The sequence below is a fragment of the Chryseobacterium echinoideorum genome (assembly GCF_007474535.1).
GTDB classification, from domain to species: Bacteria; Bacteroidota; Bacteroidia; order Flavobacteriales; family Weeksellaceae; genus Chryseobacterium; species Chryseobacterium echinoideorum.
In genome coordinates, this window is sequence record NZ_VKNW01000006.1 from 1 (window position 1) to 115,343 (window position 115,343).

The following is a 115,343-nucleotide window of genomic DNA, read 5'->3' on the forward strand; positions in this document are numbered from 1 at the left end:
ATGTTTTTTAACAGTTGGATTACCGGAGCCATTGCTTACAACAATAATCCCCTTAATACGACCAAAATAAATATCAACCGATTGAACATGACACTAGTTACCAATTATGGAAATTATACCCTATCTTTCGATGGTGCAGCTGCTGATCCTTTTCCGAATTATACACAAGAACAATTAGATGAATTGGAAGTAGAATATAAAAAATATTTAAATAATGCCAAAACCAATATCGGTTATGATAACAATAATTTGGAAAGGGAATTTCTGGCATTTGTGAACAAATACATGAAAATGCCCGGCTTGAAGCTGTATAAAGTAGAAGACACAGGCAATACAGAAATATATCTGGAAAACGGAAACAGAAAAACAAAAAATTGTCCATAATTTAAAACAATTAATAAAATGAAAAATATAATTTCACTTACCATATTATTGCTCAGCATATCCTGTAAAGCACAGATTTATCCGCTAAATACAAGCCCAAGTAATATTCCTGACAATGCCTACATAAAGGACACCAATAATGAACTTGATAAATACGTAGGTGTATGGAAAGGAAGCTGGAATGGGAAGACATTGTACTTAGAACTAAGGAAAATAAAATACTACTCTCAAATGGGTAGATATTATAGTGATCAAATTTTTGGCGAGAGAAAAATAATTAATTCCACTGGTATTGTAGAAATTGATAGGATCACGAATTTTAATAATGAAGGTCCTGAATTTAGAGGAATTTTTAACAGTTTAAAATATCCCGGAAAAAAAATGATTTATTTTTCTCCTAAGAATATGTGCAGAAAGACCGCATCTCTTCATATTACAGACTTTGATGAGATTAACCATAAAATGACGTTAAAGTTTATTTATGACCCTTCTTACATAGATGAGAGCTGTCCTTATTTCAATTCTGTTATGCAGGGAAATGATTTTCCGGTTAATTTCCCAAGAGATATTGTACTGACAAAGCAATAAATAAGCGCCCTTTTTCAGGGCGTTTGTTGGTTATCCCAAAAATGTACAGGAACAATCATCCCCACCGACCCACAACCTGGCTTTACCGATGAGAACGGGTGTACCATTGGTTTGCCGAGTTGCCAAACTTACCTTTTACGATTGATCCTTGTGAAAAGCTGAAAGCACAAGGCACCAACACCGAGTTTAATAGCAGGGTCAATACGCTGAAAGACAGCCTGAGCCTGAAAAGAGAAGTTGGATATATCGAAAAAACCGACGGAACTTTTGATTTTAAAAATGATGCATCTACCAATGAAAACTCAAACAGTTTAACTTTGGGATCTATCCTGCCCAATACCAAAGGATATATGCACAGCCACCCCAACGATTTTATGGTTATGGATGCCGAAGGATATGAAATCCCAAGAACTGGGTTTAAAATATTTTCACCCGGAGATGTGATGTATTTTATGCGGATGCTTGCTAATGCCAAGCAGAACAACATCCCCCTTTTAGACGTCTACTGCGTAATGGTTGCCAAAAAAAATGGGGAATTATTAAGTACCAGCTGCGCTTTACGGGCAATGTCAACCAGATAATAACCAATTTTTCAAATACAAGCAGGCAATATAATGATATTTATAAAGCATATTTTCAGGAAAATAATAAAAAATCTGATGAACTGAATTTTCTTAAATTTATGGATGAAAAAATGTATGTAAGAGGAGTCACTTTAGTCAAAATGAATACAAATGGTACCTTTACCAAAAAAACATTGAATGCCGATAAAACACAGGTAGCGAGCGAGGAGTGTCCACAATAAATAAAAAAAATAAATATGAAAAATAAAATAAGTCTTCTTATAGCCATATTGGGTTTAATTCTTTCCTGTAAATCACAAACACTATCATTGGATGTGCTGTCTCAATGTGAGAACAAACCAGACTGTCCAGATTATGTTTATTTAAAAGATACTAATAACAGATTGAACAAATTTGTTGGAATATGGAAAGGTATTTATACTGATGGTAGAACCTATGAATTCCATTTTACTAAAAAAGAAAATTATGGAGGTTGGTTTAATGAAAAATTTAAAGACATTATAATTGCAAGGGTGTTAATAAAAAACAGTAATGGCTCTGTATTAGAAAATACCCTAACAACAACAGATCAAGATGCAATGTTTAGCGGATTTATATTTGATAAAACTTTAAATAGTTATCAAATGTATTATTCAGGAAATGCAGAATGTAATGATAAGGGTCATGTATATCTGTCATTTCCAAATCCTAATAATCTGAGCCAGATGAAGCTTGTTTTTATTCAGGATATCGATTTTATTGTTTCTTGCCCGAGTAATTACAAGACTGTAATGCCCGATGCAAAACCAATAATGCTGACAAAGCAGTAATATATAAGATGTGTAGATTTTATAAATGAGAATTCGAATAGCTATACTTATCATCATCTTTACAGTATCTTGTAAAGCACAAGTTGTATCATTGGAACAGATGTCACAATGCGAAAGCGATGATTGCCCTGATTATACTTACGCAAAAGACACAAACAATCTGCTGAACAAATTTGTTGGAGTTTGGAAAGGAAGTTATACCGACGGAAGAACTTATGAGTTTCATTTTACTAAAAAAGAGCATGATGGAGGATGGTTTAATGAAAAGTTTTGGGATAAAATAGTAGGGAAGTTTTTAGTGAAAGATGCCAATGGAAATATTCTTTACAATGGATTAAATTTAAATGATCTAGATGCAATTGGAGGACTTTCGTTTGATAAAAATCTAAAAATGTATGAGATGTATTTTGTAGCTAATGCAGATTGCAATGATAATGGGCGTGTCTTTATATATTTTCCCTATCCAAATAATCTAAATCAGATGCGTCTTGTTTTTATGCAGGATATTGACTTTGTAATTACCTGTCCAAGCAATTACAAGACCGTAATACCAGATGCAAAACCAATAATGCTGACGAAGCAGTAATATATAAAATGGGTAGGTTTTTATTAATGAAAAATAGATTAATAGTAGTCATTTTAATATTGTACAGTTTTACGAATTGTATAACGAAGAAAAAGCACACAGAATTTTATCTGTCGCCGGGATTAGAAAATATGAAGCTTTTTACTTTCAATAAATCAGATTCCGCAAAAATTAATGCTTTTTACAAAAACGCTAAAAAGTGCCTTGAAGAAGGCGGATTATATTGTGATGCATGTAATAAGGAGCGTCGGGCTGACTTTAAAAACGGTATTGCGCAGTTTAGAATTGAACTGTTTAAAAACATTAAGCTTCCAAAAAATGCAAAACAAGGAGAGAACCGTGTAAGAGTAGTCATTGGAACTTCTAATAGTATAGAGAAAATAGAGCTATTGAAGTTTACTGATATCAACACAAAAAATGCGATTGAAAAAGCATTTAAACAACATGAACTCAATACATGGGCATCTGCTAAAATCTATGGTATTCCTGTCAATCAGCAGTTTGAAATTAGTACTTTTGTCAAGTAAAAGAATGCCTAAATGAGATAAAAAGAAATCCTCCCGAAATTTTCAGGAGGATTTGTCTTTTACATTTTTGTTAAGTAAGTTTTACCAGGAAATATCTTTTCTTTTAGAATAGTTTCTAAGATTTTTTCAAATGTTATTAATCGTTTTGAATTGATTTTCGGAGTTTGATGTTTTTGTGCTCTTTTGTTGAACGAGTTGTTTAAAAAAAAGTTAAATACTATTCTTGTTTTAAATGAATATATAACTTAGTTTAAATTACTATATTTGGGAGTTATAAAAATCAACAATGATATTTTCTTTACAAGGCACCGTACAAGAATTGACTCCTACCTACGCAGTAATCAATGTAAATGGGGTTGGTTACTATGCAGGAATCAGCCTGATGACTTCTCAAAAACTGACTTTACACAAAGAAACTTTCTTATTTATTCAACAAATCATTCGTGAAGATGCTCATTTACTTTTCGGTTTTTCTTCCCGTACCGAAAAAGAAATGTTTAATCTTCTAATCAGTGTAAACGGTGTGGGCGCAGTTTCGGCTTTAATATTACTGTCAACTTTAAGTCTTGATGAAATTGCATCTGCTATCCTTTCAGGAAACAGTGCAGTTATTCAGAAAGCAAAAGGAATAGGTGCGAAAACAGCAGAGAGAATCATCGTTGATCTAAAAGATAAAGTACAGAAATTCAGTAACGCAGAAGATAATATTTCTGCGGTGGCAAATAATAAAATCAAGGATGAGTCGTTATCTGCATTAGAAGTTTTAGGTATTCCTAAAAGAGCTAGTGAAAAAATTGCAGATCGTATTTTAAAGCAAAATCCGGAGATTTCTGTAGAAGAATTGGTGAAACAAATTTTAAAAAACATTTAAATCATTGGTGAAAAATAATAAATTTCTCAGCATCTATATATTCTTGTCTTTTCTATTTTATTCTGTAGATTTATTGGGACAAGAACCAAATCAACAGGGTTTTTCTATCCGGAAAAACTACGAAGTAACAGACCCTACTTACTACGAAGCTTATTACGACATCAAAACCGGAATGTACTATGTATATCCAAAGGTTGGGAATACTGTAACAGGACCACCTACTGCTATGTCGCCGGAAGAATACAAAGAATTTATGCTTGCAGAGCAATCCAGAGCATTTTATAAGGATAAATCTGATCGCTATAACCTGATGTTCAGAAAAGACAAGTCTGATGCGGCAAAAAAGGGTTTAATTCCTTCATTGACGATCAACAATAAACTTTTTGAATCTATTTTTGGAAGCAATAAGATTGAAATTATTCCTTCAGGGTATGCTTCATTTGATTTTGGCGGATTGTATCAAAAGATTGATAACCCGATGATTTTACCTCAAAACAGAACAAGTTTTACGTTTGATATTGACCAGAGAATTCAGCTGGGTTTACTAGGGAAAGTAGGAGAAAACTTACAGTTAAAAGCTAATTATGACACGCAGAGTGGTTTTGCGTTCGAAAACCGGATGAATCTTGTCTGGCAGTCTAAAGGAACATGGAAAGACCTTCAGACAAAAGGTTTGGGAGATGTCAACAAGCCAAATGCAGGAGGAGAAGATAAAATTATCAAAAGAATAGAGTTTGGTAATGTCAATATGCCGCTTTCAACCAGTTTGATCCGAGGTTCTGAATCATTATTCGGGATTAAGTCGGAATTTCAGCTTGGTAAAACTTTTGGAACAGTAGTGCTTTCCCAGCAGCAGGGTGAAGCCAGAAATATTGTAGTACAAGGCGGAGGTACGATGAGTACTTTCAAGATCAATGCTTTGGACTATGAAGAAAACCAACACTTTTTCATTGGACAGTATTTTCTGAATAATTATGATAATGCTTTACTCAATTATCCGCAGATCAACTCAAGAATTAATATTTCTAGAATGGAGGTCTGGGTTCTGGATCAGGGAAATTCTAATCTTGCTTATCAGAAAAGTATCATAGGAATCAGAGATTTGGGAGAAGGAGTCTCTGGCTTACCGGATAATTCTCAAAATGGATTGTACCAACAGGTAAACTCTGCTATTGGAACTCCAAGAGAACAAGGCAAAAATTATCTGCCGAATTTTCAGGGACAGACTTTTCCGGGAAGTGCGCAGCCTTATGATAATGGAGAGCATTTTGTCTTTAACAGCAAAGCCAGAAGACTAGATGCTAATGAGTTTACGTTTCATCCGCAGTTAGGATATATTTCTCTTAATCAGAGACTTAATGAAAACCAGCTTTTAGCAGTTTCTTATTCATTTACCGTAAACGGAACCAATCAGGTGTACAAAGTAGGTGAGTTTTCAGAAGAAAGTCCGGTCTTGGTTACCAAATTATTGAGACCTAACAATAAAATCAATGTAGAATCTCCGATGTGGGATTTGATGATGAAAAACTTTTATTCTTTAGATGCCGTACAGGTTGACCGTGACGGATTTATTTTGAATGTCTTTTACCGTGATCCCCAAACAGGAGGTAAGGTAAATTATTTACCCAACACATCGGTTCAGGATACTAATTTGCTTAAACTTTTAAATTGGGATCGTCTCAATGTTAATGGCGATTTACAAAACAGTAATGGCGTTCAGGGGGATGGAGTTTTTGATTTTGTGGAAGGTATAACGATCCGCCAGTCACAAGGAAGGGTGATGTTTACCAAAGTACAGCCATTTGGTTCTTACATGGCAGGTTTAGTCGGCAATAATCCACAATATGTATTTGCAGATCTATATGATCAGCAGAAGCAGGCGGCAAGCCAAAGTAATCTGGCGCAGCGATATACCATCGAAGGGCGTTATAAAGGAGCGCAAGGTCAGGGTATTTCTCTTGGTGCAGTGAATGTGCCTCAAGGTTCGGTAAAAGTCTCGGCAAACGGAGTGCAGCTTACGGAAGGGATAGATTATACCGTAGACTACATGCTGGGAACAGTAAATATTATTAATGAGACAGTAAAACAATCAGGTCAGGCAATCAATATTTCACTGGAAAATCAGCTGACTTTTAATACTCAGAGAAAAAGATTTTTAGGATTAAATTTAGAAAGAAGAGTAAGTGAAAACTTTATCTTTGGCGGAACGGTAGTCAATTACTCAGAATCTCCGCTTACCCAAAAAGTAAATTACGGTCAGGAAGCTGTAAATAATACAATGGCAGGAATCAATATGATGTATAACAATCAGCTGCCATTCCTTACAAGACTTACCGATAAAATACCGGGAATCAATACCGAAGCTCCATCTAATCTGAATTTCAAAATGGAAGGAGCCTATCTTATTCCTGGATTGAATAAAGGAACTAACGATCAGTCTTATATTGATGATTTTGAACAAACAACATCAAAAATTTCTTTAAAAGAACCTACAGCATGGAGTTTAGCTTCAAAACCTGAAAAAAATCAGGCAAATCCTATTTTTGCTGGAGCAGGTGCCAATGACAATCTTACCAACGGATACGGAAGAGGTTTGCTGTCATGGTACAATATAGACCCGAGATTTTGGGGAGTAGGAGGAAGACCACCACAGGGAATTACTCCGCAGTCGGTTTCTAATCACGCTTCAAGGCGGGTGCAGTTTTCTGAAATTTTTAATAATAGAGATTTTGTAGCAGGTGAGCAGACTTTTACCAATACATTTGATATTTCTTATTATCCGAAGGAAAAAGGACCTTACAACGCCAATCCCAATACAGAAAGTACGGCTCAGCGATGGGCGGGAATTATGAGACCTATAAGCGTTTCCAATTTCATCAATTCGAATATCGAGTACGTAGAATTCTGGATGATGGATCCTTATGCTGACGGAAATACTTTAGGTACTAATCCAAGATTGTTACTTCATTTAGGAAATGTTTCGGAAGATGTTTTGAAAGATGGATTAATGCAGTACGAAAATGGCTTGCCAACGGCAGGAAATCCTTCCAGCACGAGCTCTTCAAATTGGGGAGTGCAACCAAAGCAGCCGCCTATTTTGTATGCATTCTCTACAGAAGGAGCAGACAGAACAGCGCAGGATTTAGGATATGACGGGTTAAGCTCAGAACAGGAAGCGGCAAGATTCGGAAATACATTTGTAAATCCTGTAACCAATCTTTCCGATCCTGCATTAGATGATTTTGTATTTTACATGTCAGATTTATTTACAGGAAATCAATCATCTTCGGTAATTCAGCGATACAAATATTTCAGAGGACCAGAAGGAAATTCAAAAAGTAATTCTTTGGAGGTGGCGACACAGACCCCTGATGCAGAAGATATTAATAAAGATTATAATCTTGATCAGAGCGAAAGCTATAATGAGTATGTTGTAAAATTAGATCCTGCAAATTTAGTATTGGGACAAAATAATATTGTTGACGTTAAGACCGTTCAGGCAACATTTCAAAATGGTGCTACGGATGATGTGAAATGGTATCTATTCAGAATTCCGGTATCTAAATATGCTGAAGCTGATGCAGAAGGAGAAAAAAGTCCATCTATTCTTAATAATGTTCGTTTTGCAAGAATGTTGTTAACCGGTTTTGACCAGACTTCAACATTGAGATTTGGTACGATGGATTTGATACGATCTGACTGGAGAAGGTATACCAACCAAATTGCGAGCCCATCTGTAACATCGGAGCAGGAAGGTCTTGCCGGTGCATCTGCTGCAGAACTTGAAGTAGGAAGTGTAAATATTGAAGAAAATGCATTCAACCAGCCACCTTATGTACTTCCTCCGGGAATTGACAGACAGGTTTTGAGTGGTAATGCAGGCGTTCAAAGGCAAAATGAATCATCATTATACTTAAAAGCGACAAATATATTAAATCAGGCAAAGGGAGTGTTTAAAAATACTACTTTGGATATGAGAAGATATAAAAAGCTTAAACTGTTTGTACATGCACAAAATATTGATAATCCCGAAAGATCAAATTATGATCCTAATACAAAGTTTTTCATAAGATTTGGTAGCGATGCAACAGATAACTATTACGAATATGAATCTTCGCTGAAGTTTACTGCTAATACTGCAACTACACCTTTAGAAATTTGGCCTATAGAAAATGATGTTGATTTTGATATTCAAGATTTTGTTGATGCCAAAATAAGAAGGGATCGTGATTTTCCTACAGGAATTATTCAAAGAAGAGAGGACCCGAGTTTTGGAGACAACAATAAACGTATTTTCATAAAAGGTAGACCGTCTTTAGGAAATATTACTACAATAATGATTGGAGTTAGAAATAAAGGTGGTGGTATTGATGGTAGAGCTAATAATGTTGTACTTTGGGTCAACGAAATCCGCCTTTCTGAGATTGAAAACGATGGCGGTTATGCAGGGAATGCAAGTTTAAATTTTAATCTTGGAGATTTTGCAACAGTCAATACCAGTGCTTCCTATACCTCTGTAGGATTTGGTAATATTGATTCTAAGCCTGCTGAAAGAAATCAGTCTACACAGTCTGCATTCAGTATCAATACAGCAGTAAATGTAGATAAATTCTTACCTGAAAAAACAGGAATAAAAATTCCGGTTAATTATTCTTATTCACAAACTATTGAAGATCCTAAATACAACCCTCTGGATACCGATGTAGAATTTAGTAAGGCAGCCAACCGTGAAGAACTGAAAAAAGTGGCAAGAACATATACCCAGCAAAGAAGCATCGGGGTTGTGAATATGCATAAAGAAAGAGTAAAACCCAACAGTAAGCCAAGGTTTTATGATGTTGAAAATCTTTCATTAACAACTGTTTATAATGATGACCATTACCGTGATATTTATACAAAGAAAAATTACCGACAGTATCTGAGAGGTTATCTGGATTACAACTACACCTTTAAACCTTGGGTAGTGAAGCCATTCAATAAAATGATCAGTGATACGGCAAAATCTACTAAGTATCTGAGATGGATCAAGGAATTTAACTTCAATCCGGTTCCTACAAGATTATCTTTCCGTACAGAATTAGACAGAAATTATAATGAGCTTGAATTCAGAAATATTGATGCTATTCTCAGTGGAAACCTAAACGATGATTTTGCAGCATTAAAAAACAGAAACTTCTTCTTCGGATGGCAGTATGGTTTAGGATTTAATTTTACTAAATCCTTAAAAATGGAAATCAACTCTGCTACAAGAACGCTTAATGATCATGTGGATGTCAATACAATGGATAATTCATCCATATTTGGTAATATTTTCAGAGCAGGAAGACCGGTTTTATACAAGCATAATGTGCAGCTTAATTACCGATTACCATTCCAATATCTTCCTTATTTAGATTTTATTGACGCAGAAGTGGGATACGGATTTACGTATAATTGGAATGCAAGATCTACTGCGCTTCTTACGAGTCCGGAAGGCAGTTTGGGATCAATTGGGCAGAATACCAATATTATCTCTGCAAATGCTTCCGCAGATATTCCGAAATTTTTTGGTCAGTTTAATTATTTCAAAAAAATATCCACAACACTTCAAAAAAGAAAACAGGAACAGGATTCTTTGAATAATGCTTATACGCAGGCGTGGGAGAAAAACAGATATGCTTATAAAAAGTATAAATTCAAAAATAAGCTGTCTATCATGCAAAGCGCAGCCTATCTTTTAACCTCAATGAAGCAACTGAATGTAAATTATAGCGAAAATAACGGAAGTGTAATTCCGGGTCTGCTTTCTGCGCCAAACGGATACGGATATGGCCAGACTTTAGGAGGTCCGTCTGTTGGTTTCCTTTTTGGTTCGCAGGCAGACATCAGAAGACTGGTAATGGAAAGAGGATGGGTGAGCGATTCTCCTTTTATGATAGATCCTTATGTAAAATTATCCACTCGGGAACTCCGGGCAGATTTACAGGTGTCTCCAATCAATGATTTTAGAATAGATTTTAATGTATTAAGTACCTACAACAGGAATTTCTCGCATACAGGATTCAATTACAGAGATGATTTTGGCAACCCTAATCCTAATCTCACTTTCGCAAGTGATATGGTGTCATATTCCAATACGGTGGTTCTTTTAAATTCGTCCTTTAAAGAAAGTAATTATCTTTATCAGGCGTTAAGAGCAAACGCACAGATTATTTCACAGCAGCTGGGAGGAAACCTTAACCAGAATGGGTTTACAGACGGACACGATATTTCCAATGCGTATGTTTTGATTCCAGCTTTCCGGGCTGCAGTGGAAGGTAAAAGCCCTGAAAGAATTGGTAATCCTAAAAAAGCAGGACTTCCGATTCCGAACTGGAGAATTATTTATTCGGGATTAAGAAATATTCCGATCATCAACGGACAGTTTAGTAAGTTTGATATTCTTCACAGTTACAGTGCAACATATACTGCAACAGGGATTCAGTCAAATATTGATTATTTTAACAGCATCAATGATGTCAACAGTTCGCAGCGAGATGTAAATAATAATTTTATTAATCCTTATACCTTTGCGCAGGTAGGCTATACCGAAGCATTTTCACCATTGATCGGAGTAGATGTTACCATGAGAAACAATATGCAGTTTGGAGTGCAGTATAACAAAATAAGATCACTGATCCTTGGGTTGGTTAATCAGACACTTACTGAAGATTCCAATACAGAATATGTTGTAAGGCTAGGATATATTGTGAGAAACTTCAGATTAGGAAACACTAATCAGAGAGGGGCAAGATCGAAAGGCTCTGACCTCAATATCCGTGGTGATATTTCGTTAAGAGACAGCCGCACAAGTATCATGAATATTCTGTTGAATGACTCACAGGTTACAGGAGGACAGAGACTCATGAATATTAAGCTTTCAGCAGATTATAATGTTTCTGAAAACCTCAATTTAAGACTTTTCTATGAGCAGATGACCTCAAGATACAAAATATCAACAGCGTTTCCGCTTTCCACAATACGAGCCGGAATTTCTGCAACATTTACGTTCGGTGATTCAGGAGGCTTTTAAAATTTTGAAATTCCTTTCCTCATAAGAAAGGAATTTTTTTATATTTAAACTCAACAAAGAATAATTATCTAAACGAATTTTCGTTATTTTGGAAAAAAACAGCAATGCAAATTTCATCTACATCTATAGAAGATTATGTATCGAAACTGCCTGAAGAAAGACAGGATATTTTTAAAAAACTTTTCGATACAATCAAAAATAATTTACCGGAAGGCTTTGAAGGAAATACAAATTACGGCATGATTGGCTGGAGCGTTCCTTTAGAAAAATATCCTCCCGGCTATCATTGTACTCCCGGCTCGCCGCTACCTTTTATTTCGATAGCCTCACAAAAGAATTTTATTGCGGTTTATCACATGGGAATATATGCAAAGCCTGAACTTTTAAACTGGTTTGCAGAAGAATTTCCAAAATACTCTAAAAGAAAATTAGATATGGGTAAATCCTGCATACGATTCAAAAAAATGGATGAAATTCCTTTTGATTTAATCGCTGAATTAAGCAAAAAAATGACTGTTGATGAATGGATCAGTTTGTATGAAACCAATTATAAAAAATAAAATATTTAGCATTTTTTTTATTTTCTGTTTATTAAGTCTTTTTGTTGGATGCAAAAATTCAGTGAAGTCAGGATTAAAGAACGGGGATCTGCTTTTCGTAACAGCAAAAGACAGCGGACTTTCGGGTGCAATCAACAATGTGACACAAAAATCTGAGAATACTTCTTTCGATCACATCGGAATTGTACAGAAAAACAAAGGTGATATTTTTGTTCTTCATGCAGCACCGAAAGGAGGTTCGCAAAAGCAAAAGCTGACAGAGTTTTTAGCTGATCAGAAAAATGACGAACAGAAAGTGATCCTCTATCGTTTAAAAGCACAATTTCAAAAAAGCATTCCTGATGCTATCAAGGCTGCCAATTCTATGTTGGGAAAGCCTTACAATTTCAATTATATTTTAGATGAAAATTCATTTTACTGCTCAGATTTTGTGGAAAGATCATTCAGGAAAAACCATATTTTTAAACTCGAACCCATGACCTTTATTGATCCTAAAACAGGAAAAATCAATTCGTTTTGGGAAAAATTCTATGCCGAGAAAAACCTGAAGGTACCTGAAGGAGAACCAGGATGCAATCCCAACGGATTGGCAGCTTCAGATACAATTGAAAGAATAAAAGAACTTTAACAAAAAAAGCTGTATCAACGATTGATGAAAACAGCTTTTTTGTATTTTTCTATCTTGATTTTGTGATCACTATAAGAGTCATTAAACGCTCCAGGTTATCACTCTCCATATTCCTTTTTCCATTCTTCAGCAACATCGCTCAGAGTATTATAAAAATCTTCTCCGTACTTTCGGGTAATCGGATTTTTAAGAAATTTGTAGACCGGAACCTGAAGTTCTTTTCCTAATGTGCAGGCATCACTGCAAATCGGCCATTCATGGTAGTTCAGTGCGGTAAAAGTAGAGTATTCTGTAACTCTTATCGGGTAAAGATGGCAGGAGATCGGCTTTTGCCAGTCCACAGCACCATCTTCGTAAGCTTTTTCAATTCCGCATTTGGTAATTCCGTTTTTATCAAAGGTTACGTAAGCGCATTCCGCACCTTCAATCATTGGAGTTACGTACATTCCGTCCGAAGGATCTGTTGTCCACGTTCCCTGTTCGTCAAGAGCCTGAATTCCGGCTTCAGTGAGATAAGGTTTTATTTTATCATAAATATTATCCAGAATTACCAGCTCGTCTTTGTCCAAAGGTGCTCCAACGTCGCCTTCTACACAGCAGGCTCCTTTGCATTTGGTAAGGTTGCATACAAATTCTTCAGAAAAAATATCTTCAGAAATTAATTTATCGTCTATTTGAATCATAATTTTAAATTTAAAATAAGTTGAAATGATTTATAGCCTTAAAGGCGATTAAGCAAATGATAGTAAGCCAAAGACAGCCCTCCTGCATCCAGTATTTGGGCAGAAACCTCATCATTCTGCTCAGGATGATTGTTGTTGGAAAAGCCAGCAGCAGCAGATACTCGTAGCTTTTATCCATATACAAAATAATACTGATAAGCTGTGCAAGCGAAAATACCAGAAGAAATGTGTATTTGTATCTACTTACAGGGCTTTTGCTGTTATAATGTTTAAAATGGTCATATACGGAGAAAATCAGCATAAGTAAAATAGGAATCAGAGGAAATAATTCTGTGTAATCTGTTACCACTTTCATTTTTCCAAAAGGAATGTAGGAGCTATTCCATTCATTAAAATGAAGAAAAAACATTACAGAGAAATAACTTAGCGCAATCAGTATAATGCCGAGTAAAAACCTGAAAATATTCAATCCCACTCTTTCAGAGGTTACGATGAGGTGAATGAGTACAAAAAATATCATCGGCCAAGTTGTAGGAAGAAAGATAAAATTGAGCGCTGCAATAGATCCTACCAAAACGTATGATTTTTTTCTTATATCTTCATCTGTGCTTGTGAGAAGCAGTAAAATAAAAGAGTTGGTAAGCAAGGCAATCGAAATACCGAGATCCAGCTTTCCATCGTACAGTCCGAAGATGAAAAAGGTATATAGGAAGAGAGGTAAATGTGTCTGGTAATTCAGTTTTATGGCATTGAAACAGAAATATCCCAAGGCAATGCCTATAAAAGTAATTCCGGCAATAATAGCTTCATAAGTGTTGAAATTCAGTATGTTGAATAGTATTACAATGAAAAGAAGAAACCCAATATACACAGGAATTGAAAAAATATTGCTTTCTTTTGAAAGTAATCTAAACATTTTTTATAAATTTGTGCAAAGTTAAATTAAAAAAGGAAAATAATGACGTCTTTCTTTCTATTCTTAAGCAGAGTTTTCAAATGGTCTTTCGGTTTTTTCGATACTTTTGGAAATGTATTAAACTGGATTTTATTCATCGTATGTTGTGTGCTTTTTACATACTGGTGCTATGTGCTTGTGGTGACGCTTGGAGGCGACAAAGACAAAGAATATTATTCTCCAACAGAAGGAAAAAATCCTTATTACGATCCTAAGATCTTTAAAAAAGAAGGTTAATTAATTGGTTATATAGAAAAAGACCGGTCAATATTTATTTGATCGGTCTTTTTTATAGAGTTTTATTATTTTCAGTTTCAATCGTGAATCGGAAGTACCAAAACCGGAATTGTTGAGCTTTTGGTCAAACCTTTGGTGAGACTTCCTACAAAAACATCGTAAATTCCGCTTCTGCCGTGAGATCCCATCACAATATAATGTGCATTTTTCATTTCAGCATATTCCAGAATAATATCTTTTGCAATACCTTGTTTCAGAATATGTTCGCAATCTACATTTTGTGCCAGAATTCTCTGGTTTAATTTGTTTAAAAGCACCAATTCTTCACGAATTTCGTTTTCCTCAATTTCAGGGAAATACTGATAACCCATATCGCCAATTGCAAAGCCAATATCGGTAGGAGCTACATGAATAAGGCAGATTTTACCATTTACTTCTTTAGCAAATTTTACAGCACCATCAATGAGCTGATCTGTCTTATCGCCAAAATCTACAGGTAATACAATATTTATCATAATCTTTGATTTGTAATTTTGTTCTTTAAAGATAACAAAAAAGCAGCCAAAAAAGCAATTTTACTATTATAATATTCTTATATCTAAAGTTTTTTCATCTTCCAGATATGCTTTAAGAATATCATTTTCGGAGACTTTTCCTACACCTTTTGGAGTTCCTGTAAAAATTAAATCTCCGACTCTCAATGTAAAGTATTGTGAAACAAAAGCGATAATGTCATCAATGGTAAAGATCATATCTTTTGTATTTCCGTTCTGAACTTTTTCTTTGTTTTTTAATAATGAAAAATTCAGTGATTCAAGATTATAATTCTCTTTTTTGAAGAAATTTCCTACTACCGCAGAACCATCAAAACCTTTTGCCAGTTCCCACGGTAAGCCTTTAGATTTTAACTCGCTTTGAAGATCTCTTGCCGTAAAATCTATTCCCAGACCGATTTCTTCATAATGCTTGTGGGCAGTTTCTTTCTGAATATATTTTCCTCCTTTTGATATTTTTACGACTACTTCCAGTTCATAATGTACATCTTCAGAAAATTCCGGAATATAAAAATCGTTTCCTTTCAAAACTGCTGTATCCGGCTTCATAAAAATTACCGGATTTTCAGGAATCTCGTTTCCCAGTTCTTTTGCGTGTTCGCTGTAATTTCTTCCTATGCAGATTATTTTCATATGTAGATTTTATTATTTTTTAATACGCTATAAAGTTATACTGATATTTTAAATCAGGCTTTAGTTATGCAATACGAAATTAATTATCAAAGATGTTTTTAAAGAGCTGTTTCCCGCTTTCCGCTATATCTTTTGTTCCGCATTGCTCCACAAAAGGATGCCGCTGCAATCGGGGCTATGAAGAGAGGAGTGCAAAATTTTAAATTGTACATTTTCAATATTTATATGGGGAAAAACAATTCACAATCAGCAATTCATTATTCACTTTTTTTTAACCACCCCGTCAAAAATTTCAGAAAAATTTTTGCCACCCCTCCAATGGATGGGAATTTTATCATCCTGCCTTAAACTTATTTCCGCAATAATAGCACACGTAGTTTTCGCTTGATAAAATAGAAATTCCAAAAAAACTTGTTGAGCTGTCGTCTTTGTAAAGGTGATTGGAGCCACATTCCGGACATACAAAATCAAAATCGGGATTCTCAATGGTGTGCTCTACCTCAAGAGTAAAACTTTCATTTTCTTTATATTCCCTTAGAATTTTTTCAGCCTCGTTAAAGTCATTTTCAAAAACCTGCAGCTGGATGCCGCCAACTGCTTGTGAAAGGAGCCAGTCCGACTGAATGAGCTGTTCGTTAGCAATAAAACTGTTGATGCCGTTCTCAGCGAGAATCTGCTTGTCACGGTTGGCTTCCAGCGCCGTTTCGTAGAATTTAAACTTAACTAAATTATTCATTTTTTAATTTTTATTTTACAGCAAATCGAAGATTTACTGCAAGAATTATCTAAAATTTACTGGAAAGCTGTATTTTAGTGAAAACTTTTTTGGTATACAACGGGAAATCAGCATTTTGAAGCCATCCGAAATATCCCAAATCTTTTTGGAAAACTTCTTTTATCACCTGTCCTTTGTATTTTCCGAACGCGAAGATTTCCTGATTTTTTGCGTTGTAGTGTATCATTCCTGCTAAATCGGCAAATTTATTTTGGGTTGAAAATTCGCTCAGTTCAGCAATTTCATTAGAAATGTCGTCGTACTTTCCGACCTGAGCATCAAGAACTTCAAAAGTTGCTAAAACATCTGCTTCCGCAGAATGGGCATTTTCTAAAGTTTTTCCGCAGTAAAACTGATATGCTGCACCCAAATTTCTCGGTTCTTTTTTGTGGAAAATGGTTTGCGCATCTACTAATTTGAATTTAGTTAAGTCAAAATCAAAATCTGCGCGAAGCAATTCTTCTGCGAGCAAAGGAACATCAAAACGGTTAGAATTAAATCCTCCCAAATCTGCTCCTGAAATCATTTCTACAATTTTTGGAGCAATTTGTTTAAAAGTCGGAGCGTTTTTTATATCTTCATCATAAATTCCGTGAATCTCACTGGAAGAAAGCGGAATAGGCATTTCAGGATTTACTCTCCATGTTTTGCTTTCTCTCGACGAATCCGGATTTACTTTTAAGATGCAGATCTCAACAATTCGGTCTTTTCCGATGTTGGTTCCTGTGGTTTCAAGATCAAAAATACAAAGAGGTTTATGTAGTTTTAAGTTCATTTTTTATAATTTGAAAATTTGAGAATGTGTTAATTTGAGAATGAAAACTTTTAGCTTTCATTAGCCAATATTTCTACTTTAATTGTTTTTGGAATAAAAGAGAAATTAAAATATAATAAATAATCACCATCGGAATTCCGACAGCTTTAAAGATAATTAAAATAATAATTGAGCCGATCAGCAAAGCCAATTTAGGGTAATTATCCTGCAATTTCATCGACTTGAATTTCATTGCTATCATTTTGATTGGAGAAATTAAAAGCCATGATGAAATTATGGTTAAAATCAATAGTGAAAAAGAATTACTTAATAAAAACTCAAAACTCTGATTTTCTTTAAAAGCATACAATAATCCAAAAATCAAAATCGTATTGGAAGGGGTATTCAATCCCTTAAAATAATACTTCTGTTCGTCATCCAGATTAAAAATAGCGAGTCTTAAACAAGAAAAAAGGGTGATTAAAAATCCTAAATATTTGACTTCAAATGGAAGATGCATTCCTAAAACTTCATTTCCGAAAGGTTCCAGCATTTTAAACATTGCCAATCCCGGAATAAACCCGAAGCTTACCATATCTGCTAAAGAGTCCAGCTGTACACCTAGATTTGAATTGGATTTCAGAGCTCTTGCGACAAAACCATCAAAAAAATCCAAAACTAAAGATAAAATAATGCATACCGCTGTTGTCTTGTAATCACCTGAAATCAAATGTACAGCACCTACACATCCTGAAAAAAGATTTCCCAGTGTGAGTGCATTTGCCAGATTATTTTTAATAAAATTCATGGGAACAAAATTACAGTTTTTAAAAACTTTAACCTTAATTAATATTAAGTAAAAATTAACTTGCAATGAATTTAACTTAAATTTGCACAGCGAAATCATAGGTCAGTTAAAATTTAAAAGAAATCTGATGTTTTTTCGTCTTTAAAAATAACGAGACATTGTAATGAAATTTTTTAAAGAATTCAGAAAGGAAGAAATCTTGGTTTTATGCTATAGGATTTTTTTGGCATTTGTTTTTTATCAGGTCGCAAGACTTTTATTTTGGTTTTTCAACAAGAATTTAATTAAAGTAGCAAGTGTTTCAGACTATTTGGGACTGGCTTTTCATGGGGTTGCATTTGATACGACTGCAATTTTATATGTTAATTCATTGTTTATTTTTCTAAGCCTTGTTCCGATAGTGATCAATACTAAAAGAGGATATCAGAAATTTCTTATCTGGCTGTATTTTATCACCAACGGAATTGCTTATGCTATGAATTTCGGTGATTTTGTGTATTACAAATTTTCTCAGGCAAGATTGACATCGGCAGCTTTTCAGGTAGCAAAAAACGAGACGAATATTTTTAAAGTTTTTACTGTTTCACTGGCAGAACATCCTTTTGTGTTGATCTGGTTTATTGCTTTAATGTTTTTGTGGGTTTTTCTTTATAAAAAGTTTAAAATCCGGGAGCGGAAACCCGTAAAGCTTGTTCCTTACTTTGTTTTATCCATCGTAACTTTATGTATTTCTGCGGTTCTGATTGTTGGCGGAATAAGGGGAGATTTTAAGCATAGTACAAGACCAATTAATCTTGTCGATGCCAATAAATTTGTGAAAAATCCTTTGCAGGGAAATATTGTCCTCAATTCTACTTTTTCGTTTTTCAGAACATTAGGAACTAACAATTTTAAAGAAGTACATTTTGTTGATCAGCAATTTATTGATGAAAATATCAATCCCTATAAAATGTACGACAGAGAAGTTCAGGATAAACCCAATATCGTTATTTTTATTGTTGAGTCTTTTGGCAGAGAATATTCGGGAGCATTTAACAAAGATAAAAATATCAAAGATTATGTTTCTTACACTCCTTTTATTGATAGCTTAGCTGATCAAAGTTTAATTTTTCCTAATACATTTGCTAACGGAAGACAGTCGATTCATGGGATGAGCAGTATTTTGGCAGGAATTCCGAGTTTAACGGATGCTTTTACAAGTTCACCTTATTCCAATCAGAAAATTCAGTCGATTGTTTCGGTGTGTAACGATATGGGATATGATACTTCCTTTTATCATGGTGCACCGAATGGTTCGATGGGATTTATGGGCTTTGGAAATATTTTAGGTTTTAAACACTATTTCGGAAAAGATGAATATCACGGAGATCAGGACTTCGACGGGATGTGGGCAATCTGGGACGAACCATTTTTGCAGTATTTTGCTAAAAATGTAGGAAAAAAACAACCGTTTATGGCTACCGTTTTTACGGCATCATCGCACCATCCTTTTAAAATTCCTGAGAAATACAATGGTAAATTTAAAAAGGGAAATATCCAAATGCATGAGCCAATGCAATATACAGATTATGCTATCAAGCAATATTTTGAGACGGCTAAGAAACAGCCGTGGTTCAAAAATACCATTTTCGTTTTTACAGGAGACCATACCAATCAGGTTTTTTATCCTGAATATGAAAAAGCAATGAACCGTTTTGCTGTTCCACTGATGTTTTATTCTCCCAATCCAGAATATCATCTGAAAGGCATCAATGAAGAATTAGCACAACAGATGGATATTTATCCTACTTTGGCAGATCTGATAGGATATAATAAAAAAATCAGAAGCTGGGGAAGAAGTCTTGTAAGTGAAAAAAAATATATTCCTCTAATTATCAATTCTGATGGAGCTTCCGAACAGTTTATTTACGGTAATTATATCTATCGTTTCGATGGAAAAGAAGTTATCGGTATTTATAATAAAACGGATTTAGGATTTGAAAAAAATTTGGTAAATCAAATAAAGACTCCTGAAACTGAAAAAGGGGAGCAGGTTGCTAAAGCCTGGTATCAGGACTATATGAATCGGGTGATCAATCGAAAGTTAAATTGATTGAAAAATATAGCCGCAGTAAAATTTTTACAATGGAAATAGTACTCTTTTCTTATTTATGCAAAGAATAGCAAAATTCTTTGTCTCTTTAAAAATTATTTCTATTTTTAACTAATCAATGATTTATTAATCTATAAATAAAATTAAACAGAATTTAATATGAAAAAATTATTAGCAACATTAGTACTTTCTTTATTCAGTATAATGTCTTTTGCACAGATTGAAGGAAAATGGAAAACCATAGATGATGAAACTAAACAAGCAAAATCTATCGTAGAAATTTATAAAAAGTCTGACGGAAAATATTATGGTAAGGTTTCCCAATTATTAATTAAACCTGCAGATCCAAATTGTTCTGGCTGTAAAGATGACAGAAAAGGAAAACCGATCCTGGGCATGGAAATCATAAGAGGATTAGCAAAAGACGGAGATGAGTTTACAGGAGGTACCATTACAGATCCTAAAACCGGAAAAACATATAAATGTACCATCACAAAAGATGGTGATAAACTTAATGTAAGAGGTTATATGGGTTTTTCTCTTTTAGGAAGAACTCAGGTTTGGCAAAAAGTTAAATAGTTTACAACCTATTAAAAAACATAAGACAACTCTGCAATGAGTTGTCTTTTTTTATGATAGAAATAATAAAAAACACTATTTTTGTACTCTAAATTTTTCAAATAACTATGGCAGAATATACTTTTCGTGAGGTAATTGCACAGGCAATGAGCGAGGAAATGCGTAAAGACGAATCCATTTTTTTAATGGGAGAGGAAGTTGCAGAATACAATGGTGCTTACAAAGCTTCTAAAGGAATGCTGGATGAGTTTGGTGCTAAAAGAGTGATAGATACACCCATTGCTGAGCTTGGTTTCACAGGTATTGCAGTAGGAGCAGCGATGAACGGCAACAGACCGATTGTAGAATATATGACCTTCAATTTCTCTTTGGTAGGTATAGATCAAATTATTAATAATGCTGCTAAAATCCGTCAGATGAGTGGCGGTCAGTGGAATTGTCCTATCGTTTTCCGTGGTCCTACAGCTTCGGCGGGTCAGTTGGGAGCAACACATTCACAAGCATTTGAAAACTGGTTTGCTAACTGTCCTGGTCTTAAGGTGGTCGTTCCTTCTAATCCTTATGATGCGAAAGGTTTACTAAAAACAGCTATTCAGGATAATGATCCGGTAATTTTCATGGAATCTGAACAGATGTACGGTGATAAAATGGAAATTCCTGAAGAAGAATATTATTTACCAATCGGAAAAGCAGACATCAAAAGAGAAGGTACCGATGTAACATTGGTTTCCTTTGGTAAGATCATGAAATTGGCAATTCAGGCAGCAGAAGATATGGCTAAAGAAGGTATTTCTGTTGAAGTGATTGATTTAAGAACGGTTCGTCCGTTAGATTTTGATACTGTTTTGGCTTCTGTGAAGAAAACAAACAGACTTGTAATTCTGGAAGAAGCATGGCCTTTTGGTTCTGTATCATCTGAAATTACTTATATGGTACAGCAAAAAGCATTTGACTATCTTGATGCGCCGATCAAGAGAATTACAACGCCGGATGCTCCGGCTCCATACTCGGCTGCATTATTTGCAGAGTGGTTTCCGAAACTTGAAAAAGTAAAAGAGGAAATCAAAAAAGCAATGTATGTAAAATAATTAAGTAAGATTATAGAGAAAAACTTCCGAAAGGAAGTTTTTTCATTTATACTATTCATAACTAATATGAGGAAGGGTCATAATTTTGATATAAATTTGCGCCTTTAAATAATTAGCTGAAATGTCAGAAGTTACAGAAGGAGGTCACCATTTTGATCTTAAAAAGCTTTCATTTATTGGAGTTATTGTTTCTCTGGGAATTGTATTCGGAGATATTGGTACCTCACCACTTTATGTAATGAAAGCCATTGTAAATGCAAGAAAAGAGGGTGCTTTGATGCCTTTTGATGAATACATTGAAGGAGCTTTATCCTGTATCATCTGGACATTAACTTTACAGACAACCGTAAAATATGTTATTATTGCTCTGAGAGCTGATAACAAAGGCGAAGGTGGAATTTTGTCTTTATATTCTCTGGTAAAAAGACTCAAGAAAAAATGGTTGTATATCATTGCAATTATCGGGGCTTCTACATTAGTTGCAGACAGTGTAATTACTCCTTCATTAACGGTAATGTCTGCAATTGAAGGACTGAAGATCTACAATCCCAATACCCCTGTAGTTTATATTACATTAGTCATTTTATTAGTTATTTTTCTGGTTCAGCAATTCGGAACCGCATCTATCGGAAAGTTTTTTGGTCCTATCATGGTTACCTGGTTCGTGGTTTTAGGCGGATTTGGAGCTATGCATATTTTTGATCATTTAGAAATACTAAAGGCATTCAATCCGATGTATGCGTACAACCTGATTACCCATTCTCCAAGTGCAATTGTAATCATGGGAGCGGTTTTTCTATGCACAACCGGAGCAGAAGCCTTGTATTCCGATTTAGGACATTGCGGAGCAAAAAATATTCGGGTAAGCTGGATTTTTGTAAAAGTAATGTTGATTCTTAATTATTTAGGACAGGGAGCATGGCTATTAGATAATTATCAGAAAGTTTTTACAGGTGTCAATCCGTTTTTTGGAATTATGCCTGAATGGGCAGTTTTACCGGGAGTTGTTTTAGCTACAGCAGCCGCAATTATTGCAAGTCAGGCTGTAATTACCGGCTCATTTACCATGTTTTCTGAGGCAATGTCTATTTCATTCTGGCCCAACCAGCATATTGAGTATCCTTCGGGAGTCAAAGGTCAGATGTATATCCCGAGAATCAATTGGGGATTGATGTTCCTGTGTTTTATTGTTGTCATTTATTTCCAGAAGTCAGAACACATGGAAGCAGCGTATGGTTTAACGATTACCATCACAATGCTGATGACGACTGTTTTACTTACTTACTGGCTTAGCCGGACCAGACTTAATAAAATCTTTATTTTTGGATTTGTCGCAATGTATCTTACTTTAGAATTAGGATTTTTCTATGCAAATGTTCTGAAGTTTTTTGAAGGAGGATGGCTTACCATCGTTTTAGGAGGATTCATAGCGGTATGTATGTATGCATGGTACAACGGTAGGCTGCTAAAAGCAAAATTTACCAATTATGTTAAAATAGGAAAATATGTTTCTATCATAAAAGATATGAAACTTGATGAGACAATTCCGAAATATTGTACCAATCTTGCCTACTTAAGCCGTGCAAAACGACATGATGAGATTGAATCTAAGATCATTTATTCCATTATCAAGAAACAGCCGAAAAGAGCTGATCATTACTTTATTTTAAGTATTGTTAATCAGGAAGATCCCTACACATTCAAATACAGTATTGATGAAATTCTGCCGGGAACGATCTATAAAATCAATTTTCTTTTAGGATTTAAAGTAGACAGGAGAATTAATGATTATTTCAACATGGTGCTGAAAGATATGATGGCGGAAGGAACTATTCCGTCAAGGAGCAGCCATCCGTCTTTGAGAGCTCATAATATTCCGCCAGATCTGAAATATGTAATTATTGACAATACATACATTAATGATATTCTCTTGACGGTCAAGCAAAAAATAACACTCAATATTTATAATTTTGTGAAGTATATCGGAAGTGATGATTTCAAATCATGGGGAGTAACTTCTCATAATGTTGTCGTAGAATCTGCACCGCTCACAGAAGAAACAATTTCCTCTAATAAGATACAGCAATCCGAATTTTTCAGATGCAAGTCATAATATTTTGATGAAAACAGGGTAGTTTCCATTTAAATAAAAATCAATAAATTTGTAGTATAAATTTTTTAATGGATACTTTACAAAAAGAAAAAAATATAACACTGATAAAGGATGTTTTGCGTAACTACCTTCTGGAAAAGGGGTTTCGGAATACACCTGAAAGGTATACAATTTTAGAGGAAATCTACAATATGGATCATCACTTCAATGTGGATGATCTGTATCTCCTGATGATGCAGAAGAAATACCATGTGTCTAAAGCTACAATTTACAACACAATAGAAATTTTTCTTGATGCAGGTTTGATCCGCAAACATCAGTTTGGTGAAAAAACCCTTACTTCTTCTTCATATGAAAAGTCTTACTTTGACAAGCAGCATGATCATCTTGTGATTTACAAGAAAGACTCAGACAAAGAGATTGAAGAAATTATAGAATTCTGTGATCCTAGGATTCAGGGGATTAAAGAATCGATAGAAGCCGCTTTTGGTGTGAAAATTGATTCTCATTCGCTGTATTTTTACGGTACAAAGAATGACTGATCAATGAGAATTTTTCTTTTCCTTTTTTTGCTGATAAGTTCAGCTATTTTTGCGCAGAATACAAAACCCGCAAAACGAGATCCTTATTTACAAAACCCGGTAAAAAATCAGCCTCCGAAAAGCAGTCCTGAAAATAGGATTCACATCATCAATGCAGACGAAATCAAAAAAGATACAAAGTATGATGGGAATCGCTACTTTGTAGGAAATGTTCAGATAGAGCATCAGGGTTCAATATTGTATGCAGATGAAGTAGTCGTTTACGAAGAAGAAAACTTTGTAAGAGCAATGGGAAATACAAAACTTCAGAATTCTGATGGTTCTGTAATTACTGCTGCCGAAATGGAATATGACGGAAATTCCCAGAAAGGAGTTGCCAAAAAAAATGTAGTGCTTACAGATCCGAAAGGAACTGTCATCAAAACTCAGACAATGTACTACGACAGAATGGCAAACCAGGCGTATTTTAATACTGGAGGAACCATCTTTGACGGGAAAAGTACAACCTATACAAAATCTGCAACTTATTATTTAACAACGAGAGTGGTAGATCTTTCCGGAGATGTAAAAATTGTGGATAATGATTATACTCTGGAAGGAAGAAATGTAGTTCAGAATCAGAATACCAATATTGTAGATATCAATGGGTATACTGTAATAACGAATAATAAAAATCCTAAAAACAGAATTGTTACTGAAAAAGGGACGCATAACCTCAACACCAAAGAGTCATTTCTTACCAAAAATTCCAAGATTTTTTATAACGATAAAATTCTTACGGGAGACGAAATGTACTACAATCAGCTGACAGGATTTGGCAAAGCTACCGGAAATGTGACACTGGATGATCCTCTGGAAAAAAGATATCTGAAAGGGGGATATGGAGAAATTTTCGAGAAGAAAGATTCTGCAATGATGACGAAAAGTCCGTATGCGGTGAAAATCTTAGAAAAAGATTCTATTTATTTTGCTTCAGAAAAAATTCTTTCTTATCAAAAGCCAGATTCTGCAGATATTACCAAAAAGAAAAGTTTTCTAAGAGCATTCAGAAAAGCAAGAATTTACAAATCTAATGCACAGGGAAGAGCAGATTCTATCGCTTTTAACGAGACTGACGGCATCATGCATATGTACACAGAGCCTATTCTATGGAGTGGTGAAAAGCAGGTGACCGGAGATAAAATTGAAGCTTATTTTAATACCGAAACCGAAAATATAGATTCTCTAAAAGTTATAGGAAACGCTTTGGCGATCAGTAAAGTAGATTCTTTAAACCTGCTGGATGAGTTTAATCAGGTGAAAGGTAAATTGATGACGGTTTATTACGAAGGGCAAGACATCAAAGAGGTGAAGGTCATTGGAAATGCACAGGCAATTACGTTTGCGGACGAAGAAAACAAAACGACAAAAAAGCAGGAAAGAGTAGGAATTGCCTTAACATCCTGCGGAATTATTGGTTCTTTGTTTGAAGAACAAAAGCTGCAGATTATCTCGTGCAGTATTGGTGCTACATCTACCACGTATCCGATGAGCAAGATAGAGCCAGAGAAAAGAAAGTTTCCCGACTTCAACTGGAATACCAAAGACAGAATCAGGAAATGGCAGGATATTCTCGTAGATACTCCTAACTATGAAGAAATACAATACATTCCAAATGACGGACTTTATAACAAAGCGAAAGAAGCAATAGATCGCGAGAAAGCCAAAGAAGAAGGCAAAAAACCAAAAAGGGTAAGAAAATAATAGAAGAGATCAGTTTTACACTGGTCTTTTTTAATGCCTATAATTTCCCTCTTTCCTAAATCTTCTTTAGCTTTGCCTAAATTTTTTCAGACAATGGAAATTCAAAAAGATTTTTTTAAATATCAGGCACAGACCACACCTTTTGCTGCCGGTTTTGAGGTAGAAAAAGCAGAAGGAAGCTATATTTTCGGTAAGGATGGTAAGAAATATCTTGATTTTGTAGCGGGAGTTTCTGCCAATACGTTAGGACATTCACATCCAAAAGTAGTCAATGCAATTAAAGAACAGGCTGACCAATATCTTCATGTAATGGTTTACGGAGAATATGCTCAGGAAAAACCTGTCGAGTTGTGCCGGTTATTAGCTGAATCTACACCAGATCCGCTGGAAGTGACGTATCTCGTCAACAGTGGTGCAGAAGCGATTGATGGAAGTCTGAAGCTTGCCAAAAGATATACGGGAAGAGAAGAAATTGTTTCATTTAAAAATTCTTATCACGGAAATACGCATGGTGCATTAAGTGTTTCTGGAAATGAATTTCATAAAAGGGAATTTCGTCCTTTGCTGCCGATGATTTCATTTATTGAATTTAATAATGTAAATGATTTGGATAAAATCACTGAAAAAACAGCAGGTGTTATTCTTGAAACCATTCAGGGAGCAGCAGGTTTTTTAGTTCCGGATCAAAATTATTTGATTCAGCTTAAAAAAAGATGTGAGGAAGTAGGTGCTTTGTTGATCTTAGATGAAATTCAGCCTGGATTTGGAAGAACGGGTAAACTATTTGCTTTTGAACATTTTGGAATTGTTCCGGATATTCTTGTCATGGGAAAAGGAATGGGTGGGGGCGTTCCTGTAGGTGCTTTTATGAGTTCAGGAAAAATCATGGAAACCCTCTCTCATTCTCCTAAATTGGGACATATTACCACTTTCGGTGGGAATCCTCTTATTGCAGCTGCCTCACATGCTACTTTGAAAGAAGTTCTTGAAAGCGGTTTAATGAATGAGATAGATGAGAAAGAAAAACTATACAGAGAACTTCTGGTACATCCGAAAATTAAAAACATCAACGGAAAAGGATTGATGCTTGCGGTGAATCTCGGTACTCCGGAATATACATTAGAAGTGGCAAAAAAATGTATGCAAAAAGGACTTGTCGTTTTCTGGCAGCTTTATAAGAATGAATATCTCAGAATTTCTCCTCCGCTCACTATTTCTAAAGAAGAAATTACAGAAGGATGTAAGATAATTTTAGAGGTACTCAAAGAAAATTAATGAAATTTTACGGTTATTTTTCTTGTTGTTTCAATCATTATTTGTGAGAAATATAATTTAAACTATTTCTGATAAATATCATAAAGATTATACAAAAAAGTAATAAGAATTTTGCGTAATAAAAAAATTAATTTATATATTGCGTGACGTTAAAAATATAGATATATGGCGAAACACAAAGTCCATTATGAGTTTCCAATGCATTGTTTGTCAGAGATTTTGTACGAATATCTTGCAAGTGCAGAAGGTTTGTCAGAATGGTTTGCAGATGAGGTAGTAGAAAAAGGGGATGATTTCTTTTTCAGCTGGAACGGAGGACCTGCTGAGAAAGCAACTTTAATCAGATATAAGCCTGAGAGTTTCGTGAGATTCAGATGGGAAGAAGACGAGGGAACGAAGCATTTTTTTGAAATGACCATTACAATTGATGATATTACGGAAGATTTAGCTTTAAATATTACAGACTTTTGTGAAGAAGGAGATGAAGAAGAAAATGCGCTTTACTGGGAAAATCTTATCGAAAATCTTAGAATAAAATTGGGCGCGGCCTAAGTAATTGCTGCATTATATTAAACTGATAAAACTGATGGACGATTTATCGTTCATTATTTTTTTATAAAAATTTTTATTTTGGAAAATTTATATTTCACATCAGGAAAGCCGGAACAGATCAACCGTGCTTTTCTTTCGGGGGATGCTGTTGAAGTTTCGTTTTTTGTAAGAAATTCCAAACTGATCATGGAAGAGGAATGTTATTTCTTTCTGATGGCATCTATGAGAAAAATGAGACTGAATATTCCTTTAAGCTATACGCTGGAGTTTTTTCAGAATCTTTTTACTTCAAAAGTAATTGATGAAGGTGGAATTAAAAACGGGATCATCAATTTTCTGGTTTACAGAAACTCTGATGGGGTTACCCTTTCAAAATCTTCTGTTTTTTATTATTTTCAGGTAAATGAAATTGAGGATGTTTTAGCTATTCAGAAAAGACCTTTGGAGCTTGATTTAATTAAAGAAATCAACGTCAATAGCAATCTTTTGAGTAATATACGTGTTCATTGTCCGGAGAATATTTATGCTGAAATTTATGCGCAGGAAAATGATTTGGATGATGTAATGCTTTTGAATCCTAACAAAAGAATTGCACGTTCCACAAAAGGAAATCTTCTTTTTATGGAAGGTGATATAATCAAGATACCCAAGCAGTCTGAAGGAGCTTATATTTCGCCTTTGATGGAAAATTTTGTAACTTATCTTCACAAGAATAATCTGGCGGATGTTCAGGAACATGAGATCATTGCTTTTGAATCTCAAAAAGCAGAAGAAATATTATTGATTTCTGATGAAAAAGGTATTTTTTCGGTGAAAAAAATCAGGAATAAAACATTCGAAAATAATCGTTTTTCAGAACTGGTTAGCAATTGGAAAAGTAGTTTTCTGTAAAATTGACAAACCCGGTAAACAACTTGCCGTCCTTTACCGGGTTTTATTCTGATAGACTCAGAAAAATGTATTTTTTAATTTTCGTTGATGAAATCAGCGATCTTTTCTGCAATTTCTCTCTGACCTTTTTCGCTGTTCATATAAGCTTTATCTTTATTATTGTTGATAAAGCCTAATTCTAATACCAATGCGGGAGATTTTGATTCTCTTAAGATGTAAAGGTTTTCTTCTTTAATGGGACAGTCTCCTAATTTTTTCTGAAGCTTTTCCGCCAGAACTCTGGAGGATTGATTTTTCTGAATGAAAATTTCATGACCAACTCTCTCACTTTGAGGTTGTGCTGTTCGGTTAACATGAAGAGAAATAACCATTTCCGGATTAAGTCTGTTGATTTTGCCTGTTCTTTCTGACAAAGTAGAATTTATATCGCGATCTCTCGTAAGGATAATTTCATACTTACCTTTTATATCACTCACTTTTTTAATCTGTTGAGCAATATTCAGTACAATATCTTTTTCATTTACTCCTTCAAACGATACTCCGGTATCTTCACCACCATGTCCAGCATCAATCACAATATATTTTTTACTTTCCGGAGAAAATGAAAAAAGAATACTCGTTAGTAATGATAAGATGAGTAACGATATTGCTTTCATAGTTCGAAGATTTTGGTTTATCAAAGAACGTAAAAAGTATCTTAAAAATTTAATAAGAAAAGCTTAAAAATTTGTTAAATTTATATCGCTTAGCTGTGAAGTAGTCGTCAGTTGAGCGAGATGTCTTCGGGAGCGTTTGCCCACAAAAGAAATTCTCCGCCAAGGTTTTGCATAATCGACTTCCATAAAGTCTGATCGTTGGGTAAGGTGTAATCCAGGTTGTAGACCTCAACTACTGTCCATAGTTTTTTCTGAATTTCCTGATCAAGCTGTGTGGCAGACCAGCCGGAATATCCTGAGAATATTTTTACATCATGAATACTGATTTCACTTTGCAAAACAGCATTGATGACATTTTCAATATCCTCGGTAAGATAAAACTCAGTATTGATCTCGGTATATTCTTTAGTGATTTTTTTTCCTTTAATAATAAAAAACACTTTATCATTTTCTACAGGACCACCATCATATACTTCAATAGGAAAATCAAAAAAACTTCTGAACCGGTTACTCATCGTACTGTTTTTCTTGTTAAGTATCAAACCAAAAGCTCCGTTTTCGGAATGATCAATAATCAGTACTACCGAACGGGAAAAAATATCTCCCGAAATATCAGGTGTGGAAATTAATATTTTACCTTTGTATGAGTAATTCATACTCAAATTTAATAAAAATAATTTATGGAGAACCTTCACGATAAAAGAAAAATCTACGAAAAATCTCAACTTGTTGAAAGTGAGATTAAAGAGAATCCTATTGAACAATTTAGAGACTGGTTTTTGGAAGCTTCCTATAATTCTTCTATTTCAGAAGCTAATGCAATGGCGCTTTCTACTATAGAAGAAGATGGGTGTCCCCGTACAAGGATGGTATTGCTGAAAGAATATACTTATGAAGGCTTTATATTTTATACGAATTACGATAGCAGGAAAGGTAAGGCAATCGAAAGAACACATAAAGCATGTCTTCATTTTTTCTGGCCTGCTTTAGAAAGACAGGTCATCATAAAAGCTGATTTGGAAAGAATTGCCGAAAATTTAAGTGATGGATATTTTCATTCCAGACCTAAAGGAAGTCAGTTGGGAGCAGTTGTTTCTCCACAAAGCCAGAAAATTCCGGATAGAAATTTTTTAGAAGAAAAACTGAAAACTTTGGAAAAAGAGTTTGAAAATTCTGAAGTCCCTAGACCTGAAAACTGGGGCGGATACATTGCAAAACCATACGAAATAGAATTCTGGCAAGGAAGACCCAACCGACTTCATGACAGGATTATTTACACTTTGGATGGCATCGACTGGAAAATAGCTCGTTTAGCACCATAAAAATTAAAAAAACCCCATCTTTTGATGAGGTTTTGCTTTTTATAATCGGACGATTATTTTTTCTTTTTACCCGAAGCTGGCATATTGGCAGCAGCAACAGCGTTTGATAAATCTGCACCAGCTTTGAACTTGGCAACAGTTTTAGCCTCAATGTTGATCGGTTTTTTTGTTGCCGGGTTAATTCCTTGTCTTGCAGCTCTTTCAGATACCGAAAAAGTACCAAATCCTACTAAAGACACTTTGCCCTCTTTAGTTTTTAATGTATTGGTTACATTGGAAATAAATGATTCTAAAGCAGCTTTTGCAGCAACTTTTGTAATACCGGCATCTTTAGCCATTGCGTCGATTAATTCAGACTTGTTCATAATTTTTAATATTAAAAGTTAGTTAGTTATAAAAGCAAATTTAAAACAATTTTCAAATTGTGCAAATAATTTATAAAAAAATTATTTTTTTTTTCAAATTTATATAAAATTGGTTAAAAATTGATAATTCGTATTGAGGCGAAAAATCAATGTTTCGACGAACTAAAATCATGCCAAGTACTTATGTACATTGATGTTGTTTATTTTATCCGTCTTAATTATTAAATTATTAAATCCTTAAATATGTATTAAGTCTTTATGGTTTTACAGATATGCTTTAGAAATTCACTAAAATAATTTTGAATATATTGATTTTAAATAAATTATTGCTGTTTGCCTGAATTGGGGTGTAATTTATTTTTTAAACAGTATTTCTTAAATATTATTAATAAATTTGCACCATGCTAATAGAAGTTTTCAAATCTAAAATTCACAGGGTTAGAGTTACGGCTTCAGACCTTAATTATATAGGAAGTATTACCATAGATGAGGATCTTATAGATGCTGCAGGTTTGGTAGTAGGAGAGAGGGTTTACATCGTCAACGTAAATAATGGTGAGCGTTTTGACACCTACGTTATCAAAGGAAAAAGAAAATCTGGCGAAGTGTGTTTAAATGGTCCTGCTGCAAGAAAAGTTCAGCGTGATGACATTATCATTATCATTGCTTATGCGCAGATGTCACCTGAAGAGGCTAAAGATTTTCAGCCTAAAATAGTATTTCCGGACGAAAAAACTAACCTTCTTACTTAAATGATGGAGAATAAATCTAATAAAACGATAAAATCTATCCTGACTGTCATTATTTCGCTTGCTTTTGCAGGCTTTTTTTTGTGGCTAGCTCTTAGAGGTCTGGATTTTAAAGTAATAAAAAAATCTTTAGCTAAAGCCAATTATATGTGGGTGGCTTTCTCAGCGGTATTTGCTATTGCAGCCTATTGGTTCAGGGCGATTCGCTGGAATTTGTTATTGGAACCGATGGGACATCAAATTTCAACTTCTAATTCGTTGTGGTCTTTATCTTTCGGTTATCTGATGAATCTTACCATTCCCAGAAGTGGCGAATTGGCGAGAGCAACTGCACTTTACGGCGTAGAAAAAGTTCCTGTAGATAAGTCTTTCGGAACGATTATCCTTGAAAGAGTGGTTGATTTGGTTTGTATGCTTGCATTTTTGGGTTTGACTTTAATTTTTAAATACGAAGCTATCTTGTCTTTTTATGAAAATTCTGGGATTGATGCAAATCCAAATAAGATTTTATTGGTGTTTGCCATTTTGGCTGTTGCAGGAATCTTATTTTTTATTTTCAAAAATAGGTTTCTTGATGTTCCGGTCTTAGGTAAAATTATCGGCTTCATTGACGGTATTCTTCAAGGCTTAATGTCAATATTCAAATTAAAACAAAAAGGTAAATTTATAGGGTATACAATAGGAATTTGGGTTTCTTATTACTTTGCTGCGTATCTGGTTTGTTTTTCACTGCCGGAAACTTCAGATTTTACTTTTGCTGATGGTTTTTTTATTATTGTAGTGGGTACTTTGGGAATGATTATTCCTGCAAGTGGAGGAATTGGAGCTTTTAATCTTGCGATGAAGTACGGTTTTATGGCATTATTTCTTTCTATGGGGAAAAGCGCAGAATTAGGCGGCGAAATGGGGTTGATTTACTCATTTATTTCGCTTCCTCTTCAAATTGTGGTGATGCTGATTATGGGTTTGATTTCTATTCTGATGCTTGCAAAAGCCAGAGCTAAAATTACGTCATAAAACTGATTGTTGATTATATAGAAAAAACCGAAAAGTATGTCTTTTCGGTTTTTTTATTTATGTAAATTTTAATTACTTATTTTTTGGTTTTTCAACACCAATCCAAGCTTCTCCTTCTCTTTTTACCTGGCTTAGGATGAATGTTTCAAAGTCATCAGTTTTATATTCAATATTGTCCTTGTTCTCTTCAAATGGCATAATGTAGAAAAAGTTTTTATCTGTTTTATCAGCTTTTGTACCTTTTTTTACAGTTGGCATAAATTTTTTCTTGAATGTATACTTCGGAAGATACTGTCTCAAAGACGCATAGAATTTTTTATTGTCTTTTTCGTTAGGAATGATATCCACAATTTTGTACTTGTCATTCTTCTTATCTACCCAAAGGTAATAATTGGTTTCTTCTCCTGTTTTTCTGTTTAAAGAAGCAAATCCGAAAAATTCTTTTGGAACCAGTTCTTTTATTCTTTCAGCATCAACTTTAGTGAAGTATTCTCCTTGTGAAGGGTCTACATAGGTTTCAAGATTGTAAAGAAGGATTTCGTTGTTTTGAAAATTTTTGTTTTTAAAATACTGATCCAAAGATAACTCTGCAGTTTTACGAAGTTCTTTTCCTCTGTCATCTAATTTTTTTGTTGGATTTTGAGGATTTACTTTTTTTACAAAATTATAAAGAACAACTGGTTTTACATCTGCCAAATGAGGGTATGTCTTCAGCTTTTCAGCTTTCACAAGCCAGTAATACTGCTGATAATAATCGTCTTTTTCAGCCGGTTTTACATTTTTATAAGTTAGAGCAAGTTTTTTAGAGCTGAGATATTTTCCGTATTTACCTTGTCCGAAAGCGAAGCTTACCGATAATAAAGCAAATAAAATAGTAATGTTTCTTTTCATTTTTAGGAGTAAAGATTTTTTATTTTTCAAATATAATTATTTATTAGATAATAAGTTTAATAGTTAGTTAAATTATCAAAATATTATTGATTTTATTCAAGAAAAAATCCTGTAAAGCTACAGGATTAATAAATATTTGGTTTTAGTAAGAAGTTTCGTGTACTTTCACGGCTCTTCCGCTTGGGTCATTCATCTTTTTAAAAGCTTCGTCCCATTCCAGGGCAATCGGTGTGGAACAGGCTACAGATGGCACAGATGGCACCGTAGCTGCAGCAGTTTCACTCGGGAAATGTTCTTCAAAAATAGTACGGTATCTGTATTCTTCTTTATTTTGCGGAGTGTTGAGTGGAAATCTGAACTTCGCATTAGCCATCATTTCGTCAGTTACATATTTTTCTGCAATATCTTTCAAAGTATCAATCCAGGAATAGCCTACACCGTCAGAAAATTGCTCTTTCTGTCTCCATGCGATAGATTCAGGGAGAAGATCTTCAAAAGCTTTTCTCAGAACCCATTTCTCAATTTTCTCTTCTTCTTTTTTGATCATTTTGTCTTCGGGATTTACATTCATGGCAATATCCATAAATTCCTTATCCAAAAACGGAACTCTTCCTTCGATTCCCCAGCTCATTAAAGCTTTATTGGCTCTTAAGCAATCGTACAAATGAAGTTTTCCTAGTTTTCTAACCGTTTCATCATGAAATTCTTTTGCATTGGGAGCTTTATGAAAATAAAGATATCCGCCAAATAATTCGTCAGAACCTTCTCCTGAAAGCACCATTTTTATCCCCATAGATTTGATGACTCTTGCCAGAAGATACATTGGCGTAGAAGCACGAATGGTGGTAACATCGTAGGTTTCAAGATGATAAATGACATCACGGATTGCGTCTAAACCTTCCTGCACGGTAAAGTTAACTTCATGGTGAACCGAGCCAATGTGATCTGCTGCTTTTTTGGCTGCTTCTAAATCCGGAGAACCAACTAAACCCACTGCAAAGCTGTGAAGTCTTGGGTACCATGCTTCCTGAGTGTCGCCGCTTTCGATTCTTTGTCTGGCAAATTTCGCTGTTATTGCAGAGATAATAGATGAATCCAGGCCTCCGGAAAGTAAAACTCCATAAGGAACATCACTCATCAGTTGTCTGTGAACAGCTTCTTCTAATCCTTTTCTGATTAAATTAATATCGGTTACATTATCTTTTACAGCTTCAAAATCTTCCCAGTCTCTTTTGTACCATTGCTGAAGCTCTGCTCCATCCGGACTGTATACAAAATGTCCCGGCAAAAAAGTTTCTATTTTTTTACAAATACCTTCCAGTGCTTTAAGTTCGGAAGCTACATAATAATTGCCTTCTCTGTCCCAACCCTGATAAAGCGGACAAATTCCCATATGATCTCTTGCAATCAGATATTCATTTTTTTCTATATCATACAGTGAAAACGCAAAAATTCCGTTAAGTTTTTCTATAAATTTTTTCCCGTCTCTTTCATATAAAGCCAGAATAACTTCGCAATCTGACTGAGTTTGAAATTCATAATCAGGAAATTCTTTTTTCAGCTCACGATGATTGTATATTTCTCCGTTTACGGCAAGAACTTTTTTCCCGTCTTTTGAAAACAATGGCTGCTTTCCGGATGTAGGATCTACAATAGCGAGTCTTTCATGAGAAAATACCACTTTGTCATTTTGAAAAACGCCGCTCCAGTCCGGACCGCGATGGCGAATTTTTTTAGACATTTCAAGTACTTGTGGTCTTAATATTTCGGTTGACTGTTTTGCGTCAAATAAGCAAACGATTCCGCACATAATGTATTTATTTGAAAGCAAAACTATATATATGATTTATAATTTAAAATAAAAAATACAGATAATATTAAAATTTTAATTAATTTATTATTTATAGTTAATTATTTTAATTAAAATGGCTTTTTTAAGTAGTTTTTAGTTAAATTTTTTCACTTGTTATAATCTTATAATCGGGTGAAATTGAAAAATTTGATTTTCCATTGTTAAATAGTAATAAAAAAGGTAAATTTTTTCAAAAAAAAGTTGATGCGGTATTGACTTGTAAATTTTTTTTTATTTACTTTGTGGCTCGAAATAATTTTTTTTCATCATTTGTGTTTTTACCTCCTTGTAATAATATTGCAAGGAGGTTTTGTTTTTATTCGCTGCCTAATAATACTCCCGAGACATTCCACGAGCTGAAGCTGGTTCCTTCCTGTTTTCCCTGAGGAATTTTAATCTGAAGCGTATGCTTTCCTGCTTTCAAATCACCCAAAGAAATATAATTTGGGTTGGTAACTGTTCCGGGACACCAGTTGGATCTGCTTAAATCTGAGGAGGAAAGCCCGTCAGCAAAATTTCCGGATGCAGGATTATAGAGACGGTACGAACCACATTCTGTACGCCATGGAATAAAAGAATAGGATAGTTTTCCGTCTATATAAATTGAGTTTTGTTTAGGAATAAATTCATCCCCATTTTCCCATCCGCCGTGACCTGTTGTTATATATCTGAGTTGTACATTTTTTAAATCTTTTTCCAGATTAAATTCGACAAATAATCCTTTGTCTTGATCAAACATCGTTGCATAGTCCTGTCCTGCCATTTCCATAATATTGGTTGTATTGAATAGCGGGATTACCTTATTGTTGCTGTGTACAATCTGGTCGCTGTGATGAATGGTCAATTCCAGACTTACTTTATGACCGCCCTTGTCATAATTTCCGATGAAAGTACCGATCCAAAGTTCTTTTCCTGAAAGCGAGGGTTTTAGTTCTGTAATATCTTGTCTAAAGGGACTTAGAGTCTGCCAAACTTTATCTTTAAGCTGGATGTGATTGAATTTATTGATTCCGAAAGAGGTGAAAAATCTCATTAGTTCGATGGCTGGCTGATAATTTTTGGTTGAAGTAACTCCGAAATATTTTTTTCCGTTACCATTTTCGTACGATGGAAGTGTTTTTATTCCATTTTCCAGACCATCAGAAAAGGATTGTACTTTTTCTTCGGGAATAAAAAATACCGTTCCGGTTCTGTCGTATGCATCACCGTTAGACTGCTGTTTTAGCTCCACAAAAATATGATCTCCTTCAGTTATTTCGGGAAATTTTATTTTTTTAAGAATAATGGTTCCGTTGGCAAATCTTTTAATTTTCTCATCAGATTTAGATTCGTCAGAGAAATTGATGATTTCATTTTCAAAAACCTTTAAAGTAGTAAATCTGCTTTTCCACAATAAATCACGATAGCTTAAGAGATCTGTTGTAGATGCTTTTTTATTAAGGATTTTTTCTATTGCAGTACTTTTAACTTTTTTTACGGATACCGCTGTCGTAGCTGAATTTCCGTTTCTTTCAATCTGTAACACTAAACCTAATTTCTGACCGAGACTTGATGGTCCGCCACTTATTTTCAGATCGTTGGTATACCAGATTTCAATCGTGTTTGAATTGACCTTTGTGATTGCCTTTTTACAGTTGTAGCCAAGAATCTTTTTCGTTTCTGAGGTAAATTCAAACTCTTGTTTTGCTACAGATTCTGCATCATCAGTGGAAATAACCTCATCTGGTTTTAAAAAAGCATAAGAAATAATGCTGTTGAAAGGTTTTTCTATTTTGGTAATTTCAAACGGATAGTCGCTTTTCAGTTCTTTTATTTTTGAGTTTAAAATATAATTTTCTTCTGCGTTTACCCAGACAATCACAGTGTTCTGATTGGGCTGAACTTTTCCGTTGTATGAGCTTTCATATTGAATCTCATAAGTCTGTGAGATATACAAAGCAGAAATAAAAGTAAAAACAATGACGATAAAATTTTTTAGCATAATAAATGAAGGTGATTTGGAGTTTTAAATGATTATTTGTTTCAATTATAAATATAATTTTTAATACAAATTATAAAAGTATTTAATAAGTCGGGATTTTGTAAAAATTTGTTTAGAAGCTAGCTTTCACCTGCATGCTTCCTATGTGTATGGTTCTTTCACCGGAATTTCTTCCTTCATAATTCAGGTTAAGTTGAAGAAAAGAGTTAATTGCCTGCTGAATAAATACGCTCCATACCTGGTTTTTTCCAGGTTTTAAACCGTCAAGCATCTGGTTTCCGACAATACTGAAGTTATTTCCTGTAAAATCATTATTGATAAAAGAGAAGTTTCCTCTGATGGAAGTTTTTTTGCGTTCCCATTGGATGGTTCCGGTCAGGTCAAAAGCCTTCAGCATTTCTTCGCCATCCAATCTCTTTTTTTCACGGTAAGCCGAGGAAAATTCTGCCTGAATGGCATCTGTAAATCGGTAGGTTGCCTTTGGTTTGGTTTCAAAGTTGTTGAGTCGGTAATCTCTCGTGGCAAAAAGCTGTGAAGAATTTTCAATATCATGAATTGAATTTTCCCAGTCAATTCTAAATTCTTTGTTAAACCAATATCCTATATTCACAAAGTGGGAGGCTTGATTCCGCTCTTCGCTGCTGAAATTGGCATTCAGGAGATTATCATTGGAAATAAACCGGTAATTGCCGTTCCAGCCGGATTTTTCAGTTGGATTAAACTGAGCAGACATCAGAATATTCTGATTTTTCAGAATTAAATTTTCTCCGGTCTCAAAAGGATTTAGAACCAAAACTTTATCTCTTTTATAAAAAGAATTTTGAGAATTTAATGAAATATTGAAGTTCCAGCGTTTTAAAAATTTGTTTTCAGAACTGAAAACAACAGATGGGTTTACAAATAAAGCCAGCTGTAGCTTGTTTTTATTGGAAGGAATATATCTTACAGAATTGGTATAAACCCTTATGTATTGCGCAAGGTCAGAATATTCTGCGATTTCAAACTCATCAAGCTGTTGCACACCATCACCGTTATAATCTGTCCATTTATAAACTCCTTGTCCGTCGGTTACTTTTATGTACTGAAATTCACGCTGGGCTTCCTGACCATTTCCTAATTCATAAAAAGCTTGAAGGCGCATTCCGTTTTTAAATAGCTGCTGATTGTATAAAATATTTCCAACTACAAAATCTTTGTTCTGATTCATATCTACATCGTCATTTTTATAGAAAAATTTTCTATAATGAAGCAATGCATTCAATGTGGTTTTTTCAGTTTTAATGATTTGGCTTTCTGCCATGAAACCTAAGATTCTGTTCATGTTCTGAAGCCGGTTGTCACGTACAGAATCATTATCTCTCACATACATTCTGGATAGGAGCTTGGTTCTTGCGCTGTCACCGATTTTTTTCTGAACGAAAAGTTCTTTCCAGCTAAAACTGGTCACATCCATTAATTCTATTTCGTTGAATTTCTTTTCGTTATGTTCCATGCTTCCGCCGAGTGCCCAGCTTCCTTTCGCTCCGGTGTATTCTGTTCCTGCTGCTCCGCGGATAAATTTGGTATTTTGAAGTGTTGCTTTTGTATCCAGGTAAGAAAAGTTTCCTTTGGTTGTAAATTTGCCCTTGATCCAGCCAAAATCAAGATCATTTTTAAGACCTTTATAAGAATCCTTTTCATCAAGATAATTTACTCTGTAATTCAGCACAGATTTGTTATTCCATTTATTTAAAAAGCTGAAAATAAAGCGGTTTTGGGTGAGGTTGTTAAATTCCTGTGCAAGGTTAAAGTCGCGTGAAAATTCTACATCATTGATGCGGTCTAAAATATGAAACTGCTTGTCTATATATTGATATTCAAATCGTGGAGTTCCTTTCCAGTTGTTTTTGGTAAAGGTTTTGTTCCCGAATATTCTTGCCGCGTAACCAATGTTCTGATCTGAATCTTTTGATGAAAATAAATTGATGTCGTAATTGCTGAGTGAAACATCTGCGCCTATTTTTCCTTCTTTAAGCAAATATTCTGAATTTAAAGTATAAACCTGAGCTTTTTGGGGCGAAGGCAGTTTTCTGACGGCACGATAATCTCCCAAGTTGGGTCCGACATATTCAAAAACACGTCCGTTGTTGGTGGTTTGTTTGAGCTTGTAGTCTCCGAGACTGGCTCCGAAATAAGTAAATGATACCTGATATAAAGTCTGTGTGGCATCAGTAGAAAACTCATAATAATTTCCACTTGGATTTTGAATAAGGATGTATAAGATTTTGTTTACATCGTATTCTGCAACAACGCCGGAAGGTGCATACATCAGGTTTTGATCGTTTCCGGCATCGGCTAAAATCTGCTCATCTTCTTTGGATAAATTTAAGGCTAAAGGAGCATTTTTATTGTCATTCTCCATAAACCAATTGAGACCGACCCTGAATTTTTCTCTCTGATGCTCCAGTTTTCCGGTAAATAAATATCTTGAATAATTTCTGTTGGCATAATTAAAAGAAATTGTAATGAAATTTTGCTGGAAAATAGGTCTGAAACTAGTGAAAGTGACTTCTCCTGTATTATAATTGATGACGTAATCCTGATTTTCACCACGTTTCATCAAAATTCCGTCGATGAAAACCTGTTCTGAGCCTGAAATCAAGGTGATAAACTGCTCTCCGTTTTTTCCTGTAAGTCGGTATGGTCCTTGGTTTCCTTCAATTCCCTGAAAACGGATTCTGTGAAACTCACTTCGCGCAACGCCAGCCGAAATATCTACAAAAGTCTTGTTGTCATTTCCAAACTGTGTCTGAAACTGAAGACCCATGCTTCTTCGCTGATATTTTGAAAAATAATTTTTGGCATCTACCAGATCTAAATGACCGGCTCTGAGAATTGATTTTTCTTTGATATTGAGCTGCATATAGATTCTGTCAAACTCTTCCAGAGTCTGGGTATATCCATCCGCCTGTATAGGTAAATTGTGATCTGAAATGCTTGCCAAAACCGTGACATCTTTAGAAAGTCTTCCGGAAATCTGTAAATCCATTGAGCTTTGCACCGATTGTCCCTGATTATTACCAAAAGTAATCCCTCTGATGATAGAACCTTTTGAATTGAGCTCTCCTAGAAACCTTTTGGTATTATTTTTCGCAAGAACGGCTTCGTCTACAATGATTTTGTTACTGGTTCTGACGAAATCCATTGTGTCTTTGGCAAAAAGATCTCTTTCAAGTCTTAGAGCAATAATGCTGTCTTTTTTGATACTGTCTTGTGGTATATTCGGATTTTTCCATGTAAAAATTTGGGCATTATAACAAGATAAGCCCATAAACAACAATAAGAATATCAGAATAAAATTCCGCAAGTCTTTAAAAATAATTGGTAAAAATAGCTAAAAATTACGAACACCAAAGGTTTTAATAGTATTAACAGAAATTTAACCTCATTATTATATTAAATGAAAAAATAACAGTAATTTTGCCTCATAAATTATTAATATTAAAATTTAAGTTATGAAAAAAATCTTTACAATTTTAGGAATAGTTGCAATTGCAGGAATTGTGAATGCACAAATTGTGATCAATGAGGTTTATGGTGGTGGAGGTAATTCAGGATCTACTTATAAAAATGACTTTGTAGAACTAATTAACAAGGGTACCTCACCTGTTACACTAACTGGAGCTACGCTACAATATGCATCTTCTGCAGGTACTTTTAATTCTTATCATACTTTGCCAAGTATTACTTTGGCTCCAGGACAGACTTATTTAGTACAAGAAGCTGCAGGAGCTGGAGGTACGACTAATTTACCTACTCCTGATTTTATTGCAACAACATTAGTGAATTTCAACGGATCAACTAATAATTCTACAGATGGTTTTGCAATGGCAGGAACTAATATGAAAATTGTTTTAGCTAGTAACTCAGTACAAGTAGGAAGTCCTACTGATACTAATGTTTTGGACTTTGTAGGTGTAGGAAGTGCAAATCAATTTGAAGGATCAGCTGCAGCGCCTGCAATGTCGAATAGTACTTCAGTATCTAGAACCAATGGTGTAGATACCAATAATAATTCAGCAGATTTTACAGCTGGATCTCCAACTCCTCAAAATTCTGCTTCAGGAAGTTTATCTGTTTCAGACTTGAATAAAAGTAAGTCTGCATTTTTGAAAAATACTTTCGTTGAAAACGATGAAATCATTTTCGGCAGTGAAGTAAAAGACATTAAAATTTATACTTTAAGCGGACAGTTGGTAAAAACCTCTTCAGTGAAAGCTAATGAAACATTAAATGTTGCTGAATTGGCAAAAGGTAATTATATCGTTACCGGAACTGTTAATAATCAACCGGTTTCTCAGAAAATCTTGAAAGATTAATTTTATACTATAAACAAAGATTAACCACTTCTTTTTGAAGTGGTTTTTTTATGGCTGTATTGTTTGATGTGGTATTTTTTATTTATAAAATTGTCATTATTGTTGTTTATTTGGTATTATTTTTGGTTTTTTTATGATAATCACCAAAATAAAATATTATGAAAAAAGTATTTACTTTTATCGGACTCATTTCGATAGCAGCATTCTCTAATGCTCAGATTGTAATCAATGAAATCTATACCGGAGGTGGAATCCTGGGAGCTGCCATTACTAATGATTTCATAGAACTCAAAAATATAGGAGGCTCTACGGCTTCTCTTAACGGCGCAACTATTCAGTATGCTTCTTCAACAGGATCTTTTACTCAGTACAATAACTTGCCGAATATTACTCTGGCTCCGGGACAAACGTATTTGATTCAGCAGGGATCTGATGGATTAGGCGGATTGATTAATTTGCTTAATCCTAATCTTGTTGTAAGTGTTCTCTTAAACTTCGATGGTTCTCCTGCTGTAGGAGTAGGAGTTGGTCTTGCGCTTACTTCAGGAAAAGTTGCTTTGGCAAGCAATGCGACACAGGTTACCGGACCTACAGCTGCTAATGTCTTAGATTTTGTAGGTTATGGTCTCGCTAATCAGTATGAAGGAGCAGGAGCAGCTCCGTCTCCAACGATTTTGAATTCAATTACAAGAACTAATGGAGATACCAACAATAATAATGTTGATTTTACCATAACATTGCCAACTCCTCAAGCATCAGGAACGCTTGCTGTAAATGATCTGCAGAATAATTCAGTACTAAAGAATAGTTTTGTACAGAATGCTTTTGTAAAAAATGATGAGATTGTATTTGGTACAGAAGTAAGAGATATTAAGATCTATACTTTATCGGGTCAATTGGTAAAAACTTCTTCGATAAGAAATAATATGTCTTTAAATGTTGCTGAACTGCAAAAAGGAAATTACATTGTAACAGGAATGATTAATGATCAACCGGTATCTCAGAAAATTATAAAAGACTAATTCAGTTTTATTTTAAACATTAGATAAGCAGCAATTTCTCCGATTGCTGCTTCTTTTTTTTAATACCAACCTCTTCTCGCAGCATTAATAATCGTACTCAGATTCAGAATTAATGTATAACGGATTCTTTTGCCATAATCTTTGAATGCAGGCTCGAATCCTAACGAAGACTGTACCGGCAAAAATATTTCAAGAAAATCAGGAATAACGCGTACTTTCAAACCACTATCCCATATAAATTGAGTCGGTTGATTTTTATTTTTGTAAAAACCTGCATCAGCATAAATGTGAAAGACTTTCCATACACTGGAGTCTACATTAAATGAAGTGATCCATTGATTTACACTTCCCGGAATAAAAGATTTAAAACCACCATCTGCCAAAATAAACTGCTGTGATAAAATTCCTCCCGTTGCACTCTGCCCCAATAAATTATAGGAAAATGAATAATCTGAAACTCTCGAAATACCATAATTGAAAGTATTGTTTCGGGTTTCATTTCTTGCAAAATAGCCCGCAAAAAGGCGTAAGCTGAGTTTCTGTCTGGGAGCAAATTCCCATCGGTAAAAGCCTTCCGCAGTAATTTTGTTGTAATCTTCCATTCCCTGTGTGCTGATGCTGAAGCTTTTCTCATGAATCATTTGATTGTCGGTGTATCCGTAACCAATCGTCCATAAATTGTATTTTTCATAATCATTCTCTGCAATCATTTTGGCATTCAAATCACGCTGAAAATATGTGTAAGAAATACCTAATCCGCGACTTACAGTACTTCTCGGGTTTTTTCTGAAATTGATATTAGAGTACAAAGAATTTTTCTGATAAGCTAAATCAAAATCATAGTGAAAATAGGAACCAGAAACCCCGAAAGTCAATCTCTGAATAATGCTTTCAGCGGGAAGAAAAGAGTAAGAAACTGCTCCTGAGCCAGTCAGTTTCCCAGTCCCCGTACTATAAGACGGTGTAATGGAATATAAAAATTTCTGATCGAAAAGCGACTGATTTTTAAAATTCATTCCGATGAGAAACTTGTCATAAGTATTGGTAAAACGGATTCTCGGATTCAGATAAATCTCATTAAACTCAGGATTGGGAATATCTTTAATCAGCTTAAATCTAATTTTTTTAGCATTCGAAAAAATTCCTTTCGTATAAAGAAAATTATCCCGGTAGTTGGCTTCCGGAAAAATGTAATCATTGTTTAAAGTGATTTTATAAACATCCTCGGCGGGAAGTTGTACTGTTTTCAGACGTTCATTTTTTTCTGTTTCAATCCAATAGGAATTTCTTGAGCCTTCTTTGGTTTGTGTTTCTAGTTTTACAGGAATATTTTCATCTGTATTTTTAACGATCTTAATGTTTAATGAGTCATTTTCAATTCTGAAATTCTTCAGTCTGAAATTTACTCTGTGCTTTCCTTCTATGAAATTTTTAAGATATTCTGAAGACGGTTCCTTTTTTGCCAGTTGATCCAGAAAATCATCAGGATTTATCTGCGTGTCAGTGTTCTCGGCAATATAATTTTTGATAATGGAATTGAATTTTTCTTCTCCCATTTTATCCGCGGTGTAACTGAAAAGTGTACCCGTTTCGAAACTGCTTATCGCCATGTCGTTGAAATTGCTCAACACAGTGAAAGGTTCATCAATTTTCTGGTCAAGATTCTGCGAAAGAATATACTGATAAGCCAGCCCGTATCTGTCGAGAAGTTTCACTCTTGAAGCATGAAATAATTTCAATGGTTTTACTCCCAAAATTTTTGTTTCCGGAAGTTTTCCCAAAAGTTTTGCCTCGCTGTAAAATTTTTTAAGATATTGAATTTCAAGATAAGACTTTAAACCATTTTTGAACCAGTGATTTTCCTGTTTGGATGTGATGATGCTTTCATCAAGAATTTTTTTGGTGATAATCCCAAAGTAATCCAGATCTGCATTTTCTGCATCAGAAAAAAGCTTGAATCTGAATTTCCAGAATTTAATATCGTTATTTCCGAAAAAATCTTCCTTTGCCCTGAATTTGTCTGAAATAAATAATTTTTCTGGAATAATTCCCACTCTCTCTTTGATAAATTTAAGCTGTAGAGGAAGATAAAATTCAAGATTTTGAATTTCCTGTGGGCTGATAAAATAGCCGAACTGTATTTCAGTTTTTATATCATTTGTATTGATTTTGATGGATGGAAATTCATTTTTACTTAGAAGAAATTCAGGATCAGAATCCAAATATCCCTGAAATGAATCGGGCTGCACTTTTGCCAGATTACTTTCGATAAAAAAGTTGTCATTATTTCTGAATTTAACTTTCCAATAAGTATTAAAATTTACCGATTCTTCTATATCGTGGTAATTTCTTTTTGTATTGTTTTCTGTATCAAAATGATCAGGCACGATGAAAAAATATTTCAAAGCAATATCCTGTGCTGAAGTTCCGTATCCGGTAAATTTTTTGTCAGGAAGCTGTATTTTGTAATTTAACTGCAATTCTATAGTTTCTCCGGGATGCAGCGTTTTATTTAGCATCAGGAAAAGATTTTCTTCTGATGTTTTGTTTACAAGAACAGATGGGTTGTCTGCGCTGTTAATTTCAAGATTCAAGATTTTTCCAAGCTCCTGTTTTTTTGCAAAATGCAGGCTGTAATTTCTGTCTTCAAGTTTTCTGTAAACCAACGATGTTCCACGTTTATTATACGCTGCGATCCAATTGAGCAGTTTTATGCTGTTGAGATCTTGATCAGAATGATTATGATAAACTATTTGTTGACTTATTTCGAGAGTTTTTCTATCAGAAGATAGTTGCGCATCAATAGAAATGCTGTCTTTTTGAGCATTCACCTGCACAACCCATAAAAAAGAAATAAGACTTAGGATAAATTTTTTCAATGTTCTGATAAAGCTTCAAATATAGCGTATTTTATATCAAATCAAATACCTTTTTAGTCCGGATTATTGTTAAAATTTCAGATATTCAAAAACAAAAAATCCTGAAAACGGCTTTAAAGAATAAAGACATTTTCAGGATATCGTATTTATTGATATGTTGTTTGTTATAAAGAATTCAGATAAGCATTCCAGCCTGCATTTTTATAGGTTGCTGCGGCTTCTTCCGGATTTTCAGATTTGTAAATTCCTCTTCCTACAATAATAAAGTCAGTGTGCAGTGTTTTAAAAACACGTTCAGGAGTATTGTACTGCTGTCCTTTTCCATCACCTGAATCTGCAAGATTTACTCCGGGAGTGAACAGTAAAATATCTTCAGGGATTTGATTTTGTGAAACTCCGCCAATCACGTTAGGATGAGAAAGTGCAACTTTCAATGCCTCCTCACGATAGTTATTTGAAGTTAGAGTTCCTTTTGAAGACATTCCGATAATGGCAACTACTCCCACATTTTTGAAGCAGTCTAAAGATTCAAAACCGCCGATCACCTGAGAAGTAACAAAATCTGCCCAATCGGTGATTCTGAAAACTCCGCTTGTAAACTGTAGTTCCTGTGTATTTCCAATGTCAGCAAATTTTCGGTCCTCCATCAAGAGAAATTTATGTCTGGAAGCAATTTCTTTTAAAGGGATAATAGTGTTTTGATAATCAAAATCAGAAATAATATCGATATGTGTTTTTAGGGCAATAATATGAGGTCCTACTTTGTCTGCAAGCTCAAGGAGTTCCTGAGTGGTTGTTACATCGGCAGAAGCAATAAGGTTAGATTCTTTTGCCAAAGCAATTTCTAATAATTTTTTTGAAACTGAATGCTGTGCAAATTCAAATTTTTGCTGATAAGAGAGTCTTGTTTTTTCTTCAAACTGAACGTGATTTCCTTTCAGAAAATCATTAATTCTCTGCACCTCATCATCGCAAAGATCGCCGTTTTCCTGTAAAATACTACAAACTTCAGTAATATTGAATAAAGTGTGAACTCTGTAGCCTTTGTTTTCTAATAGTTGCTTGCCGCCTTGTTCTCTGTCTAAAACAACCACTATATCGGCTACTTTTATATCTTCCTGCTCAATTTCAGCAATGGTTTCTACTAAAGATTTTCCGGAAGTGATAACATCTTCTACCAAAAGACAGTTTTGCCCTTTTTGATAAATGCCTTCAATCATTTTTTTGGTTCCGTATTCCTTTGCCTCTTTTCTTTTTATAATTAATGGAATGTAGCTTTCCAGAGACATTGCAGTTGCCATCGGAAGTGCTGCGTAAGGAACGCCACAGATCAGATCAAAATTATCTAAAGGAAGCATATCCAAAAGATAATTGGCAAGATTTTTTAAAATTTTAGGATCTGAAGCTAGCGGTCTTAGATCTACATAAAACGGACTTTCTATACCGCTTTTCAGCGTAAATCTTCCGAATTTGATGATGCCCAGTTTGTAACATTCTAAAAAGAATTCTTTCTTACTTTCCATTGTTTTTTATTAGATGTTGCAAATTTAAGGATTTGAGATGAAAGGATGATAGTAATGGCAAATTTTGCTTGGCTTATAAATCCTGAAATTTTGACTTTATTATTTGAATTTTAAAAATATGTTTATCTCAAATATCTTTCTGAAGAACATAAAAAAACCATCATAAAGATGGTTTTCCTATTATTTCACGATATCTGCATCAATGACCCTTGTTTTGCTGTATTTTTGTTCTGCTTCCCAAAGAAGAAATTTATCAACTTCTTTTATGAGTTTCGGAATCGTAAATGATAAAACTGCGAGATCATCTAAAACTCCTACAACAGGAATGATAAAATCAGGAACCAGATCTATGGGCGATATTACATATAAAACTCCTAAGAGCGGTAAAATCATGTCCATAGACTTTACTGGATAAAATCCTTTTCTCCAAAGATTGACCATTCTGAAAATATCTGGTATTTTTCTCACAAATCCTTTGTGGCTGATTGCTTCTTTTGCTAAACTGATTTTTGAATACTTCATTTTTGTGTTTGTTTTTTTTAACTTCAACATTATATAATTTTCAAATTGCGTACCAATGCAATATAAAATTTCGTTAAAATTATTATTTGATAATATTGTCAATGAACTGATGCACAGACTCTGTATTCCAATCTGTATAAGCATCTTCTTTAATTAATATTCTTCCGTTCTGATCTAAAAGGAATGTGGTGGGAAAAGCTTTTGGAAGCACCTTTTCAGAGATCGGACTTTGGGCAATATATACGGGAACAGTATAATTATTCTCCTGAAGAAATTTTCTTACTTTAGCTTCGTCATCTTTCATTGCAATCAATACAAAGTTGATATTTTCCTTTCTTGAATCATAAAGTTTCTGAATTGTCGGCCATTCTTTGATACAAGGAGGGCACCAAGTTCCCCAAAAGTTCAGAAAAAGAGGTTTGTTTTTGAAGTTTTTAAGATTGGTACTCGGAACATTGATTCCCTGTAAATCTATATCGTAATCTACTTCATTAATGTGAACTGCATTCTCAATGGTAGCAACCGGGAAAAACTGATCTTTCAGAAAATTCTTTACTCCCGGAACGAAGGCGATAACAGCAATAATAATGATCAGGACTATATATACGAAGTTTTTTTTCATTGTAATAAGTAAAGTGTAACTCATTGTAATTCAGATTTTTTTTTTATTGCTTTCGATGGGATTTGCCGAAAGCGGATTCGTTAGAAATCTGGTTTTCAATTGACAACAATATTAAACATTTTGAGAGAGAACTGCAAAATAATTTGTCTCAATAAATTATCAAATGATAAAAATCTACAAAGAGCAATAAAACAATTAGAGATATTAATTATTCTTTTGCTGGCTTATAATAAAATTTACCATACTATTACTGATCTCTTCAAGTTTTGCTTTATCTGTAGTGCTGAAACCATGATTTCCTTTTCTGACGATGATCAACTTATTTTCTGTATTGGATTTTTCCAACATTTTATGAAGTCTTTTCGAATGTTTTAACGGAGCAATTTTATCCTTATTACCATGAATAATAAGTGTCGGAACCGTATTTTTGTTGTAGGTGAGCGGAGAAATATTTTCACAAAATTCTGCAATCTCTTTTTTGTTTTCTTTGGAATCCATTCCTGTAATTCCCATGATAAGCTTACCACGCAGATCAATAATTTTTTGTGAAACTAAACCAACTGTAAAAATCAATGGCTGTGGAGCTTTGGTGTGAAGAAGTCGGTTCATATCAGTAGGTCCGAAATTATCAACCACATAATTTACTTTTGCGGAATATTTAGAAAGTAAAGGATCGCCGATAAATTGTGTGTCTTTGGTATAAGCACTCAGTAGAGAAAGATGAGCTCCTGCAGAAACACCCCACATTCCTATATTATGCGGATCAAACTGATACTGGTCTGCGTTTTTTCTGATCCACCGTACTGCGTCTTTAGTGTCTTCAATCGGAGCAGGAAAATGAATTTTTTCATTGACTAAACGGTAATTGATGCTGATGACTGCGAAGTTTTTATCTAAAAGTTTAGAAATGGTATTTTCTACATAATTATCAGCGTAAATTGTTTTGTTTCCCTCTACCCAAGCTCCTCCGTGAACAAACATTACTACAGGAAATTTTTTTATCCCGGTTTTTTGAGGCTTATACAAATCAAGGAGTATTTCTTTCCCGTTTTCATCAGTCTTGTAGACTATATCTTCCTGAACATTGGCTTTTTCAAACAGAAGTGTTGTTTTCTGTCGTTGAGAAAATATTAAAACTGAGCATATTAAAAATTGTACGGCAAGTACTTTTTGCAACAATGATTGAGAAGAGATTGATTTCATAATAAATGTAAATGAAATGCAGGTGCAATATTTGTGCAAAGATTAACGGGAATAATCATAAATTCCGAATCATGAGGCTGATGATAAAGTCTTGCTTTTTTCAAAAAGATCAAAATGAAATTTTATATTGGCAATATTTTTCCAGGTCGCATATTTGAATAAAGTAAAACCAAGCAACATTCCGAAGGTATTTAGAAAAACGTCATCTACATCTGCAACACCTCTTCCTGTTAAAAACTGAGCAGATTCGATTAAGCTTATCGAAAAAAGAAAAAATAGAGTGATTGGTAAAAACCGGCTGAATTTTTTAATGCACAAACCCAGCCATCCAAACGGGCAGAATAAAAATATATTCCCAAAAATGTTAACGATAAAATCCTGATTTTTGATGTTATTGTTGGTGAAAAAGTTTTGTATTGTTACAAACGGTTTATGCTGAAAGTAAGCAATTTCTGAAGGCTCTCTTCCTGAAGCATAGAACATCATGTACAATAAAACAGCGGCATATATTATTATAAAAACTGCAAAATATCTTTTCATAGGTTTCCTTTTAAGGATTAGTAATAAAAAAAGTTTGTAGCTATTAGTCCTTATTACAACATCAATTATATCCCCTTTAGTGTCTGCTTTAAAAAAGTTTATTATTTTTTACGAGTATTTAACATAAAAAAAGCCTTACTCCACAAAGTAAGGCTTCAAAATATTTATTTTAAAATCTTTTAAACCTGAATAACTCCCAGATTAAACTTTTCTGTGATAGGAGAGTGATCAGCTGCTTCAATTCCCATAGAGATCCATTTTCTGGTATCTATAGGGTTGATGATAGCATCCGTCCATAATCTTGCAGCAGCATAGGTAGCTTCTGTTTGTTTTTTATATTTTTCAGAAATTGAGTTTAAAATTTCTTTACGCTCTTCATCCGAAATTTCTTTTCCTTGTTTTTTCAGGGTAGACTCCTGTATTTGTGCCAAAACTTTAGCAGCCTGCGCTCCGCCCATTACGGCGAGATCTGCCCACGGCCATGCAACGATTAATCTTGGATCATATGCTTTCCCGCACATAGCATAATTTCCTGCTCCATAAGAGTTTCCGGTAATAATAGTAAATTTTGGGACAACCGAATTAGAAACCGCATTGACCATTTTGGCTCCGTCTTTTATAATTCCGCCGTGCTCCGATTTTGAACCTACCATGAAACCAGTTACATCCTGTAAAAACACCAAAGGAATTTTTCGCTGGTTACAGTTCGCAATAAATCTTGTTGCTTTATCTGCAGAATCAGAATAGATTACCCCTCCAAACTGCATTTCCCCCTTTCCGCTTTTTACCAGTTTTCTTTGGTTGGCAACAATCCCTACAGACCAGCCATCAATTCTTGCAGTGGCACAAATGATGCTTTTGCCGTAATCGGGCTTGTACTCTTCATATTCCGAATTATCCGTAATACATTTGATAATGTCTAAAGTATCGTACTGATCTGCTCTGGAAACCGGCATGATCCCAAAAATGTTTTCAGGTTTTTCTTTTGGCGGGAAACTTTCAATTCTGTCAAATCCTGCTTTTTCGTAGCTTCCGACAGATTTCATAATATTTTTTATACGATCTAAAGCATCTTTATCATCTTTAGCTTTATAATCTGTTACGCCGGAAATAGAACAGTGAGTAGTGGCTCCACCAAGAGTTTCGTTATCAATAGACTCGCCGATTGCGGCTTTTACCAGATAACTTCCGGCAAGAAATATTGAGCCTGTCTTGTCAACAATCATCGCCTCGTCACTCATGATAGGAAGATAAGCTCCTCCTGCTACGCAGCTTCCCATTACGGCTGAAATCTGAATAATTCCTGAGGCGCTCATTTTTGCATTATTTCTAAAAATTCTGCCAAACATTTCTTTATCCGGAAAAATTTCGTCCTGCATTGGCAGGTAAACTCCGGCAGAATCTACAAGGTAAATAATAGGAAGCCTGTTTTCCATCGCAATTTCCTGCGCTCTAAGGTTTTTCTTACCTGTAATCGGAAACCATGCTCCGGCTTTTACCGATGCATCATTGGCTACAACAATACATTGTCTTCCGGAAACGTATCCCATTACAACGACAACACCGCCGCTTGGACACCCTCCATGCTCTTCGTACATTCCGTATCCGGCAAAAGCTCCGATTTCAATAGAATCTGAATCTTTATCAAGAAGATAATCAACTCTTTCTCTTGCCGTCATTTTACCTTCTTCACGAAGTTTTTGAAGTCTTTTTTCGCCACCGCCTTTTTTTATTTCATTTAAAAGACGGTTGATTTCTGATAACTTTAATTTATTTTGATCTTCTCTTTTGTTAAATTCAATATCCATGAAATCTTTATTTTAAACTGCCTAAAGATACTATTTTTGGTAAAAACAAGGCAAAATGATTGCAATCATATTTAAGTTTTTGGTTTTCAGAATTTTATGAAAATTTTAACAAACTTATGTTTTGTTATGTTCATAATATTTTCTAATTTTACACAAGAGTATCAAAGGTAATACTTTGGTTAAATGCTCTAAGTTCCTAGTTTATTTTTTTAATAGTTTATTATTTGAAGGCCCTGAAAGTTTCATAGACTTTCAGGGTTTTTGTTTTGATAGTGATTTTTGTTTAAAAATATTGAGGCTTTTTTAAATTATTTCTAAAATGTGAAAAGGTATTAGTAAATTTGCACTTTGGTATTTTAAGACGATCTAATGCAGAAATTAGCACTTTTCAGATTACATTTTATTGTTTTTTTATGGGGATTTACCGCAATACTAGGGAAGCTGATCACTGCTAATGCTCAGATTCTCGTTTTTTACCGGATGCTTTTTGCTTCAGTATTTCTCTACCTATTTATAAGAATTTATAAAAAAGAAAGCATTAAAGTTTCAAAAAAACTCTTTTTTCAGTTGGCGGGTGTAGGTTTTTTCATGGCACTGCACTGGTTTTGCTTCTTTTACTCAATAAAAGTTTCCAATGTTTCAATAGCATTGAGTTGCCTTTCTCTTTCTACGCTTTTTGCCTCTGTTATGGAGCCGTTGGTTTATAAAAGAAAAGTAGATGTTTCTGAAGTAATTATGGGAATTGTGATTGTTGCCTGTATTTTGCTTATTTTTAAAACAGAATTTCAATATAAAGAAGGAATTTTCTTTGGAATTCTTTGTGCTGTTTTTGGGACTGTCTTTTCTGTATTCAACGGAAAACTCTTTGGTAAAACAAGCTCAGGAAATATTATTTTTTATGAAATTTTCTCCGGCTGGTTTATTCTGATGGTATTTTATCTTGTTACAGGACAAATTGTTCACATGAACGAAATAAACTATAAAGATTTAGCGTTAATAGGCTTACTGGCAAGTTTATTTACAGCTTACCCGATGTTTGAATCTGTGAAGCTGATGAAATATATTTCGCCTTTCACGTTAATTTTAACAGTAAATTTGGAACCGGTCTACGGAATTATACTAGCTTTTTTTATCTTTGGAGAATCAGAAAACATGAGCCCCATATTTTATGTTGCCTCATTAGTAATGATTCTGGCAATTGTAGCGAATGCCATAATTAAAAACAGAAAACAGAAAAAACTTAATTAAGCATCAATTTATATGATGAAAAAATATTTTTTATTACTGACTTTAATGATTGTAGGAACATTTCAGTCTCAGATCATCAGAAAATATTCCAACGAATTTCTCAATATCGGAGCCGGAGCAAGAGGGATTGGTATGGGAGGAGCTGTAATCACTAATCAGGATGATGTCTACTCTCCGATGTGGAACCCAGCGGGGTTGATGGGAATTCAGAAAGACTGGCAAGGAGCAGCTATGCACGCAGAATACTTTGAGTCTATTGCAAAGTACGACTATCTTGCCTATGCCAAAGTTCTGGAAACCGGAGTTTTTGGAGTTTCAATCGTAAGACTTGGAGTTGATAATATTCTCAATACCACACAATTAATAGATACAGAAGGAAACATAGATTACGATAAAATCACAAGATTTTCTCAATCTGATTATGCAGGTATTGTTTCCTACGCTTTCAATCCTGGTGGGAATCCTAATTTGGATGTTGGGATCAATGCTAAAATAGTTTATAGAAACGTGGGTAAATTTGCCAGCGGTTATGGTTTCGGATTTGATATCGGAGCTATTTATAAACTAGATAACGGCTGGAAATTCGGGGGAATGCTTCGCGATGCAACCACTACAGTTAATTTCTGGAATATTAATCAGAATGAATTATCAACGGTTGTCAACGGAGAAGAATTTAACCCCGCTCCAACGGATAAAATGGAGCTTACCATGCCAAAACTTAATGCGGGTGCAAGTAAATTGTTTGAAATTAACAGCAGTCTTTATGTGTTGCCGGAAGCAGGAATTAATGTAGACTTTGCTAAAACAGCAGCACTTCTCTCAACAGATTTTGCAAGTATCACGCCTTATGCCGGAGCAGAATTAGGTTATCAGAAAATGATTTTTGTACGATTGGGAGTCAACAGATTTCAATCTATTACTGATATTGAGGATCTTAAAAGAAAAGTTTCGTTTCAACCGAGCGCAGGTATAGGAATAAGATACAGAGGTCTTACATTGGATTATGCCATCAGTAATTCAGGAATCGGGGGTTCTAATTTTTATTCTAATTTCTTCTCTTTAAAACTTGATATGGGAGAGTTTAGAAATGATTAACTATTTTAATTGTAACATGAAAAAATTATCTTTGGCAATACTTACAGCAGGTTTTACAATGACATTTGCTCAAAAAGTCTCAGATTACAAATATATTGTAGTTCCAAATTCATTTGAAACCTTCAAAAAACAAAACTACGGTCTTAGTAATGTCTTAGCAAAAAGTCTTAAAGCTAAACAATATATCGTTCTGTCTGATAATCGGGGCGAATGGTCTTCGGAAGCCAATTCTAATCAGTGTAATGTTCTTAATGCTGATATTGTGAACGATAGTGGTTTTCTGAGAAATAAGGTTTTAGTGGTATTTAAAGACTGTAATAATAAAGTGATTGCTTCTCAGAAAGGAAGTTCTTCAATCAAAGAGTTTGAGGAAGGTTTTCAAGATGCTTTAAAACGGGCTTTGATGTCTGTTCCTGTTGCAAACCCCAAAGAAATTAAAACTGAAAATCTTACGCAGGAGTTACAGACAGAATCAGTAAACGAAGTTGCCTCTCTAAAAAATGAGACTACAGCCGAGAAAACAATTACATACACCAATGGAAAATTAATTGTTCAAAAAATACAGCTTGAGGATAATCAATTTATTTTTGTTGAAAATAACAGCAGTGTGCCATTTGCAACTTTTAAACCAACCACAAGAAAAGATAGTTTTAAGGTGAAATTGCAATCAGGAGAAAATACTTTCGGCTATCTTGAAAATGGAAATATTATCATCGAAATTCCAAAAGGAAATGATGAGTATTCTAAAGAAATATTTTCATTAATTAAACAATAAAAAACCCTGCCTAAACCTAAGTTTGACAGGGCTTCCTTAAAATAAACCATAAAAAACTAAAACTACGGTAATAGAACAGTGTCTATTACATGAATAACGCCATTTGATTGATTTACATCTGCAATAGTAACTTTAGCTTTGTTGCCTTTTGCATCAGTTACATACAGATCTTTTCCTTTTGTCCAGAAGGTTAGTTGCTCACCTTCTACAGTTTTCATCATTGCTTTACCATTTCCGGCTTTCACAGCAGCCCAAACCTGCTTAGAATTGTATCTTCCAGGTAAAACATGGTAAGTAAGAATTTTTGTAAGCATCTCCTTGTTTTCAGGTTTCACAAGATTTTCGACAGTTCCTGCCGGCAATTTGGCAAATGCTGCATCTGTAGGCGCAAAAACTGTAAAAGGACCATCACTCTGAAGTGTTTCTACAAGACCAGCTGCTTTTACTGCGGCTACCAGTGTTTTGTGATCTTTAGAATTGACTGCATTTTCTACAATGTTTTTAGAAGGATACATGGCTGCACCACCTACCATTACTGTTTTTTCTTTCATTTTCTGTGCAGCTGCATTTCCGCTGAATGCAAATGATAATGCTACCATTCCGAATACTGCGATTTTTGATCTTGTGTTCATTTCTTGATTTTTAAATTATTATTTGAGTATTGTTTGTTTCTAAACTCATTTACGAGGAGTATTTTTTTTTAGATTTCAAAAAAAATATTTTAACAGTTATTAACTTTTAAGAAGAAGTTGGTTATTAAAGAGATATTTAATAATAATTTATTAGCTTTATTGGGATGATCAAGAATTTAAAATCAATCAGCAGAACATTATAGTTTTATAAAAGTTGATTTTGTGCAAAAAGTAAATGGAAAACATTAAAAAATTTACAGGTCTGGATGCAGCATAATAAGGAAAATATAAATAATCATATATTTTTTAAACTTTTTTGAAATTACATGTTTTATTTTACTAAATTTGGAATGAAAATTATTTACAATCAAAACAAAATATTCAGAAGAAGAGCTTGTAGTTTTACTGAGAGAGCGAAACGAGACTGGTTTTCATCATTTGTATGATAACTATTCTGGTGCTTTGTATGGTGTAATTCTACGAATTGTTCAATCTAAAGAATATACCGAGGAAATTATTCAGGATGTTTTTGTTAAAATATGGAATTCAATTCAGCAGTATGATTCCTCAAAAGGAAGATTTTATACATGGATGATCAACATAGCCAGAAATACGGCAATAGATTATCTAAAATCGAAAAGTTTTCAAAATCAGCTAAAAAACCAACCTTTACCAGATTTCGTATATGAGAATGCGGAACTTACAACAACTAATAATTCAGATTTTATTGGGTTCAATAAGGTGCTTGAAAGTTTGGAGTCCGATAAGCAGGAATTAATAAATCTTGCTTATTATCAAGGATACACGCAGAGTGAAATATCAGAAAAACTGAATATGCCTTTAGGTACTGTAAAGACGAAAATGCGAAGTGCATTGATGAAATTAAAAGATTTGTTAAAAGATTATCAATAAATAAATTGGATATCAAGGAATACATATCATCCGGAATTCTAGAATCTTATATTCTAGGTCTTGCTTCTCCAGAGGAAGCGAGCATTCTGGAGTGTGTGATGAAGAATAATGCTGAAGTAAAAGCCGCCTTTGAAGAGGCGCAGTTAACCTTCGAGATGCTTGCGACTTCGCAGGCAGTTGCACCGCCCCATGATTTGAAAGCAAAAATATGGGATAAAATTCAACACGAAAGCGTTGATGTAAAAGAAGAAAATAATGTTTCTGAACAGAAAGATAAAGATGAATCTAAAGTACTGAATCATTCTCTGCAGATTGAGCGTTTTGATCAGCCGAGAAGCAATTTCAAAAACTTTGCTATTGCAGCTTCTGTTTTATTTTTAATCAGTGTTGGGATTAATCTTTTTTGGCTCAACAGCCAGACTGAAACCAAGAGAGAAATAGCGGATCTTAAATCTGCTGATCAGTCTAAAAATTTGGCAATGAAGGATATGGAGCAAAAACTCAATATCATCTCCAATCCTGATATGCTTAAAATTGCTTTGGCGGGTGTTGATAAACATCCTGATTCTAAAGCTGTAGTTTTTTGGGATAAAAATACCAAAGATGTTTATTTGTCAGCAAATACTTTGCCAAAAGTACCACAGGGAATGCAATACCAGTTGTGGGCAATTTCTAACGGCAAACCTGTAAGTGCAGGGATGTACAGCGAAGATAAAGATTCTAGAATTTCTCTTGCAAATATTCCTGATGCACAGGCTTTTGCAATCACTTTGGAAAAAGAAGGCGGAAGCGATGTGCCTACTATGGAAAATATGTTTGTAATGGGCGGTGTTTAAATTCCATCAGTAAATTTATAAAACATAAAAATCTTTCATCATAGCGATGAAAGATTTTTTTATTCTGCATTGAAAAAATCCCAGACAATCTTAGCTTTATATTTTCCTAAAATTTCTTCCAGAGTTTCAAGGTTAGCTTCTTTTATTCTTTTTACGGATTTTAATTTTGATAATAGCAGTTCTATAGTTTTACTTCCTACACCAGGGATTTCCTCTAGTTCAGATTTTATAGTAGAGTTTTTTCTTCTGGTACGGTGATGTTTTACTCCGAAACGGTGCGCTTCATCTCTCACACGCTGTAAAATTTTCAGAGTTTCAGATTTTTTGTCTAAATATAAAGGGATAGAATCTTCCGGGAAAAAAATCTCTTCCAGTCTTTTGGCAATTCCTACAATAGTAATTTTTCCATATAAACCAAGAATTTTTAAGCTCTTTACTGCGGAAGAAAGCTGACCTTTTCCACCGTCAATCAAGATTAATTGCGGCAAGCTTTCCCCTTCATCCAGCATTCTTTTATATCTGCGGTATATGACTTCTTCCATGGTGGCGAAATCATTCGGACCTTCTACTGTTTTCGGATGAAAAATTCTGTAATCGGCTTTGCTTGGTTTTCCATCTTTAAAAACCACACAAGCCGAAACAGGATTGGTTCCCTGAATATTTGAGTTATCAAATCCTTCAATATGTCTTGGTTCTGCAGGCATTCTCAACAGCTTTTGCATTTCTGCCATAATTCTGTTTGAATGTCTTTCAGGATCTACAATTTGTACCTGTTTCAATTTTTCAATACGGTATTCTTTTGCATTTTTTTCAGAAAGCTCTACAATTCTTTTTTTGTCGCCAACTTTAGGTACAATTAACTTTACATTTGGAATCTCGACACTCAGATGAAATGGCAGAAGAACTTCTTTGGAGTCCGAATCAAATTTCTGACGAATTTCTATCAGGGCTTCCTCCATGATTTCATCATCTGTTTCTTCCAGCATTTTTTTAATTTCGGTGGTAAAGCTCTGAATGATATTTCCGTTTCTGATTTTAAAATAATTTACATAAGCAGCTGTTTTATCGCTTGTCATTCCAAAAACATCCACATCATCAATATTAGGATTTACAACCGTATGTTTAGACTGATAATCTTCCAGAATATTCAGTCTTTCTTTAATCATCTGTGCATTTTCAAACTGAAGATTAGCTGCATATTTTGTCATTTGATTGATCAGATATTCTTTTGCTCTCCGGAAATCTCCTTTAATGATGCCACGGATGGCATCTACTTTTTCATCATAATCTTCTTTGCTTTCTAATTCTTCACAAGGTCCCTCGCAGTTTTTAATATGAAATTCCAGACATACTTTATATTTTCCTTCATCAATTTTAGTGGGTGCTAAATTCAGATTGCAGGTACGAAGCTTATAAATATGTTTGATCGTATCTAGCAAAATCTTGGCAGGACGTACTTTAGCGTAAGGTCCGTAATATTCAGATCCGTCTTTTATTTTGTTTCGGGTAAGAAAAACTCTTGGGAACTCTTCATTTTTAATGCAGATCCACGGATAAGTTTTGTCATCTTTCAGCATTACATTATAAAACGGCTGATGTTCTTTGATGAGATTGTTTTCCAGTAAAAGTGCATCATATTCACTGTTGACAATAGTAGTTTCCAGACGGTTGATTTTTCCGACCATAATTCTGGTGCGATAGCCCGAAAGTGTTTTGTTGAAGTATGAAAGTACTCTTTTCTTCAGATTTTTTGCCTTTCCTACGTACAGAAGATTATCATTTTTATCATAATACCGATAAACGCCGGGTTCGGAGGGTAAAGTTTTAAGTTGTAATTCTAAAGACGGATTCATGTAGCAAATTTAAACATTATGATGTAGAAAAAGCTGAAATAAGTCTTTTCAGCTTTATAATATGTGTTAAAATTACATTGCCGTTATTTATTTGAGGATATTAAAATATTCAACCTCAACAAATGACTTTTCCGGTATGATTCAAAATGTGTATTTTTAGGCAAATTTTTAGAAATGATATACGGTATTGATACTTTCAGTTTTCATGATGTTTTGGAAATATGTAAAGACCCCAATAAAGCTCAGCTAAATGAGGCTGCAAAAGAGCAGATTTTAAATTCTCAGAAAAATGTTCAGAAAATTGTAGATTCAGATCGCTGTGTTTATGGTATTAATACAGGTTTCGGACCACTTTGTGATACTAAAATTTCTGCCGATGAAACTGCACAGCTGCAATATAATCTGATTATTTCTCATGCAGTTGGTGTGGGAAAACCTATTGGTAAAGAACTTTCTAAAATCATGATGATCGCTAAAGTCCATGCGTTGTCGAAAGGGTTTTCCGGGGTTTCTCTTCAAGTTATAGAAAGATTGATCTTGATGCTGCAAAAAGATATTATTCCTGTGGTTCCTGAGCAAGGTTCTGTCGGGGCATCAGGAGATTTAGCACCACTCTCGCATTTGGTTTTGCCTCTTTTGGGACTTGGACAAGTTTGGGAGGGTGACGAAATCTTTGAAACGCCAGAAATTCTTGAAAAAAATAATCTAAAGCCTTTAGTTTTAGGGCCAAAAGAAGGATTGGGACTGATCAACGGAACTCAATTTATTTTGGCTCATGCCATAAAAGGTTTAGAAAAGTTTGAGTATCTTTTAGATCTTGCTGATCTTGCTGCTGCAATGAGTCTGGAAGCTTACAGGGGTTCGGCAAGTCCGTTTAAAAAAGAACTTCATGAAATAAGACCATTTGAAGGAAGTAAAAAAGTGGCGGCAAGAATGCTTTTCTTCTTAAATAATTCGGATAACCTTAAAGCACATGAAGATTGTGAAAGAGTTCAGGATCCCTATTCCATGAGATGCGTTCCGCAAGTACACGGCGCAAGCAGAAATGCTTTTGAACACCTAAAAATGATGGCAGAAACGGAGCTGAATTCCGTAACAGATAATCCGATTGTATTAAGTGCTGAAGAATCTATTTCCGGAGGAAATTTTCACGGTCAATTAATGGCTTTGCCTTTAGACTATGCAACTTTGGCGGTAGCAGAATTAGGAAATATTTCAGACCGAAGAAGTTATTTACTGCTGGAAGGAAAATATGGTTTACCAAGGTTATTAACGGAAAGCTCTGGACTGAATTCAGGATTTATGATTCCTCAATATACTTCTGCTGCCTTGGTAACAGAAAATAAAACACTTTGTTTTCCGGCTTCTGCAGATTCTATTCCAACAAGTTTGGGGCAGGAAGATCATGTGTCAATGGGAAGTATTTCGGGAAGAAAGTTTAATCAGGTTCTTGGTAATTTAGTCAATATTCTTGCCGTTGAGCTGATGTTTGCAGCGCAAGGTTTAGAGTTTAGAAGACCGGCAAAATGTTCTGATATTATTGAAGAAAACTTCGCCATTCTTCGTTCTAAAGTTGTAAAACTGGAAGATGACCGATTGATCGGGAAAGATATGTTGGCAATTGCGGAGCTGATCAATGAAAGGAAGTTTATTGTTAATTAATAATAATTTAAGTTATAAATATCAAGCCCGGGAAATATTCCGGGTTTATTTTAAAGTAGATTGGAAGTATCTTTTCTCAAATTGCAAAACGGAAATCTTTCTTTAGTTTAAAATAATTATTATATTCGTCATAATGAAAACATTACAACTACTTTTACTGTCTTTAAGCGGATTTTTATTTGGGCAAAATATTCAGAGTATACAGCTGTTTAATCCTCAGACTAATGACGAAACGCCCGTAATTTCTATGGGTCAGCAATTGATTTTGAGATTTGATGATCTTACTAATTCCAGCGAAGTTTACCGTTATACCATCAAGCATTATGACAGAAACTGGCAGGATGATAATTTATTTTTCAGTGAAATAGCCAATGGGCAAATGAATGCAATGCTGGATGAATTTCAGTATTCCTTCAACACACTGCAGCCTTACACACATTATGTGTTGAGGTTTCCTAATGAAAAGATTCAGCCTAAAATTTCAGGTAACTTTGAGTTGATTATTTATAAAAGGTCAGCAGATCAGCCAATTATTACAAGAAGGTTTTCTATTGTTGAAGATCAGGTCAATATCGCATTGAATATTTCTCGTTTTGCAGATGCAAAAAATCCTGATCTTAACCAGAGAGTAGAAGTACAGGCAGTAGCAAAAGCGGGAGATCTCACGTCTAATGTTAATTCAATGACACTTACTTTGATGCAGAATAATAATCCTAATATGGTAATTTCAGGTCAGAAACCAAGTGCGACCATGGGAAATAAACTGCTTTTTCAACAATTGAATCTTATATTTCCGGGTAATAATGAGTTTTATTATTTTGATAATAAAAATATGAGAATGGCAGCAGATATGGTGAGAGCCACAGAAGTTTTAGACGGCGTTAATCAAACTTATCTTCATCCCGTTTGGGCATATCCTCTCAATTATCAATATCAGCCTGATGTAAACGGAGCATGGTATTACCGAAGAAATGATCTTGGATTGGAAAGAAATGCCGAACGTGAAGCAGATTATTCATGGGTGCATTTTTCATTAGATTCTGAACTGATGAATAAAGAGTTGTATATTTTAGGAGGATTTAATGATTTTCAACCTAAAAAGGAATTTCAAATGCAATATGATGAAGCGTCTCAAAAATATATTGCCAAAATTTATCTGAAGCAGGGGTTTTATAACTACATTTTAGCCACAAAAGAAGCTAATGAAAGTTTGAATTTGGGTGAAATTAACGGTAATTTCTGGCAGACGGAAAATCTTTACCAAGCTTTTCTTTATTACAGACCTTTCGGAAGAAACTATGACGGTTTGATTGGTTATGGTGAGTTTAGAACTCCGGTGAGATGATGATAATTGGAGTGTATGATTGAGTTTTAAAGAGAATATTAAAATAAAAAAACCTTACGAGCTAAATATCCGTAAGGTTCAATATAATAATAGTCTGGAATTTTCAGATTTTAAAGATTGCTGTTATAAAGAGGCTTTCATTGTCTTCGAAAATGTAATGAATGCATACCGGGAAATTTTGTGATTGATACATTTGCAGTTCTTTGCTTTTGATGTCTTTTTGTTCAGATTCCTTAATAATTTGTTCTACTGAGTCTTTCAGTTCATTCAAAAAGAGACGATCCTGATTTTTCTTTTGTGCATTCAGAACCCTCATCAACATTTGAATGTCATTTTTTGCCATAGATGAAAGCAAAACCTTCATTACGCACAATTTTTTTCAAGTTCAATAATATTGTCAAAAAAATCTAGTTTGGTATTTGGATTTTCGCTGTGAAATTGAATCCTGTATCGGAGTTCTTCCTGAAAAAATTCTGGTACATCAATACTCGCAACAGTATCCATACTCTCGACTATTTTGATAAAAGCTTCAATTATTTCCGGGCTAAAGCTTTCAATTTTACTTTTTAAAAAATCTATTCTCGAATTCATTTTTTTTAAAATATTAAATTAACCCCTATTTTTATAGGGTAAATTTATGTAAAAATATTTATAATTTAATATAACCCCTTGTTTTTTTAATAAAAAATTAAATTTAATTGATAAAATATTGTTGTCCCCTCTAATTTATATTTTAAATTAAAAAAAATGGGCACTTTTTCTGAAGTGTCCATTTTATTTTTTCTTATTTCAGACCATGTAAAAATCCTGAAGTTTTTCATCACATAATGTTTTGATCACTTCAATCCATCGGTCTTCGTCGTTAAGACAAGGAATGTAATGGAAGTTTTCTCCTCCTGCATGGGTAAACTGCTCTTTTCCTTCCACTGAAATTTCTTCTAAAGTTTCGAGGCAGTCAGATACAAAAGCCGGGCAGACTACTGCAAGGTTTTTTATTCCTTTTTTAGGAATGGTTTCAAAAGTTTCATCCGTGTAAGGCTCAATCCATTTGTCTTTTCCTAATCTCGACTGGAAAGATACTATCGTTTTTTCTTTGGGCAGGTTTAGTTTATCTATGACCAGGTTAGTTGTCTTAAAGCATTGATGTCTGTAGCAAAACTGATGACTCGGGTTGCTTTCTCTTGAGCAGCAGTCGTTGAGATTACAGGTTTTAGTAGGATCTGTCTTGTAAATATGCCTTTCCGGAACTCCGTGATAAGAAAATTGCAATGCATCAAAGTTTTCGGGAAGTTTTTCCTTAATACTTTCAGCTAAACAATTGATATAAATCTCTCTATTGTAAAATGGTTGTATGTAACTGATTTTTATGTTCGGAAATTTAGCTTTTCTCACTTCCTCAGTTTTTTCAATCACGGTTTCTGTGGTACTCATTGCATATTGAGGGTATAGCGGAAAAAGAACAATTTCCGTTACGCCGAGATCTGCAAGTTTCCGGATTCCGTTTTCGATGCTTGGCTGTGCATAGCGCATTCCTATTTCTACAGGAATGTCTACCAGTTTTTGTAGTTTTTTCTGAATTTTCTCTGTAATTACGATGAGAGGTGAGCCTTGTTCCGTCCAAACTGTTTTGTAAGCTTCGGCAGATTTTGCAGGTCTTGTATTGAGAATGATTCCGCGAACGAGTAAAGCACGGAAGAACCAGCGGTAATCAATCACTTTTTCATCCATTAAAAACTCATCCAGATATTCTTTCACATCTGGTACAGAGGTTGATCTTGGCGAACCGAGATTGACTAATAATATTCCTTTCATATAATTGATGAGTGGTATTTAATAAGTAAAAAGTAATTTTGCTTCTAACTTCTAACTTCTAACTTCTAACTTCTAACTTCTAACTTCTAACTTCTAACTTTAATTTATCCGTTTACAGCTTCTACTTTTTCAACCAGATCAGGTACGAATTGCTTTAAAATATTTTCAATTCCTCCTTTCAAAGTTGCCGTTGAGCTCGGGCAACCGGAGCAAGCTCCCTGTAAAAGCATTTTAGCGGTTTTTGTGCTTTCATCATATTCCATTAAAGAGATTTTACCGCCATCATTTTCTACAGCAGGAGCAACATATTCGTTCAGAATGTCTGAAATTTTTTGTTCGTCATCAGTATAATCTCTGTTGATGATCTTTTCTACAGGATTTTCATGTTTTTGAGCTTCAATATTTGAAATTTCTCCTCCATTCTGTAGATAATCTGCGATAAGAGCGCGAACGGTAACCATTACCTGATGCCATTCTACACTGTTGTCTTTGGTAACTGCAACAAAATTATCTGAGATGAAAACTTCATTCGCAAAATCGAATTCCTTGAAAATTGCCTGAGCCAGAGGAACTCCATTAGCTTCGTTTCGGGATTTTACCTCAACAAACCCGTCCAGAAGAAGCTTGTTTGAAACGAACTTCATAACATTCGGATTCGGTGTCATTTCAGCATAAATCTGGTACATTTCTTTTTTCTTTTGCAGGTAAATTCTTGGGTTTGCCAATAGTTCATCTTCAATGACGTTTTTCAGACTTTCTACAACATGTTCCCATTCTACCGTTTCCTGCTTGGCAATAGCAACGAAATTAGCCGTAATGAAAATTCTTTCTACAAAAGGATAGTTGAAAAGCTCCTGTGCAATAGGAATTTCGGATATATCTGAATCTCTGTCCAACTCCAATGATCCGGGAATCAAGTTGTAGTCGGCTACAAATTTCATCACTTTTGGGTTTTCTGTTGGTTCTATAAGGATTGTACGCATTTTTTCGTTAAATTTGAGAATACAAAAATACGGATTAGAAGTTAGAACAGGGAAGATTGAATTTAGATTTTTGCTATCGCTGTAATTTGATTGATTTGGCTTTTAGAATTCAATAAATTAAGTTTTCCGAAATAACTTTTTTCAAATTTTAGATGGAATATGGCTTTAATAAAAGAACTTTTAGGTAAAACACCTCAAATTGGTGAAAATACATTTTTAGCAGAAACAGCAACCGTAATCGGAGATGTTACGATGGGAGAGAACTGCAGTATCTGGTACAATGCGGTGATAAGAGGTGATGTACATTATATAAAAATGGGAAGCAAAGTGAATGTGCAGGATAATGCAATGCTTCACTGTACGTATGAAAAATATCCTTTAGAAATTGGTAACAATGTTTCGATTGGTCATAATGCCATTGTTCACGGTTGCACAATTAAAGATAATGTTCTGATCGGGATGGGAGCTATTGTAATGGATAATTGCCTTGTTGAAGAAAATTCTATTGTGGGAGCGGGTTCTGTGGTAACTCAGGGTACGCACATCAAATCCGGTGAGGTTTGGGGCGGAATTCCGGCCAGAAAAATTAAAGATATTTCTGCTGTTCTTCTGGAAGGTGAGGTTAACAGGATTGCAGATAATTACGTAAAATATTCTTCTTGGTACAAAGAAGAAAGATATATTTAAATTCAATTAAAGCTCTGGTTTTTTCCAGAGCTTTGTTTTACTTTAATAAATAAATACTGCGTTACCGCTTTCGCATCTTACTCCGGTTGGTTCTACAATCATCATGCAATCGGAAACGATGTCGTATTTCTTGTTAAAATCGGACATCTTTTGCGTGTAATTTCTGATTTTTGGTGTAATAACGTCTTTTATTTTTTTAGGATAAGCAATATATTTTACAGGACCTCCGCAAGCTTTTGATCCCATGGCTTCGAAAGTCCATTCTGAAGATTTGCTGCATTTTTCTTTAGCAATTACCGATTCTATTTCTGTTCGCATCTCATCCAGTAATGCCTGATCGTATTTTTTACTGTTTTCATCAGCCGGTCTTTCGGCAATATCCTTTGGAAGCGTAGAGTCGTCCTGCGAATTTGCCGATTTACAAGAATTTACTGTTATAAATATAAAAACTAAAATGATTGAAAAAGTGCTTAAAAAATTTCTCATAAAGCAGTAATTTATTGTTTTATTAAATAATGGTGTTGCCGTTAATGCTAATTTAAGTGTCGGACAAATTTCATGATTATTTTTTTAATTTAATCAAAATTTATTCCCTAAACTCTTTTTCGTAATTTTGCTGATGATGAACAATCATTTTTTTGAATTAATAGAATTTACCAGCAGAAGCGTTTTTCTTACCGGGAAAGCAGGAACTGGTAAGACCACATTTCTTAACGAGTTTGTAAAAAAAACGAAAAAAAAGCATATTGTAGTAGCTCCTACCGGAATTGCTGCCATCAATGCAGGTGGAGTAACCATTCATTCGATGTTTGGTCTTCCTCTTCGTACTTTTTTACCGACTACAGATCGCATAGACAGTAGTATAGCCAATAATATTGTTGATCTTCAGCAGCATTTTAAATATCGTAAAGATAAACTGAAACTTTTGAGAGAAGTTGAAGTGATTATTATTGATGAGGTTTCTATGCTTCGGGCAGATGTTTTGGATATGATGGATTTTTCTCTTCGTTTTATCCGCAGAAATAATCAGAGATTTGGAGGAGTGCAGATGTTGTTTATCGGAGATTTGTACCAGCTTCCGCCCGTTGTAAGAGATGAGTATGTGCTTAAAATGTTTTACAATTCTCCTTTTTTCTTCGATAGTATTGCCATTAAAGAAATTTCTCTGCTTACCATTGAACTGACGAAAGTGTATCGGCAGACTGATGAGTATTTCCTTGAAATTTTAAATGCAATTCGTGATGGAGATGTTGCTAATATTGATTTTGAAGAATTAAATAAGCGATATAATCCTGGTTTTGAATCGGGAGAAGAGCCTTATGTTTACCTGTGTTCTCATAACAAAATGGCAGATGATATCAATCAGGAAAAACTGAAAGAAATCAATCTTACTCCGGGAATTTACGAAGCTAAGCTCTTTGGCGAGTTCAAAGAAAATCAGTTTCCCAATGAGCAGTTTCTTGAGCTGAAAGTCGGAGCTCAGATCATGTTTATCCGAAATGATATTTCAGGCGAAAAAAAATATTATAATGGCAAGCTGGGTGAAATTTCTGCTTTGGAAGAAAACGAAATAAAAGTTATTCTGGAAGGAAGCGAAAGAGAAATTACTGTAAAGCGTGAAGTCTGGGAACAAAAAAAATATTCTCTTGATTCTGATAAAATGATCAGAGAAGAGGTGTTGGGAAGTTTTGAGCAGTTTCCGATAAAATTGGCTTGGGCGGTTACGATTCATAAAAGTCAGGGGCTTACATTTGATAAAGTTATTATAGATGCCGGCAAAAGTTTTACGGCAGGACAGGTGTATGTTGCTTTGTCGCGCTGCCGAACTTTAGAAGGAATTGTTTTAAAATCAAAAATTACTCCTGAAGTTATTTTTAAAGATAACAGAATTCTGAAATTTCAGGGTGATACTCATGCAAACGACCATGTTGAAACCATACTTAATCAGGAAAAATACGATTACGCCATCAGAAAACTTCTTCGGACATTAGATTGTCAGTGGTTAATGAAAGAAGTGGAGCAGTGGAACAATCTTTCTTTGGTAAACAAAAGTATTGATCGGGTAAAAGCTAATCAGCTTTATCTGCAGCTAAAACATGAGACTCAGAATCTCAGCAAAATTTTTGAAAAACTGGAGCGAATTATTTTTCAGAAAGTCAATCTGTTTATTCAGGAAAAAGAAGAATGGATTGAGATTGAGAATAAAGCAAAAGGGGCCGTAAATTTCTTTTTCAGCGAAATTAATAATAAAATTTTCAGTCCGTTAAAGGATTTTTATGCTGAAATTAAAGGAGTGAAAGGACTTAAACAGTACAACGAAGAAATCAGAAGCTGGCTTGAAGATATTGAAGATTATCTGAATGGTTTAAAAGAAAGCTATCTTTTGGAAACAAAACTTCTTGAAGAAAAAAATAACAAAGAAGTAAGCATGAAAATTGCTAAAGTTCCTTCACAGGTTCTTACTTTTCAACTGTTTGAAGAAGGAAAAACAGTTTCTGAAATTGCTTTGGAAAGAGGTTTAGTAAAAGAAACAGTTTTGGGACATCTTGCTAAATTTGCTGAACAGGGTTTGCTTGATATTTCAAGGATCATCACTTCAGATAAAATTAAAACCTTTGAAAAAGAATTTTCTCAAAATTCCTACGATAGTCTCAATGAATGGAAAAATGCTTTGCCAAAAGATTTTGAATTTAATGAAATTAGAATACTGATCAATCATTTCACTTACCAGAAAACTAAACACGAAGCCTGATAATTATTTGCCGAATAGTTGTTTTAAACAAGATGCAGATTCAAAATGAATCATTTTCTAGATTAATTTTTCAGACTCTTTTCCAAAACCTCAATCCTGCTCAGAATGTCAGCAAGTACATTTTTTTGTTCAAAAGATAGATAACCTGCGACTTTATAGACTTCGGTTTTCTGCCATTTCTCTTCAGGAATCTCAGAAAGATACTGAACATTATCGCCTTGTAATGCAATAAGTGTTTCGGGCTTTTCGGATTGTTGGTTTGCTTTAGTAAGAAACAGAAAATCTCCAATATTATAATTAGAGAGGAGTTGTTTTTTCTCTTTAAACTCAAATACGATATCAATTTTTGCTAATATTTTTTGCAGAATATTGATTTGATCACTATTTTCCACCAAATTTTGAGGATTATTATTTTGCTTGCTAAATTCTTCAATGGGCGAAAACATTAAAGTATCAATTACCGAACCACTCACAAGATTGTTTACCTGCAAAGGTTTTGTCAGAAAATCGCTGAGATCTAGGTTAAAATAATGAGCTACTTTCAGAAGAGTGTCAATCTTTGGTTCTGCTCTGCCTTCTTCGTAAGCACTTATAACGCCGCGGTTTAATTCAAATAAATCTGCAAAAGCCTTTTGGCTCAATCCTTTAACTTGCCTGATTTTCTTAATATTGGTTCCGAAAAAACTCATAAGTCTAATCTTTTTTGCAAATATAAGTTTATTAACTGAAAATTTTGCTAAAAATATTTGCAAATTGTGAAAATTTTATTACTTTTGTTTATCTAAAAGCTAAAACGCATGAAATATGGGCGAAGAGAATAAAATATTTAATAAGGTGAAAGAATGGTTGTTAGATTATGAATTTAACATCAGTTTTGAAGATCAGAATCAGAAAGTGCTGATTATTGAAAAAGAATCTAACGGAATTAAGAATATGATTCTTATTGTTTCAGATTCAATATTAATTATGGAACAGTTTCTTTTTGAAATTAAAAATCCTACAGAAGAAATATACCGTACTTTACTTCAGAAAAACCGGGATATTGTACATGGCGCTTTTGTGCTTGATCATTCCGGGAAGAAAGTGATTTTTCGAGATACGTTGCCTACCGATAATATGGCACAGAATGAAGTAATGGCATCAATTAATTCTTTAGGGATTTTGGTTGGTGAATTTAACAGTGAAATGATAAAAATGAGTAAATAATAAAAATTTATAGTATGAATATTTTTAAAAGATTATACACAATAGGAAAAGCCGAGGTCAGTTCGGCGTTAGAGAACTTTGAAGATCCTATAAAACTTACGGAAGCCGGAATTGCAGATATGAAAGATCAGCTTGCGGAAAGCCTTGAAGCTTTGGCTCAGTTAAAAGCACTTTCAATCCGTAAAAAAAATGAAGCGGAAGCGGAGGGACATTCGGCGGGAGATTATTACGCAAAGGCAGTTTTGCTGGTTCAGAAATCGGAAAAAGGTGAAATAGAAGTTTCGGAAGGCGACCGTCTTGCAAAAGAAGCTTTGAAGAAGCAAAATGAATCACAGAAAAAGGCAGAAATCTTAAAAACTGAAACTGAAAAACTACAGGAAGAATGTGAAAAAATGCAGACTAATATCAATCAGTTGAAATCTAATATTTCAAAATGGGAAAATGAGTTGCGTACTTTGGAAGCGAGAGTTCAGGTAAGTGAGGCGACAAGGGATATTAATCGAAAAATGACTCAGATTGACAGCAGTAGCGCAGTTTCAATGCTTGAAAAACTAAAAGAAAGAGTAGTTCAGCAGGAAGCAGTGGCGGAAGCGTATTCTGAATTGGCGAAAACCGGTAAGACGGTGGATCAGGAGATTGATGATTTGGTAAAAAATACCGATGGAGAAGCAGAAAATGCTCTTCAGAAATTAAAAAAAACACTTAAAAAAGGCTAAGATATGACCTTTCAGGAATTTTTACATATTGCATTTACTCCGGTAAACACTGTTTTGAGCGTGTTGCTGATTTTGGCAGTGATCTACTGGATATTTACGATCATTACAGGTTTGGATATTGATGTAGGTATTGATGCTGATTTTGATGCCGAAACTCCCGATGGTGATGTGCATGTTCCTGAAGATCCTTCTGCATGGATTCAGTTTTTAAAATTTCTGAATCTTGATATTGTTCCGGTGACTTATTTTTTGACGATATCGCTTTTTTTTACATGGGTGGTTTCGTTTTACATTGAAGTTTTTATTTCGCCGGTTTTTTGGATGGCTGCTTTGTTGGTGATTCCTGCTTTTTTGATTAGCATTTTGGTAACTAAAATTATGCTGAAACCATTAAACCCCTTTTTCAGAGAGATTAATCATAAAGGTGAAAAAGCATACGATTTTTTGGGAAGAGAAGGAAGAATGAAGTCTACCATTTATGACGGAAAAATAGGAATTCTGGAAGTTTTCATCGGAAGTGACCCGATGACGCTCATGGTAAAAAGTAAAGATGGTGAAAGAATAGAACAAGGAACTACCGTTATCATAGTGGATGAAGATTCTCAGAAGAAATTTTATTATGTAGCTACAGAAATCCACTTTTAAATAACAAATCATGATTACTTTTTTTATAATAATTTTTAGCTATATTTTGAAATTATTACTTTGAATTTTTGATTAAATATTATTAATATAAAACTGCGCTTTTTGTGCAATTAAATAAAAAAAACACAATAAATAATAAACTATAAAAATATATGAACACAACTTTAATTGCTGGAATTGTTATCATTACGATAGCTTCCATAGGATTGATTTTCTGGATTTTATCCATGTACAAAAAAACCGTTCAGGGAATTGTTATTCTTAGAACAGGTTACGGAGGAACTAAAGTATTTTTTAATGCGGGGATCGTGATTCCGGTCATCCACAGAATGGAGTCGATGGATATCTCTGTGAAAAAATTAGAAATAGCCAGGGAAGGAAAAGCGGGTTTGATCTGTAAAGATAATATGAGAGCCGATATTCAGGTAGCTTTTTTTATCAGGGTTAATAAATCGGTAGATGATATTGTGAATGTTGGTCAGACAATCGGTTGCCAAAGAGCTTCTGATATCAATACATTGAGAGAGTTATTTGAAGCTAAATTTTCTGAAGCTTTGAAAACTGTTGGTAAAAAGTTTGAATTTATTGAATTGTACGAAGCAAGAAGTGAGTTCCGTCAGGAAATTTTGGATATCATCGGTACGGATCTTAATGGTTATGTTCTGGATGACTGCGCAATTGATTATCTGGAGCAGACTTCCATTGAGAGTTTAGATAAAGATAATATTTTGGATTCTGAAGGTATTAAGAAGATCACCGAATTAACAGCAACGCAGAATATTAAAGCCAATCAGGTTCGCAGAGACGAGGAAAAAACAATCACGAAGCAGAATGTAGAAGCTCGTGAAGCAATTTTAGAGCTGGAAAAACAGCTGGCTGAAAAAGAAGAATCACAAAAAAGAGAAGTTGCTAACATTAAAGCTCGCGAAAATGCCGAAATTCTAAAAGTGGATGAAGAAGAGCGTTTGAAATATGAAACCGTTCGCATTGCTACCGAAGAAAAACTTCAGATTGCAGAAGAAAATAAGCAAAGACAGGTTGTGATCGCAGCTAAAAATAAAGAAAGGGCAGATTTGGTAGAAACGGAAAGAGTGCAGAAAGATAAAATGCTGGAAGCAACCGAGAGGGAAAGAATTGTTTCTTTGGCTCAGATCGAGAAAGAAAAAGCAATCGAACTGGAAAAGAAAAATATTCAGGATGCGATCCGTGAGCGTTTAACCATGGAGAAGACAGTGGTAGAAGAGCAGCAGGGAATCAAGGATCTTGAAGCATTCAAAACTGCAGACAGAACAAAACAGGTTGAAATCACTTTGGCAACTCAGGAAGCTGAGAAGAAGCTTATTGAGGAAACAAGAGCTGCAGAAGCCAGAAAATTAGCTGCTGAAAAAGATGCTCAAAAATATGTTATTGAAGCACAGGCTAAAAGAGATGCTGCCGAAAAAGAAGCTGAAGCGCGTAAAATTATTGCGGACGCGAAGGCAAAAGAAGAAGCTACTGTTGGTCTATCTGAAGCTCAGGTTCTTCATGCAAAAGCTGATGCAGCCGAAAGACAGGGAATTGTTGAGGCGATTGTGATTGAGAAAAAAGCGGATGCCATCAAGAAAGAAGGAATTGCTCAGGCAGAAGTAATCAAAGAAAAAGCTTTGGCAGAAGCAGCCGGAATTACAGAAAAAGCTGAGGCGATGAAGAAACTGAACGATGCTGGAAAAGATCACGAAGAGTTCAGATTGACTCTGGCGAAGGAAAAAGAAGTGGAACTGGCTCAGATTTCAATTCAGAAAGATATTGCACAGGCACAGGCAGGAGTTTTGGCAGAAGCTTTCAAATCTGCAAAAATTGATATTGTTGGTGGTGATAATACATTCTTTGATAATGTCGTTCGTCAGGTTTCGGCGGGTAAAGGATTAGATAAATTTATCAGTCACAGCGAAAACGCTACGTTAGTGAAAGAAAATCTTTTAGGTGATGGAGAAAATATCATCGGGAAAGTAATGGGAATGGTTGAGAAATATAACATTTCTTCCGAAGATATTAAAAACATGAGCATTGCGAGCCTTATTTTTAAACTGAATAATGTTGCCAATCAGCAAGAGAAAGGGTTGCTCGACAGAGCAATGGATATGGCAAGAAATTTAGGAATCGACCAAAAACCCATTAAGTAGTCTCTGAGAAAGTCCTGAAAGGATATTTTAACAAAAGATAGGTGGAAATCCTGTCAATTTAGAGAAATAAATATTGTATTGTGTAAAACTCTCATAGTGTAATTTTCAGTACTACTTTGAGAGTTTTTCCTAAATGTTTTGATCAATAAGAATGAGCTAAAATCTGTTTTTAATAAAAGTTAATTCAATAAATTTTAGCTAAAAATCAAGTCTATATTAGACCTTAGCTGAGCGAACGTCTTTACGAATGAAAAAAAGCACACACAATATTTTCAAGAAAATCTTTGCGGACTTTGCGTTAAAAGCTCTCGCAGTAATTTAAAAATATAACAGAATGATGATGACATCAAACATCTATCATCAAACATCTAAAAAACTATGTCAGAACAATTAAATTCAGGGACATACGAAATCATACAGAACCGCTTGAATGAGCAGAAAAATGATCTCATTCAGAGGCTTCAGAAACTTAACGAAAACCGTAAAGAAATTTTCGGAGGAGTAGATTTTTCATTGATTGCCAATGAGAGGATTTCTACTGAACACAACTGTATTGCAAAAGATATTTTTTCTTTAAAAAATACATTGATTTTTGGCTCCAATGCGCATTTAGGTTTGCAAACGGAAATTAATATCTCTGATGTTTTCTCTGTTTATAAAATCAACAATAAGCGTTTTGAACCGCAGGATTCTTCATTAATAAATGATGAAGTATTTGTAGAAGAGTTCAAAAATCTATACAAATACTACAGAAACACATTTTTTGCGCGCTTTCACTTCACCGAAAACTATCTGTACATGGTTTTTCAGCTGTCTGAAAGTACTTCGGATGTGAAAGCTTTCAAATGGCTGATTAAAGACGGTCATCTTACTTACGTTGATTCACGAAGTGCTTCGGAAGTTACTTACCCGCCACAACATGGTTTTGCATGGACAAAAGCAACCAGAGATATGCAGCGAAGCGGAAAATTCCCTCACGTTTCTTTGGCAGATAAAGTTTTTGTGGAGTCTATCGGTGGAGATTTAACCATAAAAATTGAAGACAATACCGATACCGGAAAAGGAATTTATTCTGAGGAAGTTGTACATAAAGACCAGAATCTGGATGATGCCGAAATTCATTTCTGTGACTTGGATAATCTGGTTTTATTTAAAATTAAACCGTATCAGGAAACGGAACGTTATTTCATTTATAATCATAAAGAAAAGAAAGTTTCCAGAGTAGATACGCTGAAATATTCTGCAGTTTTACTTCCGGAAAATCAGGGTGTTTTGTTTTCAAACGGGTATGCGTTGCAGACGGGAGGTTTGAAGGTGATTTCTCAGGATTCAAACCGTCTTCACTATCTCAAAACGATTTCCGAACCGAATGGGGAAAATTTCATGTATATCTTTTACGATGATAAAACGAATAATTATCAGCTGATTTCCTATAACATTATTTCGCAAACAATAGAAACCCCAATTCGATGCAGTGGTTTTTCCATTTTGCATGACGGAAAATTGATTTATCTAAGAGAAAGCGTAGAAACGACAAAGCATCATCTGTCACAAATCTGGCAGACTCCGTATTCAAAAGAATTGCAGCCGAATACGGAAAAATCGGATACTCTTCTTTATAAAATCGGAAATAAAGATATTGTGAGAGTGATGGCAGAAAGTCAGGAACTGATTACTTTGCTGAATAAAAAAGACTCTTACAGCGGATTATATGATGATATTGTAAAACTTTCTACTACTATTTTAGATGCGTATTATTTTCTTGGGGATGATGAAGTTCAGAATTTAGATCAACCTTTAAAGGAAATCAGAAAAATTGCCCATTCTGCCATTAACGAATATGAAAAAGTACTTGAGCAGAAGAAAAATACAGCTGAAGCTGTTGAAAAAATAAAAACAGCATCTGAAAAAATATTAGACGATACCAAAAGAATCAATTATTCACAATTGACTGAATATATTGATATGCTTTCCCAAATCAGAGCTTTGCGTGGCGAAATTACCGGAGCAAGAGATTTAAAATATGTAGATGTTACAGTTCTTGATTCTTTGGAGAAATCATTGGCTGAAAGGTCGGAACAGCTTTCTAATGCTTGTGTGAATTTCCTACTTCAGGACGATGCTTTACTTCCGTATCAGAACAGAGCGCAGCAGATTTCTGAAAATATCATCAATTTACAGAAAGCGATTGATGCTAAAACAATTGAAGAGGAGATTAATAATCTTTCGGGACAGCTTGAGCTTTTGGTGGATATTGTCAATAATTTAAAAATTGAAGACACGTCACAATCTACACAGATTATTGAGAATATTTCGGTCATTTTTGCAAGACTAAATCAGGAGAGATTAGAATTGTCAAAACGGAAGAGAGAAATTTCAGGTAAAGAACTATCTGCTGATTTTCAGGCTCAAATGACTTTGTTTGATCAGTCCGTCATCAATTTCCTTGAATTATCTCAGACTCCCGAAAAATGTGACGAATATCTGACGAAACTTTCCATTCATTTGGAAGAAATGGAAACGAAGTTTGTTGATTTCGATGAATTTATCCGAAAAATTGAAGAAAAGCGTGAAGAAGTTTATGGTCATTTTCAAAACAAAAGAGTTCAGTTAACCGAGTCCAGAAATAAGCGAACTCAAAGCCTTTATGATTCTGCACAGCGGATTTTAAAATCAGTGCAGACAAAATCGGAGTCATTCGATTCTGAAAATGAAATCAACGGCTATTTTGCAACCGATTTAATGGTGGAAAAAGTACGTGATATTTCACGGCAGCTTATGGAAATGGACGATTCTGCCAAAGCGGAAGAAATCCAGACTTTGCTGAAAACTTCGCAACAGGAATCGGTAAGAAAACTGAAAGATAAAAAGGAAATTTATGCAGATGGCGACCATGTCATTGCTTTGGGTGATTATAAGTTTGCAGTAAACCGTCAGAATTTAGACCTTACGTTGGTCATGAGAAATGCGCAGTATTATTATCATTTAACGGGAACTGCATTTTATGAGCCTTTAAATTTTGATACCATTTCGGATTATAAAGAAGTCTGGAGTCAGGAATATATTTCAGAAAATCAATATGTAAAGCGTTTCGAATATTTGGCGTGGAATGTTTTTTCTCAAAATAGAAATATCAATACTGAAGAGCAGAACTTAACTGCAATTCAGCAGTTTATGACTGAGCATTTTGGAGAAGGTTTGGTAAAGGGAATTCATGATGAAGATGCATTGACTATTATCTCGAAGCTTCAGCAGATGCACAACGAACTGGGATTGATGCAATTTACATCATCCGAAAGAGCTTTGGCGCAATTGTTCTGGTATTTTCTGAATCAGGAAAGGAAAGATTATTATCAAAAGCAGTTTGAAGCAGCGAATTTAATTTCAAAATCTTTCACAACAGAGAAAGGGTTTCAATATTTGAATGATGAACTTTCAAGTGAGATCAAATCATTTGCTCAGAATAATCATCTTTTTGCTGAAATAAATTACTTTAACACTGCTGTTTATCTGAAAAGGGAAAACAAGTCATCTTTTTTGGTTTCTGAAAAAGCTGGTTTGCTGTATGAATCATTCTTAAAAGATTTAAAGGAAAAAGGCAAAGATTTAGAGTTTATTGATCAGTTGAATGATCTGAAACAGTATCCTGCAGCCTGTTTTTCGATTGCTGAAAGTGCTTTGAATGCGTTTTTATTTAATACAGAATCAAATTTTGAAGATGATATTAAAAAAGAAGCGGCGGTATTTTTCGTAACACAGCATTTTGATGCTAAAAATATACTTCATATTTCTTATGAGGCATTTTTGAAAGGATTAAAATCATTAGAGAAAGACGTAGATTATGTTTTGAATTATTATGAATTCAGTTCTCGTTTATCCAGTTTCAATGAGGTGGTTGTTCCGAAATACAAACAGCTTCAGGAATTGAAAGCAAAATGGGTGAACGATAAAAAGAGAGCCCTGAAAATTGACACTTTCAAATCTCAGGTTTTAAGTTCGTTTGTAAGAAACAGATTGATTAATGATGTATATTTTCCGTTAATCGGAGCCAATTTAGCCAAGCAATTGGGAACGGTCGGAAACGACAAACGTACCGACAGAATGGGAATGTTGCTGTTGGTTTCGCCTCCCGGTTACGGTAAAACCACTTTAATGGAATACATGGCAGACCGAATGGGATTGGTTTTCATGAAAATCAACGGTCCTTCAATCGGTCATGATATTGTTTCTACCGATCCGAATGAAGCAAAAAATGCAGGAGCAAAGCAGGAACTTGAAAAGTTGAATCTGGCTTTAGAAATGGGCGATAATGTAATGTTGTATCTTGATGATATTCAGCATTGTAATCCTGAATTTTTGCAGAAATTCATTTCTTTAGCAGACGGACAGCGAAAAATTGAAGGGATTTATAATGGTGAAAGCAAAACATACGATTTAAGATCAAAGCGTTTCTGCCTGGTTATGGCAGGAAATCCTTACACGGAAAGTGGTGAAAAGTTCAGAATTCCGGATATGTTGGCCAACCGTTCTGATACATATAATTTGGGTGAAATTTCTGGAAGCAAAACAGATTTATTCGATTTAAGTTTAATTGAAAATGCTTTGATGTCGAACGATTATCTTACCCGACTGACTCAGTTCGGGATGGAAAATCTGTACAATTTATATGAAAGTATTCAATCCAATTCTCCGAATGTAGATTTGGCAGGAAATTTCAGCTCAAATGAAATTTCGGATTTCAGAAAAGTTTTAGAAAATACATTGAAAGTAAGAGATGCTGTTTTAAAAGTAAATAAACAATATATTTCTTCTGCGGCAATGTCTGATGAATATAGGGATGAGCCGGCTTTCAAGCTGCAGGGATCTTACCGAAATATGAATAAACTTATTTCCCAGATTCAGCCTATTTTAAAAGAGGAAGAGGTTACTCAACTTGTTTTGAATCATTACCAGAATGAATCACAGACGTTGACGACCGGGGCGGAATCGAATATGTTGAAATTGAAGGAATTAATGAATTTGATTTCTGACGACGAAAAAAAACGTTGGGAAGACATCAAAAAAACTTTTGTCAAAAATAAAATGATCAAAGGTTTGGGCGAAAACGACAGAATGACGCAGATTGTGGCATTGCTGGCTCAGTTTAGTGAAGGTCTTGACGGGATAAAAGACGTTTTAAAGAAAGATTAATAAAAAAATACTACGCAAAATGCGTAGTATTTTTTTTAAAAATTTTAAGCCAGTTCATTTTCAAGAATTTTCTTCCATTTTGAAAATGTTGTACGGCTTATTTTGTACTTTCTGGACATGAAGCTGGTTGACAGATCATGTTTTTTCTGATAGTTCAGCAATTTCAGCATTGTTTTTTTATCATAGGTTTTTAGCTGCTGATTGGTCTTTGCTGTTTCTTTTGTGGGTTTAAAAAGCTTTTCATTAAGCTTTAAAATTTCATCTGTGGAATCCAGTTTGGCAATTTGTTCTCTTACCTTTGGGCATTCCAGCTTTTCGGGATACTGCATTTTCAAAAGATCCTGATAGATCTTGCTGTAGTTAGGTCTCATAGAATACTGTATTTTGTTTGTTGGTGTTAACTTTTTTTCAGGATCCAGCGGTGGAGAGTACTTTTAGGAATTGAATATTCTCTGATAACATCTGCCTGAGTCATTTCTCCTGATTCTATTCTGCCAAGAATAAAATCTTTGATCTCCTGGGTGTAAATATTTTTTCTGAATTTAGGAGTTGAGTCATTTTTTTGATCCGTTTTCTTATTGGCTGCAGAAGGCGGGGCATAAAGAATAAGGTGTGAAGTATACAATCTGAAAAAATCAAACTCAAGAAGTTTGCTCCATCTTAAAAGAACATCTGTATCTATTGATGGGCTTTCATATATTTTCTCTACAAAATCTTCATCTTTTCCCAAAAAATTGCAGATTCGCTCCAAAGAAATTTCTTTATTTTCAACCATTTCTTTGATGTACTTTCCAATATGGATATTTTTATATAACATTTTTATTAAAAACTAATTATTTTTAAATTTATCGCATTTTATAAAGTAAAGTTGTGATTGTGAGAGCTTTGTAATAGGGAAAAGTGAATTATTTTTAGTTTTATTTAAAAATAATTTATTAAAGCTGCATCATTACTTTACAATATTAAATTTTAATTAAACTGTAAAATTTTGATTTTCAGCAATTTGTGTTTCTGCGATTGGTGTGGTTTTCAAAATAATACATTATACACAATGTGCATAAGTCCCATGATAATCAAATGTAATCTAAATTTTGTGAGTTAAGTTGTTCAATTTAAACAAATTAATAATGATCATGTTTATAATCAAGTGTAAAATCTACATCTTCTTTATTTTGGGATGATTAGGTATTACTCTTGCCAAATTTATAAAAAAAAAAACGAGTTGCAAACTATTTTTATTACTTTATTAAATATGTAATAATAATTGATTTATTTTATATCATGTTTATTTATTCTTTTCTTTTGTTTGGTATATATTATTTTTTTTATTGGTTATATAAATTATTTCAATTGTTTTTTAATTAATTTTTTGCTGTTTTTTCAGCGGATTTAATAATAGTATATTTCATAGTTTTTTCAACGGGAATAATGTTAACTCTTTAATTGTAAGCCTTCATTATTTATCATTTCCATATTTTGTATTTTTATGATTTTGTCATGAAATATTGATTATTTTTAAATTTATCTAGTCTTATTTTGCTCAATATTTTTATATGATTTAAAGAAGATTTGTAAGAGAAAATCTTGCATAATAATGAATTTTTTTCGCTGTTGTAATTGAAAATTTGCGTAACTTACTGCGTGTATTATATCGTGAATATTGCTATTATTTCAAATAATAAATATGGAAAAAGAAAATAAATTTAATCATATATCGGGTAAAAATAATGAAGAAACAGATAACTATCCATTGCTTATAGTTGATCGAGATGGGAATGTAGATTTGAATAAACTGACAGCCGAAGATTTGGCAAAATATGAAAAAGTAGCAGATTCTATTGAAGAAGAAAGTATTTCTTCAGTGGTGAATTATGGTTCTGAACTTCAGAAGACATTGGCAAATCAAAGTGATAGCTTTTTAACAAATGTACGGAAGTCAAATTCAGGAGAGGTAGGGGAATTGATTAACAATCTTTTAATTGAATTGAATTATATTGATATTGATGAATTGCAGGGGAATAAAGTAAAAAGTTTTCTTGGTAAGCTTCCGTTTATGAAGAAAATTTTCACCGAAGTTGATAATATCTTTGCTAAATATGATAAAATAACCAATAATATTGAGGAGATTTCTCACAAAGTAAATGCGGGAATTATTATTTCTACTAAAGATAATGCGGTTTTACAGAATATCTTTGAAAGCAACATAAATTCAATCAAAGCTATTGAAGATCTGGTTATTGCAGGGTATTTAAGAATACAAAAAGCAAAAAATGATCTTTCGGAAATGGAAGCAAATCTGCAAAATTATGCAGATTATCAGATTGCTGATAAGAGGGATTTCATCTTAAGATTAGACAGAAGATTAGCAGATCTGAAAGTGGTTCGTTTTATTTTATTACAGTCACTACCGCAAATAAGATTGGTGCAAAATAATAATATTTCAATTGCTGAGAAAGCGCAGACCATACTCAATACTACTTTGCCTGTATGGAAAAATCAGCTTTCATTAGCTGTTGCTATGCATCGTCAGCAACAAAATATTGAAATTCAGCAAAAGGTTTCTTCTACAACTGAAAAAATACTTAGAAAAAATGCAGAACTACTAGGTGAAAACTCTAAAAATGTAGCTAAAGCTAATGAGCAAACCATTGTTTCGGCTGAAAGTTTAAGAGAAACTACCTCTTTACTTATTAATACACTTAATGAGGTTAAGGCAATCCAGAAGCAAGGAAGTGAAAACCGCAGAAAGCTTGATCAGGATCTTGAGACTTTGGAAAAAGAGCTGAAGGTAATAATTAAAAGTAGCTGATTAAAGTTTAAGTTGATCAAATTTCGTCTGGATTTATAATTTTAACAAAAAGATGCTCTAATAGCTGTACCTTTGCGGCTATTATTTTTTACAATAAATTTTTTTAAGTGGATCATCAGAATATTTTAGATCTTCATCCCGGTCTGGTTTGGGGATTTGCAGTAACAATTATCGTTATGCTGCTTCTTGACTTAGGAGTTTTTAATAAAAAAAGTCATGAGGTTTCTTCCAAAGAAGCTACCATTTGGTCTGTTGTATGGATATCACTGTCCATGGTGTTTTCGGGAGTCGTATACTGGGTTTACAATTCAGATTTAGGACCGGGAAGCCATGAAATAGCTGTAGAGAAATTTACACAGTATCAGGCGGCCTATTGGATTGAAAAGGCACTCTCGGTAGATAATTTGTTTGTATTTATACTGGTTTTTGGGTTTTTCAAAGTACCAAAACATCTGCATCATAAAGTTCTTTTCTGGGGAATCATTGGAGCTTTGGTTTTCAGAGCTATCTTTATTTTTGCCGGAGTTGGATTAATCAATATCACCTATCTGCCTGAGATGAATATTTTCGGACATCAGGTTAAAATTAATGTGGTGATGACTTTATTCGGATTGTTTCTCGTTTATGCGGGTATCAAATCCTGGGGTGACGGAGGAGATGATGAAGACGAAGATTACAGCAACACGGCAGGTGCAAGACTGATCAAAAGATTCTGGAAAGTTTCAGACAATTATGACGGCGACAAATTTTTCACGATTCAAAACGGTATAAAGATGGCAACACCGCTTTTGGTGGTTGTAGCGGTGATTGAATTTACAGATGTGCTTTTTGCAGTAGATTCTATTCCTGCAATTTTTGCAATTTCTAAAGATCCTTTTATTCTCTATACATCAAATATTTTTGCGATTTTAGGATTGAGATCTCTTTACTTTCTGTTGGCAAATTTCATTCACATGTTCAGCAAATTACCTTACGGATTGGCAATTATTTTGTCATTCATAGGTGTCAAAATGTTGATTGCTCCATGGTTTCACATTCCGTCTCCGGTTTCTTTAGGGATCGTTGGAGGTGTTTTGATTATATCTGTTCTTGCTTCAGTTTTATTTCCTGACAAGAAGAAAAGCGAAAGACTTTAATATTCTCAATTAATCATTAATTAAAGGCTTTACTTCGGTAGAGTCTTTTTTATTGTTACTGAAACTCTGTTCGGCTTCCGATCTTAAATCATATCTTTGTATAAAAAATTATGGGAGTAGCAGATATGTTATTTAAACGTAAAAAAGAATTAGCAGAAAAAAACCTGAAAGATGGTCAGGAATATATGCTTGAATACGGGAAAAGAGAATCGGTGGTACAATTGCCAAGCGGTTTGCAATACGAAATTATAGAAGAAGGAGATGGTGAGAAACCAGGTTCGAAATCTATGGTGAAATGCCATTATCATGGGACTACGATTTCAGGGAAAGTGTTTGACAGTTCTGTGAAAAGAGGAACTCCAGCTTCGTTTCCTTTGAATAAAGTAATTAAAGGATGGACTGAAGCATTACAATTAATGCCGGTTGGAAGCAAATGGAAACTCATCATTCCTCCTCATTTGGCTTACGGAGATCAGCAGATAAGTAAAGAGATTGGTCCCAACAGTACTTTGGTCTTTATTGTGGAGCTGCTCGAAATCAAGTAATTTTAATAATATTTAAAACCATTGGTACACAGATGGTTTTTTTAAAAAATTTAATGTAATTTATTTTGTTACAATTAAAAAATAGTTTAAATTTGCATCATCAAATATGAATAATACAAGATTTGCAACTGCAGTACATATCATGACAATTTTGTCGAAGTTTCCTCAGGAGTTCCTTACTTCTGACTGGATTGCAGGTAGTATTAATATTAATCCTGTGATGGTACGAAAAGAGATTGGGGTATTGAAAGATGCGGGTTTGGTTATAAGCCGTCAAGGTAAAATTGGAGGTAGTCAGTTGTCAAGAAATGCTTCTGAAATAAATCTTTCTGAAATTTATAAGGCTGTTAAAAACTCAGAAGTTCTGGGTAAAAAAAATCTCACACCAAATCCTGAATGTCCTGTAGGTAAAAATATTAATAGCAAATTAGATGATCTTTTTAAAGAGACCGATCTTTTGGTTATTCAGTTTTTAGAAACAAAATCTTTAAAAGAATTTACTGATCAATTCAGGTAAAATTTTTTTTATTTAAAAATGTAACAAATTTCATTACAATTAATAATTATCACATGAAAAAAGTAGCAGTAATAGGAGCGACCGGTTTTGTAGGAGCTCAGGTAGTTAAAGAACTTGAAAACAGAGGTTATAAAGTAGAAGCTATTGTAAGGAATGCTTCAAAGGTTAGCCAAAACGAAAATGTGACCGCCAAAAGCGTTGACGTAAATAATGTTGAGACTCTTGCTGAAAATCTGAAAGGTAATGATGCAGTAATCAATGCTTTTAATGCAGGATGGACGAATCCTAATCTTTATGATGACTTCTTGGAAGGCTCTGCCAATATAGAAAAGGCAGTAGAAATCTCAGGAGTTAAAAGATTTATTACAGTAGGCGGAGCGGGCAGCTTGTATGTTAATGGTCAGCAATTGGTTGATGGAGAAGATTTTCCTTCTGATATTAAACCGGGTGCAACGGCAGCAAGAGATTATCTAAATAAAATTAAAGAGAACAGAACTTTAGATTGGACTTTTTTCAGTCCCGCAATTGAAATGCATCAGGGAACTGCAGGTGTAAGAACTGGAAAGTACAGAACCGGGCTTGAAAATCCTGTTTTTGATGAAAATGGTAGAAGTGTGCTTTCTGTGGAAGATGTTGCGGTAGTTTTGGTAGATGAACTGGAGCAGAATAATCATATCCGTGAGCGTTTTACTGCTGCTTATTAGAACTTTGTTGATATAAACAAAAAAATATTATAAGTTGGGAATAAAATTGGGCGGCGCCAAAGGCGCCGCCCAATTTTAAATATATGCAATAACCTATTATTCGCCGTTACATATTCATAAATAATTTAGGATTGACGGGAGTGTTGTTTTTATGAACTTCATAATGTAAATGAGGTCCTGTAGAACGTCCCGAATTTCCTGATTTTGCAATAACCTGTCCCACTTTTACTTTGTCATTGGTTTTAGCAACAAGCTGGGAAAGGTGTCCGTAAAGAGTTGCTAAACCGTCACCGTGAGAAATAATCACGCAATTTCCATATCCGCTTTTCTGTCCTGAAAAAATGACTGTTCCTGCTGCAGTTGCTTTCACTACAGAACCTGAAGGAAGAGCAATGTCCAGTCCTTTATGGAACTGCATTTGATCAGCTTCTGCTTCCGTGTTGTTTTTGGTTGGTTGAATAGAGTTTTTAGCAATAGGTGGAGTTGTGGCAGCTGCAGCGGTATTGGTTTTTGGAGTTACCATTACCTTTACTTCTCTTTTATTTCCGTAGCTGTCAGTCAGCTCAATGGTTTTTTCTACGGGTTCAGCTTTTATTTCCGGCTTAGGGGCAGATGCGGTAACATTTACTGTAGGATCAGATTTTACCGAAGCATACACCGTTTTGTAAGGAATTGGATTTTTTCTGATTCCAAAGTTGGAAGAAATATATCCTTCACTGGGCATTCCTAAAGGAACGTACATCAGTTTTTTCTGAAGATCCATCAGATACTGGCTGTAGCGGTTGGTTTGTTTTGCGAGATAAATTGAGTTTGAAATACTGTCCTGATCAAGAATCATCAGCTTTTCATTTGTGATATTTTTTGCTTTAAGAAAAGAGTTAAGCTGGGTAATTGTTTTGTCAACCAAACCAAGATCAGATTTCATTTTCAGGTAATCTATGCTGTCTTTCTCAGTGTTGATTTTCACAAGGTTCACTTCATAATTCTTGTCATCTCTTTCTGAAAATAATTTGGCAATAAAGATGCTTTGCGCAAAAACGATCAATAGTAAACTTCCTAAAACAAAGGTTACTTTCTTTTTGCTGCTTAAAAATTTCTTCATTTTCTTTTTTAGAATTTAATAGGAGTTTTAAGGTGGCAAATTTAATTAAAAATATATTTTGATGATGATTCTTAAATAAAATTTGAGCAACAATAAATATAAACGTAATTTTATAAATTTAATTGTGTTGTCTTTAATCCTTTTATACGTAAATAAAGTTTCTATATTTGATGGTTTTAATATCTTTGCAATTCACATCTTCATTATGGCTAAAAAGAAAAATAATTCAGACAGTACGACAGGAAAAAAATCTAAAAATGATGTGGCTGTTGGAGTTGTAGGCAGCGGAAGTTTTGCAACTGCAATTGTAAAAATGCTGGTGGAAAACTGCAAAACCGTTCATTGGTGTGTAAGAAACGAATTTGTAAAAGGAGCAATAGAGCTTAGAGGTCACAACCCTACGTATCTTACGGCAGTAAATTTTAATTTGAAAAGTTTAAAGCTGACGACAGACATCAACGAGTTGGTATCTTCGTGTGATATTGTTGTTTTGGCGACACCTTCCATTTATTTATCAGATACGCTGGATAAAATGAAATGTGATTATAAAGATAAGATATTTGTATCTGCCATTAAAGGTATTATTCCGAAAGTAAATGATGTAGTTGCACATTATCTTAAAGAAGAGTTTCAGATTGGATTCAGAAATCAGGCGGTTATTGCGGGGCCATGTCACGCAGAAGAGGTTGCGATGGAAAGACTTTCTTATCTTACTTTAGCAACAGTAGAAGATGAGGTGTCTCAGAAGCTGGTAGATATTTTCAATTCAGATTTTATTAAAGTATATTCCAGTAAAGATATTTTGGGTAATGAATACAGTGCAATTCTCAAAAATATTTTTGCAATTGGTGCAGGTATTGCCAGCGGTTTGGGATATGGGGATAATTTTACGGCAGTATTTGTTTCTAATGCCATCCGTGAAATGGAAATTTTTCTCGAAGCAATTTATGAAGCACCAAGAGATGTGAATGAAAGTGCCTATCTCGGCGATTTACTTGTAACGGCGTATTCACTATTTTCAAGAAATAGAAATCTTGGTAACCTCATCGGGAAAGGATATACCGTAAAATCTGCAATACAATCAATGAACATGGTTGCGGAAGGATATTACGCAGCAGACTCTATTTATAAGACAGCAAAAGAAAAAGGCTTGAAGCTTCCCATTATAGATACCATTTATGGGATTCTGTATGAAGGGAAAAATGCTGAAAAACAATATAAAAAGCTCACGGCAAAACTCAATTAGTCTATAATAACTTTTAATATATAAACCAAATGCATTGCATTTGGTTTTTTTATGATAAAAATCTTGAAGCATCAAATTTTTTTTATAAATAATATGAAGTATCTTTAGTCTGATAAAATCATCAAAAATAACGAGTATGTATAATTATGTCAGTGCAGAAGAAGCTATCTATACAGTAAAAAGCGGAAATCGTGTTTTCTTTCACGGAAGTGCCTGTACGCCAAATTATTTGATTGACGAGTTGGCGAGGCAATCTCATCGGTTGGAAAACGTAGAAATGGTTTCTATTACACAACAGGGAAAAGTAGAAATTGCAAAACCACAGTATAAAGGTAAATTTTTTGTCAACTCACTCTTTGTTTCTTCTCCGGTTCGTGAAGCTGTAAACTCTGAAAGAGGAGATTTTGTGCCGGTTTTCTTAAGTGAGATCCCTATTTTGTTCAGAAAAAATATTTTACCGCTCGATGTTGCTTTAATTACAGTTTCTCCACCAGATAAACACGGTTTTTGTACTCTCGGAACTTCTGTAGATGTAGCAAGAGCAGCTGTAGATACAGCAAAAATAATTGTAGCGGTTGTCAATCCTCTTATGCCTAGAACTCATGGTGACGGAATGATTCACATCAGCAAAATTCATAAACTGGTATGGCACGAAGAAGAGCTTCCAACGGTAGATTACGGAGCAAAGGTAGGTGCAGAAGAAATGCTGGTAGGTAAAAATGTTGCTGAACTTATAGAAGATAGATCTACCTTACAAATGGGAATCGGAACTATTCCGGACGCTGTTTTGAAATGTCTGGGGAATCATAAGGATCTCGGAATTCACACGGAAATGTTGAGTGATGGTGTGATAGATTTAATTCAGAATGATGTTATCAATAATAAATATAAAGGGTATAATGACAATAAAACAATTACTAGCTTCTGCTTCGGAACAAGAAAGTTATATGACTATGTAGATGATAATACTGTTTTTTCGTTTGATGATGTAAGTACCGTCAATTTTCCGATCAATATCATGAGAAATAAAAAGATGGTTGCCATCAATTCTGCGATAGAAATAGATCTGACGGGACAGGTTTGCGCAGATTCTATAGGAACAATGCAGTACAGTGGAATTGGGGGGCAAATGGATTTTATGAGAGGTGCGGCGTTAAGCGAAGATGGTAAACCAATTATTGCGATCACATCAAGAACGAAAAAAGGGATTTCCAGAATTGTTCCTTTTCTGAAGCAGGGAGCGGGTGTGGTTACAACTCGGGGTCACATTCATTATGTAGTTACAGAATACGGAACAGCATATTTATATGGTAAAAATCTGCGTCAGAGAGCTCAGGAGTTGATCAGTATAGCACATCCTGATGATAGGGAAATGCTGGAAAGAGCAGCTTATGAAAGATTTAACTCTTAAATTTTTATAAAAAATCATTTTTGATGGATATATTTAGTATATTGTAGTATAAATGTGATTGGCGGCAGTATTTTGCCAATAGCAATTTTTTTAAAAGAACATAATTGAAAACAATATATAATTCCATAAAGGAAGATATTCTGAAGCATTCTAAGGTTTCTAATTCAATATTGGGAAAAACCTCAGGATGGAAAAGAAGTCATTTCGTAATCTTGTCCGAAATTATAAAAGATGAATTGGCTGCTTCTGAAGAGCTTCGGGATGAGAAAAAGTTTGAGCTGGGAAATACAATTTCTCACGTTACATTACAACGGTTTTTTGAAAGTGAATACCACGAAAAGACCCATAATGATCTTAGGTTTTTAAAAACTCTGGATAAGATTTGTATATTTTTAGGCTTCAAAGATCTTAACTCATATATTCAGAATTTTCGTAAACTGGTAAATAATTCAGAAACCCATCATAAAAATAATTTCACAAAAGATATAATATATCAATACTGCTCTTCAGTTTTTGAGTTGTACAAAAATTTTCCCATTCTAAAACTTGAGCTGTTTAAAGATCTTGTATTTGATAATTCTCCTTTTTTAGAACGAGCATCTAATTTTAGCAGGGAACTCTGTGAAAGAGAATTTGAATTGGTGACTAAGAACAACCGTTCAAATTACGAAGTTTTTGATATTAATATTCTTACCGATGAGCCAGATAAAAAAATATTGGAAGCACAGGAATTCTGGAATTTACTTTTCAAGACAGGTTCAGGAGAAGAGCATTTTGTTAATCAATTAAATACACAGATTTATTTTATTCGTAAAATAAATGATGAATGGAAAATTTGGGATAATTATAATCCCGATGCGGGAAGGTTAAATAATAAAAAATAAAAGCCGTAATTATTTACGGCTTTTTCAAATTGAAATAACTTATCTTCAACATCTGTTTTCCTTAGCAAATGTATATTTTTTTATTATAATCGCATTAAACTTAATTTTACTTAAATGAACTCTTTTATTTGTTGTTAATTTGATAATGTTGTTTTGATTGATCTGCAATTATTTATTATTTCTCAGAATTTTGTAATTTGCAAACAAAATAAAAGTAAAAAATAGAAAATATGTCAACACTCACATTCGCCGAGAAAATTGCTCAGGCAGAAAATTTTTTGCCAATCAACGGTACTGATTATATCGAATTTTACGTTGGAAATGCAAAGCAGGCTGCGCACTTTTACAAAACTGCTTTTGGTTTTCAGTCTCTTGCGTATGCAGGACCGGAAACCGGAGTTAGAGATCGTGCTTCTTACGTCCTTCAGCAGGGAAAAATCAGATTAATTCTTACTACAGGATTGAAATCTGACTCTCCAATTTGTGAGCATGTAAAAAAACATGGTGATGGGGTAAAAATTTTGGCACTTTGGGTAGATGATGCTTACGCAGCATTTGAAGAAACTACAAAAAGAGGAGGGAAGCCTTATTTGGAACCGGTAACATTATCTGATGAGCAAGGTGAGGTTAGAATGTCAGGAATTTATACATACGGGGAAACAGTGCATATGTTTGTTGAAAGAAAAAACTACAACGGAACATTTATGCCGGGATACGAAAAATGGGAAAGTGATTATCAGCCGGAAGATGCAGGTTTGCTGTATGTAGACCATTGTGTAGGGAATGTAGGATGGGACAGAATGATTCCTACCGTAGAATGGTACGAAAAAGTAATGGGATTTGTAAATATTCTTTCTTTCGATGATAAACAGATCAATACCGAATATTCTGCATTAATGTCAAAAGTAATGTCAAACGGTAACGGATACGCAAAATTTCCTATCAACGAGCCTGCGGAAGGTAAAAAGAAATCTCAGGTAGAAGAATATCTTGATTTCTATGAAGGGGAAGGAGTACAGCATATTGCAGTAGCAACCAAAGATATTATCCATACGGTTACAGAATTGAAAAAAAGAGGAGTAGAATTCCTTTCTGCTCCTCCGGAAGCTTATTATGAAATGGTTCCTGAAAGAGTGGGACATATTGATGAAGATTTGAAAAAATTACAAGATCTTGGTATCTTAATTGATCATGATGAGGAAGGCTATTTGCTTCAGATTTTTACAAAGCCGGTAGAAGACCGCCCGACTTTGTTTTTTGAAATCATTGAAAGACATGGTGCCCAAAGTTTCGGAGCTGGAAATTTCAAAGCATTATTTGAAGCTTTGGAAAGAGAGCAGGAAAGAAGAGGTAATCTTTAATTTTATTTGCAATATTAGGTTTTGTCAGGATGCAGATCTTGACAAAACTTTTTTAATACCAATTTAGATGAGAAAAATTTTTATTGGAATACTTTTGATGACAGGTTTTGCATTCAATGCCCAAAACTATAGCGCCATCAATGATATTCTTACTTTACTTGAAGAAAAAAGAGGGATTAATCAGAATCTTGAAAACCTTAGTGTTGACAACAAAAAATTTGTTCTGATAAAAGATTTTCCGGATCATACGGAAAGAAGTTTTATCATTATCAAAGGTAAAGATGCAACGTATGTGGAAATGTTCGATGATAAATCTACCGGACAAAGCAGTTCCAATGTTTTCAGCGGAGATATTTTGAGAAAGAAAAATATCGTTTCTCTGCGTGCAGACAGACTGGAAAATAAAAGAATTCCTATTCCTGTTACCAAAACATTACTTCTTACCAGGCAAAAAGAAATTCTTTATCTTATAGACATCAATTCTCGTGAAAGGTGGATTGATGAAAAAGCATATTCAAAAAAATAAAAAACAGATCAGGTTTTGGTCTTAAAATTTAAAAATTATGAAATCATTTGTAGAATATTCATCAAATTCAGATTTTTCTGTACACAATATCCCATTTGGCGTAGCGGTTTTCAATAAAGAATTCATTGCATGCTGCACAAGAATCGGAGATCAGGTTATTGATCTTGCTACCTTGTACGATTTAGGATATTTTGAAGAAATAGAAGGTCTTGATGACAATGTTTTTGAAGCCTATACTTTAAATGAATTTATTGAACTAGGAAAACCGGTGACAAATACGGTTCGTCTCAAAATTCAGGAATTATTAAACGAAGGTTCTATCTTGTCGAAAGACGAAAAAACAATAGAAGAGGCTTTTTACAATCTTGATGAGGTTAAAATGATGATGCCTGTACATGTTCCGAATTATACTGATTTTTACAGCAGCATAGAACATGCAACCAATGTAGGTAAAATGTTCAGAGATCCTGCAAACGCTCTGCTCCCGAACTGGAAGCATCTTCCGGTAGGTTATCACGGTAGAGCTTCATCCATTGTGGTTTCCGGTACGGAAATTAACCGCCCGAAAGGTCAGATGAAACCTTCAGATGCTGATCAACCTGTTTTCGGACCATGTAAGCAATTGGATTTCGAGCTGGAAATGGCTTTCATTATCAATAAGAATACAGAAATGGGCGAAAGTATTTCTACTAAAGATGCTGAAGATGCTATTTTTGGAATGGTTGTTTTTAATGACTGGTCGGCAAGAGACATTCAGTCTTGGGAATACGTTCCGTTAGGACCTTTTTTAGCTAAAAATTTCGGTTCGTCTGTTTCTCCGTGGGTAGTAACTCTTGAAGCGTTGGAGCCGTTCAGAACAGCTTCACCAAAGCAGGAACCTGAAGTTTTGGATTACCTGAAATTTGAAGGAGACAAAAATTACAATATTAATCTGGAAGTTTACCTTAAACCTGAAAATGGTGAAGAAAACTTAATCTCAGAGAGCAACTACAAATTCATGTACTGGAATATGACGCAGCAATTGGCGCATCATACAGTCAACGGATGTAATCTGGAAGTGGGAGATATGTATGCAAGCGGAACTATTTCAGGAAGCGATCCTAAATCTTTTGGTTCTATGCTGGAGCTAACCTGGAGAGGTCAAAATCCAATAACATTAAGCAATGGTGAAGAAAGAAAATTCATCAATGATAATGACACAGTTACCATGAAAGCCTGGGCTGAAAAAGATGGTGTGAGAGTTGGTTTCGGTGAAGTTTCCGGTAAAATTGTTCCTACGAATTAATTTTTTACCATAATATCTTGACCCATCAGTCACATAAAGAGTCTAAACTTTTAACTTATAGATTCTAAAATATTTTAAACCAATTAAACTTAAATTTAATGTGACACAGATGTCAACGAAATTTAAATAGTAATGAAAACAATTAGCCCATCTGAAATATCCCCTGTTCAATTACAAACCGTCATGCAGACCGCTGTTTCGCCGCGTCCTATTGCATTGGCTTCAACGGTTGATAAAGACGGTAATCCCAATTTATCTCCGTTCAGTTTTTTCAATATGTTCAGTACAGTTCCGCCGGTTTTGATTTTTTCTCCATCCAGAAGAGTTCGTGATAATACCACAAAACATACCTTGGAAAATGTTTTGGAAACATCTGAAGTAGTGATCGGAACTGTAAATTTTCCGATTGTGCAGCAAATTTCTCTGGCTTCAACAGAATACGGAGATGATGTTAACGAATTCATTAAATCTGGTCTTACCATGAAAGATGCTGATTTGGTTCAGCCGAAACTAATTGCAGAATGTCCTGTTAATTTTGAATGCAAAGTCTTAGAAGTTAAAGCTCTCGGAGATCAGGGCGGAGCAGGAAACCTTGTGATTTGTGAAGTAATGAAAATTCATATCCGGGAAGAATATCTTGATGAAAATGGTAATCTTGATCAGGTAAAATTAGATATGGTTGCAAGATTAGGCAGCAACTGGTATTCAAGAAATAACGAATACAATCTTTTTGAAGTTCCTAAGCCATTGGTGACAAAAGGAATCGGATTTGATCAGCTTCCCGATTCAATCAGGTTAAGTAAAATATTTACCGGAAATGATTTGGGAATGCTTGCAAATGTTGAAGTTTTGCCTTCTGCAGATTGCTATTCAGAAGAAGATATTCATCTTTCTGCGCAAAAGCTATTGCTGGAAAACAAAATTGATGAAGCCTGGAAGGTTTTAATTAAATAATTGCTGAATATCTTAATGAATAATCTACGTACCGTAACTGTGATGAGATACATCCTCCCGCTTAGAGAGGGAGGATCTCTTCCTGCTTTGGCTGAAGCTGATGACGGCTTTAAGTATGTTTTGAAATTTCGTGGTGCTGGTCATGGGGTCAAAATGCTGATTTCTGAATTGTTGGGCGGTAAAATTGCACAGGCTCTTGAACTTCCTATTCCTGAAATTGTATTTGCTTATCTGGATGTAGATTTTGGAAGAGCTGAAGCGGATGAAGAAATTCAGGATCTGTTAAAATTTTCAGAGGGTCTCAATTTGGGACTTCATTATCTTTCCGGCTCAATTGCTTATGACCCCTCGGTTCGGGTAGATACTCTTTTAGCATCAAAGATTGTATGGTTTGATGCCTTTATCACCAATATTGATCGCACGTTCAAAAATACAAATCTTTTGATGTGGCATAAAGAGCTTTGGGTTATTGATAATGGGGCATCGTTCTACTTTCATCACTCTTGGCAAAACTTCGACGCTGCTGCAAAAACACCATTCAAATATATAAAAGATCATGTTTTGCTTCCTCAGGCTTCCAGACTTGATGAGGCAGACCAGTTCGCGCATCAGGTTCTGAATGACCAGATTTTCAGGGATATTGTCAATGCTATTCCGCAGGATTGGCTGCATTGGGACGATGCAGAAGAAAGTCCGGATGAAATTCGTGAGGTGTATTTTAATTTCCTAAAGACAAGGTTAGAAAATTCTTTAATTTTTTTAAATGAAGCCAAAAATGCAGGAAGATAAAGTTTATGAATATGCAGTAATAAGGCTGGTTCCGAAAGTTGAAAGAGAAGAGTTTTTCAATATTGGTTTAATCTTGTTTTGCAAAAAAGAAAAATACATAAAATCACGCTTTTATCTCTGTCCTGATAAGTTCAGGCTTATGCGAAGCCAGCTTGATTATAAGGAGATTTTAGAAAATCTGAGGAGTTTCGAGAATATCGCTGATGGTAATAAAGAAGGCGGTCCTATTGCAATGATGGATATTCCTGAACGTTTCAGATGGTTGACTGCGATCAGGAGCTCGGTTGTTCAGACTTCAAGACCTCATCCTGGAAAATCTAAAAACCTTGACGAAACATTCCATCAACTTTTTGAGGAGCTGGTTATCTGAATTTTATGTTAGTATTTATCCTATACAATTAAACTCAATTTTTGTTTGATATTCTTAAAACTGAAATTAGTCTGAGTTCAGTTTAAATTTTTATATTCAAATATTTCTTACCAATTAAAAATTTCAAATTCTCAATTTACAGTATAATATTATCGTTATAAGGAAACTTAAACCGAACTCAGACTAAAACTATCGTATTTTGTAGACTGAAATTTCTGCTGATTTGTCTGTAAGAAGCCCTACATTTAATCCTCCCTGCACCAAACAAACCGTAATCGATCTCCTGCTTTTAATTGGTATATGTGGCTGATTTGTCCTTGGGTAAGAGTAATGTTTACACCAATAGTAACGGCATCAAGCGGAAAAGGAAGTTGTAAATTGAGTAAGTTTATTCCTCCAAATCGTCGATAGTCTAATAGTGATGTGGTGGATGCGGTTGTTTTTGTAATCGCAATCCCGGGTAAATTTGATAAGACTTCTGCAGATATTCCCTGCCCAATTCTGAAACTGTAATTGATATGATAAAAACCATCAGATGGAGCTACATATTCATTGTTGGAAACCTGAGCTGTAGCAATTTCTGTGTTAACATTCCCGGAGGTTGAGCTTAAAGGAATATAATTGAAATTGCTGGAAAAAAGACTTAGGCTTATGTTTATTAATGATAGATTTCCTGAAAATTTTGCAGCGTATACACTGCTTGATGGTGTGCTTTCACTGGATGACATGTGATTCCAGATGCCTAATGTGCTGTTTGGATGCGTGTAGTAAGCATCATATATATAAAGACCTTTAGTCTTTACATCCTGTGTTTTTGGTTCGGTATTGCCCGGATTGGTAACTGGACTTGTTACATAGACAATCGCTCCATGTTGAGCAGAACCATAAGCTGATGCTTTTAATGTTAATGAATCCCCGGATATTCTTGGAGGAATAATACCGTCAGAAAATTTAAGATCTGAAACTTTTTCTACGTGAAGGGTAGCTTTTGGAGATTCTGTATTAATTCCTACCTGTCCTTTTGTAATATTACTCATAAAAAGTAAAACTATTACCGTAATAAATGTGTTTTTCATGTTAATAAATTTTATAGTTGGTGTAGTAAATTTACGAAAAATTAACTTGATACAGCTAAAATTTACATTTTAACATGGTTTTTCCGTGTTTTTACGGTATATATTATGTTAAATAAGGTTATTATTTAAGGTTTTGATAAATTGAATCTATTGTTTTTTAAAAATCGTTAGATAAATTTAATCAAGAGACTGGTGTATTTGTATAAGTGAGATCAAATATTTGATCTTGAATGTTATACTAAATGAAGTTCAGTCATTTTTATTTAATGTGAAGTTTTGTCTTTAAGATGCAATGAGAACAAAAGCGGATAGTTTAAGCGGTTTTCCTATTGTTTTGTTTGAGAATCCATTAGAATAGTCACCGGACCATCATTAATTAAAGATACTTTCATATCAGCTCCAAAAATTCCGCTTTCTATTCTGAGCTGAGATTTTTTAAGTTCGTTTTTAAAGTAATCAAAAAGCGGAATCGCTTGATCTGGTTTGGCTGCTTTTATAAAAGATGGGCGATTGCCTTTCTTGTAATCTGCAATCAGTGTAAACTGGCTTATGCATAAAATTTCCCCATTCATATCAAGTACAGAAAGATTAAGTTTACCGTTTTCGTCTCCGAAAATTCTCAGATTCAAAATTTTTTGAACGAGCCAGTCAGCATCATGTTTTTCATCATTTTCATCAATGCCGACGAGAAGCATCAGACCTTTATGTATTTCACCAACAATTTTCCCGTCAACTTTTACGCTGGCTTCGGTTACTCTTTGGATAACGACTCTCATTTTGATAATTTTTCTTCCAACATTTTTCTTAAAAAGTAAACTTCTCTTAGTTTTCTGATTTTCGAACCTATCGTATTCATTATTTAGATATTTTTATGCGTAAATGTACTATTTTTAGTCATAATGTCTCAGTGATTTTTTTGTTAAACTTCTAAGTTTGTGCTACTAATTAATAAATAGCATATTATGAAAAAATGTATTTTTGTTGTAGCTATTGGAGTTACAAGTTTAATGAGTGCTAAAAATGTAGCTTAGCTAAAAAACACTACAGCTAATAATGAACGTTTAGTTGATTTAACTACAGTTAAGTATTTTGACCCAATAATAAAAGTCACATCTTCTTGTGGTTATACTGAGTTTATTGATTTAGCTGGTTCTTCGATAGAGTGTATTGAAGTAGAAATTAATCGTATGGAGGAAGAGTGCGCTGCTCTGTTTGAGGATTGGGGATATTGTTAAATTTTATAAGTCTGATGCGTTTAAATATTACCGTTGTTTTTTTGTTTGCTTTTACTCTATTATCTTCCCAGAAAATAGCTGATAAAAGAATTTCTGACTTAGAAATACGATATGAATATTCATTTATTCGTGATACAGCAGACACTGATGGGAGTCATAGGATTAATGAAGTTATGATTTTAGATTTTAATGCTAATTCATCTATATATTTTAGTGAAGGTTTCATCAATAGAAGAAAAGCTATTGAAAATGTAATGAATGTTGCGAAAAATTCAACTATAACTCCTGAAATTAAGATTGCAGATTTACCCAAATCATCTATAGGATATTCTGTTTATAGAGATAATTCACGTATTTATGTTACAAGTAATTTATACAGAGATTTTTATACGTTTGAGACAAGTTTTTTAAAATGGAATACGGATTTTTCGGAGAAAAAAAATATTCTTGGATATGATTGTTATAAAGCAACGGTAATGTTTAATAATAGACTTTTTATAGCATGGTATACGAAAGATATTCCTATTTCTGAAGGTCCTTACAGATTCAAAGGACTTCCGGGAGTTATTTTGCAAATAGCAGATGTGAAGGAATATCATACTTTTAATGCAATTTCTATAGAGAAGAAGCAAAAAGAAATTATTCAATTAAGGAAAGGGATACCTGTTCAAAGAGAACAGTATATTAAGAAAAGGGAAGAATTCAAAAATAATCCCTATCCTGGAAGGGTAATTGATAAAGCAAAAAGAGAACAAATGATAAATGCTTCAAAAAAATTTAACAATCCTTTAGAGATATAAAGTTGCTCCGTTTCACAATTTGTGAAACGGTTTTTCAATTATTATATGATCTACTTTGTTCTAAAATCAATTATATAAAGTTAAATTTTTGGTAGAAGCATCATAATTCCAGAAATAGGTTTTTGGAGGAAGAGATGATCCGGAGGTTGGCTGCCCGCTCAATAATATCCATGTAGCATTGTCTTTAGGGCATATAATACTTATATTGTCTTTTACTTCGAGAGTAGTATTGTTATCGGGACAAATATGAGGTGCATTTCTGTCATATACTTTAAAAGATGCAGGAGAATCGGCTGTTCTAATAACAATCAGGCCTCTTGTTCCGGCTTGTTGTTCGTTAACGTAAATCCAGCCTCCAACGAAGTTCAGGTTGTTGTAGGCGGCAAGGTTCAGATTTAAACTTACATTAATAGGTGTTAACGGAAAACAGCTTACTGTATCGTCTCGATTGCTGCATGAGTTTATATTTAAAAAGCTGAATGCCAATAAGATGAAAAATGATGCAATTGAAAAAGTTTTTTTCATTTGAATATAAATTTTTATATATTTGTAAAACAATAACGATTAACAAGCAAAAACATTGTCCGACAAATGTCGGATAATTTTTTTATACTAAAATAAAATTTTAAAGATTATGGCAAGCTATGTAACAAAGGAAGGATTGGATAAAATGAAAGCAGAACTAGAGCAGTTGGAAACTATCGAAAGACCTAAAATTACCCAGCAGATTGCGGAAGCAAGAGATAAGGGCGATCTGTCTGAAAATGCTGAGTACGATGCTGCAAAAGAAGCGCAAGGCATGCTTGAAATGAGAATTTCAAAATTGAAAGACATTATTTCTACTTCTAAAATTATTGATGAAAGCCAGCTTGACACTTCAAAGGTATCAATCCTTACAACAGTAAAACTGAAAAACAACGATACAAAAAAAGAGCAGGTTTTCACTCTGGTTCCGGATAATGAAAGTGATCTTAAAAGTGGTAAAATTTCTGTAAATACTCCCATTGCTAAAGGACTTTTAGGAAAAGTAATCGGGGAAACTGCTGAAATTGTACTTCCGAATGGTAATAAATTGTCTTTTGAAATATTAGACATAACTTTGTAATATTATTTTCAGAAAAAAATGAGCTCAGTTTTTACTAAAATCATCAATGGTGAAATTCCTGCGTACAAAATTGCAGAAGATGAACATTTTATTGCTTTTTTGGATGTAATGCCATTAGTGAAGGGGCATACTTTGGTAGTTCCCAAAAAAGAAGTGGATCTTATTTTTGATCTGGAAGCAGAAGATTATAAAAATCTCTGGTCTTTTGCTCAAAAGATAGCAAAAAAGATTAAAAATGCTGTTCCTTGCGTAAGGGTAGGTGTTGCTGTTGTAGGTTTAGAAGTACCTCATGCTCACATACATCTTATACCACTGAATACGGTAGAAGATATGAACTTCAAAAATGAAAGGCTGAAATTATCGGCTGAAGAATATTCTGAAATACAAAATTTAATAATTAATTCCTAATATCATAAAGGTCGTAAAAAAGAAATTTTTTACGACTTTCTTTAATAATATATTATAAAAATGAATCCAAACCAATGCTCTTTCTGTGGAAAAAAAAGAAATGAAGTACAAATGCTTATATCCGGGCAGAACGGCTTTATTTGTGAAGATTGTATAGAACAGGCACACGCTATTGTAAAAGATAATGTTTCCACCGGAGGCTATTCTCCCGCTGAAAGTATTGATGAGCTTAAAAAACCGAAAGAAATAAAAGAATTTCTTGATCTGTATGTAATAGGACAGGATCAGGCAAAGAAACAACTTGCCATTGCAGTATACAATCATTATAAAAGACTACTTCATGCAAAAGAAGAAAACAGAGAAGTAGAACTGGAAAAGTCTAATATCATTATGATTGGTGAAACCGGGACTGGTAAAACACTTTTGGCTAAGACCATTGCCAGAGAGCTGAATGTTCCTTTCTGTATTGTAGATGCTACCATTCTTACGGAAGCAGGATATGTTGGAGAAGATGTAGAAAGTATTCTTTCAAGGCTTCTGATGGTGGCAGATTATGATGTGGAAAAAGCTGAAAAAGGGATTGTTTTTATTGATGAAATTGATAAAATCGCAAGAAAATCAGATAATCCGAGTATTACAAGAGATGTTTCCGGTGAAGGTGTGCAGCAGGGTTTGCTGAAGCTTTTGGAAGGAAGCATTGTAAATGTTCCGCCACAAGGCGGAAGAAAGCATCCTGATCAAAAATATATTCAGGTAAATACCCAGAATATTCTCTTTATTGCAGGCGGAGCTTTTGACGGTATCAAAGAAATCATCGAAAGAAGAATGAATAAACAGGCGATAGGTTTCAGCGCAGAAAAAATAAATAAGGTTGATGAAGATGAATATGTATTAAGAAATCTTAATGCAGTTGATCTTCGTTCGTTCGGTTTGATTCCTGAATTGCTAGGAAGATTCCCAATCATTACTTATTTGGAAAAACTAACAAAAGAAACGATGATCAGGATTATGAAAGAGCCCAAAAATTCGATTGTCAATCAATTTGTAGAATTATTTAAAATGGACGGAACAAAACTGGTCTTCACTGACGAGGCAATAGAAACAATAGTAGAAGAGACGATAGAAAAAGGTCTTGGAGCGAGAGGGTTGAGAGGGACTACAGAGAAGGTTTTGGAAGACTATATGTTTACAGTTGGTGAGCAGAGTGAGATTATATTAAAAAAAGATAATATTCTGATTAATAAATAAATTTGGTGTTTATTTTAAAAAAAATTATATCTTTGCAATGAATATTGTACAACACAAAAAAATAGATACAATGAGAAAAAATTTATTAACTATAAGTCTTCTAGTAGCGACTTTATCTGTTCAGGCGCAGACAGTGCTATTACATGTTGATGATACAGCGAATATGTATGTAAGCAACGGCACCTTGGTTTACAACGGAGGTGGTCTCCAAACCAAAGGAAGCGGAAAGATTGATTTATATGGAAATATGATGGTTCAAGGTAATGGGGGTTCCGATGTTTTAAAAACCATTACAAATGATCCAACTCCTGTTGACAAATTAAACGGTGGTAACATCGTTGTAAAGCTTAACGATCCTCTTAACCCTGTAACTTCTCCTTACGGACAACTTTACATCAGCGGTTTTTCCCAATCTGCAATCACAGGTGTTATTGATAAGGAATATGCAGCAACCAAGCATGGTGCTTATCAACAGATAGGAATTCCTTTTATGGATAAAAGTTTTGGTTCTTTAAGCCTTGAATTTGGGAACGGAACGAGTGTGTTTAACAACACCAGATGGGGAGGAAGAGAGGTTTTAAAATGGAGTAATCAAAACTTAAGATGGGATGGCTCAATAATTCCTACTGCACCTATTACCAGTTTAACTCAGGCAGGTATTGCACTTAATATATCATCTACTAATAAGACCACTCTTGCTGATAGAACATCTTATTTTACAATGGGTACTTCTTTGATGGATCCTACTTTACTTCGAACTCTTAAAGGAAGACCTTTTTCAGATGGTATAACTGGGGCTAGCAGAATTAGTCTCACCCCGCCCTCTACAGCTATTTCTTTTGGAGCTGGTGGTATAAACAAAAATATTTATCAGGAAAGATATAATACTTATATCTTTGATGCGTTTGATACATCATCTCCTTGGACGTCAACGTGGGGAAGAAATACTTATCAATTTTCTAATCCGTATCTTACCAATTTAGATTTATCTTTAATTGGTTTTGATGAAACTACTACAGGTGCTACAGTTGGTGATAATAACGCATTAACAAATATATGGGGTATTGCTGTTGATCCTCAAAATGTTGTTTATAGCTCGGGTTCTGGTACAACTTCGAGTTATGCAGATTTTCAAAGGGTTACTTTTGATACGGCTACAGGTATTCCTCAGGGCAATTATAATGCTTTAATTGTAAAACCGCTGGGGACATTTAAAATTAAACTTAGAAATAATACACCTCAGCTGCTTGACTTCGACAATCTAAGAAGATTTAGCAGTACACCTAGAGCTAATAATGTATCGTATTCTGTAACTGCTGCAAAAAATGGTAGTAATGGAACGGTTAAACAATTAGGTGTTTTAGCATTAGATGCTGCGGGGAATCAAATTGGTGAGACTTATTATGTAGTAGCACCACATTTTACAACAGGAAATATTCAAAATCCAAATATTGCATCAGTACAGGCAACAACCAATACTAGTGCTATCATTCAGACTTTTGAAGAAAGTGTAAACGGAGGAATAGATTCAAATTTTTCCTCTGCATACAGATTGTATATCAACGAAGCTAATGAAACTAATTATCTTGGTAAAAGAATAGATTTAAATATTTTTGGTTCAAATGTAGCGTCATTAAAGTTTCAAATAAGGGATAACGCTGAACTTGTTCCTAATGGAACACATTTATTATCTGGTGGTAAAGGTTTCTATTATAATGTTGGTACGAGCGGTCAGCCTGTTCAGATTAATCAAGGAGATATTATCCCAGTTAATGGTTCTAATTTTGGACTTTATTATGGAACACCACAAACTAATGGATCATTAAATACCCAAGATAACAACACAAAATCCAGAACGCTGGTTACATATAATCCTGCTATTGAACATTATATAGTTCGCTTTGATCCTGCATGGAAGTCTGCTTCAGTAGAAGTTTTTGATGCAAGTGGTAAGCTTGTAATTTCTCAGAAATCTATTAAAACTGATTCGGACTTTGTAATAAAGCTTGATTCAACCATTAAAGCTAATTACATAGTAAAAGTGGTAGGAAATGATTCTACAGTTGTAACAGCCAAAATATTAATCAAATAACACAAACATGAAATTTATTTACAAAAAAGTCTTATTAACTTTATTATTGGTGGTTTATAGTTTATCGAACGCACAGTCGAATGGACCTGGTGCTCCCACTTTAGATCCTCCCTCTTCACCGATTGATATGTATCAGTATATTTTAGGACTGGTTGGTCTTTTTATTATAGGCTTATATGCTTTTAGTAAAAATAAAACTCAAAAAATATAAAATAATATTAAAATATTCCAAAGTCTCTGAATAATCAGAGACTTTTTTTATTTTTACGGTATGAAAAAAATACTTTTATTATCTAGTTTCATTGTTGCAGCTTTAACTAAAGCACAGTTTTCTATTCATATTGAATCGCAGCCAAATTTTGACGAGCCAGAAGCTATACTATATACTTTAAACGGCTCTAAGGACATTGTGGTTACAAAAGAGAAAGTCAAAAATAATTCATGGCTGTTTAAGTATCCCAAAAAATATGTAGGGATGATGAAAGTCTATTTTCCGAATACCAATAATTCAGTTACATTTATTTCTGAAAATAAAGATATCAATATAAAAATTGAAGCTAAGGATGGTAAGATTCAAAACATACTTTACAAAGATGAGGCAAACGAATTGATGAGTAACATACAGGAATACTCTCAAAAAAAAGAACTTATCCTGCCAGCATTAATTCAAATTAAAGAATATTACAAAGATAATACTGATTTCGGAAAAGCATTGATAGCTGAAATGGGTAAACTTTCCGGAACCAATACGGCTATAGATCCGACACAACACCCTTTTATATATTATTATAATACCAATTATAATAAATTTTTGTCTAATGATATGACAAAAAAAGTAAGTCAGGAAGAGATAATTAATTTTATAGATAAGTCGGGTGATATGCTCGAATCTTCATCGCTGTTGAGGCCTGTTCTTGTTTCTTATTTAAACGTTGGTGGTAATAATAATATCAACTCTTCAGTAGATCAGCTGATCAATAAGCTGAATGTTGAAACCCCGAGAGGACAGACGGTTTTATCGGAGCTGATTGACATTTTTGATGCTTATGATATGACAGAATACAAAAATAAATATCTTGGTTTAGCTAAAAATTTAAAATGTACGATAAATGACCGTCTAGCTTCTACAATTAAATCTAATTCAGATACAGATTTAGGTGCAATTTTCCCCAATTATACATTTCACTCACCTGTAAATACTACTTCAAAAAGTATTGCAGAGGTGAAAGCAGATAAAAAGATAATTGTATTTTGGTCATCTACATGCTCTCACTGTGAAAATGAACTTCCACAGTTACTGAAAGTCTACAAAGAATTACAGTCTAAAAATATAGAGATCATCGGCTTATCTTTAGATTCGGATAAGACTTCTTATACATCAAAAATTGCAGCATTTCCATGGATTAATGATTCTGAATTGAGAGGCTGGAATAGTACTGTTGCTGAAAAGTATAATGTTCATGCTACGCCGAGTTATTTTATTTTAGATGCTAACAATAAGATTATCAGTAAGCCCAACCATGTAGGAGATGTTTTGGAATATTTTAAGTTAAAATAATTTTGGAGAGTTGTAAATATTTTCTATATTTGCACCACCAAAACGGCGAGGTAGCTCAGTTGGTTAGAGCGCAGGATTCATAACCCTGAGGTCACGGGTTCAATTCCCGTCTTCGCTACAAACAATTCTGTAAATCAGTGATTTACGTATAACAGGGACTAAAACAGGGACTTTGAGTCCCTGTTTTTTATCGCCCTATTTTGTAATATTCTTTTTCAGCTTCTTTTTGCACATCCAGTCTTTCTATAGCTATATTAATCCGTTCGGAATTATTTTTATTAAATAAGAGCACATTTTCAATTGCTCGCTCCCCTAAATAATTTCCAGTCTCATTAATTTTCAACTGCATTTCCTTCTCCTCCCTATACTTCTCAACCAATCCCTCCCGAACATTAGGCAAATCCTCCAACCTTTTATCCAATTCCGCAATTTTATCTTCAGTAATTTTTGTTTGTTGTTCAATCTCCGTCACATTCACTCCTTTTTGTGAAAGAATGTCAATTTCCTCTTGGACTTTCTCTTTTGTCAAATCAATCGTTTTTTGATAGAATGGAAGCTGGTTTTTCCAGTATTCGGCATTTTCGCCCTCTTCCTTGGAATAGCCTAAAATTCGGTTGTAATTGTGCTGTGCCTTAGTTACTTCCTCTTGAATTTTGATGAAGCTGTCATATTTTCGAAGAACAAAAGCAGAATCAGCCAAAAATTTATTTTTCTCGGTTTCAATACGCTTTTTCATCAGTTCAATTTCGATATTGGCTCTGGTTTCCGGATTCGTGATGATGGCGGTTTTCAGTTCCTGTGTGCTGATGTCAGAAATATCCAAAACATCGGCTCCTTTCTTCATTGCCTCCAAGTATCTTGCCTGTTTGGATTGCAGTTTTTGAAGCATAAAGACATCTATTGAATCATTAGTCAACATGAAATTAATTCGCACATTTTCATTTCTGTTTCCTTGTCGCCAAGCGCGTCCTTCCACTTGACGTAGAGAAGTAAAGTTGTACGGAAGCGAAAGCATATAAATATCCGTGGTATTTTCCTGCAGGTTCATTCCTTCCTGAATCGCCTCGCTTCCAATAACCACCTTTATTTTTCCCGAATTGAAATCGTCCTGAATCTTCAATCGGTTTGGCTTGCTTGTCGAACCAGTGATGACTCCGACTTCTTCTGGTTTGTATCCGACTTCCCGTACCAAATATTCCCTTAGTTTCGGAAATTCTGAAACAGCTAATTCAGAGTAGATGATTTGACCGGAATCCGGAATGTCTTTTTTGTTCTGCCTAATCAAATCCATCGTCTGCTTCAGTTTCGGAGAATCCTCTATGAATTCTTCCAATGACGGCTCTTCTCCGTCATAATATGGTGAAAGATACGGCGAAATCGCAATCAGACGGGCATTAAGGATATGCGTAAGAATTGCGCCTTTTTGGGTCTCGCTAAAGTTTTCATTGAGCATTTTATATTGCTCACTCGTCAAATCGTTCTGCTCAATCTTATATTCCTTGTTAATTCGGTTGGGTCGCACCAATTCGGGATTATCTTCTTCGCCTTTGATGTCAATAAATTCCGATAAAAGTTGCTGAAACAGGGAGTTGTTTTTAAAACGACGGACATTCGCCTTGAATTTCACATCACCTTTCGCGTCAATCTCCATATCGTTGTCCGCCTCCATAAAGGTTTCAAAAAAAGTGTTGACATTGATGTAACCCGACTCTTCTAATCTCTTGTTCGCAATCAATGACAAAATAGAGTAATATTCCAATGGTTTATTGGTAAAAGGCGTTGCAGAAAGCAGGGTAACATTTCTGCCGTCGTTCTTTTCCTGAATGTATTGCGCCGCCATCCAAGTATTGATTCCCAGTTTCGAAGTCTGCTGGTTTTGATTTCTAAAGTCTGAAGCAAATCGGCGGTCTTCTATTCTAACTTTTCCTACGATATGGTTCGCGTTGTGGACTTCATCGTAAGTCAGATGGTCAAAACCAAAGTCTTCCCAATCGTAAATCTTACCCCGCTTCATTTTACCCACCAATTCTTTTTCTTTTTCCAGTTCTTTTTGAAAATCCCTTTCGCTGATGGTGTTTACGCTTCTCAGTTCATTTTCTGAAATATAGGAAAACTTGGAAGCCAGACTTTGGGTAATGTTTTCAGAAAAACCGATATTGTTGAAACCCTCGTAAGTGACGATGGTGATTTCCCCGTCTTTATTATCAAATTTTGAGAGGTCGAAGTCTTTTCCAAGATTTCCCAAGATATTCACTTTGGCTTCAGGAATGGTTTCAAAAATCGTTTCCACCCACTGTTTTAAAATGCTGTCATTGGGAACAACGATCAGCGGTCTTTTTGCGTTACCTCTCTCCATCGCTTCGTGCATGGACAGGATTCCAGACAATGTTTTTCCAAATCCCACTTCATGTGCAAGTAATCCGACACCTTTCGTGGTCTGCCTTCCGATTCCGCCTTTCTGAACTTCAGTTAATCTAAGTTCTCGACCTTTAAAATTCAAATGGATTTTTGAAAACAAAGGAAACTTTGAATAGTCCGGAACATAGATGTTGTTGTAGTTTCGGTTAAAATCATTGACAAAACGCTTCCTTAAAGCGTCCGACAATTCTTCCCTCAAAAATTTTTGAAACAAGTCGTTGGCGGCGACTTTTCGTCTTTCGCGAACCAAGGCATTCCGTTCCTTGTCGCTTCCGGTAACGTTTTCGTTGTCTACAAAACTTCTTACTTCCCAAGATGAAGAACCTGCAAATGCCTCACTGGACAGCGTTCCGACAAAATCCTTGAATTTTTCTGCAAGATTATAGGGAACCGTTACAGTTTCCGTCTGTCTTGTGTTTTGATTCCAGCGTTCCTTTTCTATGGTTCCCAAATCAAACTGGTGGACAAATTCATGATTCGGACTGATTGAGATTTCGTCTAAAGTTTTTGGTTTTGGAAGAACATTGAGGAGTAAATCCTTTTGTTTCTCATATTGATTTTCTGTTCCGCCAACCGAGAACCTGTCCTTAAAGTCTATTTCCAGTTGTTCTAATTTGGCGTAGATATTCCCTTCGGCGTAATAAAAATCGTGAACCCAATTTCCGTCCATATAGTTGGCAAATTGGTAGTGCTTTCCGTGATTGTTTAATGTGCCGTCGTAGGAAGTGTCCCGAAATGCCTCAATCTGTTCTTTAGTAATATCGGTACTGTTCTGAAGCGAGGCATTCACAATTTCATCGGCTTTGAAAAATTGGTATTTTAAAACCCCTTTCTTGATTTCCGGTTTGGTCTGAATTCGATATTCCGCATTTTTCTCTTTGTGGGACTGGATAATTTTATCCGCTTTACGATGAATTTCATCAATTTGGTCTTTCGAAAAATTTGGGGGATTATCAAAAATTTGGGTTTGGAGTTTGAAATACTTCTCAATCTCCTTTTCAATTGCGGGAGATTTGAATTTTACTTCATTAAGTCTGGAAAGAACTTGCTCAATTTTATCTTTCGTTTCTGCAAGGTCAATTTCTTCTGTTTTAGCGGGAATGGTGTTTTCTAAAGTTTTGCTTTTTGATTCTCCTTTAGGTTGATCAACCTCCAAAAACAAATCTTCAAAGAGGTTTCCAATTCTTTCGGTCTGCTTTTTATTTTTGAGTTGCTCAATCCTAGATAAGGCGTCCTCTAAATTTCCATAGACATAGTTTTCCAACCTCCCAAAACGGTTGGTTTTCTCTCGGGTTTCCCCTAAAATCCTGTCGGGATGTTTTTCAAAATAATTGGAAATATCTGTAGAAATTTTCTGGGAATTTTTTTGCAGAATAATAATGTCCGTTCCTACCTGAGTTCCGGCAAAAGCACCATTCGGCAGACGAAAACCTTCCAAAATATCTGCATTTTTTAGTTGGGCTTGTCGGTTCAACCAACCCGAAGGAAGCACCATTGCCAAAACTCCATTGGGTTTAAGAGAATCTAAAGACCTTTTGACAAAATAGTCCTCGTATTTGGAGATTTTGGGTTCTTCTCCCAAACCTTTGTATAATCCGCGATGGTCGCCGTAGGGTGGATTACCGATAACCAAATCGTATTTTTCGGCAAATTCCTTCTTGTTGCCTTTCTCGTCGATAAACTCGGTTTCAAAGGAGCGGAGATGGATGTGGGCTTCGGGATGAAGGATTTTCGCAATCTTTGCGGTGGTTTCGTTGATTTCAAAGGCAGTGATATTGGACTTGATTCCCAATTCTTTCACTGCATACAGAAAATTTCCCGTTCCAACGCTGGGTTCCAATACCGAAATTTCCTGCCTGTTCTTAAACTGGTCTTTGATTAAATTTCTGACGGCATCTACAATCCTTGAATCGGTGTAGTATTCATCCAAAATACCCCTGCCTTCTTTAGCTGTTCCGCCACTTTTGAATTGATGACAGATCTCTTTTAAATCCTCGGTAATGTTAAGACTTTCCTTGAGTTTAACTTGCTTATCGCTGGAAACAAAACAAGCTGCGGAAACAACTTCCGCAACTTGTTCATTGGTCAGTTTTTGACCTTTATATTTTGAAATAAGAACCCCTAATGCCTCATTGTTTTGAGTAGATGTTTTTACTATTTCTGCTATTCTATTGGATACATTTCTCCCGGATACGATTCCGCCCAAGGAATGTTCTGCTCCCTCATTTTTTGCAGCATTTTGCGGTTGTGTTCCGTCAACGGGTCCTCGCTCTGGTTTTCCGACCAGATGCTTCCAGATTGTGTCTTCAAGTCCATTTCCAGCATGGTTGCCGTCCACAGCTTGTCCTCCAAAGTGATTTCCGTTTTGCTTGGGTTTGCTTGTTTGTTTAGATTCTCCAGAATTTCGTTGAGGAAGTTCGGCTCCCAAGTGCTGAGTGTCGGAAATTCTTTCGGATTGAGTTCCATCGTCTTCATTTCTTATCGTTTTTTGTTCAACTAAAGTAGTATTTTTCTCTTGAACTTGGAGTTTATTTTTTAAATATTCTTCCAAGTTTTGATTCCCATTTTCAGAAATCCCATACAGCATGCGGATGTCCTTGATGTTTTTATTTTGAAATTCATTGAGGATTTTTTGCGTGGACCTATTTCCCGCATCATCACCAGTCAGACAAAGAAATATCTTTCCGTCATAGTTTTTGAACCGTTCGACAAAGCTTCCAGTATTTTCATTATAATTGAGTGTTACAAGGGTTCTGCCGTTGTTTTGATTGTTTAGTTTCAAAAGTTCCAAAAACGAATCTTTGTCGTTATCGCTGTTAAAGACAATCAGTTCGTTTTTAGTTCCCTCAATAATGGAAATTTCTGAACTAGAATGATTTAAATAGGATGTCTCACTCACTTTTTCTGTTTTTTACGAAGTGGTTGAACTCAAAAATGTCTTTCGCCGTGTCGTCCCAGTTTTTTCTGGGAAGCAGTTGCAGGCTTACAAAGATGTCGGTCTTCTTGTTGTAGGAGTCGATGCGCTCCAATCTTCCGCCGTAGTCCTTTTCGGCGTGTCTGTAGAGGGAATAAGGCAGAATCGTGTCGGTTGGATAGATGTAGAAACGGGTATAGTTCCACGGAGAATTGACTTCGAAGCGTCTGTATTTTTTCTTGAATAACACCGTGTCGGAGAGTTTCCGCCTGTTCTTATAGTTGGGAATCATTTCTTTTGAGAAAATGGCGCCGTCCTTCTTGTTCCAAACTGGTGACGGTTTTTGTTTTTCAAGAATATCGGAAAGAATGATGTTGCCGTCTTCAGCATCCAATGGATAGCACAAAGAATCTCTCACGAGATAGGCATTTTGATTCATTTCGGGAAAGGTGTGGTCTGGAACCAGTTCGATAATTTGGTTTTCCGAATAACTCATTTTCGAGATGTGGAAACTCTGCATCTTGTCCAATCCTCTGGAGGCATCAAAATAGACATTAGAAATAAGGTCTATTCCGCCTTTTTCGGATTTGATTTCCTTGTGGCATGAACTTAAAAAAAGTATGGAAACTAGGACTAAAAATATGGATTTGATTTTCATAATGATTACATTTAAAAAAAAGCGGCAAATCAAAATTTGACTTACCGCCTTCGGATAATAGTCAGGTATTATTTATTATCGTTTGATGCTCTGTTCCTTCACATGGGCTTTTTCCTGTTTTTCTTCATTTTCCAGTCCCTGCAAGGGTTTGTTGGTGTTGATGCGGTTCATGTCGTTGTCGTAAAGGTTCAGGTTCTTGTATTGCGGATTGAGCACAGCTTTTCCTTCCACGACTTTGTCGTCCATTTCAAATTTCACTTTCACCACATTTCCTTTTTCAAGGGATTTGATGGTGTTTTCCCTGTATTCCGGCTTGTCGAAAACGAGGTTGGCTTTTTCCACGATTTTGTCGGTATCGACACCGTAGTTTTTGTAGAAATTCTGGAACATATAGTTTCCTTTCTCCGTCTTTGGCTCCTCGAAGTTGAACTGCACAAAGGCGGTTTCCGACTGGTCGCTTTTGGGGTTGTGGAACTCGATTTTCACGCTCCGTCCCTCCAAAAGATTTACGGCTTCTTTTGCGGTAAAGGTATTTTCTCTGTTTACCGAAAAATTGTGGGTGATTTCTTCGCCTTTCTCGTTCTTCAATTTGGCGTCGTAAGAGTTGAGGAAAACACCACCCGTTTCCGTCTTGTTGAATTTCAAGGCAAAATCAACCTTGTTTCCGGGCAGTGCCTTGTCCGATGAAGTTTTGATTTCGAATTGCTGGTTTTTGGACTTGATACCTTTTTCCAATTCTTTGTGAAGCTTTTCGTCTTCGCCGAAACCGAGGTATTTGAGTTGATTTTTTAGATAATCTACCTGGTTGAATTCTTTTTGTGTTTCCATAATGTTTGGGGTTTGATTGTTAAAATATTCTTTGTTTTTATGTAATTGCTGTGTTATTGTATTTCCGTTCATTTTGGCGTAATCCTTTGTAGAAGGCTCTCCAATGATGTCGTCTATCGAAAATCCTGACCTTGTGGCATCCATTTCTTCTTTTAATCTCGAATGAAAGTTATTTTGGCTGAATAAATTGCTCCGTTTTTTGTCGTCGGGAAGAAAAAGACTTTTAAGGGAGTCGATGATTTTTTCGGTTTTCTCATTTCCCTCGTAGTTAAGCAGTTCTCCGCCAACGAATAGCAAAACATGGTCTTCCGGCTTGCGATACAGCTGGATTTTTGAGGCAATCTGGCTGTAGTTCACTTTGTCGTCTTCCGTCAAGGAGATTTCAAATTCGTGCTTGGTATGACCTTCGGAATCGTCAATAAACAGTTTGACGTAATCCTTTTGTGGTGGTGCTTCCATATTTTTAAAACATTTAGAGTAACTATTATTTAGGTTGTTTTCCGATACGCCGACAATGGGTTCCGCATTCAGATGGTTCTTGCTGAATTTATCCAAAAGGTGGTCATAGACGTTGATTTTGGTCTCTTCGTAGAGGGAGTGGTAGTTTCCGCTTTCCAATAAAATCGCATCCAAAGCCGTGAACCCCATCAGTTCGAGTTTGTCGCGGTATTCCTTGTACATCTGCTCGTTTACATTGTTTCCATAAAGGATGACACCCGTTCCGGCGTGAATCGTCAGCAGTTCCGTCAGTTTCTCGAATTGTCGATGTTGTGGAAGAATGAATTTTCCTACGATGTCGTTCGCATTGTTCAGAATGATGGCTTCCGTCTTGTCGGACAGTCCGAACTTTTGGCTTGAAATGTAGGCGGCGGAATCTTCGGGACTGTTGATTTTGAACGGCTGATAATTGGCGGCAAAAATCTGCTTGTTAAAGGAAAAAGTGCTGACTTTTCCCTGCAGTTGGTTTTGCTCGGAAAGTTCCAACACTCGGTCGCTTCCCAAATCGCCATTGAAGACCAAATATTTTCCCGAACGCAGATTGATGACGATGCCGTCTTCCACCTTTATTCCGGTATGGTCGAAAATTTCGTGCAGTCTTTGCAACATGAGTCGGTCATGTTTGCTCGAAATCAGTTGTCCGCTCGGATGGTTGTGGACGAGCGTGATGCTTTCGGGCTGCATTTTGAAGACGTTTCCCGTCAACAACCGTAAATCCACAACGGTGGAAGTAATTCCGCCTGTCGAAAGATGTTGAACGAGATAACTGTCGTCCTTGAATTTGTAGAGTGCAAAGGTGTGTTCCACCGCCTCGTCTTCAAGCGCACGGAAAAGCCAAGCCACATCGTTCACATCAGAAATTTTGGTTCCCGCCATGAATGAAAGACTTTTGTTTTCCGAAAACTGCCGCTCTACGAGCGCAAAATCAGTGGAATATCCTTGATTGTCCTTTTCCCGTAGGATGCCGGAATTTGGGTCAGCATCATTTCGCCCGCTGAAGAGTTTGTAGGGTAATACTTCGCCCGCCGACGTTTTGAGATATTGCGTATCCTCATCCGTCGGAAATTGGAAATTCGTGTTCGGTCCATATTTGCTCTGGTAATTAATCGTTTGTGTTTCCATCATTTTAAAATTTTATCTGCGGAATCCACGGCGTTTTTCCTGCTCCTGTTCGATTTCTTGTTCGATTTCATCTTCCCGCTCTTCTCGGTTTCTGTTGGCATCTTCGTATCTATCCCTGTCATTGACGTTCAGGTCGATTTCGGAATTGTCTCCCTTTGAAATCTGTCTCTCATCGGGAGAAATGCTGTTCACGGTGTTGATTTCTCTTGAAACGATGTTCAAGTCGTTGGAAATTTCCTTGGCGATTTCGGGATATTCGTTTATTTTATCCATCAGAAAATTTTTCAGTTTCTGGAGTTCGTTTCTATATCGGTTCATTTCCACGACATCCTTCTTGTCGGCAATGATTGCGGTGAGTTCGGTGGCATTTTTAATGAGGTCGAACTCGGCTACGACATTGTTTTCCTTGTCATAGATGAATGCCTTTTTCTCAAGAGAAAGTTTCGGCTCATTTTTGTTTGAAAGGTCTTGAATAGTGGAATACTCAATTCCATCCTTACTGTTCTTGAGGATTTCGGAGATACTCCTATCCCGCTCCAAAAAGATGACTTTCAGTCGGGTGTTGTTTTCCGTGAGCTGGAAGGTTGCCCTGTTCTTGTCGTTGTCGGCGACGATGGTGTAGCCCTGCAGAAATTTTTGGATGTCGTCCGCTTTCAGTTTTTTTGAAAATGACAAATCTTCGTTGATGATTCCGAACTTTTTAAGTTCTTCGGTAGGTAGGTTTTCAGTTTGCATAGTAGGTTGCTATTAAATTGTTTGCTTTGTTTAGGTCGTTTAAGAAATGGTAGGGATTGATGCTTTGTCCAAACTCCTTTACTGCAAAATGCAGGTGCGGTCCGGTAGAGTTCCCTGTGTTTCCACTTTTCCCGATGATGAAGCCCGCCCTCACTTTTTCCCCGACTTTGTAGTAGATTTCGGAGAGGTGCAGATAGGAAGTTTCAAATCGGTTAAAATGTTTGATTTTGATAAATTTTCCACCGCCTTTGGAATCCCAACCTGCTTCGGTAATGATTCCGTCAAGCACTGCGTGAACATCTTCATAGTTGGCTTTGAGGTCAATGCCGTTGTGCATTTTAAGACTCCCAAAAATAGGATGTATCCTTGAGCCGTAACCCGAAGTGATGTACAGATTACTCTTCAGCGGCATCACGATTTTGGATAAGGACGGCATCCACTCTTTTTCATCAGAAATATTAATTGCTTGCTGTATTTGGGTATTGTTTTTAATTTTATCATTTTCCCTCTTTAAAATCAGTTGATGCAGGGAATCTTGCAGATTTTCATACTGCATTTTCCTGAAGTGTTCTGCACCGTTATACTGCTTCATCAACGATTTCAGTGAATCCAGCTCGGTCTTTAAGTCCGATCTTGAAGTAAAGTTGAATACGTCCTTCCAAGATTTTTTGTCTTTCCTGTCCTTGGTTTCAGCCATTTTTTGTACGGGAATTAAAACTTCGATTTTTTGTGATATGATTGGTGTCAGCGTATTGAACTGGGCTGCGAGGCAATTTCCCATCAGAAAAAGGATAGGTAAAAGGATTCTAATTATTTTTTGTTTCATTATTTATTCTTTTGAAAGTTCGTTTACAATGAGTTCCACCTCTTTATTGATTTTTCTGAAGTTGGTCATCAGGACATCGTTTTTCCTATTGTTTCCCATTTTGTCGACAAATGAGTAATAGGAAGGCATTTTCACATAGTTGTGTTCTTCCTGTTTGATGGCCTTCATATCCAAATTGATTTTGCCGTTCATCGCCGAAGTTTTGTATTCCTCGGTGTCGTTTTCCTCGCCCTGAGCAATCATTCCGACCATTTCACCAGTTTTGAGCGTCGCAATTTTTCCTGCAGGAATCATAAAGTCCATTTTCTCGTTGATGCTGGTCGTCGTTCCTTGTTGGGAGATGGATTGGGAATAGGATTTTTGCTTGATTTTTCCGAACAGTTTCTCCAGCCATTCCAGAGTATTTTTGTCCCTTGCGGAACCTGAAAGGATATTTCCAACAATGGCGGAAATGGTGTCGGCAACTTCTTTTTTGTAAAACTGTCGGAGTTGTGGGATTTCCTGAAGTCCCAATAAGACCGCCACTTTGTTGCTCCTTGCGGTCGCCACCACGTTGTCGATTTTATGTATGTAGATGGTGGGAAACTCGTCAGCAATAATTCCTCCCGGCAAATTGTGTTTGGAGTTGATGAGTCGTAAAGTCCTGTTCAAAACCGATGAATAAAGGGCGGAATTGATGTCCTGCGTTCCTGGATCGGATGCCAAAATCAGGATGGAAGGATTCTCCCTGTTCGTAATTTTAAGTTCCACTTCGTCGCCCGAAAACACCCAGAAACTTTCCTTGGTCGCCAATCGTGAGAGAAATATCTTCAAGGTTCCGACCTGTCCCTCCAACTGGTCAAATGCCTTGTTTTCATACGCCGTCTTAAAGGGAGAAAGCAGTGAGAATATTTCCTCGTTGGTAAAAAGTGTGTCAAAAATCTCCTTGTAACTTCGGTTCATAAAGGTCAGGATATGTGGTAAATCCGAATATTTTCCGTCCTCGTAGGTGGCAAAAAAGTAGATACTCGACGAAAGAAAGTTGATGGCAGATTGGGTGAAAAAAGCATCGGAACCGCCTCCCGAACTTGAACCTCCCTTTTGGAGCGAGGATACCATAGACTCCGCCATTTCCTGTGCTTCCGCCAAAGTTTGGATGTATTCCTTTTTGAACGGGTTTACCCTTTTGGATTTTTCAACCTCGTTTAGATTGATGACATGAAAATCGTATTCATACCCCGAATCTTTGCTTTTCTTCAACAGATAATGGTAGTAGGCAATCTGCGCCAAATCGGGAAACTTGAAATCGTAAATACACAGGCAGAAGCCTTTCGCTATCATTTGCCTGATTGCGGGATTGATGATTCCGAAAGACTTTCCACTTCCAGGCGTTCCAATCACCATCGTCCCACGAAATGGATTGATATTGACCCATCCCTTGTTGATTTTTTTACTGTATCTGAAGAGATATGGGATATTGATCGAGGTATCCGTTTCTACAAGTTCCTGATTTTGGGCAAA

The 115,343-nt window shown here is 34.9% G+C and carries 101 protein-coding genes and 1 tRNA gene (1 of these 102 running past the window's edge); 61 read left to right on the forward strand and 41 right to left on the reverse strand.

The window, feature by feature from the left end; translation table 11 throughout:
- From FOL89_RS17550 to FOL89_RS08935, 10 genes are all read left to right on the forward strand, one after another.
- The coding region (locus FOL89_RS17550) for a hypothetical protein (protein WP_185146949.1) at positions 1-384 on the forward strand (384 nt) is incomplete at its 5' end.
- A gap of 18 nt (positions 385-402) precedes the next feature.
- Positions 403-972, forward strand: a complete 570-nt coding sequence (locus FOL89_RS08895; RefSeq protein ID WP_144282478.1) for a DUF6705 family protein — start codon at positions 403-405, stop codon at positions 970-972.
- A gap of 98 nt (positions 973-1,070) precedes the next feature.
- The gene (locus FOL89_RS08900; protein ID WP_144282479.1) at positions 1,071-1,553 is read left to right on the forward strand and encodes a hypothetical protein; all 483 of its coding nucleotides are present in this window, start codon (positions 1,071-1,073) and stop codon (positions 1,551-1,553) included.
- Between the two features lie 239 nt (positions 1,554-1,792).
- Positions 1,793-2,365 carry a DUF6705 family protein gene (locus FOL89_RS08905; protein ID WP_144282480.1) on the forward strand — a complete coding sequence of 191 codons (573 nt, stop codon included), beginning with the start codon at positions 1,793-1,795 and terminating at the stop codon, positions 2,363-2,365.
- A gap of 25 nt (positions 2,366-2,390) precedes the next feature.
- The gene (locus FOL89_RS08910; RefSeq protein ID WP_144282481.1) at positions 2,391-2,951 is read left to right on the forward strand and encodes a DUF6705 family protein; all 561 of its coding nucleotides are present in this window, start codon (positions 2,391-2,393) and stop codon (positions 2,949-2,951) included.
- Between the two features lie 131 nt (positions 2,952-3,082).
- The gene (locus FOL89_RS08915; RefSeq protein ID WP_144282482.1) at positions 3,083-3,478 is read left to right on the forward strand and encodes a hypothetical protein; all 396 of its coding nucleotides are present in this window, start codon (positions 3,083-3,085) and stop codon (positions 3,476-3,478) included.
- A 286-nt stretch (positions 3,479-3,764) separates the two neighbouring features.
- Positions 3,765-4,349 carry a Holliday junction branch migration protein RuvA gene (gene ruvA, locus FOL89_RS08920; RefSeq protein ID WP_144282483.1) on the forward strand — a complete coding sequence of 195 codons (585 nt, stop codon included), beginning with the start codon at positions 3,765-3,767 and terminating at the stop codon, positions 4,347-4,349.
- A 7-nt stretch (positions 4,350-4,356) separates the two neighbouring features.
- Positions 4,357-11,400, forward strand: coding sequence for a T9SS outer membrane translocon Sov/SprA (gene sov / locus FOL89_RS08925; protein ID WP_144282484.1), 7,044 nt, complete (start codon positions 4,357-4,359; stop codon positions 11,398-11,400).
- Positions 11,401-11,504: 104 nt separating this feature from the next.
- Complete coding sequence (locus FOL89_RS08930; protein ID WP_144282485.1) at positions 11,505-11,960, forward strand: DUF1801 domain-containing protein; 456 nt, start codon at positions 11,505-11,507, stop codon at positions 11,958-11,960.
- Between the two features lie 61 nt (positions 11,961-12,021).
- The gene (locus FOL89_RS08935; RefSeq protein ID WP_228444884.1) at positions 12,022-12,588 is read left to right on the forward strand and encodes a YiiX/YebB-like N1pC/P60 family cysteine hydrolase; all 567 of its coding nucleotides are present in this window, start codon (positions 12,022-12,024) and stop codon (positions 12,586-12,588) included.
- Between the two features lie 98 nt (positions 12,589-12,686).
- On the opposite strand, the gene FOL89_RS08940 is transcribed toward FOL89_RS08935, so the two are convergent.
- Together FOL89_RS08940 and FOL89_RS08945 are read right to left on the reverse strand one after the other, a co-directional pair.
- Entirely contained in the window at positions 12,687-13,271 is a 585-nt protein-coding gene (locus FOL89_RS08940; RefSeq protein WP_144282487.1) for a DUF3109 family protein, read from the reverse strand.
- A gap of 10 nt (positions 13,272-13,281) precedes the next feature.
- Positions 13,282-14,187 (reverse strand): DUF6427 family protein, encoded by a 906-nt coding sequence (locus tag FOL89_RS08945; RefSeq protein ID WP_144282488.1) that lies wholly within the window; start codon positions 14,185-14,187, stop codon positions 13,282-13,284.
- Positions 14,188-14,229: 42 nt separating this feature from the next.
- Here FOL89_RS08945 and FOL89_RS08950 point away from each other — a divergent pair, with 42 nt between their 5' ends.
- Complete coding sequence (locus tag FOL89_RS08950; RefSeq protein ID WP_144282489.1) at positions 14,230-14,463, forward strand: DUF6341 family protein; 234 nt, start codon at positions 14,230-14,232, stop codon at positions 14,461-14,463.
- Between the two features lie 77 nt (positions 14,464-14,540).
- Here the strand turns inward: FOL89_RS08950 and FOL89_RS08955 are convergent, their stop codons facing one another.
- From FOL89_RS08955 to FOL89_RS08975, 5 genes are all read right to left on the reverse strand, one after another.
- On the reverse strand, positions 14,541-14,978 hold the full coding sequence (locus tag FOL89_RS08955) for a universal stress protein (protein ID WP_144282490.1): 438 nt from the start codon (positions 14,976-14,978) through the stop codon (positions 14,541-14,543).
- A 66-nt stretch (positions 14,979-15,044) separates the two neighbouring features.
- On the reverse strand, positions 15,045-15,650 hold the full coding sequence (locus tag FOL89_RS08960) for a fumarylacetoacetate hydrolase family protein (protein WP_144282491.1): 606 nt from the start codon (positions 15,648-15,650) through the stop codon (positions 15,045-15,047).
- Positions 15,651-15,984: 334 nt separating this feature from the next.
- Positions 15,985-16,386, reverse strand: a complete 402-nt coding sequence (locus FOL89_RS08965) for a putative signal transducing protein (protein ID WP_144282492.1) — start codon at positions 16,384-16,386, stop codon at positions 15,985-15,987.
- Between the two features lie 49 nt (positions 16,387-16,435).
- Positions 16,436-17,200 carry a 3'-5' exonuclease gene (locus tag FOL89_RS08970; protein WP_144282493.1) on the reverse strand — a complete coding sequence of 255 codons (765 nt, stop codon included), beginning with the start codon at positions 17,198-17,200 and terminating at the stop codon, positions 16,436-16,438.
- A gap of 73 nt (positions 17,201-17,273) precedes the next feature.
- Positions 17,274-17,987: a CDP-alcohol phosphatidyltransferase family protein gene (locus FOL89_RS08975; RefSeq protein ID WP_144282494.1), complete on the reverse strand. Its 714-nt coding sequence runs from the start codon at positions 17,985-17,987 to the stop codon at positions 17,274-17,276.
- A gap of 163 nt (positions 17,988-18,150) precedes the next feature.
- Between FOL89_RS08975 and FOL89_RS08980 the strand changes: the two genes are divergently transcribed.
- From FOL89_RS08980 to FOL89_RS09020, 9 genes are all read left to right on the forward strand, one after another.
- Positions 18,151-20,079, forward strand: coding sequence for an LTA synthase family protein (locus FOL89_RS08980; protein ID WP_144282495.1), 1,929 nt, complete (start codon positions 18,151-18,153; stop codon positions 20,077-20,079).
- 159 nt (positions 20,080-20,238) lie between these two features.
- A complete protein-coding gene (locus FOL89_RS08985; RefSeq protein WP_144282496.1) occupies positions 20,239-20,658 on the forward strand; it encodes a DUF2147 domain-containing protein in 420 nt (139 codons plus the stop codon).
- Positions 20,659-20,765: 107 nt separating this feature from the next.
- Positions 20,766-21,746, forward strand: a complete 981-nt coding sequence (locus tag FOL89_RS08990) for a pyruvate dehydrogenase complex E1 component subunit beta (RefSeq protein ID WP_144282497.1) — start codon at positions 20,766-20,768, stop codon at positions 21,744-21,746.
- 121 nt (positions 21,747-21,867) lie between these two features.
- Entirely contained in the window at positions 21,868-23,859 is a 1,992-nt protein-coding gene (locus tag FOL89_RS08995; protein ID WP_144282498.1) for a KUP/HAK/KT family potassium transporter, read from the forward strand.
- 68 nt (positions 23,860-23,927) lie between these two features.
- Positions 23,928-24,401 (forward strand): Fur family transcriptional regulator, encoded by a 474-nt coding sequence (locus tag FOL89_RS09000; RefSeq protein WP_089745763.1) that lies wholly within the window; start codon positions 23,928-23,930, stop codon positions 24,399-24,401.
- Between the two features lie 3 nt (positions 24,402-24,404).
- Positions 24,405-26,144, forward strand: a complete 1,740-nt coding sequence (locus FOL89_RS09005; RefSeq protein ID WP_144282499.1) for an OstA-like protein — start codon at positions 24,405-24,407, stop codon at positions 26,142-26,144.
- A gap of 99 nt (positions 26,145-26,243) precedes the next feature.
- The gene (locus tag FOL89_RS09010) at positions 26,244-27,419 is read left to right on the forward strand and encodes an aspartate aminotransferase family protein (protein ID WP_144282670.1); all 1,176 of its coding nucleotides are present in this window, start codon (positions 26,244-26,246) and stop codon (positions 27,417-27,419) included.
- Between the two features lie 165 nt (positions 27,420-27,584).
- Positions 27,585-27,971: an START-like domain-containing protein gene (locus FOL89_RS09015; protein ID WP_089745767.1), complete on the forward strand. Its 387-nt coding sequence runs from the start codon at positions 27,585-27,587 to the stop codon at positions 27,969-27,971.
- Positions 27,972-28,040: 69 nt separating this feature from the next.
- Positions 28,041-28,862: an aminotransferase class IV gene (locus FOL89_RS09020; RefSeq protein ID WP_394344716.1), complete on the forward strand. Its 822-nt coding sequence runs from the start codon at positions 28,041-28,043 to the stop codon at positions 28,860-28,862.
- A 74-nt stretch (positions 28,863-28,936) separates the two neighbouring features.
- On the opposite strand, the gene FOL89_RS09025 is transcribed toward FOL89_RS09020, so the two are convergent.
- On the reverse strand, positions 28,937-29,518 hold the full coding sequence (locus FOL89_RS09025) for an N-acetylmuramoyl-L-alanine amidase family protein (protein ID WP_144282500.1): 582 nt from the start codon (positions 29,516-29,518) through the stop codon (positions 28,937-28,939).
- Between the two features lie 107 nt (positions 29,519-29,625).
- A complete protein-coding gene (locus FOL89_RS09030) occupies positions 29,626-30,174 on the reverse strand; it encodes a YqgE/AlgH family protein (RefSeq protein ID WP_144282501.1) in 549 nt (182 codons plus the stop codon).
- A 24-nt stretch (positions 30,175-30,198) separates the two neighbouring features.
- On the opposite strand from FOL89_RS09030, the gene pdxH reads away from it, so the two are divergent.
- The gene (gene pdxH / locus FOL89_RS09035; protein WP_144282502.1) at positions 30,199-30,840 is read left to right on the forward strand and encodes a pyridoxamine 5'-phosphate oxidase; all 642 of its coding nucleotides are present in this window, start codon (positions 30,199-30,201) and stop codon (positions 30,838-30,840) included.
- A 53-nt stretch (positions 30,841-30,893) separates the two neighbouring features.
- Here the strand turns inward: pdxH and FOL89_RS09040 are convergent, their stop codons facing one another.
- Positions 30,894-31,205 (reverse strand): HU family DNA-binding protein, encoded by a 312-nt coding sequence (locus FOL89_RS09040; protein WP_089745773.1) that lies wholly within the window; start codon positions 31,203-31,205, stop codon positions 30,894-30,896.
- Positions 31,206-31,606: 401 nt separating this feature from the next.
- Between FOL89_RS09040 and panD the strand changes: the two genes are divergently transcribed.
- Together panD and FOL89_RS09050 are read left to right on the forward strand one after the other, a co-directional pair.
- On the forward strand, positions 31,607-31,957 hold the full coding sequence (panD, locus tag FOL89_RS09045; RefSeq protein ID WP_089745775.1) for an aspartate 1-decarboxylase: 351 nt from the start codon (positions 31,607-31,609) through the stop codon (positions 31,955-31,957).
- Positions 31,958-31,960: 3 nt separating this feature from the next.
- Positions 31,961-32,971, forward strand: a complete 1,011-nt coding sequence (locus FOL89_RS09050) for a lysylphosphatidylglycerol synthase transmembrane domain-containing protein (protein ID WP_144282503.1) — start codon at positions 31,961-31,963, stop codon at positions 32,969-32,971.
- A gap of 72 nt (positions 32,972-33,043) precedes the next feature.
- On the opposite strand, the gene FOL89_RS09055 is transcribed toward FOL89_RS09050, so the two are convergent.
- From FOL89_RS09055 to FOL89_RS09070, 4 genes are all read right to left on the reverse strand, one after another.
- Complete coding sequence (locus tag FOL89_RS09055) at positions 33,044-33,862, reverse strand: hypothetical protein (protein ID WP_144282504.1); 819 nt, start codon at positions 33,860-33,862, stop codon at positions 33,044-33,046.
- 142 nt (positions 33,863-34,004) lie between these two features.
- Positions 34,005-35,672, reverse strand: a complete 1,668-nt coding sequence (gene asnB, locus FOL89_RS09060; RefSeq protein WP_144282505.1) for an asparagine synthase B — start codon at positions 35,670-35,672, stop codon at positions 34,005-34,007.
- Between the two features lie 358 nt (positions 35,673-36,030).
- Positions 36,031-37,695 carry a GLPGLI family protein gene (locus tag FOL89_RS09065; protein ID WP_144282506.1) on the reverse strand — a complete coding sequence of 555 codons (1,665 nt, stop codon included), beginning with the start codon at positions 37,693-37,695 and terminating at the stop codon, positions 36,031-36,033.
- A gap of 112 nt (positions 37,696-37,807) precedes the next feature.
- Complete coding sequence (locus tag FOL89_RS09070; protein ID WP_144282507.1) at positions 37,808-41,005, reverse strand: hypothetical protein; 3,198 nt, start codon at positions 41,003-41,005, stop codon at positions 37,808-37,810.
- A 184-nt stretch (positions 41,006-41,189) separates the two neighbouring features.
- On the opposite strand from FOL89_RS09070, the gene FOL89_RS09075 reads away from it, so the two are divergent.
- Together FOL89_RS09075 and FOL89_RS09080 are read left to right on the forward strand one after the other, a co-directional pair.
- Positions 41,190-42,053 (forward strand): lamin tail domain-containing protein, encoded by an 864-nt coding sequence (locus FOL89_RS09075; protein ID WP_144282508.1) that lies wholly within the window; start codon positions 41,190-41,192, stop codon positions 42,051-42,053.
- A gap of 158 nt (positions 42,054-42,211) precedes the next feature.
- Entirely contained in the window at positions 42,212-43,075 is an 864-nt protein-coding gene (locus FOL89_RS09080; protein ID WP_144282509.1) for a lamin tail domain-containing protein, read from the forward strand.
- Between the two features lie 59 nt (positions 43,076-43,134).
- On the opposite strand, the gene FOL89_RS09085 is transcribed toward FOL89_RS09080, so the two are convergent.
- The 7 genes from FOL89_RS09085 to FOL89_RS09115 form a co-directional block, all read right to left on the reverse strand.
- Positions 43,135-45,954, reverse strand: coding sequence for a gluzincin family metallopeptidase (locus tag FOL89_RS09085; RefSeq protein ID WP_228444886.1), 2,820 nt, complete (start codon positions 45,952-45,954; stop codon positions 43,135-43,137).
- 164 nt (positions 45,955-46,118) lie between these two features.
- Positions 46,119-47,477, reverse strand: a complete 1,359-nt coding sequence (pyrF, locus tag FOL89_RS09090; RefSeq protein ID WP_144282510.1) for an orotidine-5'-phosphate decarboxylase — start codon at positions 47,475-47,477, stop codon at positions 46,119-46,121.
- A 180-nt stretch (positions 47,478-47,657) separates the two neighbouring features.
- Complete coding sequence (locus tag FOL89_RS09095; RefSeq protein ID WP_144282511.1) at positions 47,658-47,999, reverse strand: YkvA family protein; 342 nt, start codon at positions 47,997-47,999, stop codon at positions 47,658-47,660.
- Positions 48,000-48,081: 82 nt separating this feature from the next.
- Positions 48,082-48,621 (reverse strand): TlpA family protein disulfide reductase, encoded by a 540-nt coding sequence (locus FOL89_RS09100; protein WP_144282673.1) that lies wholly within the window; start codon positions 48,619-48,621, stop codon positions 48,082-48,084.
- 204 nt (positions 48,622-48,825) lie between these two features.
- On the reverse strand, positions 48,826-49,824 hold the full coding sequence (locus FOL89_RS09105; RefSeq protein WP_144282512.1) for an alpha/beta hydrolase: 999 nt from the start codon (positions 49,822-49,824) through the stop codon (positions 48,826-48,828).
- Positions 49,825-49,893: 69 nt separating this feature from the next.
- Positions 49,894-50,364, reverse strand: coding sequence for a VanZ family protein (locus tag FOL89_RS09110; protein WP_144282513.1), 471 nt, complete (start codon positions 50,362-50,364; stop codon positions 49,894-49,896).
- Positions 50,365-50,543: 179 nt separating this feature from the next.
- A complete protein-coding gene (locus tag FOL89_RS09115) occupies positions 50,544-52,172 on the reverse strand; it encodes an acyl-CoA carboxylase subunit beta (protein ID WP_144282514.1) in 1,629 nt (542 codons plus the stop codon).
- A 369-nt stretch (positions 52,173-52,541) separates the two neighbouring features.
- On the opposite strand from FOL89_RS09115, the gene FOL89_RS09120 reads away from it, so the two are divergent.
- From FOL89_RS09120 to FOL89_RS09130, 3 genes are read left to right on the forward strand one after another with little or no spacing between them, the layout of a single operon-like run.
- Positions 52,542-53,420 (forward strand): DMT family transporter, encoded by an 879-nt coding sequence (locus FOL89_RS09120; RefSeq protein WP_144282515.1) that lies wholly within the window; start codon positions 52,542-52,544, stop codon positions 53,418-53,420.
- 12 nt (positions 53,421-53,432) lie between these two features.
- Positions 53,433-54,515 carry a putative type IX sorting system protein PorV2 gene (locus FOL89_RS09125; protein WP_144282516.1) on the forward strand — a complete coding sequence of 361 codons (1,083 nt, stop codon included), beginning with the start codon at positions 53,433-53,435 and terminating at the stop codon, positions 54,513-54,515.
- Positions 54,516-54,531: 16 nt separating this feature from the next.
- A complete protein-coding gene (locus FOL89_RS09130; protein ID WP_144282517.1) occupies positions 54,532-55,290 on the forward strand; it encodes a hypothetical protein in 759 nt (252 codons plus the stop codon).
- Between the two features lie 62 nt (positions 55,291-55,352).
- On the opposite strand, the gene FOL89_RS09135 is transcribed toward FOL89_RS09130, so the two are convergent.
- A complete protein-coding gene (locus FOL89_RS09135; RefSeq protein ID WP_144282518.1) occupies positions 55,353-55,922 on the reverse strand; it encodes a fasciclin domain-containing protein in 570 nt (189 codons plus the stop codon).
- Between the two features lie 438 nt (positions 55,923-56,360).
- On the opposite strand from FOL89_RS09135, the gene FOL89_RS09140 reads away from it, so the two are divergent.
- Both FOL89_RS09140 and FOL89_RS09145 read left to right on the forward strand, forming a co-directional pair.
- Positions 56,361-56,834 (forward strand): RNA polymerase sigma factor, encoded by a 474-nt coding sequence (locus tag FOL89_RS09140; protein ID WP_144282519.1) that lies wholly within the window; start codon positions 56,361-56,363, stop codon positions 56,832-56,834.
- Positions 56,835-56,839: 5 nt separating this feature from the next.
- Complete coding sequence (locus FOL89_RS09145; protein ID WP_144282520.1) at positions 56,840-57,670, forward strand: anti-sigma factor; 831 nt, start codon at positions 56,840-56,842, stop codon at positions 57,668-57,670.
- Between the two features lie 59 nt (positions 57,671-57,729).
- Here FOL89_RS09145 and uvrC read toward each other — a convergent pair whose 3' ends face one another.
- Positions 57,730-59,523: an excinuclease ABC subunit UvrC gene (gene uvrC / locus FOL89_RS09150; protein WP_144282521.1), complete on the reverse strand. Its 1,794-nt coding sequence runs from the start codon at positions 59,521-59,523 to the stop codon at positions 57,730-57,732.
- Between the two features lie 174 nt (positions 59,524-59,697).
- Between uvrC and hutH the strand changes: the two genes are divergently transcribed.
- Both hutH and FOL89_RS09160 read left to right on the forward strand, forming a co-directional pair.
- Positions 59,698-61,185 carry a histidine ammonia-lyase gene (gene hutH / locus FOL89_RS09155; protein WP_144282522.1) on the forward strand — a complete coding sequence of 496 codons (1,488 nt, stop codon included), beginning with the start codon at positions 59,698-59,700 and terminating at the stop codon, positions 61,183-61,185.
- A gap of 133 nt (positions 61,186-61,318) precedes the next feature.
- Positions 61,319-62,530, forward strand: a complete 1,212-nt coding sequence (locus tag FOL89_RS09160; protein ID WP_185146951.1) for a type IX secretion system plug protein — start codon at positions 61,319-61,321, stop codon at positions 62,528-62,530.
- Between the two features lie 103 nt (positions 62,531-62,633).
- On the opposite strand, the gene FOL89_RS09165 is transcribed toward FOL89_RS09160, so the two are convergent.
- The 4 genes from FOL89_RS09165 to FOL89_RS09180 form a co-directional block, all read right to left on the reverse strand.
- A complete protein-coding gene (locus FOL89_RS09165; RefSeq protein ID WP_144282524.1) occupies positions 62,634-62,894 on the reverse strand; it encodes a hypothetical protein in 261 nt (86 codons plus the stop codon).
- Positions 62,894-63,121 carry a hypothetical protein gene (locus FOL89_RS09170; RefSeq protein WP_144282525.1) on the reverse strand — a complete coding sequence of 76 codons (228 nt, stop codon included), beginning with the start codon at positions 63,119-63,121 and terminating at the stop codon, positions 62,894-62,896. Before FOL89_RS09170 ends, FOL89_RS09165 begins: the two co-directional genes overlap by 1 nt.
- A 198-nt stretch (positions 63,122-63,319) precedes the next feature.
- Positions 63,320-64,342, reverse strand: coding sequence for a ferrochelatase (gene hemH, locus FOL89_RS09175; RefSeq protein ID WP_144282526.1), 1,023 nt, complete (start codon positions 64,340-64,342; stop codon positions 63,320-63,322).
- Between the two features lie 104 nt (positions 64,343-64,446).
- Positions 64,447-65,325: a NifU family protein gene (locus FOL89_RS09180; RefSeq protein WP_144282527.1), complete on the reverse strand. Its 879-nt coding sequence runs from the start codon at positions 65,323-65,325 to the stop codon at positions 64,447-64,449.
- Between the two features lie 159 nt (positions 65,326-65,484).
- Here FOL89_RS09180 and FOL89_RS09185 point away from each other — a divergent pair, with 159 nt between their 5' ends.
- Positions 65,485-66,012: a gamma carbonic anhydrase family protein gene (locus tag FOL89_RS09185; protein ID WP_144282528.1), complete on the forward strand. Its 528-nt coding sequence runs from the start codon at positions 65,485-65,487 to the stop codon at positions 66,010-66,012.
- A gap of 42 nt (positions 66,013-66,054) precedes the next feature.
- On the opposite strand, the gene FOL89_RS09190 is transcribed toward FOL89_RS09185, so the two are convergent.
- The gene (locus tag FOL89_RS09190; RefSeq protein WP_144282529.1) at positions 66,055-66,498 is read right to left on the reverse strand and encodes a hypothetical protein; all 444 of its coding nucleotides are present in this window, start codon (positions 66,496-66,498) and stop codon (positions 66,055-66,057) included.
- Positions 66,499-66,634: 136 nt separating this feature from the next.
- On the opposite strand from FOL89_RS09190, the gene FOL89_RS09195 reads away from it, so the two are divergent.
- Positions 66,635-68,764, forward strand: a complete 2,130-nt coding sequence (locus FOL89_RS09195) for a helix-turn-helix domain-containing protein (protein ID WP_144282530.1) — start codon at positions 66,635-66,637, stop codon at positions 68,762-68,764.
- A gap of 62 nt (positions 68,765-68,826) precedes the next feature.
- On the opposite strand, the gene FOL89_RS09200 is transcribed toward FOL89_RS09195, so the two are convergent.
- Positions 68,827-69,453 carry a helix-turn-helix domain-containing protein gene (locus FOL89_RS09200; protein WP_144282531.1) on the reverse strand — a complete coding sequence of 209 codons (627 nt, stop codon included), beginning with the start codon at positions 69,451-69,453 and terminating at the stop codon, positions 68,827-68,829.
- Between the two features lie 115 nt (positions 69,454-69,568).
- On the opposite strand from FOL89_RS09200, the gene FOL89_RS09205 reads away from it, so the two are divergent.
- From FOL89_RS09205 to FOL89_RS09225, 5 genes are all read left to right on the forward strand, one after another.
- Positions 69,569-69,970 (forward strand): YbjN domain-containing protein, encoded by a 402-nt coding sequence (locus FOL89_RS09205; protein ID WP_144282532.1) that lies wholly within the window; start codon positions 69,569-69,571, stop codon positions 69,968-69,970.
- Between the two features lie 14 nt (positions 69,971-69,984).
- The gene (locus FOL89_RS09210) at positions 69,985-70,686 is read left to right on the forward strand and encodes a PspA/IM30 family protein (RefSeq protein WP_144282533.1); all 702 of its coding nucleotides are present in this window, start codon (positions 69,985-69,987) and stop codon (positions 70,684-70,686) included.
- A gap of 3 nt (positions 70,687-70,689) precedes the next feature.
- A complete protein-coding gene (locus FOL89_RS09215; protein WP_144282534.1) occupies positions 70,690-71,331 on the forward strand; it encodes a DUF1449 family protein in 642 nt (213 codons plus the stop codon).
- A gap of 152 nt (positions 71,332-71,483) precedes the next feature.
- Positions 71,484-73,493 (forward strand): flotillin family protein, encoded by a 2,010-nt coding sequence (locus tag FOL89_RS09220; RefSeq protein WP_144282535.1) that lies wholly within the window; start codon positions 71,484-71,486, stop codon positions 73,491-73,493.
- A gap of 378 nt (positions 73,494-73,871) precedes the next feature.
- A complete protein-coding gene (locus tag FOL89_RS09225; protein WP_144282536.1) occupies positions 73,872-78,683 on the forward strand; it encodes a DNA repair ATPase in 4,812 nt (1,603 codons plus the stop codon).
- 44 nt (positions 78,684-78,727) lie between these two features.
- On the opposite strand, the gene FOL89_RS09230 is transcribed toward FOL89_RS09225, so the two are convergent.
- Positions 78,728-79,054: a helix-turn-helix domain-containing protein gene (locus tag FOL89_RS09230; RefSeq protein WP_144282537.1), complete on the reverse strand. Its 327-nt coding sequence runs from the start codon at positions 79,052-79,054 to the stop codon at positions 78,728-78,730.
- A gap of 26 nt (positions 79,055-79,080) precedes the next feature.
- A complete protein-coding gene (locus tag FOL89_RS09235) occupies positions 79,081-79,500 on the reverse strand; it encodes a transposase (protein ID WP_144282538.1) in 420 nt (139 codons plus the stop codon).
- Positions 79,501-80,367: 867 nt separating this feature from the next.
- On the opposite strand from FOL89_RS09235, the gene FOL89_RS09240 reads away from it, so the two are divergent.
- The 5 genes from FOL89_RS09240 (at position 80,368) to FOL89_RS09260 (ending at position 84,394) form a co-directional block, all read left to right on the forward strand.
- Positions 80,368-81,492, forward strand: coding sequence for a toxic anion resistance protein (locus FOL89_RS09240; RefSeq protein WP_144282539.1), 1,125 nt, complete (start codon positions 80,368-80,370; stop codon positions 81,490-81,492).
- A 107-nt stretch (positions 81,493-81,599) separates the two neighbouring features.
- Positions 81,600-82,628: a TerC/Alx family metal homeostasis membrane protein gene (locus tag FOL89_RS09245; protein ID WP_144282540.1), complete on the forward strand. Its 1,029-nt coding sequence runs from the start codon at positions 81,600-81,602 to the stop codon at positions 82,626-82,628.
- A 110-nt stretch (positions 82,629-82,738) separates the two neighbouring features.
- Complete coding sequence (locus FOL89_RS09250) at positions 82,739-83,173, forward strand: FKBP-type peptidyl-prolyl cis-trans isomerase (RefSeq protein WP_144282541.1); 435 nt, start codon at positions 82,739-82,741, stop codon at positions 83,171-83,173.
- A 106-nt stretch (positions 83,174-83,279) separates the two neighbouring features.
- The gene (locus tag FOL89_RS09255; RefSeq protein ID WP_144282542.1) at positions 83,280-83,690 is read left to right on the forward strand and encodes an Rrf2 family transcriptional regulator; all 411 of its coding nucleotides are present in this window, start codon (positions 83,280-83,282) and stop codon (positions 83,688-83,690) included.
- 53 nt (positions 83,691-83,743) lie between these two features.
- The gene (locus FOL89_RS09260) at positions 83,744-84,394 is read left to right on the forward strand and encodes an NAD(P)-dependent oxidoreductase (RefSeq protein WP_144282543.1); all 651 of its coding nucleotides are present in this window, start codon (positions 83,744-83,746) and stop codon (positions 84,392-84,394) included.
- 106 nt (positions 84,395-84,500) lie between these two features.
- On the opposite strand, the gene FOL89_RS09265 is transcribed toward FOL89_RS09260, so the two are convergent.
- Positions 84,501-85,496, reverse strand: a complete 996-nt coding sequence (locus tag FOL89_RS09265) for a M23 family metallopeptidase (protein ID WP_144282544.1) — start codon at positions 85,494-85,496, stop codon at positions 84,501-84,503.
- A 205-nt stretch (positions 85,497-85,701) separates the two neighbouring features.
- Between FOL89_RS09265 and FOL89_RS09270 the strand changes: the two genes are divergently transcribed.
- From FOL89_RS09270 to FOL89_RS09310, 9 genes are all read left to right on the forward strand, one after another.
- Positions 85,702-86,742, forward strand: a complete 1,041-nt coding sequence (locus FOL89_RS09270; protein ID WP_144282545.1) for an NAD(P)H-dependent glycerol-3-phosphate dehydrogenase — start codon at positions 85,702-85,704, stop codon at positions 86,740-86,742.
- Positions 86,743-86,878: 136 nt separating this feature from the next.
- Entirely contained in the window at positions 86,879-88,153 is a 1,275-nt protein-coding gene (locus FOL89_RS09275) for an acetyl-CoA hydrolase/transferase family protein (protein WP_144282546.1), read from the forward strand.
- A 104-nt stretch (positions 88,154-88,257) separates the two neighbouring features.
- Positions 88,258-89,037 (forward strand): hypothetical protein, encoded by a 780-nt coding sequence (locus FOL89_RS09280; protein WP_144282547.1) that lies wholly within the window; start codon positions 88,258-88,260, stop codon positions 89,035-89,037.
- Between the two features lie 230 nt (positions 89,038-89,267).
- Positions 89,268-90,398 (forward strand): 4-hydroxyphenylpyruvate dioxygenase, encoded by a 1,131-nt coding sequence (gene hppD, locus FOL89_RS09285; RefSeq protein WP_144282548.1) that lies wholly within the window; start codon positions 89,268-89,270, stop codon positions 90,396-90,398.
- 67 nt (positions 90,399-90,465) lie between these two features.
- On the forward strand, positions 90,466-90,924 hold the full coding sequence (locus FOL89_RS09290) for a hypothetical protein (RefSeq protein WP_144282549.1): 459 nt from the start codon (positions 90,466-90,468) through the stop codon (positions 90,922-90,924).
- Positions 90,925-90,961: 37 nt separating this feature from the next.
- A complete protein-coding gene (gene fahA / locus FOL89_RS09295; RefSeq protein ID WP_144282550.1) occupies positions 90,962-92,209 on the forward strand; it encodes a fumarylacetoacetase in 1,248 nt (415 codons plus the stop codon).
- A 132-nt stretch (positions 92,210-92,341) separates the two neighbouring features.
- Positions 92,342-93,163: a flavin reductase family protein gene (locus tag FOL89_RS09300; protein ID WP_144282551.1), complete on the forward strand. Its 822-nt coding sequence runs from the start codon at positions 92,342-92,344 to the stop codon at positions 93,161-93,163.
- A gap of 15 nt (positions 93,164-93,178) precedes the next feature.
- Positions 93,179-93,952 (forward strand): HipA family kinase, encoded by a 774-nt coding sequence (locus FOL89_RS09305; protein WP_144282552.1) that lies wholly within the window; start codon positions 93,179-93,181, stop codon positions 93,950-93,952.
- The gene (locus tag FOL89_RS09310; RefSeq protein ID WP_144282553.1) at positions 93,939-94,322 is read left to right on the forward strand and encodes a DUF3037 domain-containing protein; all 384 of its coding nucleotides are present in this window, start codon (positions 93,939-93,941) and stop codon (positions 94,320-94,322) included. The genes FOL89_RS09305 and FOL89_RS09310 overlap by 14 nt, the downstream gene beginning before the upstream one ends.
- Before the next feature lie 245 nt (positions 94,323-94,567).
- Here the strand turns inward: FOL89_RS09310 and FOL89_RS09315 are convergent, their stop codons facing one another.
- A complete protein-coding gene (locus FOL89_RS09315; protein WP_144282554.1) occupies positions 94,568-95,398 on the reverse strand; it encodes a hypothetical protein in 831 nt (276 codons plus the stop codon).
- A 326-nt stretch (positions 95,399-95,724) separates the two neighbouring features.
- Positions 95,725-96,174 carry a D-aminoacyl-tRNA deacylase gene (gene dtd, locus FOL89_RS09320; protein WP_144282555.1) on the reverse strand — a complete coding sequence of 150 codons (450 nt, stop codon included), beginning with the start codon at positions 96,172-96,174 and terminating at the stop codon, positions 95,725-95,727.
- 473 nt (positions 96,175-96,647) lie between these two features.
- Here dtd and FOL89_RS09325 point away from each other — a divergent pair, with 473 nt between their 5' ends.
- Positions 96,648-97,433 (forward strand): GLPGLI family protein, encoded by a 786-nt coding sequence (locus FOL89_RS09325; protein ID WP_144282556.1) that lies wholly within the window; start codon positions 96,648-96,650, stop codon positions 97,431-97,433.
- 66 nt (positions 97,434-97,499) lie between these two features.
- On the opposite strand, the gene FOL89_RS09330 is transcribed toward FOL89_RS09325, so the two are convergent.
- Positions 97,500-97,958, reverse strand: a complete 459-nt coding sequence (locus tag FOL89_RS09330) for a hypothetical protein (RefSeq protein ID WP_144282557.1) — start codon at positions 97,956-97,958, stop codon at positions 97,500-97,502.
- A gap of 109 nt (positions 97,959-98,067) precedes the next feature.
- On the opposite strand from FOL89_RS09330, the gene greA reads away from it, so the two are divergent.
- From greA to FOL89_RS09365, 7 genes are all read left to right on the forward strand, one after another.
- Positions 98,068-98,538 carry a transcription elongation factor GreA gene (greA, locus tag FOL89_RS09335; RefSeq protein WP_130915121.1) on the forward strand — a complete coding sequence of 157 codons (471 nt, stop codon included), beginning with the start codon at positions 98,068-98,070 and terminating at the stop codon, positions 98,536-98,538.
- An 18-nt stretch (positions 98,539-98,556) separates the two neighbouring features.
- On the forward strand, positions 98,557-98,946 hold the full coding sequence (locus FOL89_RS09340; RefSeq protein WP_144282558.1) for an HIT family protein: 390 nt from the start codon (positions 98,557-98,559) through the stop codon (positions 98,944-98,946).
- 60 nt (positions 98,947-99,006) lie between these two features.
- Positions 99,007-100,194: an ATP-dependent Clp protease ATP-binding subunit ClpX gene (gene clpX / locus FOL89_RS09345; protein ID WP_144282559.1), complete on the forward strand. Its 1,188-nt coding sequence runs from the start codon at positions 99,007-99,009 to the stop codon at positions 100,192-100,194.
- 70 nt (positions 100,195-100,264) lie between these two features.
- On the forward strand, positions 100,265-102,286 hold the full coding sequence (locus tag FOL89_RS09350) for a T9SS type A sorting domain-containing protein (protein ID WP_185146952.1): 2,022 nt from the start codon (positions 100,265-100,267) through the stop codon (positions 102,284-102,286).
- A 7-nt stretch (positions 102,287-102,293) separates the two neighbouring features.
- Positions 102,294-102,497: a hypothetical protein gene (locus FOL89_RS09355; protein ID WP_144282561.1), complete on the forward strand. Its 204-nt coding sequence runs from the start codon at positions 102,294-102,296 to the stop codon at positions 102,495-102,497.
- Between the two features lie 60 nt (positions 102,498-102,557).
- Entirely contained in the window at positions 102,558-103,844 is a 1,287-nt protein-coding gene (locus FOL89_RS09360) for a peroxiredoxin family protein (RefSeq protein WP_144282562.1), read from the forward strand.
- A 44-nt stretch (positions 103,845-103,888) separates the two neighbouring features.
- A tRNA-Met gene (locus FOL89_RS09365) sits at positions 103,889-103,962 on the forward strand.
- A 69-nt stretch (positions 103,963-104,031) separates the two neighbouring features.
- Here the strand turns inward: FOL89_RS09365 and FOL89_RS09370 are convergent.
- The 6 genes from FOL89_RS09370 to FOL89_RS09395 all read right to left on the reverse strand — a co-directional run.
- Complete coding sequence (locus FOL89_RS09370) at positions 104,032-109,161, reverse strand: helicase-related protein (protein ID WP_144282563.1); 5,130 nt, start codon at positions 109,159-109,161, stop codon at positions 104,032-104,034.
- Positions 109,154-109,834 carry a hypothetical protein gene (locus tag FOL89_RS09375; RefSeq protein WP_144282564.1) on the reverse strand — a complete coding sequence of 227 codons (681 nt, stop codon included), beginning with the start codon at positions 109,832-109,834 and terminating at the stop codon, positions 109,154-109,156. The genes FOL89_RS09370 and FOL89_RS09375 overlap by 8 nt, the downstream gene beginning before the upstream one ends.
- Positions 109,835-109,909: 75 nt before the next feature.
- Entirely contained in the window at positions 109,910-112,285 is a 2,376-nt protein-coding gene (locus FOL89_RS09380; protein WP_144282565.1) for a JAB domain-containing protein, read from the reverse strand.
- 9 nt (positions 112,286-112,294) lie between these two features.
- Entirely contained in the window at positions 112,295-113,017 is a 723-nt protein-coding gene (locus FOL89_RS09385; protein ID WP_144282566.1) for a hypothetical protein, read from the reverse strand.
- Positions 113,007-113,843 (reverse strand): M23 family metallopeptidase, encoded by an 837-nt coding sequence (locus tag FOL89_RS09390; RefSeq protein WP_144282567.1) that lies wholly within the window; start codon positions 113,841-113,843, stop codon positions 113,007-113,009. The genes FOL89_RS09385 and FOL89_RS09390 overlap by 11 nt, the downstream gene beginning before the upstream one ends.
- Positions 113,844-113,846: 3 nt before the next feature.
- A protein-coding gene (locus tag FOL89_RS09395) for a type IV secretion system DNA-binding domain-containing protein (protein WP_144282568.1) crosses the window boundary here: on the reverse strand, positions 113,847-115,343 show its 3' portion. Its footprint extends 492 nt past the window's final position; only the last 1,497 of its 1,989 coding nucleotides appear in the window; its start codon lies off the right edge, out of view; it ends in the stop codon at positions 113,847-113,849.

Bases quoted from the DNA above. Each gene is read 5' to 3' on its own strand.
- FOL89_RS08895 (WP_144282478.1), top strand. From the start codon at position 403: ATGAAAAATATAATTTCACTTACCATATTATTGCTCAGCATATCCTGT.
- FOL89_RS08905 (WP_144282480.1), top strand. From the start codon at position 1,793: ATGAAAAATAAAATAAGTCTTCTTATAGCCATATTGGGTTTAATTCTT.
- FOL89_RS08910 (WP_144282481.1), top strand. From the start codon at position 2,391: ATGAGAATTCGAATAGCTATACTTATCATCATCTTTACAGTATCTTGT.
- FOL89_RS08915 (WP_144282482.1), top strand. From the start codon at position 3,083: ATGAAGCTTTTTACTTTCAATAAATCAGATTCCGCAAAAATTAATGCT.
- ruvA (WP_144282483.1), top strand. From the start codon at position 3,765: ATGATATTTTCTTTACAAGGCACCGTACAAGAATTGACTCCTACCTAC.
- FOL89_RS08930 (WP_144282485.1), top strand. From the start codon at position 11,505: ATGCAAATTTCATCTACATCTATAGAAGATTATGTATCGAAACTGCCT.
- FOL89_RS08940 (WP_144282487.1), bottom strand. From the start codon at position 13,271: ATGATTCAAATAGACGATAAATTAATTTCTGAAGATATTTTTTCTGAA.
- FOL89_RS08945 (WP_144282488.1), bottom strand. From the start codon at position 14,187: ATGTTTAGATTACTTTCAAAAGAAAGCAATATTTTTTCAATTCCTGTG.
- FOL89_RS08950 (WP_144282489.1), top strand. From the start codon at position 14,230: ATGACGTCTTTCTTTCTATTCTTAAGCAGAGTTTTCAAATGGTCTTTC.
- FOL89_RS08955 (WP_144282490.1), bottom strand. From the start codon at position 14,978: ATGATAAATATTGTATTACCTGTAGATTTTGGCGATAAGACAGATCAG.
- FOL89_RS08960 (WP_144282491.1), bottom strand. From the start codon at position 15,650: ATGAAAATAATCTGCATAGGAAGAAATTACAGCGAACACGCAAAAGAA.
- FOL89_RS08965 (WP_144282492.1), bottom strand. From the start codon at position 16,386: ATGAATAATTTAGTTAAGTTTAAATTCTACGAAACGGCGCTGGAAGCC.
- FOL89_RS08970 (WP_144282493.1), bottom strand. From the start codon at position 17,200: ATGAACTTAAAACTACATAAACCTCTTTGTATTTTTGATCTTGAAACC.
- FOL89_RS08975 (WP_144282494.1), bottom strand. From the start codon at position 17,987: ATGAATTTTATTAAAAATAATCTGGCAAATGCACTCACACTGGGAAAT.
- FOL89_RS08980 (WP_144282495.1), top strand. From the start codon at position 18,151: ATGAAATTTTTTAAAGAATTCAGAAAGGAAGAAATCTTGGTTTTATGC.
- FOL89_RS08985 (WP_144282496.1), top strand. From the start codon at position 20,239: ATGAAAAAATTATTAGCAACATTAGTACTTTCTTTATTCAGTATAATG.
- FOL89_RS08990 (WP_144282497.1), top strand. From the start codon at position 20,766: ATGGCAGAATATACTTTTCGTGAGGTAATTGCACAGGCAATGAGCGAG.
- FOL89_RS08995 (WP_144282498.1), top strand. From the start codon at position 21,868: ATGTCAGAAGTTACAGAAGGAGGTCACCATTTTGATCTTAAAAAGCTT.
- FOL89_RS09000 (WP_089745763.1), top strand. From the start codon at position 23,928: ATGGATACTTTACAAAAAGAAAAAAATATAACACTGATAAAGGATGTT.
- FOL89_RS09005 (WP_144282499.1), top strand. From the start codon at position 24,405: ATGAGAATTTTTCTTTTCCTTTTTTTGCTGATAAGTTCAGCTATTTTT.
- FOL89_RS09015 (WP_089745767.1), top strand. From the start codon at position 27,585: ATGGCGAAACACAAAGTCCATTATGAGTTTCCAATGCATTGTTTGTCA.
- FOL89_RS09025 (WP_144282500.1), bottom strand. From the start codon at position 29,518: ATGAAAGCAATATCGTTACTCATCTTATCATTACTAACGAGTATTCTT.
- FOL89_RS09030 (WP_144282501.1), bottom strand. From the start codon at position 30,174: ATGAATTACTCATACAAAGGTAAAATATTAATTTCCACACCTGATATT.
- pdxH (WP_144282502.1), top strand. From the start codon at position 30,199: ATGGAGAACCTTCACGATAAAAGAAAAATCTACGAAAAATCTCAACTT.
- FOL89_RS09040 (WP_089745773.1), bottom strand. From the start codon at position 31,205: ATGAACAAGTCTGAATTAATCGACGCAATGGCTAAAGATGCCGGTATT.
- panD (WP_089745775.1), top strand. From the start codon at position 31,607: ATGCTAATAGAAGTTTTCAAATCTAAAATTCACAGGGTTAGAGTTACG.
- FOL89_RS09050 (WP_144282503.1), top strand. From the start codon at position 31,961: ATGGAGAATAAATCTAATAAAACGATAAAATCTATCCTGACTGTCATT.
- FOL89_RS09055 (WP_144282504.1), bottom strand. From the start codon at position 33,862: ATGAAAAGAAACATTACTATTTTATTTGCTTTATTATCGGTAAGCTTC.
- asnB (WP_144282505.1), bottom strand. From the start codon at position 35,672: ATGTGCGGAATCGTTTGCTTATTTGACGCAAAACAGTCAACCGAAATA.
- FOL89_RS09065 (WP_144282506.1), bottom strand. From the start codon at position 37,695: ATGCTAAAAAATTTTATCGTCATTGTTTTTACTTTTATTTCTGCTTTG.
- FOL89_RS09070 (WP_144282507.1), bottom strand. From the start codon at position 41,005: ATGGGCTTATCTTGTTATAATGCCCAAATTTTTACATGGAAAAATCCG.
- FOL89_RS09075 (WP_144282508.1), top strand. From the start codon at position 41,190: ATGAAAAAAATCTTTACAATTTTAGGAATAGTTGCAATTGCAGGAATT.
- FOL89_RS09080 (WP_144282509.1), top strand. From the start codon at position 42,212: ATGAAAAAAGTATTTACTTTTATCGGACTCATTTCGATAGCAGCATTC.
- pyrF (WP_144282510.1), bottom strand. From the start codon at position 47,477: ATGGAAAGTAAGAAAGAATTCTTTTTAGAATGTTACAAACTGGGCATC.
- FOL89_RS09095 (WP_144282511.1), bottom strand. From the start codon at position 47,999: ATGAAGTATTCAAAAATCAGTTTAGCAAAAGAAGCAATCAGCCACAAA.
- FOL89_RS09100 (WP_144282673.1), bottom strand. From the start codon at position 48,621: ATGAAAAAAAACTTCGTATATATAGTCCTGATCATTATTATTGCTGTT.
- FOL89_RS09105 (WP_144282512.1), bottom strand. From the start codon at position 49,824: ATGAAATCAATCTCTTCTCAATCATTGTTGCAAAAAGTACTTGCCGTA.
- FOL89_RS09110 (WP_144282513.1), bottom strand. From the start codon at position 50,364: ATGAAAAGATATTTTGCAGTTTTTATAATAATATATGCCGCTGTTTTA.
- FOL89_RS09115 (WP_144282514.1), bottom strand. From the start codon at position 52,172: ATGGATATTGAATTTAACAAAAGAGAAGATCAAAATAAATTAAAGTTA.
- FOL89_RS09120 (WP_144282515.1), top strand. From the start codon at position 52,542: ATGCAGAAATTAGCACTTTTCAGATTACATTTTATTGTTTTTTTATGG.
- FOL89_RS09125 (WP_144282516.1), top strand. From the start codon at position 53,433: ATGATGAAAAAATATTTTTTATTACTGACTTTAATGATTGTAGGAACA.
- FOL89_RS09130 (WP_144282517.1), top strand. From the start codon at position 54,532: ATGAAAAAATTATCTTTGGCAATACTTACAGCAGGTTTTACAATGACA.
- FOL89_RS09135 (WP_144282518.1), bottom strand. From the start codon at position 55,922: ATGAACACAAGATCAAAAATCGCAGTATTCGGAATGGTAGCATTATCA.
- uvrC (WP_144282521.1), bottom strand. From the start codon at position 59,523: ATGAATCCGTCTTTAGAATTACAACTTAAAACTTTACCCTCCGAACCC.
- hutH (WP_144282522.1), top strand. From the start codon at position 59,698: ATGATATACGGTATTGATACTTTCAGTTTTCATGATGTTTTGGAAATA.
- FOL89_RS09160 (WP_185146951.1), top strand. From the start codon at position 61,319: ATGAAAACATTACAACTACTTTTACTGTCTTTAAGCGGATTTTTATTT.
- FOL89_RS09165 (WP_144282524.1), bottom strand. From the start codon at position 62,894: ATGAAGGTTTTGCTTTCATCTATGGCAAAAAATGACATTCAAATGTTG.
- FOL89_RS09170 (WP_144282525.1), bottom strand. From the start codon at position 63,121: ATGAATTCGAGAATAGATTTTTTAAAAAGTAAAATTGAAAGCTTTAGC.
- hemH (WP_144282526.1), bottom strand. From the start codon at position 64,342: ATGAAAGGAATATTATTAGTCAATCTCGGTTCGCCAAGATCAACCTCT.
- FOL89_RS09180 (WP_144282527.1), bottom strand. From the start codon at position 65,325: ATGCGTACAATCCTTATAGAACCAACAGAAAACCCAAAAGTGATGAAA.
- FOL89_RS09185 (WP_144282528.1), top strand. From the start codon at position 65,485: ATGGCTTTAATAAAAGAACTTTTAGGTAAAACACCTCAAATTGGTGAA.
- FOL89_RS09190 (WP_144282529.1), bottom strand. From the start codon at position 66,498: ATGAGAAATTTTTTAAGCACTTTTTCAATCATTTTAGTTTTTATATTT.
- FOL89_RS09195 (WP_144282530.1), top strand. From the start codon at position 66,635: ATGAACAATCATTTTTTTGAATTAATAGAATTTACCAGCAGAAGCGTT.
- FOL89_RS09200 (WP_144282531.1), bottom strand. From the start codon at position 69,453: ATGAGTTTTTTCGGAACCAATATTAAGAAAATCAGGCAAGTTAAAGGA.
- FOL89_RS09205 (WP_144282532.1), top strand. From the start codon at position 69,569: ATGGGCGAAGAGAATAAAATATTTAATAAGGTGAAAGAATGGTTGTTA.
- FOL89_RS09210 (WP_144282533.1), top strand. From the start codon at position 69,985: ATGAATATTTTTAAAAGATTATACACAATAGGAAAAGCCGAGGTCAGT.
- FOL89_RS09215 (WP_144282534.1), top strand. From the start codon at position 70,690: ATGACCTTTCAGGAATTTTTACATATTGCATTTACTCCGGTAAACACT.
- FOL89_RS09220 (WP_144282535.1), top strand. From the start codon at position 71,484: ATGAACACAACTTTAATTGCTGGAATTGTTATCATTACGATAGCTTCC.
- FOL89_RS09225 (WP_144282536.1), top strand. From the start codon at position 73,872: ATGTCAGAACAATTAAATTCAGGGACATACGAAATCATACAGAACCGC.
- FOL89_RS09230 (WP_144282537.1), bottom strand. From the start codon at position 79,054: ATGAGACCTAACTACAGCAAGATCTATCAGGATCTTTTGAAAATGCAG.
- FOL89_RS09235 (WP_144282538.1), bottom strand. From the start codon at position 79,500: ATGTTATATAAAAATATCCATATTGGAAAGTACATCAAAGAAATGGTT.
- FOL89_RS09240 (WP_144282539.1), top strand. From the start codon at position 80,368: ATGGAAAAAGAAAATAAATTTAATCATATATCGGGTAAAAATAATGAA.
- FOL89_RS09250 (WP_144282541.1), top strand. From the start codon at position 82,739: ATGGGAGTAGCAGATATGTTATTTAAACGTAAAAAAGAATTAGCAGAA.
- FOL89_RS09255 (WP_144282542.1), top strand. From the start codon at position 83,280: ATGAATAATACAAGATTTGCAACTGCAGTACATATCATGACAATTTTG.
- FOL89_RS09260 (WP_144282543.1), top strand. From the start codon at position 83,744: ATGAAAAAAGTAGCAGTAATAGGAGCGACCGGTTTTGTAGGAGCTCAG.
- FOL89_RS09265 (WP_144282544.1), bottom strand. From the start codon at position 85,496: ATGAAGAAATTTTTAAGCAGCAAAAAGAAAGTAACCTTTGTTTTAGGA.
- FOL89_RS09270 (WP_144282545.1), top strand. From the start codon at position 85,702: ATGGCTAAAAAGAAAAATAATTCAGACAGTACGACAGGAAAAAAATCT.
- FOL89_RS09275 (WP_144282546.1), top strand. From the start codon at position 86,879: ATGTATAATTATGTCAGTGCAGAAGAAGCTATCTATACAGTAAAAAGC.
- hppD (WP_144282548.1), top strand. From the start codon at position 89,268: ATGTCAACACTCACATTCGCCGAGAAAATTGCTCAGGCAGAAAATTTT.
- FOL89_RS09290 (WP_144282549.1), top strand. From the start codon at position 90,466: ATGAGAAAAATTTTTATTGGAATACTTTTGATGACAGGTTTTGCATTC.
- fahA (WP_144282550.1), top strand. From the start codon at position 90,962: ATGAAATCATTTGTAGAATATTCATCAAATTCAGATTTTTCTGTACAC.
- FOL89_RS09300 (WP_144282551.1), top strand. From the start codon at position 92,342: ATGAAAACAATTAGCCCATCTGAAATATCCCCTGTTCAATTACAAACC.
- FOL89_RS09305 (WP_144282552.1), top strand. From the start codon at position 93,179: ATGAATAATCTACGTACCGTAACTGTGATGAGATACATCCTCCCGCTT.
- FOL89_RS09310 (WP_144282553.1), top strand. From the start codon at position 93,939: ATGCAGGAAGATAAAGTTTATGAATATGCAGTAATAAGGCTGGTTCCG.
- FOL89_RS09315 (WP_144282554.1), bottom strand. From the start codon at position 95,398: ATGAAAAACACATTTATTACGGTAATAGTTTTACTTTTTATGAGTAAT.
- dtd (WP_144282555.1), bottom strand. From the start codon at position 96,174: ATGAGAGTCGTTATCCAAAGAGTAACCGAAGCCAGCGTAAAAGTTGAC.
- FOL89_RS09325 (WP_144282556.1), top strand. From the start codon at position 96,648: ATGCGTTTAAATATTACCGTTGTTTTTTTGTTTGCTTTTACTCTATTA.
- FOL89_RS09330 (WP_144282557.1), bottom strand. From the start codon at position 97,958: ATGAAAAAAACTTTTTCAATTGCATCATTTTTCATCTTATTGGCATTC.
- greA (WP_130915121.1), top strand. From the start codon at position 98,068: ATGGCAAGCTATGTAACAAAGGAAGGATTGGATAAAATGAAAGCAGAA.
- FOL89_RS09340 (WP_144282558.1), top strand. From the start codon at position 98,557: ATGAGCTCAGTTTTTACTAAAATCATCAATGGTGAAATTCCTGCGTAC.
- clpX (WP_144282559.1), top strand. From the start codon at position 99,007: ATGAATCCAAACCAATGCTCTTTCTGTGGAAAAAAAAGAAATGAAGTA.
- FOL89_RS09350 (WP_185146952.1), top strand. From the start codon at position 100,265: ATGAGAAAAAATTTATTAACTATAAGTCTTCTAGTAGCGACTTTATCT.
- FOL89_RS09355 (WP_144282561.1), top strand. From the start codon at position 102,294: ATGAAATTTATTTACAAAAAAGTCTTATTAACTTTATTATTGGTGGTT.
- FOL89_RS09360 (WP_144282562.1), top strand. From the start codon at position 102,558: ATGAAAAAAATACTTTTATTATCTAGTTTCATTGTTGCAGCTTTAACT.
- FOL89_RS09375 (WP_144282564.1), bottom strand. From the start codon at position 109,834: ATGAAAATCAAATCCATATTTTTAGTCCTAGTTTCCATACTTTTTTTA.
- FOL89_RS09380 (WP_144282565.1), bottom strand. From the start codon at position 112,285: ATGATGGAAACACAAACGATTAATTACCAGAGCAAATATGGACCGAAC.
- FOL89_RS09385 (WP_144282566.1), bottom strand. From the start codon at position 113,017: ATGCAAACTGAAAACCTACCTACCGAAGAACTTAAAAAGTTCGGAATC.
- FOL89_RS09390 (WP_144282567.1), bottom strand. From the start codon at position 113,843: ATGAAACAAAAAATAATTAGAATCCTTTTACCTATCCTTTTTCTGATG.